The sequence below is a fragment of the Algoriphagus vanfongensis DSM 17529 genome (genome assembly GCF_000429465.1).
Classification (GTDB): Bacteria; Bacteroidota; Bacteroidia; order Cytophagales; family Cyclobacteriaceae; genus Algoriphagus; species Algoriphagus vanfongensis.
In genome coordinates, this window is record NZ_AUBX01000014.1 from 57,672 (window position 1) to 173,014 (window position 115,343).

The window sequence follows — 115,343 nt, forward strand, 5'->3', positions numbered from 1 at the left end:
AGTCTGGTAAAGGATCTCCTGATCCGAAGTGATCGTCTTGGGAAGAGCTCCAAGTTCAGTTTTGATCACAACCCCATTTTCTATCCCCGCCTTGACCGTATCGAGGAGTTCTTTGACAAATGCCCCCAAATACATCTTCTTGGGCTTGTATTCCATTTTGTTTGCATCTGCTTTTCCAAAAAACAACACACTCGTCAAGAGATTATTCAGAGCCCTTACGGAGTTTTCGATTTTGGTACCGTGCTTGGCTATTTTCTGTTTGAAAGGATGGTCTTTTTCTGCATACATCTGCAGAAGCTGTGCGGAGCTCAAGATGGAAGTCAGAGGGGTCTTAAATCCATGTGAGACATTCATCACGATCCTGGTTTTCAGCTCATTGATTTCCCGTTCTTTCTCCAGCGCTTTGGTCAGTTCTTTATTGGCTTCATAGAGTTCGGCTGTCCGGATTTTTACTTTTTCTTCCAGCTGATTATTGAGCTTCTGAAGTTCTTTTTCTTTCCTGTCTTTGAAGATCGCCAGCTCGATCACCATATTCAATTCCCGGATATTGAATGGCTTGATCACATAGGCAGAGGGATTGGTTCCTACTACCTTATTCAGCGTCTCAGCATCTGAGCTCGCACTCAGGTATACCACTGGAATATCAAATCGCTCATTGATAATCTCCGTGGTGGTGATACCATCGAGTTCGCCAGCCAGATTGATATCCATCATGACGATATCAGAGTGATTTTCCTGCAAAATTTCGAGTGCCTTTTCACCCGTATCTGCTATCCCAATGATCTGATGATTGTTTTTTTCGAGTGCTCTTTGGAGAAGAAGTGCGGAGACTGAATCGTCTTCGACAATGAGAATATTAAGGCTGAACATTGCGAATGGGCTGGCGAATTAATTAAAGAGTTGAAAATACAAAAATTATGAGTCCGACAAGGGAATTTCGACAATTACACGGGTCCCCTGATTCTTGGCACTTTCCAGCACGATGGTTCCTCCCAAAAGATCCAAGAGGCTCTTGGTGATACTCATCCCTAATCCAGTGCCTTCAAACTGCCGCTGATGCCCGGTACTTTCCTGCTCAAAGGGCTGGAATACTTTCCCTAGAAATTCCTCTCCCATCCCAACTCCCTCATCTTCTATTTTGACCAAAAGATAATCATCCTGATGATCTACTGTCACTTTGACCGTGCCGGATTCGGAGTATTTCAGCGAGTTCCCTAAAAGGTTGTTCAGAATCATTTCCAAAAAACGCTTATCCGTTCTCCCCATGATAATTTTCTTTCGCAGATCAAGTTTCAGATGAATGCCTTTCCGCTCAGCATGGGCAAAGAATGGCTTCATCACCATACTGATAAACTCCAGCAAGTCAAACTCCGAATAGATCACTTCCATTTTGTTGGCTTCGATCTTGGCCATGTCAAGGATGGAAGAAATCGTGGACAGCAACCGCTCCCCACTCTGCAAAATCAACTCCAACTCCTCTACCAAACGCTGGTCATCTTTGCGAGTCATCATGATATGCTCCGTGCCTCCCAAAATCACATTGAGTGGTGTCCTGATCTCATGACTCACATTGGAAAGAAGACTTGTCTTAAACCTGTTGGCCTCCTCGGCCTTTTCCTTTGCCTCTCGGAGTCTTTTTTCGATTTTCCTTTCGAAAGTCACATCCCTAAAAACAGACAGAATCAATTCCGCATTTTGACCTTCGGTAGGAATAGGCTTGGAAAATATCTCCAGCTCCCTTTCATCGAGTCCCATGTAGATCTTGGTATCAAATGCCGATCCTGACTCAGGTAGCTGGTCGATTGACTGCTGAAACTTACCCACCAATTCCTCATCTTTGAGCACCTGACAGAGCGTCTGCCCTTCCAGAGCCTTGGGCAAAGTGCCGATAAAAGAGGCAAAAGAAGGGTTTGCCGCTACGATCACTTCTCCATTCAGGCTGAGCAAAAGCCCATCTTTGGAGCTATCCCAGACGTTTTTAAACTGCACTTCAGCCTTCAGTTTTTCTTTATCCTTCCGACTCACTGCAGACTCTAGAACCCCCAATTTCTGAAGCTGATCAAAGAATGATTTCACAAAAAATCCTACCCCCACTAGAAAGACAGACACCAAAGCGAGGAACCAAAACCTAAGATAGAAGGGCTGAAGCACTGTAAACGGATGACTGGAACGCACCGCTGATTCCTCCTTGCCTTCATAGCTAGATTTGATCTCAAACTGAAAAGTTCCAGCCGGCAGGCTGGGGTAAAATATCCGCTGGGACTTTGGTTCTTTGAGCAGTGTCCACTCATCCTCAAAACCTTTCAAGCGATAATGCACCCACAGTTCCTTTTCTTCGTTGAAGCCCACTGCGGCATACTCGACCTGCAGGGAATTCTGAGAAAAATCCCCTCTTACATCTTCCCGATCCAAAATCGACTCTCCCTCCAGCAAAAGTGATTTGATATGGATTTTTGGCCCTCCAGAGGCCACAAACTGCTCATTTGGTTTAAAAATAGAAAAGCCATCCAGCGTCCCTACCATAATCCTCCCAGCCACTCCTTCGACCAGAGCACCTCGATTTGTCTCATTGTTTGCCAAGCCATTTTGATGGTTGTAGTGAGTGATCGCATGCTTAGTGATGCGATATATTCCATCGTCAGTTCCGCACCATACCACTCCACTACTATCCATCAAAAGTGAAAACACCGGGCGACTGACAGTCTCTTCGCCTATTCGATAGTCCATCACTTTGGAGTTTCGGATGATTTTCAGACCCGATTCCGTTCCTAGCAAGATGCCTTCAGGAGTTTCCAAAAAATCATACCCGTCAGCCACCAGATAATCCTCGGTTTCGATCAGATTCTCGGTATTTTCCAAGCGACTGGCCCTCATGAGCAGGATTCGTCCATCTTTGAGCTTACTGGCTTTTCTTAGGTAGAAAAACTTATGGTTCATCAGCTCTTGAAGCTCTTCCTGAAGGGAGTTTTCAAAAAGTGAATTCCCTCTATTCTTGGTTGAAGAGAGATATACTGTAAAGGGGCTTGTGATCAATAAAGTATCTCCGAAAACCTGAACAGACGAAATGGGTCTATTATCTGGAGCGGCGAACAGCTCCACCCGCTCGGTCGCATCATCGTACCTTCCGACTCCTTTGATATTTGCCGAAAACCAGAGAATCTGATCGTTTTCCTTCGAAAAATTCACTACTCTACTGGTTGGCAGTATTCCGTTGCCTGAATTCTTAAAGATTTCTTTGACTAGGTTTCTAGAAATTTTCTGGATGCCATTGTTATACCCAAACAAATACTCATCGCCTTGTAAAGCGCCAATAGCAGTCACCTCCTGACTCATCAGGCCGGACAAGGCAGAATTGTAATTTTGAAATGCTAGACTGTTAACATTGGCTATGCCACGAGAAGTAGCCAACCAAAGTATCCCTTCTCGATCAATCAGAAAGTCATTGATATGAAATACCCGAAATGTCTCTTCCATGTCAAAATCCAGCGGTCTCTCCGAGCCATAAGAAATCTTGATCAAGTCAGAATTGAAATGATAAAAAACACTTCCTTTGCTGAATTCCAAGCCCAAGAGATTGCCGGGAAGCGAAAAACCCGGCTTGATGTCTCGATCCAAAATTTCCTTCGGATGAAATAAATCCGGTCCCTTTGCCAAAAAATCAGGCCCCAAAAAGTAATATTCGCCTGTCTCTGGAGATTGCTTCACCAAAGCTGGCGCAGTAGGAATGATATTTTGATCCCAGTGAATTTTTTTGAAGGTGCGATCTTGCAGCTGATAACTCGCCTTCAAGAAGAAAAAAACTGGGTGATCCGAATCCCCTCCCAATTGGGTAAAGACTCCCGAATCATTGGAGACTTTATCAAAAATCAACGGTGAACCTCCTTCTTTCCAATATAGAAACCGATCCGACAAATCCAATGCATATTCCATTTCGGCGCCTTTGCCTCTAGTGCTAAAGCGAATCCGGGATTCATTGACTAGAGAATCTACACCATCAAAGACCACTTTTTGCCAGGCTCCATAGCCCCCTTTCCAAAAATTACCTTCACCACGGGCGTCGTAAAGCCAGATCATCCCCTCCTCATCTTGATGCATCCTGACTTGGTATTCAAATTCGGAGAGAATCGTATCCGGTAGTGCCAGTGTCTCTACACCATCCGAATAAAAAATCCCACGAGGGGTAGACATCCAGATTCTACCCAAACTATCCTGTTCTAGTTGAAGGACACTTTGCACGGGAAGTCTGATTCCTTTTGGATTGGTATTGTACTCAAAGGTCTGTGCCTGTAGCTCGAAAACTACAAGTAGAAACACAAGCGCCAAAAGGGCTTTGCGAGATAAGCGATTCATGCCGGCTAAATTAGGAAAAGAAGGCTTATGTCAAATTAGCTTGAGAATGTTACTAGATTCTTTTGTCAGCGGGCGGTTTCTCTTATTTTTGTGCCAAACTTTAAAATTCGACGCATGAGTGTACTAGTCAATAAAAATTCCAAGGTAATCGTTCAAGGATTCACCGGATCTGAGGGCTCTTTTCACGCACAGCAAATGATCGAGTACGGTACCAACGTAGTCGGTGGTGTCACTCCTGGCAAAGGAGGCTCTACACATTTGGAAAAGCCAGTTTTTAATTCTGTAGAAGAAGCCGTTCAGAAGACTGGTGCTGATACATCTATTATTTTCGTTCCGCCGGCATTTGCTGGAGATGCGATCATGGAAGCTGCTGACGCAGGTATCAAAGTGATCATCGCTATTACCGAGGGTATCCCAGTTGCGGATATGATGAAAGCGAAGCCTTATATCAAAGAAAGAGGCGCTACGTTGATCGGACCAAACTGTCCGGGAGTCATCACTCCAGGTGAAGCAAAAGTGGGTATCATGCCAGGCTTTGTTTTCAAGCAAGGTAGAATCGGTATCGTATCCAAGTCGGGAACTTTGACTTACGAAGCTGCAGACCAAGTTGCAAAAGCAGGTCTTGGTGTATCTACTGCAATCGGTATCGGTGGTGACCCTATCATCGGAACTTCTACCAAACAAGCTGTAGAATTGCTAATGAATGATCCGGAAACAGACGCTATCGTCATGATCGGTGAAATCGGCGGTAACTACGAAGCAGAAGCTGCTAAATGGATCAAAGAAACTGGAAACAAGAAGCCTGTCGTAGGTTTCATCGCTGGACAGACAGCACCTCCAGGAAGAAGAATGGGTCACGCAGGTGCGATCATCGGCGGAGCTGATGATACTGCAGCGGCTAAAATGAGAATCATGAGAGAAAATGGCATCCACGTAGTAGAATCTCCTGCTGAGATTGGCGCTACCATGGCAAAAGCTTTGGGCGTAGATGCTTAAATAATTTGTCCGATGCCAGATGTTGGATGTCGGATGTTAAAAAACCGCTTCGATTGATTTCGGAGCGGTTTTTTTATAATTTCTAACTTCAGAATTCTTATTTAAAAATTTACCTTTGCCGCTTCAATTCCAATACTATGATTTCAGTAGATAATGTAGCCGTCGTACATAGCGGTTCGACCCTTTTCAGCAATGTTTCCTTTGCCATCAATGAAACCGACAAGATCGCCTTGATGGGCAAAAATGGAGCAGGTAAATCTACACTACTCAAAATCATCGCAGGCCAGACCAAACCGAGTTCCGGGGCTGTTTCCGCTCCCAAGGACTTTGTAGTCGCCTATCTTCCTCAGCACCTCCTCACATCTGACGACTGTACTGTGGCCGAAGAAACTGCTAAAGCATTCGCTTCATACCTCAATATGAAATCCGAAATCGATCGGATCAACGAGGAATTAACGGTCAGAACAGACTATGAATCGGAGGAATACTACAAGCTAATAGAGCAAGTATCCGAACTCAGCGAGAAGTTCTATGCGATCGAAGAGGTCAATTATGAAGCTGAAGTGGAAAAAGTATTGCTAGGATTGGGATTTGAAAGAGAAGACCTGACTCGCTCTACCTCTGAGTTTTCTGGGGGATGGAGAATGCGTATCGAATTGGCTAAAATCCTGCTTCAAAAACCGGATTTGATCCTGCTCGATGAGCCTACTAACCACCTCGACATCGAATCTATCCAGTGGCTGGAGGATTTCTTGATGAACAAAGCCAAAGCCGTCGTGGTAATTTCTCACGATAGAGCTTTTGTGGACAATATCACGACACGGACCATCGAGGTGACCATGGGTCGTATCTACGACTACAAAGCCAAATACTCCCACTACCTCGAGTTGAGAAAAGAGCGCCGCGAGCAACAACAAAAACACTACGAAGAGCAGCAGCGATTTATCGCCGAAACGACCGAATTCATCGAGCGCTTCAAAGGCACCTATTCCAAGACACTTCAAGTACAGTCTCGCGTAAAAATGCTGGAAAAGCTGGACATCGTAGAGGTAGATGAAGTCGACACTTCGGCTTTGAAACTCAGATTTCCACCATCTCCCCGATCTGGAAAATATCCGGTGATCGTGGACGAAATGAGCAAATCCTATGGAGATCATGTGGTTTTCAAAGATGCTTCCATGACGATCGAGCAAGGGCAAAAAGTAGCTTTTGTCGGTAAAAATGGGGAAGGTAAGTCCACCATGATCAAAGCCATCATGGGAGAAATTGACTTTGAAGGAAAATGCGAATTGGGCCACAATGCCATGATCGGCTATTTCGCCCAAAATCAAGCTTCTCTTTTGGACGAGAGCCTGACGATTTTTGAAACCATCGACCACATCGCCGTGGGCGAAGTCAGAACCAAAATCAAGGACATCTTGGGAGCCTTTATGTTCAAAGGAGACGATATCAACAAAAAAGTCAAAGTTCTCTCCGGTGGGGAAAAAACCAGATTGGCTATGATCAAACTCTTGCTAGAGCCAGTCAACTTGTTGATTCTCGATGAACCGACCAACCACTTGGACATGAAAACCAAGGACATCATCAAAGATGCGCTGAAAGCATTTGATGGGACTTTGGTAGTCGTTTCTCACGACCGTGACTTCCTCGACGGATTGGTAACCAAAGTCTTTGAATTCGGCAACAAACGAGTAAAAGAACACTTCGAGGACATCAATGGATTCTTGAGAAACAAGAAGATTGAGAACTTGAAAGAAGTGGAGAGGTAGTACTTTTTGTAAGTAGTAAATTTTGTAAGCGGTAAGTAGTGATCGTTACGACTCACTACTTACCGCTAACTACTTACATTTTATTATTTCATCGGAGAGAATGGCAAAGTTTTTAGAAACTTTGCATCTACTTTTTCGACAATCTTTCCGTTTTCTTCAGAAGCATCCCGAGCCTTAATCCAGTCGGGATCTTTTCTGAAATTTTCAAAAGCACGTTCAAAAGAAGCCTGATTGTCGTGTCCTAGAAAATAAACTAGTTTCGGCTGAGTCCCATCTTTTTCCACTGTCAAGAAGTAGAGGTAATTTTTCAACCCTTGCTTTTCAAACAAGTCTTGGGTGTGATTGCGAAACCTAGCCTGCAGGTCATTGATCTTTCCTTCGTAGCAATAATAGGTTCTCAGCTGGAAAATCCCGCTAGGTCTAGGGATAGCTCCATCATTAAGCCCCGGAGCCATTACCATGAAAGTTTCCTGAACTTCCCGAACAAGCCGCCCATCCTGAATGGACTCCTGATAGACTTTTTGCCATTCCGGATCATTATTGAACGCCTGCCACATCCTATCCCGAGACTTCATATCCGGATAACCCAAAATATAGGTCAGTGTATTGTCAGACTCATCGACAGGTAGCCAGTAAATGACATTTTCCATCCCCAGTCTCTCAAAAATCCCCATCGTATGATTTTGAAACCGCTGAATCAAGTCTGGCATTTTTCCTTCATTGGCGGTATAAACACGCATTTCAAAGTAATTGGACTTGATGTCGCGTAGCTGTTGAGAAAATGCACTTAGGCAAAAAGTCAGTAGCAAAAGGGACAAAGCTATCCGTTTCATAGGTCGAATGAGTTTGATTTGACAAACTAATTTACCTGAAAAATCCGCATTGCTTCCCTTAGGTCAAAAAAATACCTGAGCGGTCAGGCACAGGTATTTTTGGAAGGCATTTGTGGCTCTTAGATGAATCGCTTAACAATCCAAATGATCAATGCCAGCAGAAACACGATAATCGAAATCTTATTGATCCCATGCATCATCCGCAGATTAAGATTGGATTTGGTATTCGGATCCGGCTTTTGGAACACTCGGATGAAGTAGTTGCCCACCTCGCCCAGTTTGAAAAAGTCCTTTACTTTATTTTCTTCTGACATAATCTCAATTTTTAAGCTCAAATACTTTCAGGTTCGTTCCACATTCCATCTTCACGGATGATTTCGATCAGTTCATCCACAGCTTTTTCCGAAGGAACGGAACGCTTCACCACTTCCTTGCCTTTGTAGAGCGTGATTTTTCCTTTCCCGGAACCTACATAACCATAGTCAGCATCTGCCATTTCACCGGGACCATTCACGATACAGCCCATGATTCCGATTTTCACACCTTTGAGGTGATCGGTTCTCTTTCGGATCATGGCAGTGGTTTCCTGCAGATCAAACAAAGTCCTTCCACAAGACGGACAGGAGATATATTCTGTCTTCGACATTCTAGTTCTTGCCGCCTGCAATACTCCAAATGATACCGAATTATGCAATTTGATCTGATCGAGGATTTCCTCTCGGGTATGTGCCCCTTCTTTTTCTAAAGAAATCAAAATACCATCTCCCAAACCGTCGATAAGCAAACCACCGACATCGGTGGCTGCATAAAGCATAGTCATATCGGTAGTTTGATCTGGATAGCTGACTTTGAGCACCACAGGAGTAGTAAGTTCTTCCTGAATCATCTTCACCATGGCTGCACGAACAGCCGGCATTCCATGCTTGTTGTTACTCTTTAAGATCAGTACCCAAGTTACTTTTCCTTTCAGGAAGGAAATCGCATCAGAAATCTCGGAATCAAAAATTTCAAGAAAATTCAGCTCAGCATGAAATAAGTCCGCACTCAGTGCCTCTTCCATTCTAAACAAAGGAAACTTATTGACCTGATCTGGAGCTTGCTTCCAAATGCCAAAATTTTGGATTTCCTTCATACCATTGGGTAGCATGAAAGGAATCGGTCGGTCACCAGTATAGACAAAGTCACTTCCAAGATCATTCATCTTCCACTTATCCAACTCCGGTAAATAAAAATGCCCTGTCGCCTTGATTTCCTTTTCGGTAATCCCCTCTACTCTGGAGATATCAGTGATCACTCGCGGCACATTGTGATCTCCAAAATTATATACTTCGGCAGCCTGTCTTTTGCTATAGTCAAATGGATGAATCGGATATTCTGCCAAAGGTTCAATTGCAGTATGGCCTGCTCGATTGGTATAGCGATCTATTAGAGCCTGGGCCACTGGCGCCTCAAACTCCGGATCCTCCGTCAAAGATACCCGCACCGTGTCTCCCAAACCATCTTCCAGCAAAGTACCTATCCCAACTGCAGATTTGATTCTTCCATCTTCGGCTTCTCCAGCTTCAGTCACACCCAAATGCAAAGGATAAGGCTTGAACCCACCTTCATCGAGCTTTTGAACCAATAAGCGATAAGCCTGCACCATCACCTGGGTATTGGAAGACTTCATAGAAATGACAATGTCATGAAAGTTTTCACTTTCGCAAATTCTCAAAAACTCCAGCGCTGACTCTACCATCCCCAGTGGAGTATCACCGTAGCGGCTCATAATCCGATCCGATAGTGAGCCATGGTTTGTGCCGATTCGCATCGCCGTCCCATTTTCTTTGCAGATTTTCACCAAAGGCAAAAAACGCTCTTGAATTCTCTCAAGCTCTTCTTGGTAGCTTTCATCGGTATACTCGATGACCTCAAATTTCTTTTTATCTGCATAGTTGCCAGGGTTGATCCTGACCTTTTCCACGATGCCAGCTGCTACTTCAGCAGCATTGGGAGTGAAGTGAATATCTGCTACTAGAGGAGTCTGATAGCCTCTTTTTCTCAATTCTGCCTTGATATTTCTAAGATTCTCGGCTTCTTTGATACTGGGTGCCGTGATCCGGATCAGTTCGCATCCACTCTCAATCATGCGAATACACTGCTCTACAGAGCCTTGTGTATCCATCGTATCCACAGTAGTCATAGACTGGACCACGATGGGATTGTCCCCACCGATGAGCACGTCTCCTACTCTGACCGGGATGGTCTTTCTTCTAGAATACTCTGTCAGACTGTTGCAGTAAAGCAAGTCTTTAACTTGGGTGATTGGCTCCATAATTTTAAATATCGCCTAATTGTGGACGAATTACTAGTTCTTCAACTACCGACTGGGGCGAAAGGTTATAAGCCGCCCATACAGATTCTGCTACATCTTCTGATTTCATAAATCGCTCCACAGGAAGATCTACTCCTTCCCAACTAGCTGTATATGTCGCACCAGGCAAGATCGATGTGACTTTGACCTGCTCAGCTTTCAATTCCTCTCTCAGGCATTTGGTCATCCCCAGCATAGCCCACTTGCTGATCGCATAGCTCCCTCCATTGGCATAGGCGGTAGTTCCTGCGATAGATCCCATGCTAAAAATATGTCCAGATTGTCTCTCCACCATTCCCGGTACCAATGCGCGAATCAGATGATAAGCAGAAAACAAATTAGTATGCATCATCAACTCAAAATTGCCAGCTGGCTCATCCAAGATGCTTCCGGGGAGAAATACGCCGGTATTGTTGACCAAGACATCAGGGACAGCAAATGCTTTCACTTCCTGCACAAACTTATCTACATCTGCTTTTTGAGATAGATCAGCGACTGTCGCCAGCACTCTTATCTCTGGATAAGTAGTCTCTAAATCAGAGCGTAGCTGCTTTAGGTCATTTTCATTTCTGGCACAAGTCGCAATATCAAATCCTTCTTGGGCAAACCGCTCAATGATAGCTTTCCCTATCCCCTTCGTTCCCCCCGTCACTACAATACTTTTGGGCATATTCTGTTGAATTATTAATAGTTAGTATGACAACTATCGGGTAGCAAAGTTACATTTTTTTATCAAAAGAGAGCGGTCACCTGCATTCTTCCCACATGAACTATCTGATCCAATCCCTGCGAATTTCTGCCCTCATAAATCATCGTAAGCTGAAGGCCGTCACCGATTTTTTGGAGCCAATTGAGTGTCCAGGTGATATTGGTACCGGGAGTCAAGGCTTGAAGCATTTCGTAGCCTACAGGGGAGTTGGTTTCTCCATTGTAGTCGATTTCTATCCATTTCAGATTGGCATTAAGTGTGGTTTTGATTGCTTTAGCGAAGCGAAAATCTACCCCCATCTGATGAATCAATGCTTTCTCTGCATACTCCAAGTTTTGCTTGTTCACTTTGGAAGTAAAGGAATAGGTGCCCGTTCCACGTAGTTTTGGGCTCGGCTGCCAAGCCAATTCTGGCCCCAAACTTTGCTGAAACACCTGATAATTTCGATTATCCAAATAATCAGACGCAGAGAATCTATTCCCCTGAGAAGTCAAAAGCCGAAAGGTCGTCTTGGTTGAAAAATTGAACCGGGAATTCAGTTTCCAGTCTTTTTGGATCAAATCCTCAAAGCCACCCGAGAGCAATTGCTTCCACTGCGAATCAAAATAAGACAAATCAAACCCATAGGCAGCCGAAGCACGATTGAAGAAAAAGCTGGATCGAATCACCTGTCTCAATGACAATACTTCCTCCCTATAGATACCTCCTACGAATGGATTGATCCGATCTCCGAAATCGTCTGAAGTCACTTTCTTTTCGACGCTCAGACTGCTGGTGTTAGAAAACTTTTGTAGAAAGGTCTTCAACCCACCCGCTTCCTTCCAATCATCGGGAAACTTGGCCTGAAGTCTATAATTCAGCAATGTCGTATATGCTTGGATATAGGTATCTGTGGGTACAAAAATTTTGATGTATTGCTTCTCTTCCGGATTGATGGCAAGGTAAAATTCATTGAGCTGCTGCACTCCATCGCCATTGTCATCGCGCCAGGTGTGGGTACCATCTCCATTCGGAGCGGGAATAAATACAAACTCACGCTGCAGTTCCCGGCCATTCCCAAGTGCATAGCTTAGCTCATTTCGGATCAAATTAGTCCCCAATGAACCCAAGTAATCAACTTTGCCCATGACTGTCATTTCTGTAGGTAGCTCGCGATGGAGATATTCGAGTTCCCGGTAGGTAAATGTACTCGTCAGGGAGTGTTTACTCCATTGTTTGCCAAAGCTAAGATTGCTGGTGAAAGCCCTGGTATCATCCATCAATACTCCTTCATCAGGCGCTTTGTCCTCCCGCCAGGCTGCATCAGCCCTAAAATCAAAAGCCAGTGAATCGTTGTTTTGTATGTAAACCAAATGCTGGGCATAATTCATCGCCGTATTGATGACAGAATCACTTTCGGCAGACTTCACCACATTTCTATCCAGCGAAAATTGATATCCGGGAACAAGTACTTTGGTTTTAAACGACAAATCCCCCAAATACCTCACCCAATCAGAAGAGGTGCTATCCTTGGTGTTATTCATCCGAAAAAATTCATTTCTCAGGTAAAGTCGCTTCCCGAAACTCTGGTTCCAACTGGCTTCATGCTGTGCTCCATGTAGCTTTTGCTCTCTATTTCTCAAATAAATCAGGTACCCAAACGAATTGTCCGCATCCTTGTCCATACTAAACCCAGCACGAAAAAATCGCTCAGCAGCCGGCAGTTCCAAGTCCTCCTGACTCACACCCCAATTCCTATCAAATTCAATAGTTCGGAAGCGATCAATAAAAGAAAAATTAGCAGAGTTATATTCAAACTCAGTCTGAGCCTGCAGCGTGTACCCATCGAGCTTGTTCCAGGTTCTGTTTTGGGACTGCAACCCCACTTTCCATCCCAATCCCTGGTTGTCTTCGTCATCCAGTTCAGAAAAGAGATTTCGATCTTGAGAAGAAAGAGCCAGCTCAGTGTAAAGCTTTTCAAAGTCTGTCAAAGCTACTCGGCTGCCGGCGGTCATCATTCTCTTGCTATCTGGAGCTGGTAGCTGAGTCAAAATCGAGTAATCCCCCTGAGGTCGGCCATTGATCCGCGGCACGTATTCATAGACTGTCCCATTGGAAAGCTGATTGAGGCGACGATAGTCTCCACTCCCAGCACCGACCTGAGAAAAAGACAGATCAAAATGAGCCGTTTCTGGATCGGTAGAATACCGATAGTAAGTGACAGCTTCTCCATCTCCATTTTCCTCCAGTACTTTTTCATAAAGAATCAGGTTTTTGTCAAAGGAGACTGAATCAATCCGTGGAATTCGAGCCTCATCCACTGCATCTCCCACACTGGCCAGCAAACTCAATTCTTGCTGATTGAAATCTGTAAAAAGCGGTCGGTTTCGATTGTCTTTTTCCTGATAATAATTCAAATAAAAATCCCATTTCCCGTTTGTTTGTTGGTGATTTGCACCGATGATAGATCGGGAATAGTTTCGCTCCGCATACTCAAAATCCACACGTACCCTAGAATATTGAGTTATCAGCACTTTGGGAGTAAAGGTAATTTCGGCCTGGTTGTAGTCGATGACATAGTCTGCATTGAATCCTCGCTGAAGCAGCTTTCCATCCAAATAAACTTTTTCAGAATTGGCCATGATGATGACATAACGCTCGTTGCTCGGCCCCTGAATCCGATATGGTCCTAAGACTCCTTCCAATATCGGAACCTGAATGGAAGCAAACTTCCCTTTAGCAATGGATGCAAAAGCCTGAGTACTGGCCTCCCACTGGTTAGCTACCTGGTAGCGCGTGCTCAGCTGAAAGCCCTGGACATTTTTATAATATCTCAGAAACTCACTTTCTCGCTGCTGTAACACCACATCTCCTGCAGCTAGATTGAAATCATCATTGTACAGCTCGATCAGCACATTGTCAAAATCCTGAATTTGCTGGGTATTCCCCTCAGGCTGAAAAGGGACATTTTGATCCGTAATACTCGCTCTGATTTTCAAATTTTCGGCAATATCTCCCTCCAGTTGTAGATTCAGTGCGGAGTTGACAAACACATTCTGTGTATTGCCCACCGAAATTCCTCTCGTCAAACTACCTGTCTTGTAGAGATTGGTACTTGGAAACAACTCTTCTTGAATCATCAATGGAGGCGCTTCCTGCAGTCTCGTGTCTTTGAATTTCGCAGTAGAATCATAGTCCGTGAGCAGCGTCCTCCTGGCAAGTTGTCTATCAAACCGAATCGCAAAAGTCTGATAGCAAAGAGTCACTTTCTCTGTATCGGCTAGTTCGACGGATGAAATGCTGATCCAATTGCGATCAAAATCAAACTCAAACTCCAAACTATCTCCATCCCCGGTCAGGATACGGATGGACTCTTCTATTCCGGAAAGAGAATCCAGCTCAAGTCCTGCTTTTAGGTCAGCGACGGCCAGCTCCTGGCATTTCTCCTGCGCTTCAGCCCTCGAGAGCATCCCAAAAAAGAAAAGAAACATCAGCATGAAAATCCGCATGGAGCCAAAGGAGAGTTGCCAGTCCAAGGTAAAAAATCTTCCCTATTGAATGACAGGAAACGTAAGATAGAACGTCGTCCCTACCCCTACTTCCGTATCAAACCAAATTTTACCTCCAGCGGTCTCCACCCCTGATTTGGCGATCGCCAGTCCTAATCCTGAGCCCGTGGACTTGGTACTGAAATTTGGAATAAAAATCTTGTCTCTCAAATCAGGTGGAATCCCCCGCCCATTATCTGCAATCTCCAGGAAGACTGCCTCATCTGTCATCCATAGCCACACCTTGATTCTCGGAAAAACACCCTCTTCTACAGCTTGAGTGCCATTGATGATCAGATTGGATATCACTCTACCAAACAGTTTTTCATCGCCCATGATCGGAATATCCTCCGTAAAAGAATCATCCTGAAAATTCAATTCCAGCGTCTCATCATTGTGATAGAGTTCCAATACTCGCAAGACCACTTCCTTGAAATTCATGCGCTCATTTTTGGGAAGAGGCATTTTGGCAAAGGTGCTAAAGGAAGAAGCAATCCCACTCAATGCATCCACTTGGTGAATCAAGGTTTCCAGTGATTTTCTCAACTTTTGCAGATCGTCCAATCTCCCTGCTTCCTCCAGCCTGAGCAAATGCTGTAGGGTCAGCTTCATCGGCGTCAGTGGATTTTTGATCTCATGCGCCACTTGCTTAGCCATCTCCCGCCATGCAGATTCTTTTTCGGATGATGCCAGCACCTTTTTACTGGCTTCCAGCTTGAATAGCATATTGTTGTATTCATTGACGAGCAGACCGATCTCATCTTTGGTATCCCAGTACATTGGCTCATTATTTTCCAGATTGGTTGTTTTGAGTTTTTGAGTCAAAAGACGGAATGGAAAGGTGAGGTTTTTGGATACGAAATAGGAAACAATCAAAAACAGAATAAAAATCACCACAAAGGCATTGAATATATTACTCAGCACATCTGCAATCAATGTATTCAGTTCTGTTTCTGACTCAAAAAACGGCACTCCCAGAATAGCCGAAATCCCCGGAGTCGATGAATGGGGTATCGCCAAGTAGACCGACTTGTACCGGAGTTTACCGATTTGCTCATCTGCCAAAAATTGGATTTGATTATTTTCCACGATTTCGGCGATGGCCTGAGGATTGATTCTAGGCCCCAGGAGTTTCTTGTCAAAAATATTCGGACGGTTGGTGGATTCAAGTTGACCCGTGGCGGTATAAAGATGAATATCTGCAGCGATGGTATTGGCAAGAGTCACCACTTCTTCATTGAGCAGATCCCGATCTACTTGGTCCGGCAATCTGTCACCCAAGAAATTCACCAAATTCCCCCGGATCAAACTTGCCTTTTGGATGTACTGTCGATCGAGATCTTCCCGGTAGCTATTGGCTAAAAGCCCTACTGTAATGATGGAAATGATAATAATGGGGAAAAAGAAAGCAAAGTTGAGATACAACTGCAACTTGGTGGAGTAATTGAATTCAAAGGTCTTGTATCCTTTGAAAATCGAATGAATCAAAATCGCGAAAAAAGTCAAAAACACGAAAATGACGAAATAGAGCGATATGTTTCCGAAGAAATAGGAAAACGGCTGATTAGGCGATGAGATGACAATCAGCTCTTCCCCATTTTTCACCGCCAGATGGTGGTAATTGTTAGAATGAATACCAGTCGTCAGCAGCTTGGCTTCTTCCAGTCTGGTGATGAGATTTGAGTTGGAATAATTGAAAGCCCCAATATTCCGGACCAATTCTCCTTCTTTGAAAATCGCATAGTCAAAGCGGGTCGGGTCAAGCTTGTCGCTGTATTGCTTATCCAAAAGCAATTTGGGATAGACAGACCCTGGCTGTACTCGTAGCTGTCTTAGCTCCAGGTAGACGGTTCCCAAGCTATTGGAATCTTTGCTGATAGGCACAAAGGCAATAAACTGATTTCCGATATTCCCTTCATTGCCTCTGATGAAATAGAGGTCCTTCAGCGAAGTCACGAAGTCCGATTTGATGTATTCGTCCCGAAGCTCCTTGAGGCTTCTCGAATCGGGAGAGTGAATCAGGTCTTGTCCATTGGCCGAAAAAAGACGAATCCGCACTTCAAATTGATCGAAGTAATTATCTAGGTAAATCCTCCTGATTTTAGTCTCAATAGGCTCTTTCGCCAAAAGAGGACCCGCCATTCGGTTTTGTATAAAGAGATCATCCTTGATCCGAGAGAAAATCTCTCCCAGAAAAAATTCTGTCATCACATCGCTTTCAATCAGATTTTGATTGGCAAAGCGGATCTTGGATTGATTTAAAAGCAAACGCTCAGTTTGAAATGTACTGATACCGCTGATACTCGCCACCATCAATCCCGCAAAGAAGAAAGTCAAGAATGTATTAAAGCCGAGCCGAAAGATGTTTTTGGCCAGATCAAAATAGATGATCGCAAAGAGGAATAAGAGGTGCACCAACCAAGCTATACCAAGCCAAGTAGACACAAAAGCCAGCCCAATACCAACTGGCAATCCCAAAATTACCACATACTGCAAATACTCTTTTTTGCTATGTGGCAACTGCAACAGTAGGCTGACCAAAGTCAGCGAAAACAATACGTAGGTAGCCGCCCAGAAAAACAAAATCAAAAAGCTAAGGCCTTCAAACCAGCCGAAGGTAGGAATCGTCTCAATATCCAATGGCCACTGCGAATTTTGAATCAGATCATTGGGCAAAACCCAAATGAAATAGAACCCCAACGAAGTGAGTAAAAACACCAGGACAAAAAAGACACGCTGTTCTGATTTGGAAGCCAACACACGTATTTTTTCATGGGTCTGCGGTGAAGCCAATTGATAGAGAATCATAGCCGACACAGCTACCCCAAACAGGGTATTGATCAACAAATCACCTAGACTGGGATTGAACCAAGAGGCTGCATAATAGCTGGGGTCAAAGAGAGAAAAACTGAAGTAGGATCCGGGAAAGCCCAGCAACAACATAACTATCCGAAATACCAAAACCACAACAATACCATAGCCTATGGCTTGCCATCTCCTCCCTTTCTTCCATTTCTTCAGAACAAAATCAGAACTCAGCAAGAAATAAAGGAGAAAAACAGAGGTGAAGAAAATCAAAATCGCAGGATTGGCCAATCTACCAGCCGGCTGATACCCCAACTGAAAATCAATCCCAAAAATCGGTATACCGGCTAGATTCTGGATTTGATAGCTAGCCTCTTCCCCCACTTGTTTCAACTCAAAATTCGAATTGCCAAAAAGCCGACTGGAAGCACCCGTGACCAAGTAGTCATTTTGAATAGACCCTGGCCAAATCATCCGAAAGGCATGTACCACCTGATAATTTTGTCCATTCCGGCTGACATTTCTATTTTTCAGGAGAAAAGTCCCGTAAGGATCACTGAGCAATTGATACTCCTGCTCAGGATTGACCCTCTCGAAATCCATAGAAATTGTAAAGTCGGACCAGTAAACAAGATGCTGTGCCGAATCAAGAATAAAAAAGGGATGATGTGCCTCCGTGGTCACTTGATCAAAAGAGAAAGACTCTTCTGGCCGAATGGCCATCAAAATCTGGACAAAGTCCTCATCGAATTCCTGATCTATATCACGAACCTCCTGCTCCAGCGCAGTATAAAAGCTCTCCTCTTCACCCTCTTGGAAGAAAAAGAAATTCAGTATTAAGACTCCTAAGAGTGAAAATCCGCTGACAAGGATGACCAGCCTTCTGATATCGTGGTTCATTTTGCCTAAAAATAAAAAAAGCAAAGCCCTATTTCAAACTTTGCTTTATGAATAGCTATCGGATGGCCAATTTGGATTTGCGCTTTTTGGCTGCACGATACCAGAGTATTCCGATCACTGTCGCGATCAGGTATGGCATGACAAAGAGATAGATAATCCCAGTGTTGAGCCCAGCACCAATACTGGTATCGCCATTGCTTACATTATTCTCTACAGACGCACGACACATCGCACACTGCGCGTGGACAGCCACCTGTACTCCAAAGAAGAGTATAAATGAGAGGACTATGTATTTCAATTTACTCATTGCAATTCATTAGTAGATCCTAGGGATCAATGAACATAATACGGACTGATCATCAAGTAAACGATGACACCCGATATAGATACGTATAACCAGATAGGATAGGCAAATTTAACCACTTTTCTGTGCTTTGCCCGCTGATCTGTATAGCCATAATAGTAGGCAAACAATATCGGAAACAAAGCTACTGCCGCTAATAAGATATGAGAGATCAACAAACCATAATAAACCGGTCGAATCCATCCTTCTCCCCCAAAAGTGGTACTCTCAGCAGCACCGTGATAGATGACATAGGAAATAAGGAAAATCGCTCCCAACCCAAAAGCAACGCTCATTGTCGCGCCGTGGTAGCTGTATTTCTTTTGCTTGACAAATACCAATCCCAGAATCAAAGCAATACTGGCAGCAGAATTCATGACCGCATTGAGATGAGGCAGAAAGTAAACCCAGTCGGCACCTACATCTAATTTTTGCGGCATAAATAACAACACAGCCACAGCCACCGGAATAACTATAGAGATAGCAATGATCCAATTTTTTACCTTCGCTTCATTTTGAAGCATGGAGTTATTTGTTTGCATGAAGTAATACTTTGGTCTCTAACATCAACAAATCTACATCTTCACGGTTGGTACCGCTATAATAGCCCCGAATCCTTCCCTGCTCATCGACCAAGACAAATTTATCGCTATGGACAAAATCATCCGGCACACCCATTCCATCTAGTGTAGGTAGCACAAAGCCACAGCGAGCTAGTTGGTAGGTTTCTAGTTTAGGACCAGAAAGGAAATGCCACTTACCGGCAATGGCATGATGCTCATCGGCATATTCTTGCAAAATCTCCGGTGTATCGTATTCTGGATCTATACTGATAGACATGATCTGTACTTCAGGATTGTCCCGAAACATATCATTGACACGCTCCATTTCTTTGGACATCAGGGGACAGATACTCGGACAGGAAGTAAAAAAGAAATCAACGATCGTAATTTTACCTTCCATTTCTTTTCGACCTATCGTTTTGCCCTCTTGATTGGTAAAGGCAAACTCAGGGATGTAATGCTGGGCACTATCTTCAAATTGACATTCCTGAAAAGGATTGTCCACTCCATTTTGGTAAAACACAGGAAGATCATATTTGTTTTCTCCGAAACCTCGCAAAAACATAAAGATCAAAACGGGTATCAGTAAAATGCATACCAAGACCAATCCCTGTAATATCCTAATTCCTCTCATAACTCTCTCGTAACAAAAAAGTAGGTTGAAGAGTCCACTCCAACCTACTTTTTTATCATTTATTTGACATGCTTACCAGCGCATCAAGAATATTTCTGTTCCTTCTTTGGCTAGAGCGATCAGCAACCAAACCAAGAAAATCAAGGGTACAATGATGGAGTAAAACAACGGCTTCACCTCATCTCCTAAGTGCATAAATTCCATCATGATGTATTTGGCTTTCCAAATGGTCAAGATGATAAACAACGCATAAAGCAACAATCCTCTATCCATGGTGAATGCCATGATAAATTCAGCTACCGTAATAGCCAAAAGGATTCCGGCGGTCTTCCAGATTTTCTTGATCTTGTCATCATTTCTGGGAGTCACCTCCAGTGTGGATTTATTTTCCTGAAATTGCATATCGCTATATTTTTAAAATTCTTAGATCAAGTAGAACAAGGTAAATACAAAGACCCAAACCAAGTCTACAAAGTGCCAGTAAAGACCGATTTTCTCGACCATCTCATAATGACCTCTTTTGTCATAAATCCCTACCGCTGCCTGATAAAAGCAAAGGAAAAGAAGTACAACGCCTATCGTCACGTGGAATCCATGGAATCCGGTGATAAAGAAGAACAAGTTTGCAAAACCGGCAGGACCGTACTCATTGACCATTAGATTGGCACCAAATACAGATTCAGTGACTTCTCTACCAAGACCGTTGATGTAAGTCATCACAGACCCTGCATCAGAGCCATGGATAAAGTGGGACCATTCCCAAGCCTGACAGCCTAAGAAAGTAGCACCACCCAAGATGGTCCAAAGCATCCATTTTACTACATCATTTCTATCATTTCTATGACCAGCCTCTACTGCCAAAACCATCGTCACAGAAGATGAAATCAGAATAAAAGTCATGATACCTACAAATACCAAAGGAGCGTGTACTCCATGTAAGAATGGTACTGCGTCAAATACCAATTCTGGTACAGGCCAATATTCATTGGAACCTACAAAGGCATCCATAGGACCTTCGTAAGCAGGATAGCTGACACGGATCGCCAAGTAAGCAATCAAAAAGGCAGCAAAGGTAAAGATGTCGGAGAGCAGGAAAAACCACATCATCAGTTTTCCATAGCTGGCCTTCAGAGGTTCGTTACCACCTCCCCAAGTGCCTCTTTTTGAGCTAACTCCTATAGCAGTAGAATGCGCAGACATAATTAATTAATTAGTACCAGGTAAATTTTAATGATTCAAAAGCAAAAACATGAATAAATAGATCCACAGTCCCCCTAGAAAATGCCAATACGAAGTGGCCATTTCCATGGTATTCATTGACTGTGAATGCACCTTGTATCTGAAGGTCGAAATTAATACAATAATCAGAAATATCACACCTGAGATCAAGTGTGCGGCATGGAGCCCGGTGAATACATAGAGAAAAGATCCTGCAGGATTGCCCACAAAAAAGACCTCTCTATCTACCAAAGCTACCCAGCTGTACCATTGCCCTACCAAGAAGGCAATACCGAACACAACTGCAGCGGCCATACCGATTCGCAACTGGGCCAAATTGTCTTTCTTAGCAGAAAGATAAGCCCAATGCAAACAAACGGAACTAATCACTACCAGTCCAGTGGTAAACCAGAAAATCTCAGGTAGCTCATAATCCAGCCAGTTTCCTTCTGCCTGTCGTACAATGTATGCGCTGGTCAAAGCAGCGAAAATCATCACCACCGTCACCATGAATAGCCACATTGCAAACTTTTTTGGATGCATGGAGATTGGCTGCTCCTCCATGTCTACATATTTCAGTTCTTTCTCCATTAGGAAGGTATTTTATCCAACATGTAAGCGATCTGTACAATAGGCAAATAAAGGAAAGAGCCAAACATGATCTTCAAAGCCGATTTTCTGGAACAATCTCTCATCAATGAGAAAGTCTGAGCCAGAAATAACGCTCCACAAATCGTAGCAACTATTCCTGAATTGAGCCCTGTAAACCCAAAATAAGTAGGCAAAAGCCCTAAAGGAAGCAAAAACAAGGTATAGATCATGATTTGAATCGCTGTGTTCAAATCTTGACCACCACCACTCGGAAGCAGCTTGAATCCGGCCTTTTTATAATCCTCATCACTAACCCAGGCAATAGCCCAGAAGTGTGGAAACTGCCAAATAAACTGAATTCCAAAAATGATCAAAGCCTCATGGCTGATAGATCCTGTAGCAGCTGTCCATCCCAATAACGGTGGCATAGCACCAGGAATCGCCCCAACAAACACGGCAATAGGCCCGACTCTTTTCAAAGGAGTATAAGCAAAGACATACAGAATCATACTCAATATGCCCAGCCAAGTTGTCAGCGGATTAGTCAAAAACCAAAGTAGGAATACCCCTACTATGGCAACGATAACTGTAAACCAATAAGCTTCTTTGAGAGAAATTACCTGCAATGGAAGAGGTCTGTTTTGGGTCCGCTTCATCAGCTTATCCAGATCCCTTTCCATAATTTCATTGGCGGCACCTGAGGCACCTGAAATCAAAAATCCACCCAAAGCTAAGCCCAAGAATCCCGACCAACCAAAGCTTGCGCTACTGTCACCCAAAATATAGCCAAACACGGCCGAAAAGGTAACGACAGCAGAAAGCCTCAACTTAATCAAGTCCGAATAGGCTTTGAATCTAGTAGAAATAAACTCGTATATCGATTGGTCAGCTACTCCAACTGTCCTCATCATTCTGTTGTTTTAAACTTCAAATCCACATGGCTCCTGAACTGCATGAGAAGCACAAACTGAACTCCCACAATCAAAGAACCAAGCAAAAGGTGAATCGGCTGTAGAAAAGCCGGTATTCCAAAATAAGACAAGCCTATTCCAGAGGCAATTTCTATCAGTATCAACGCGATCAACACCTGTGACCAAAGGTTGATTTGTGATTTTCGCAGGCTATATCTAAATGCCCACACGAAATACAAAACATGAACCCCAAGCAATACGAGAGAAAATGACCGATGAATCAGAAAACTCGTTCCAGTCTTTCCTATCCACTGATCTCTCAGCATATTACCCATTGAAAATGCAATCTGATCTAACTCCTCCCTTACCTGAGTACCCAGTACTACTTGAATTAACATCAAAACTAACCCAAGGACTAAAACCCATCGCAGCTTGGAAGGAATGTGCGCTTGTTGAGCAGTATTTCCCAATAGATCTTGTGCTCTTTGTATAATATACAAGAGTAAGCCTACCTGTAGCAAAGCCAACATCATATGGAATGTGATCATCCAGTGAAGCAGGTTAGTAGATACTACCAATGAACCTATCCATCCCTGAAAGATCACCAAGAACAGTGATGCTACAGACCAAATAGGAATCCAAGGATCAATTTTCCATATAGGAAAAGATTTCCATACCGTCCAGATTATCAGCAATCCAATCGCAACCCCAGTCAACCGATTCAAATATTCAATCCAGGTTTTGACAGGATTAAATTCTTCTTCAATCAAAATTGACTTGTCATTGGCGATTTCATGAGCCACATTTTCAAATCCTAATTTTTCAAGTGTAGCTACAAACCGTTCGTTTTTAGCTAGTCTTTTTTGGAGGTAAATATCCTGATAATTTTCCGGCAGCTGACTCACATCAGTCGGAGGAATTACTGACCCAAAACACTTGGGCCAATCAGGACATCCCATCCCTGATCCGGTACTGCGGACAATGCCTCCTACCAGAATCAGAAAATAAACAGCTATCACCGTGATTGTACTTACACGGCGAAAGCTGCGAATATTTTTATCAGTGTTCGGATTCATTAGATGCCAGCACAGCCTCTTCCTCTTTCATGATCTCAATCTCCAATTTCACCTGCTCTTGCTCATGTGGCAAGTTGGACTCAGGAGTGGCAGATAGAGGTACGGTCTGTGGAATGAAGTCTTCTTCAGCACCCGGCTTAGAGTAGTCATAAGGCCATCTGTAAACAGAAGGAATCTCTCCAGGCCAGTTGCCATGACCAGGGTGAATAGGTGCTGTCCACTCAAGCGTAGTAGATCTCCATGGATTCTGAGTTGCTTTTCTACCTCTGTACATGCTGTAGAAGAAGTTGAACAAGAAGATACCTTGCGCAGCAAAAGTGACAATTGCAGCAGCAGATACAAACATGTTCAAATCAGTGTACATATTGGAGAATTCGAAGTTGGTCCAAGAATAATATCTTCTAGGGAACCCAGCTATACCAATGTAATGCATCGGGAAGAACACCATGTAAACCCCTACAAATGTGATCCAGAAGTGAACATAACCCAAACGAGCATCCATCATTCTACCAAACATTTTAGGGAACCAGTGATACACACCAGCAAGCATTCCAAAGAAGGATGCAGATCCCATTACCAAGTGGAAGTGAGCTACTACAAAGTAGGTGTCGTGTAGCTGAATATCAATGGCTGAGTTTCCAAGGAAAATACCTGTCAAACCACCAGAGATAAAGAAAGACACCAAACCAATTGAGAATAGCATCCCAGGAGTAAAGATCAAATTACCTCTCCAAAGAGTAGTCAGGTAATTGAACACCTTCACCGCGGATGGAATCGCAATGATCAAAGTCAAGAACATGAAGATCGATCCCAAGAAAGGATTCATACCTGACACAAACATGTGGTGAGCCCATACGATAAAGGAAAGAATGGTAATCCCCAACATCGAGATGATCATCGCCTTATATCCAAAGATTGGCTTTCTGGAATTCGTAGCAATTACTTCAGAAGTAATCCCCAACGCAGGTAAGAGTACGATATACACTTCTGGGTGACCCAAGAACCAGAACAAATGCTGATACAAGACTGGGCTACCGCCTGTATTTGGAAGAGCTTCACCAGAGATATAGATGTCTGATAGGTAGAAAGAAGTACCGAAACTTCTGTCAAATACAAGTAGCAAAGCTGCAGAGAACAATACTGGGAATGAAAGTAGACCGATCACAGCAGTCAAGAAGAATGCCCAGATAGTCAATGGAAGTCTAGAGAAAGACATCCCTTTCGTTCTCAAATTGATAATAGTCGTGATATAGTTGATACCTCCAAGAAGAGAAGAAGCAATGAAAAAGGTCATCGCCACCAGCCACAGAGTCATCCCCAAACCGGATCCTGGAATCGCCTGCTCCAGTGCAGACAATGGCGGATATACTACCCAACCACCACCGGCAGGACCAGTTTTCAAGAACAAAGAGATAAACATGATCACACCAGAAATAAAGAATAACCAGTAGGATAGCATGTTCATAAAGCCGGAAGCCATATCTCTAGCACCGATTTGCAAAGGAATCAGGAAGTTTGAGAAAGTCCCGGATAGACCCGCTGTCAATACAAAGAATACCATGATGGTACCGTGCATTGTCACCAAAGCCAAATAGAATGTTTGATCTAGCTGACCTTCCTCAGTAATCCATCCCCCCAAAATAGGGCGAAGGAATTCCATATCCATATCTGGGAATCCCAGTTGAAGACGGAAAAGGATGGAAAGAAAACCACCGATGATAGCCCAGAAAATACCTGTCACCAAGTATTGCTTCCCGATCATCTTGTGATCGGTACTGAAAATGTATTTGGTTACAAAATTATCATGATGTTCATGATCGTGATGATCATGGGCCGAATCATGAGTTGCAACTGACGCTGTAGCCATAGTTTATAATTTTGTGTATTTCTCTCTTATTGGATTTCTGCTAGTTCGGACATCTCAGTCTCCATTCCATTCGCCAAACTAGGGTCGTTTTGAAGGAATGTCTTCTGCTCTGCAAACCACTTCTGATACGCCTCAGGCTCTACTACCTCGATCACCTTTCTCATCCCGTTGTGACCACGGCCACAAATTTCTGTACAGGCAATTTCATAGTTAAATTCAGGATTGCCAGTTTCTGCTCTCATTTCCTCGGTGGTCTTAGTAGCCACAAACCAGAATCGAGTCGGCATCCCTGGCACTGCATCCATTTTAAGTCTCATATGCGGAGCAAACACAGAGTGCAATACATCTCTTGCTCTGATTTTGAAAAGGACAGGCTCACCTTTTGGGATTACTACTACAGGCGAAAAGAAATCATCCACCGCATTTTTATCCTTGAAATTGACACCTGCAGAATTTTGTGCAGTGATCAATCTAAAGTCATGCTCACCCAACACATTGTCTTTTCCAGCGTATCGGATATCCCATGCAAACTGATAGCCCATCACCTCGATGACATGTGCATTTTCAGGTGCTGGAGCCGTGATGTCTGACCAAGCCATCCATCCGGAAATCACCAAACCTGCCAAAACCACACCGGGTACTGCTGTCCAAATGATCTCCAATTTATTGTTGTCTGGATAGAATGTCGCCTTTCTACTTTCTTTATACTGATACTTGTAAGGGAAAATGAAAAGCAAAATGTGAGTGATCAAGAACACCACTCCGGTGATCGCCATAGTGATCCAAAACAAGCGATCTGTCACCACTCCGTGCTCAGAAGCGATTGGCAATTGGTAGTTGTCAAATTCTTTGATAGAATACCAGAACATCAGAAGACCAGATCCTACCAAGAAAACAACAAACAAAATAGCATTGATTTTATTGCTCCCAGAAGCAATTTTCTTGTCGGAACCCTTGACAACAGATACAAGAGTCTGGATTCTGTACACCATCCAAATAATGGAAAGTAATAAAAGAACCCCAACAGCAATTAGAAATCCGTACATAAGTATAAAATTTCGGCTTTAATTAAATGTGATGATGATAGCTTTCCTCCAGCATTGGATGGTTTTTCGGAACCAAATTACCTTTTGCCAATGAACTCAACACAACCAAAGCCATAGAAGAACCATAAACCAAAAGCATCCCTACTTCCATCAAACCAAGACCACCATTGTGTCCTAAAGTACCTGGCTGAACCATCAAGAAGAAATCTACCCAGTGACCGACGATCAACAGCGTACACACTACTTTCAAGAAGATTCCATGACGTTTAGCATCTCTGGTCATCAAGACTAAGAAAGGAAGAACAAAGTTCATCAGGATATTTACAAAGATAAATCCTCCATAGATATCGCTTTCCAATCTCTCAATGAAGTAGACTGTTTCTTCAGGAATGTTGGCGTAATAGATCAATAGGAATTGTGAAAACCATAGATAGGTCCAGAAGATAGAAAATCCGAATACGAATTTACCCAAATCGTGAATGTGATTTTCATTGACCATCTCTAAGTAGCCCTGTCCTCTGAGGAAGATAGTCAACAAGGTCATCGCTGAAAGACCAGCTACAAACCATGATGCAAATACGTACCATCCAAACAAGGTAGAGAACCAGTGTGTATCAATAGACATCACCCAATCCCATGCAGAGATGGAGGAAGATACCGCAAAGAACACTAAGAAATAAGCAGACCAGCTTCTCATTTTGAACCAGTGAGAGTTACCTCCCAATTGATCTTCCTGTGCTGAGATTTTTTGGAATTTCTTAAAGAAGAAAACCCAAAATCCAAAGAAGATGATCATTCTGGCAATGTAGAAAATAGGGAAAGATCCCTTCTCCATAGGCCAGTAGAAGAACGCGCCCTTACCATCGATGATAGAATCATACTCTGGAGAAGACTTATCAAACAGGTAGCTATGAGTCCAGTGGAAGAGGTCATGATTAGCCACGAAGAAAGTGACAATCATCAAGACAAAAGCGATTGGCAGCCAGTTACCCAAAGAAAGCATCACTCTGGTGATCGGTGCAGACCAACCAGCTTGTGCAGCATATTGGATAGCAAAGAAAAAGACACCTACGATAGAGATTCCCGTGAAATACACGTTGTTGATCCACAAGTTGGCATACAATCTTTCATACCAATGAAAAGCATGACCTGCCGCTTCAGCACCTTCTTCATGGTGGCCTCCGCCAGTCATTGCCAAGATAATTCCAAGTACCAGAAGGGCAGCTCCGATTCCCAATACAGTCATGATAGCCTTCTTGGTGCCCGCGCGGAAATCAAATTTTTGATCCAAATTATAATGTTGTACGTCGTGAGCCATGATTACTGCTTCTGAATTACTTGTTTAACATAGTGAACGATCTTCCATCTTCTTTCAGGAGTGATCTGAGAACCGTGAGCTCCCATTCTACCTTTACCAGTAGTGATCACATGGAAAATATGTCCTTCTGGCAAATTGATGTAAGCACCACCTTTAAGGTTGGCCACACCGCCTAGGATTTCTCCTACTTTCCCGTCACCTTCACCATTAGGACCATGGCAGGCTACGCAATATTGTTGGAACAAAACTTCGCCTTCTTTCAAAACCTCATCGTTCAGTTCGATAGGATTTTCGATCAAAGCAGCTTCTTCCAATTGGAATTGCTTCAATCTATGAGGCAAATATCCATTTTTATTTCTAGGGACAGTTCCAGCCACAGGCTCTCTCATATTCATCCCGTTGGGATTGTATGGGTTACTGTTGAAAAACTCTCCTTTTTCATCTTCTCTGGTAGAAAGCCAAGAGCCTCTGGTATCATCAGTAATCTGAGTCAAAGGTTCATAAGCCACAGAGTGATACATTTGAGGGGCATACTCCAAGCCTTGATTGTCTCCGTCTGCCTTACATCCGGCAAATAGAGCTCCAATGGCGGCAATCCCCAGGATACTTAGTGTGTTAGCAATCTTCATATTCTCAGAATTACTCTTCAAAACTTTTATTATTGATCTCAGTAGCACCAGAGGACTTCAGAATTTCTTTGATCTTTTCTATTTCCAAGGCACCATTATTAGCAATGTCAATAGCCATAATATGCTTATCATCAGTGCTTCTCACATCAAAGATCCGAGGCTGAGCCCAAGGCTTCAGGTTGGAGCTGATCATGAATACTCCGACCATCCCAAAAGCAGCCAATAGTACTGTCAATTCGAAAGTAACCGGAATAAAGTCCGGGAAAGCAGCGAAGTCTTTACCACCGATGATCATCGGCCAGTCAAATCGCATCATGTAAAACTGCATTGTCAAAGCCAAGGTAGTACCCAGCATCCCAAAAAGGAAGGCTGCAATTGGCAAACGGCTTCTTTTGTAGCCAAGCACATGCTCTAATCCGTGAACGGGATATGGAGAATATACTTCGTGGATTTTGACCCCACTGGTTCTCACCTCTTTGACAGCATGGAGAAGGACATCCTCGTCCTCGTACACTCCAAGAATAAAATGTGTATCTCTTTCCATGATTATTTAGCCGGTTTATCAGATGAAGACTTCAAAACAGATTTCACTTCCGCCATGTTGATTACCGGGAAGAACTTCGCGAATAGGAAGAAAAGGGTAAAGAACAATCCAAAGGTGAACAAGTAAACTCCCACGTCAGCCCAAGTCGGGTAGAACATCGCCCATGAAGAAGGCAAGAAGTCTCTATGAAGGGAGGTAACGATAATTACAAATCGTTCGAACCACATCCCGATGTTTACTACCAAGGATAGAACAAAAGTAGCTACGATGGAGGTACGGATTTTTTTGAACCAGAATAACTGAGGAGAGATTACGTTACAAGTCATCATTGACCAGTAAGCCCACCAGTATGGTCCAGTTGCACGGTTGATGAAGGCGTATTGCTCTGCCTCTACCCCTGAGTACCATGCGATGAAAAATTCTGTGATATAAGCGATACCTACAATAGAACCTGTGATGATGATGACGATATTCATCAACTCAATGTGGCCCATCGTGATATAATCTTCCAGTTTGAATACCTTTCTGGTGATGATCATCAAGGTCAATACCATGGCAAAACCGGAGAAGATCGCACCCGCCACAAAGTATGGAGGGAAGATCGTGGTATGCCATCCTGGGATCACGGAGGTAGCAAAGTCAAAGGATACAATGGTGTGTACTGAAAGTACCAATGGAGTAGCTAAACCTGCAAGGATCAAGGATACGGCTTCGTATCTCATCCAAGTCTTGGCAGCACCATCCCAACCAAATGAAAGCGCACCATAAATAGTTTTTCTCAAACCTGTAGCTCTGTCACGGATAGTAGCGAAATCTGGGATCAAACCGATATACCAGAACACCAATGAAACAGAGAAGTAAGTAGAGATCGCAAAAACGTCCCAAAGAAGCGGGGAGTTGAAGTTTACCCAAAGTGAGCCAAATGTGTTTGGCAAAGGAAGAGCCCAATAAGCTCCCAACCAAGGGCGTCCCATGTGAAGTACCGGGAACATCGCCGCACAAATTACGGCGAAGATAGTCATCGCCTCAGCTGCTCTGTTGATAGATGTTCTCCACTTTTGTCTGAACAAAAGCAATACTGCTGAGATCAAAGTACCAGCGTGACCGATACCTACCCACCACACGAAGTTGGTGATATCCCAGGCCCAGCCTACTGTTTTGTTCAAACCCCACATCCCGATGCCTTCCCAAACGGTGGCAGCAACGGCTATAAAGCCAATGGCCAAAGTACCAGCAGCAGTTAAAAAGGCGAGGAACCAAGCCAAAGTTGGTTTTCCTTCTACCTGACGAGCCACATCATGTGTCACATCATGGTAGGATTTGCCTCCGGTAACTAACGGCTCACGTACGGATGAAGTAACCTGCATAGTTTATAAAATTATGATTACGCTTCGTTTTTGTCTTTATTTCTGATTTTGGTAAAGTACCAAACGTTTGGACTCACGTTGATCTCTTCCAATACGTGGTATGCTCTTTCTTCACCCACTTCCTTCATTGCTGAATCAGTTTCTTCGATTTTCAACAATTTGGAGATTCTGCTTTCAGGATCATTCAAATCACCGAATACCAAACCACCACCTGGACATGCTTCCGCACAAGCTACATTGATGTCTCCATCTTGTACTTTACGTTTCTCACGCTTGGCATCCAACTTACCAGCTTGGATTCTCTGCACACACATGGAGCATTTTTCCATCACACCTCTGGCACGTACAGTCACGTCTGGATTCAAGACCATTTTACCCAAATCATCATTCTGGGCCATGTTGGCTACAGCGAAGTCTTTGTTGTCATGGTATTTGAACCAGTTGAATCGACGTACTTTATAAGGACAGTTGTTGGCACAATAACGAGTACCGATACATCTGTTGTAAGTCATTTGGTTGAGACCCTCTGTAGAGTGGGTAGTCGCAGCTACTGGACATACAGTCTCACAAGGAGCGTTGTTACAGTGCTGACACATCATCGGCTGGAATGTCACTTCTGGATTTTCAGCGGCTTTTTCCATTCCTTCCAAATCATCTGCAGGAGCATCAGAAGAATAATAGCGGTCAATTCTGATCCAAGCCATTTCTCTTCTATTCAATACTTCTTGCTTACCGACTACAGCGACGTTGTTTTCCACTTGACATGCGATGGTACAAGCACCACAACCCGTACAAGAAGACATATCAATTGCCAATCCCCAGTGATGCTGGCTATACTTATGCCCTGACCAAAGTGAGATTTTAGATGGTTTCACAAACTCACCATCTTTATAGATTTCTGGTTTATATCTACCAGCAGAAGGATCTTCTTTGTATTCAGCAAGAGTAGTCTCCTGGATGACGTTTTCACGTCCCATGAAAGTCTGATGGGTCTGAGTACGGGCGATTTTATAAGAATCTCCTGTCACAGCTACTTCTACACCAGCAGTGATATCTGTCTGTACATATCCTTTGGACACATCCAAAAGATCAAATGCATTCACACCTACTCCATTTCCAGCTCTACCGGCTTTGGTACGACCGTAACCAATAGCCAAACCGAAAGTACCATATGCCTGACCCGGCTGGATCATGATCGGCACAATGATGGATTTGCCATTGACAGTCACTTGAGCTTTCTGAGTGTTTTCTTCAAACATGGTCACACCGTTTTCGGTAGCCCATTTTTGAGAAACAGTCAGGTAATTGTCCCAAGTAGCTTTGGTGATAGGATCGGACATTTCCTGTAGCCATGGGTTATTGGCAAATGTACCGTCCCCCATACCTACTTTGCTATAAATGACTAGTTCGCTACCTGCATTGTCTGCCGAATAACTCTTGGCAACTGCAGCTGCGGCAGAAGATGAATCAGCAATAGCAGCAAGGGCCACAGGCTCAGAAGCTGTACCTGCTACACCATTATAAAGTGATCTATCCCAGAATTCCTGGAATTCTCCACCAGTCTCAGTCTGGGTGAACAGTCCAGCTTCCCAGTTTTGACGAAGGAAGTCATAGTAATTGACTGAAGAACCAGCCCAAGCAAGGAAAGAGTCCTGCGCTTGACGGGTATTAAACAATGGAGAAATAGTCGGCTGAGCGAGAGAGAATTGACCTCTTTTTGGTTCGAAATCATTCCAAGATTCCAAGAAATGGTGATCCGGTGCGACTACTTGTACCAAAGATGAAGTTTCATCCAACGTACCGTTTGTAGCTATACTTACTTTCGCTTTGGCTATGCCTTCTGCGATTTCAGCTCCTCTTGGATGATCATATACCGGGTTACAGTTATAGAAGATAACCGCTCCGACCTGTCCACCTTTCAATTCATTGACGAACTGGGACATTCTCGCATCATCTCCTTTTCTGAAATTCACCGGATTGGAGAAATCCACTGTAGAACCATTGGCTCCAAGGAGATCATTGATGGCATTGATGACGATCTGTACATTTGGGTCGTTGGAGCCAGACACAACAAGTCCTGTTCCTTTTGCTGCCCAAAGGTCATTTGCAGCCTTATCCAAGTGAGCGATTTCTACTGCCTGAGCAGAGACGGTAGCAGCACCTGCTTTTTTAGCCAATGCGTTGTACAACGCCAAAACTGCCAATCCGCTTTGAGAAGCTTTGATCGGAGTTCTATAATCTGCATTAGCACCGGCTAGGGAAAGATTGGATTCGAATTGGTAGTGACGAGACATCACAGGATTCTCTTTTGTCACTTTTCTATTGGCAGTGTAGCCTTCAGAATATTCAGTAGGGGAAATCCAAGTACCCAAGAAATCAGCTCCAAAGGAGACGATTACTTTTGCTTTGTCAAATCTATAATCAGGGATCATGGCCTGACCATAGCTTGTCTCTGCTGCTTTGAGGATACCATAGTTGGATCTAGGATCATAGGTGATCACCTCGACATTACCAAAGGCAAGGTTCAACTCCTCGATTGCTTTCTCAGTAGATGGAGAATACAAGGAATTGGTCACCACTTTGATAGCGCCTGCAGAGGCCAACTTGGATTTTACTTCTGCATCCACTGATTTCCAGTCAGCATCAGATCCAGCGATCTTTGGCCCTGTCAATCGTTGTTTGTCATAAAGGGAAAGTACAGATGCCTGCATGATGGCGCTGCTTCCTCCTTTATTAATAGGACTAAGTGTATTTCCGTCAATTTTGATCGGACGACCTTCTCTGGTTTTCACCACGATAGAGCCATATTCACCGCCTACAGCAAAAGTAGATGCGTAATAATTAGGAATAGAAGGGTTGATATCTACTGGCTTATTCACATAAGGAATGGCCTTTCTTACAGGAGCTTCACAAGCTGCCAAAGAAGCTGCTGCCAAGCTGAATCCCATCACTTTAAGAAAATCCCTTCTGGACGCACTGCCATCTTCTCCCACTGCGGAAGGAAGCTCAGGGAATTCCCTGTCAGCGTGCTTTACAAACTCTGGATCGTTGTTGAGCTGCTCAAGCCCTTTCCAGTATGTTTTTTTTGTTTCCTTCATTGTATGATCTAGGAATGAATTTGCGAAATGAATGAATTAATAGTGGCACTTGGCACATTCCAGACCACCGATGTCTTTGACTTTCAAAGCATCTTTGGAATCAGAGTGCAACTGAACCAATTTGTCATAGTACTCATTGCCTTGAGAATTGATCTCAGTCTGTCTATGACAATCAATACACCAACCCATGGTCAAAGCGGAATGCTGTCTGACCACTTCCATCTCCTGAATAGGACCATGACAGGTCTGGCATTCGATCCCTCCCACTTTCACGTGCTGGGAGTGGTTGAAGTACGCCAAATCAGGAAGGTTGTGTACACGAACCCATTCAATAGGTTTATTATTATCTACTGCATCGTAGATTTTCTGAATTTCAGGAGAAACACCTTCTTTACCTTGTACGTTCTGCACGTGAGTGTGACAGTTCATACAGATATTAGGAGAAGGGATATTAGCTGAGCGACCGATCTCTACGCCTGTGTGACAATACTGACACTGGATTTCCAAGGTGCCTGCATGCAATGCGTGAGAGTAAGCAATCGGCTGAGTAGGAGCATATCCTTGCTGCACACCTACCGAGTATAGTCCGTCGATAGCTGTTTTAGCGACCAAAGCAATGACCAATGCCGTGACTATCACTACAAAGCCATCACTCTTCAGCACTTTGCCCAAGTCAAATTTTTGCTGAACAAATTCTCTTTCTTCCTCGTCTAGGTCTTGCTTGTTGATATACTTGGTCAAGACTGAGATGATCAGTCCCAATACGATCAAAATCAACAAAAGGACGATCACCAAAACCACTACGATAATGGTCAGGTATTCGGAAGGAATACCTCCACCAGCAGCTACTGCACCTTCACCACCTGCGGCGGCGGCAGCGGCTTCTGCAGCGGGATCTACTTTGTCACCAAATTCGATGTAGGTAAGAAGATTGGTAAGATCATCATCGGACAAAAATGGATGCTGAGGCATCACAGTACTGTTGTACTCTGCAAACAGCTTGTTTGCATATTCATCTCCAGATGCGATGACAGCCGAAGAATTCAAGATAAACTTCTTGGCCCACTCGGCAGACTGTCTGTCAGTGACACCTCTCAATGCAGGGCCAATGGCCTTCTGATCCAGTTTGTGGCAGGTTTTACAATTTGCATTAAAGATTGACTTACCTGCTGCAATTGCTTCGTCGCTTTCTACTATTGCCGGATCTGCAGCAAATGCTTGCGTTCCGATCAGTAGGCAAAACAACACTGCCAGTGTGTGGAAATTCAATCGAACCCCTACTAACGAGCGTTTGGATAACATATTATAGCTAATTAAATAGTTTAATCGGTTTTCAATAACCCCTGCAAAGGTAGTATCCGGGGCTTATTTTTCAAACAAGAGATAATTTGGCCCCTAAAATCGAAAGCTATTCTAAATAAGAGCTTATTTTATTGATTTACAGTTTTTTACAAGGCTTTTCAAAGGACTAAATCAATTTAGAATCTTTATAAATAGAAGCTGATTTATTCCTTTTTGAAGCAGATCAAAAAATCAAGAAAAACCTCACATTTATTTTCACGTAGAAAGTCCGCTTATCCGAAAAATATTCACCTATCTCGCAAAAAACCACTGCTCCATTTTTGCTTGAGAACCATATTTCCCTACATTTGCATTCCGAATTGAAATGGTCGCGTGGCCGAGTGGCTAGGCAGAGGTCTGCAAAACCTTGTACAGCGGTTCGAATCCGCTCGCGACCTCCATAGAAAAGCATCCTAAATAGGATGCTTTTTCTGTTTCCACCCTTCTCTGAGAGAACTTTCAAGCAAGGTCAGAGCTAGACTTTTCCGCAGACACACGCACAACCGCTCTAGTGAAGCAAGGTATGAGGACTTGTTTAGACATGAGGCTTCACAGAAGTGATCCTAGCTTTGTATTCGCTCTGAGCGACTAAGCTCATCACAGAGAGGTAAATCACCTCTTCTCTAAGCCTTATTCATCGAATCTGGTAAGTCACCTCAAGGTTTAGGCCCAATTCCATCACATTCCTTTTACGACTTGTGGATTCATATTGAATCGCACCATGACGCTTGAAATTAGGAATAAAAGCAAAACGGAATCTATCGACCTGATACTTGCCCCCTAGTCCAAGCTGATAGCCAATACCGCTCTGACTGAGATAATCACTAGAACCAAGCTGAAAATCAAAAATGGGTCCCCCTGTCACAAAGGCGAACGGCAAAAAAGAATAGGAAGCCAGCACAGGAATAGAAACCATTGAAAACTCCTCAAATCGTTTGTTCAGATCCAAACCGGGAGCCGGAGTGATGATATGTGTAGCAGCAGAATAGCTAAGCCCGGATGTCATCTCCCATTTTTCATTCCAAGATCGCGTGACCACTAGTCCAATCGTGGAGAAGTCTTCCATATCAAGCCCTGGACCACCTACTAGATCTCCCCCTTGGTCGATACTGGCATTAGAAACACCTCCCTGAAACCCAAGTCTGAAGCCAGACTGAGCAAGGAGCGAGGTGGAGAAAATAGTAAAAAGCAGAAACAGGAAATACTTATTCATATAGATAGTGCCTAAAATGGTGCTGATAAGATAATGACGAAAAATAGGTAAAAAGCGATACCAACAAAAAAACGCCGACTTCTCAGTCGGCGTTTCCTATTTCTATGGTTCAAAAAGAATTACTTCTTTCCTTCCATTTTCTCTTTCAATTCTGCCAAAGCGTCCAAATCACCTAGGGTAGACTTCTCAGCTGGAGAGTTGTCAGCAGTATCTTCCTTCTTCTTAGCAGCTTTTTTAGCTGGCTTGATTTCTTCACGGAACATCGCTGTATGAGACATGACGATTCTCTTATCATCTTTAGAGAATTCAGCTACTTTGAAGTCCAAAGACTCACCAACCTCAACTTGAGATCCGTCTTCTTTCTCCAAATTCTTGGATGTAGCAAATCCTTCTAGACCGTAAGGAAGTTCCAAAACTGCACCTTTGTCGTTTTTAGAAACAACAGTACACTTATGAACAGATCCTACAGGGAACACATCTTCGAAAGTATCCCAAGGGTTTTCTTCCAATTGCTTGTGACCTAGTGCCAATCTTCTGTTGTCTACGTCAAGTTCCAAAACAGCTACTTCTAGCTCGTCTCCTACTTTCACGAATTCAGATGGATGCTTGATCTTCTTAGTCCAAGAAAGGTCAGATACGTGAACCAATCCGTCGATACCTTCTTCCAACTCAAGGAATAGGCCGAAGTTGGTCAAGTTACGCACAATACCGCTGTGCTTGGAACCTACCGCATACTTGGTACCCATGTCTTCTTTGGTCCATGGATCTTCGGTCAATTGTTTGATACCCAAAGACATTTTTCTGTCTTCTTTGTCCAAAGTCAAGACTACAGCTTCGATTTCGTCTCCTACTTTCACGAAGTCTGCTGGGTTTCTCAAGTGCTGAGACCAGCTCATTTCGGATACGTGGATCAAACCTTCTACACCTGGAGCCAATTCCAAGAACGCACCGTAGTCAGCTACGTTTACGATCTTACCTTGTACTCTAGATCCAACTTCCAAGTTGCCAGCCAAAGAATCCCAAGGATGAGCAGTCAACTGCTTCATACCCAAAGAAATTCTCTTCTTGTCATCATCAAAGTCAAGAACAACGATCTGAACTTTCTGATCAAGCTGCAATACCTCTTCTGGATGGTTGATACGTCCCCAAGAGATGTCTGTGATGTGAAGTAGACCATCTACACCACCCAAGTCGATGAATACACCGAAATTGGTCATGTTCTTGATCACACCTTCCAACACTTGACCTTTCTCTAGGTTGTTGAGGATCTCTGCTTTTTGCTTCTCGAGATCTTTCTCGATCAACACTTTGTGAGAAACGACTACGTTATCGTTAGCGTGGTTGATTTTCACCACTTTCACTTCCATTTTCTTACCTACATAGATATCGAAATCTCTGATAGGCTTCACATCGATCTGAGAACCTGGCAAGAAGGCTTCTACACCGTAGATATCTACGATCAAACCACCTTTGGTTCTTCTCTTCACAAGACCTTCGATTACGCTATCATTTTCAAATGCGCTCTCGATATCCTGCCAAGCACGAACGATTTTTGCTTTTTTACGGGAAAGGATCAACTGACCCAAAGCATTCTCCTGCTCTTCGATGAATACTTCTACTTCGTCACCAGGCTTGATGGATTCCAAATCACGAAATTCGTTCAATGGTACCAAACCGTCGGATTTGAAACCGATGTTGATGATCACGTCCTTGTCGTTCACACCTACTACAGTTCCTTTGATCACTTCTTTCTCAGTGATCTCGTTCAATGTACCTTCGTACATTGCAGCCATTTCTTCGCGTTGCGCTTTGGAATAGCCTTCTCCGAATCCTTTGGTTTCGAAGTTTTCCCAGTTAAAATCTGAATTATTAGACATAATAGTGATGACCCTGAATTCCCATCAGTCGTCGGGTCAGATGACTGCAGGTTTTTAGTTGTAAATCAATGAATTAGGACTCCCTAAAACACTCCGCTCACCCGAACGGACTGCAAAGGTACTGATTTTCTGTGATTTCTAGAAAAGTCCATTAAAAATTCTAAGATTTAATCCTTCTCCAGCTCCTTCCCAAATTATCTTCTTAGAGACAACAAAAAAGCCCTCCAACTAATTGAAGGGCTTTGAAGTCTATAAATTCAGCTCCTTACCAATTCGGATTTTGAGGTAAGAGATTGGGATTGATGTTGATTTCTGCCTGAGGTACCGGCCACAGCAAGAGTTTTTCGTCATAAACTCGCTCATGAGAAGGCACACTTTGTACACTTTCCATAGCTGCTTTCAAATCTTCACCACCATATCTCAACAGATCAAAATAGTGATGCCCTTCAAATGCCAGCTCCACTCTTCTTTCTCTTTTGATTGCTACACGCAACTCATCCTGAGAAAGTCCTTCTGGAAGATTTTCCAACCCAGCACGAGTTCGGATTTTGTTCACTGCTTCATAAGCAGTAGCAGTAGGCCCATTCAATTCATTTTCTGCTTCTGCAATAGTCAAGAGAACTTCAGCATAGCGAAGAACCACGAAGTTGGCATCACCGTCTCCCGTTACCATTTCGTCAGGAATCACTCCTTTGATCACAGCAAATCCAGTGGGGGTCCTCACTCCTGAGAATGTAATCCCGGCAAAGTCCTGACCATCTTGTAGGACCGTGGCATCCTTACGGATATCGCCCTCCTCAAAGAAATCTACAAACTCCTGAATAGGATGATAGGATCCTGCTCCAAAGGCCGGAACAGCTCCAGAACTCGAATTAAATGAGCTACCTACTCCAGAGGAACCTGTATTCCCTAAAAACTGTACTTCAAAGATCGATTCTGAACTGTTGTTTTCGAGGGAAGGTAAAAACATGGAGGCAAAATCTTCTGTCTCTAGCAACTCATATCCGAGTTCAGTGACTTGGTCAGCAGCAGACAAAGCTTCAGCATAATTTTCATTATAAAGATGTACTCTAGCCATCAGAGCCCATGCAGCTCCTTGGGTAGCACGGCCAGTTTCTGCAGTACCATAGGTTACTGGCAAAACAGAAACAGCCGCATTCAAGTCTTCTAAAATCTGATCCAAAACCACGGCTTTAGAATCTCTCGGAACCAAAGACTCTTCGATCGTCTGCTCAGCTGTCACCAAGGGTACATCCTGGTAAAGATTGGTCAGATGAAAGTAAAACAAGGCCCGTAAAAACTTAGCTTCTCCAATTATTCTATTCTTCAAGGTCTCGTCCATATCAATGTCCGGCACATTTAAAATCACCTCATTGGCACGAACAATCCCTTCGTAGGATTTCTTCCAGATATTGCTAGGCCAGACACTAGATGCATCAAAGCCTCGCCCCTCACTGATCTCCAAGTAATAGTTGAAAGAGTACTGCGAATATGCATTGTCCGCAATAGCATCCGAATGCTTCATAAACTCCCGATACATGTGATTGTGAGCCAAGACATTGTATACTCCATTCACTCCTAAGATAGCATCATCACTGGTGGCCCAAAATTGAGGGGCCCCAATAGAATTGAGCGGATATCGCTCCAAATCAGCACACCCTACTGCTAGAATGAGCATGAATAGTCCTATATATTTTTTCATTTTATTCAAAAGTTGAGATTAGAATGAAACATTAAGTCCCATCGTAAATGATTTGGCCTGAGGGTAACTGTCGTTGACATTATTGAATGTCTGGGCATCTTCCGGATCAAACCCATCTACAAACTTGGTCAGAGTCAGCAGATTTTGACCCGAAACGTATACTCTCAGCCTTGAAAGCCCTATCTGCTCAACCAATTCATCGGAGAAAGCATAGCCTAGTTCGATGTGTTTCATTCTCAAATATGACGCGTCCAAAATCGCACTTGAGATGGAAGGACCTACAAATAGAGAGGTATTGTACTTATAATTAGTAGCCACTCTAGGCACGTCTGTATCTGGATTTTCCGGTGTCCATCGATCCAGGTATAATTCAGTCAAATTGCTCAGCCCTCTCAAGCCATCAGTTCCATATACGCCATTTTCCACGTCTCTACCTAACACCCCTTGGAACAACACCCGGAAGTTGAAACCTTTGTAATCAGCTGTCCACGTCATCCCAAAAGTGTTGCGGATATTGGGATTGCCGATGATCACTCGATCTGCTGCATCTACGACTCCATTTCCATCCGTATCTTCATAGATATAGTCGCCTGCCGATGCTGCTGCTCCTGCTGGCTGCACGCCGTAGGTATCCACATCCTGAGCTTCTGCATCAGACTGAAAAATCCCGATGATCTTGTGCCCATAGAATGAATTGATCGGAAACCCTTCTTTGGTGAGTACTTTATTGGCAGATAGAAACTCACTGTCTAGCCTCAACACCTTGTTATCATTGTGAGACCAGTTGGCAGAGATGGAATATTCAAAATCACTTCCTGCCATCCCATAATAATTGATAGAAAGCTCATACCCTCTATTCTGAACCTGACCTTGGTTTTGGACTGGAGGTGAAAGGTTACCGAGTGTCGCGGCAATTGGAGGGCTCAACAAGACATTTTTGGAAGTCCTGTTATAATAATCTGCAGTAAGGGATAGTTTGTAGTCAAATAGAACCATATCCAGCCCTATATCCGTGGTTTCAGTTGTTTCCCATTTGACATTTGGATTGGCCATGGCTATTGCTGCTCCACCACTGACCAATGAATTCCCAAAGACATAAGGCTGGTCTAGGTTGATGGTAGAAATACTGGAATAGTTACCAATATTTTGATTGCCCAATTGCCCCCAACTCGCTCTCAATTTCATGTCATTGACCTTACTCATATCCTTCAAAAACTCTTCTTTGGCTATATTCCAGCCTACAGAGAAGGATGGGAACACACCATACCTGTTGTTTTCACCGAATCTAGAAGAACCATCATAGCGCACATTCATCTCCGCAAGGTATTTCCCCTCATAGTCATAGTTTACTCTACCAAATAGCGATTCCAAAGCCCATTCGCTCGCATTTCCCGCCACACTAGGATTCAATGTAGCGGCATCCAGCTCAGTCAAGAGATCACTGTTGTACCCTTGATTGGATGCTGCCAGGTAATCTTGCCGAAAAGTCTGGCTGGTATAGCCTACCAATCCGGACAAATTCGATTTGCCCAATGACTTATGATATCTCCCTGTCATTTCAAAAGTAGAGGTAGTACTGAGCAGGTCGCTTTCTAGATAGCTTCCCAAACCATTGGAGGAAAACACATTCACGCCATCTGAAACTGTCATTTTAGATCTAAACTGACTCTGCTTCCGATCCTGTACATATACGGAACCGTTAGCTTTAAAAATCAAATCTTTGACAGGTTCTACTTCCATGTACACATTTGGGGTAGCTCGGTAATATTTGGTATTGTCATTCCCTCCATATTTAGCCATCCCGATAGGGTGTATGCCATTATTGGTTCGCCCTACCAAAGCCGCATTGCCAGCTGACACATATCCATTCTCATATGTCATAGGGTTGAGAGGAGCGACACGAATCATATCTCGAATCAATTGAGTTACGCCATAGCCACTATAGTTTGGCTCATTGCTATCCGTTAAACTCCCGGAGATATTAAATCCAGCTCTTACTTTTTCTGAAATCTTCGTATCTATATTTGATCGGAAATTGTAGCGTTTGGAGTCAGTCTCAATCACGATACCTTCCTGATTCTGATACCCTATGGAAAATAAATACTTTGTACTCTCTGTTCCTCCATTTACTGATAGATAATAATTTTGAAGAGGAGCACCATTGACGTATCCTTGATCAAATAGGGTCGGACCACTGTAGTACCGTGAATCCCCGCCGTTTCTAAAAAGCTCCAACTCCTCTGCTGTATAGAGTTCATTCAAGCCTACATTTGTTTGAGCTTCATTTTTCAGCCTCGCAAAATCATAGGCACTAAGCATTTTGGGAGTGGTCGTCGGACTTTGGAAAGCCACATAGGAATCAAAGGAAACTTTGGCTTTGCCGGATCTACCTCTTTTGGTCGTCACGAGAATGACCCCATTCGCAGCTCTCGCTCCATAAATAGCAGCTGAAGCAGCATCTTTTAAGACGGAGAAGCTTTCGATATCATTCGGATGAACGTCATTAAGAGTCGACTGGACTCCATCCACCAGTACCAAAGGAGCTGAATCATCACTCTGCGCACCGGCACTGGTCCTTACTGTACCAATACCTCGGATTTGGATCGTAGGATTGTCATTGCCAGGTTGACCGGAGCCCTGAATCAATTGAACCCCCGAAACTCTACCCGAAAGTGCATTGGCTGCACTCGTCACAGATTGGCTCCCGATATCTTCTGAATCCAAAGTCCCGATAGCTCCTGTCAAATCAGACTTTTTCTGAGTTCCATAGGCGACCACGACTACTTCTCCCAATTGCTCCCCTGCAAGAGTCACGTCGATCGTAGATCGATTGCCGACTACTTCTTCGACGGTTTGATATCCGACAAAACTGAACACTAGTGTGGCACTTTGATCGGCACTGATCGTGTAGTTGCCATCTACATCGGTGACTGTTCCCCGAACAGTCCCTTTCACCAGGACATTGGCCCCAGGCAGGGACTCACCTGAATCTCCGTCGATCACCTTTCCTTTGATCGTCACATCCTGAGCAAAAGCCAGATTGACCATCAAAAGAAATGAAAAGACTGTAATTAGTTTCTTCATAAGCTAAATAGGTAAGAAATGATAAATACTTGATTTCAAAAGACCATTCCCCACTCCATTTTGATTGCTTTCAGCTTGCATAAAATTCTGACATACAGCTGAAGACAAGAAGAAAACATCTCTCCTAAAAGCTCCTGAAAAATGATTTATGGGGAAAACTGACTTTTGACTAAGCCTACAAGTTACATAATTAGGGCATCAGGACTAAACTATTTTAGTCCTTTCGGACTATTATTTTTCCAAAAAACTGATATTCAGAAACTTAATTTTACAAAAGACAAATAATAAAAACCCTTTTGGGAGCTTTGTAGATAGAATCCCGCCTCCGGAAGCATGGCTGCAAAAGAAAAGGTAAGAGAAAAGAAAAAGCCCCAAATTTCATAAAAACATGAAACTGGGGCTTTGCAAGCAAAGAGTTAAAGGATAATTTTCGAATTTGAATCTAGTGATTTTTCACCAAACTCAAGAAATTCAGATCGTATTTCTGTAGATCAATTCAGCGCAAACCGGATACCCAACCCAAATCTTCCAGGAGTAAACGTATCGGAATATTCCTCAAATGAAATAATAGGTCTCCAATCAAAGCTAAATGTCAGCGGAGTATTGGTGATTCTATAATCCAATCCCGCATTAGGCCGTAGCATAAACTCGGAATAAGAATCCGCAAACATAATGCTTGGGCCAATCCCGGCAAACCACATCAACCCGTTGGCATTGGAGATGTCCCCATGATACTGATACAAAGCAGTGAAGGAAGTGATGTGATTGCCAAATGTAAATTCTCCCATCCCGGCATGCGGACCATTGAAGAAATGCTTGATGGATGGTCCCACCAAAGTAGCTCCCTCTCCAAAATCAATTCCCAGACCTAATGCGGTCCGATAGGTAGACTGGGCCTGTGTGGCAAAAGAAAAAGCGAAAAAGGCGCAAATTGCGATCAGTGATTTTTTCATCATTCTAGTTTTTAATTCCTCCTCAAACGATCTATTTGAGATAAACTGACTTTAGAAATAATGATGCTAAATCGCTTTCCTAAATCTCTAGAAATGTGCAAAAACAGCCAAATTCGTTAGTTGGCAGCCATTTAGACCAAAAAATCACAAATGGCCCATCGAAGAAAAATGATAGATCTCTTTTCCCTTTTGATGCTATTGAGGGTATAAGCTCTACAATCTGTAGAAAGCCATTCTCTGCATTCCAGATTTTTTGAAGTCCAGCCAAGAATTGGAGTTCGATTCTACAACTCAATCATTCGCCACAGGCGGATTTTCTACTTCTCCCTCCTGCAAAAGATCCCCTGCCAAGTCCTCAAAAGCTGCATACACGGCCATATAACTAACGGCCCCAGAGACCAGCAGCCCGACACCTAGAAATAACAAGCCCACAATATTGATGACCATCAGCAAGAGAGCAAAGGCAAAAAACCTCCACCAGATTTTAGTGATCAACTTCCGGCTCAGCTCCATGGAAGTCCAAAACTCCGTTCCTCCAAAAAGCACAAAAGGCAACGCAAAGGAATAAGCGACTGCTAGGTAAATCCCCGGAAGAATCAGTGCGATCAACCCTAGAAGCGTGATAATCCCAACTATAATATTGACAGAGACGACCGGTAACCAAAACTTAAACCCATCAAAGCAGTCTTTGAATTCTACAGTTTCTCCCCGACTGATTTTATTGGCAATAAGATAAAACCCCGCAATCAAAGGCGGACTGATCAAGATGCTGATCAAGCCAGCAAAATCTTCCAAATAAAAAGTCGGAATCACCTGTACCAAAAGCACAACTAAGAAGTAAACAATCAAAATGACAGGTTCGGCTTTAAATAGCTCCCATCCCCTTTTGAGCGCCGCATCTATATCAAAATAAATCGGCGAATTGAGCAGACGCTCAGCTTTACGTGGATCGATCAAAACTGAATAAACTTAATTGGTAAAGGCTTCTAAAATATCGTGTTTGGTAATGATATGAATCTGGTCTTTTTCATCTCTGACAAGAACCGCTTTTTCTTTCTCGATCATGGATGACAAGACATCCAAAGTACTATCTCTGGCCACAAAAGTCATAGAATCCTCCATCACTTCAGATACACCGGCATCTTTGAGATCAGGATTTTCGATGATTTTGCTCAAAAGCTTGGCGTCTGTCACAGAACCTACGACTTCATTGCCATCCATCACAGGGATCTGCGACACAGAGGTTCTATTCATCAGACCGATTGCGTCACGTACCGAATCACTCTTTTTGACTGATACCAATGAGTATGTCAGTGGCCTTTTGGAAATAATATCTTTCGCAGTCGAATAGGTTTTATCCTCCAAGAAGCCATGGTTTCGCATCCAGTCATCATTGTAGACTTTCCCAAGATACCTCGTGCCATGATCAGGTAAAATGATCACCATCACATCGCCTTCCTGCAAGTGCTCACGGGCATATTCCAGGGCTCCATGCACTGCCGAACCACAAGACCAACCAACAAACAACCCCTCTTCTCTCGCCAATCGACGGGTCATGACAGCTGCATCTTTATCGGTGACTTTGATGAAGTGATCGATAACGTCGAAATTGACATTTTTAGGCAAGATATCTTCACCAATCCCCTCGGTCAAATAAGGATAAACTTCCTTTTCATCAAAAACCCCCGTCTCTTTGTATTTCTTAAACACGGATCCGTACGTATCGATCCCAACGGAAATGATCGCCGGATTCTGCTCTTTCAGATAGGTCGCAGTACCACACATGGATCCGCCTGTACCTACTCCAGCTGCATAATGGGTGATTTTACCTTCGGTGTCCTTCCAAATCTCTGGCCCGGTGGTTTCATAGTGAGCAGCAGTATTGGACAAGTTATCGTATTGGTTTGGATAGAATGAATTGGGAATATCCTGATTCAGCTTCCGCGCTACCGAATAATAAGATCTGGGATCATCCGGAGACACATTGGTAGGACAGACGATCACCTCTGCTCCCACCGCTTTGAGGATATCGATCTTTTCTTTGGATTGCTTATCAGCCATGGTAAAGATACACTTGTACCCTTTGGCAACAGCCGCCAAGGCCAACCCCATCCCGGTATTGCCACTGGTCCCTTCGATGATCGTACCTCCTGGCTTCAAAATCCCAGCTTTCTCAGCATCCTCCACCATCTTGATGGCCATGCGATCTTTCATGGAGTTACCCGGATTGAAATATTCAACTTTGACCAATACTTCCCCTTTGATATCCTTGGAAAGCTTATTCAGGCGAATCATGGGAGTATTGCCGATGGTTTCTATGATGGAGTTGTAGATCATTTGTGAGAGATTTTGTTGTTCAAAAATAGATGAAATTATTTGGCTCCAAGTGAAATCAGAAAGATTCGATGGAGTTTTTAAGGAACAGAATCAATGCTCTTTGAATTCCAGTCTACTCAAAATATCCAATAGTACATGAAGCATGATGGCTGCAACAAAACTATGCCCAATCGTAAACGCCAGCATGGCCCAGACGAACTGTTTGGTCAAAATATAAATCAGCACACTGATAATCAGCACCGGAATGACCCCAAAAAGGAAAACACCGATGTTCAAAACCGGTTTGATCAGCTTTCGGTCCCACCCTTCATCCAAACCTACTTTTGGAATTAGATTGAGTGCCAATCCCATCATATAAACCAAAAAAATCACTATGACAAAAAGCGGGATAAGTCCCCAATGCAAACCAGCAATGAAAACAGAAGGAACAATCAATGCTACGGCCACCAGTTCGATCTGCAGGATGTCCAGTTTGATGACATTCCAAAGCTTAGATGCCCATGTCGCCGGAATCAGAAAAAAGTATGGCTTCGAGAAATCACCAATAGAAGCCCGACTCACTCCTGCCAAGAAGTAAAAACAAATCAACAGCAATAAATATGCATTAAGAACCTTGTGGCTAAACCAATCGAAATGGGACAGGATGGCAAAAACTATCCCCAAGCCCACCATGATAATACTATATAGGCCAAATAATGGATGAAAATCCTGCCTGCTCGAATGCACATAACTTCTCCAGTAAAATGCTTTGGCCCCCAAGCCAAAATCTGGCAAGGCCAATTGCTTTTTACTATTGAGGCTAAAACTACTTTCTGATTGCTGTTTTTTCCCCTTAGCCTTTTGGAGTTGTTCCTCGTTGGACTGAGTCGTTTCTAATACATCCTCATAATAATATCCAGCTGTCTCCAGCACCAGTTTCAGCACCACATAATAGGCCAAAGCAAATATCCCCACAAAGGCCAAGGCCAAGATCAAGTTGGCATGACCTACATACCCTATGATCGCACGACTCCAGCCAACAAGGGGAAAAAAGTCAAACCAAGGAGAAGAAATCCAGGCAAACATCCCCTGCCAAAACTTTTCAGCCATTAGCCCTGGAATCACTATGATCAAGAAAAGACCAAGTGCCAAAACCACAATTCCATTTCTGATATATTCTACTACCCCATATTTGGTATGGAGTGTATAGATCAAAAACTTCAGAGGGGAAATCATAAAGAAAAACAGCGAAAAGCCGAGAATCATGAAAGTCAGATTTACTGGACTCAGATCGATCTCACCTGCCATCTGACTGGCACCATAGTTAACAAATAGCAAACTGCCGCCCAAGGCAGGGAGAATAGACCTTCCCATGTAATAGATCAGCAAATTCTCAGGCTTTACAGGAGAGGGAAAAAGCATATTCACATCAGCCATCTTGAAGAAACTGACATTTTTCTTGGTGGCCCGGTACAATTGAAAAATCAAAAAAACCAAAGCCAGAAGAGTCAGCCCTCCCACTAGATTTTGCATCGCAAAGTTGACATCGGGCAATCCGTTTTCATTAAGCTGATCCAATTGACCCATCGCCGCATCGTCCTGATCTCCCATCCTCAAGCTGTAGATCAAGAAAAAATATCCCACCATCACTGCATAGGGAATCAGCCGGAGAGGATTGCGGAGGATCAGAAGGATGTTGTTTTTCAGGATCCACAGATCCTTGAGAAAAAGCAGCTTGATCTCATTCATCTTTGGTCAACTCTAAGAATATATCCTCCAGACTTTCATTCGCATCTCCTTCAAACTGTCTCTTCAGATTCCCGATGGTATCATTGCCTAGAATTTCTCCATTCTTCAAAATCATCACACGATCAGCGATACTTTCCACGCTATCGATCAGGTGTGTACTCACCAATATCGTCTTGCCGGCTTCCTTCAATTCTTTAAAAAGCCGCTTGGTATTCTTGATCGCCTTGGGATCTAGCCCGATCATGGGTTCGTCAAAAAACAGCAAATCCGGATCAGGCAAAAGCGCACAGCAAATCGATACTTTTTGCTTCATTCCTTTCGATAGATCTCGCCCCAGTTTGTCAGCCTTGTCTCCCAAATCATAGATCTCCATCAACTCATCTCCTCTCGCTTTCCAGTCTTTGACTCCATATGCCTGAGCGATAAATTGCAGATGCTCGCGGATCGTCAATAGATCATACACATAAGGAGTCTCAGGGATGTAAGAAAAAAACTTTTTGGCCTCTACCGAGAGATGATCATGTCCTCCGATCGAGATCTCTCCGGAACTTTTGCGCAAAAGACCTACGATACATTTCATCGTGGTGCTCTTTCCGGCTCCATTTGGTCCGAGAAGCCCCACCACTTCACCACCATCTAAATGAAAAGAAATATCATTGACGGCATTTTGCTTGCCATATCTTTTCACCAAATTGGATACTGTCAGCATAAAAATCTATTTTGATTCTAAACTACCACTCTAATCGGGATTTTGGTAGAATTGGAATCTTTTTTGATTCTTTGGAAAAAACCTAAACCCCTCTCAGCTATGAAAAAAACATTGATTACGTTAGTTGCCTTTCTGATGATCCAGTCGGTTTTTGCGCAGCAATCTGGAAGATTTCGGATGGGTATGGACCTTGGGCCCGCTATCCCCAAAGGCGGAGGCATCGGTGTATTGCTCAATTTGGAACCCAAGATCAATGTATCTGACAATATGAACGTGGGGGTAAGATTTGGAGCGGCCGGGCTAGCCAAAGACGTCACTTACTACGACATCACGGAAGACTATGAAGGAGAAGTGTCTGCGAATTTTTCTGTGGCGGGTACTTTCGATTACTATTTCAATAATGGAGGCAGCAATTTCGCACCCTTTATCGGTGCAGGAATCGGCTACTATGGGCTCAGTTCTGTAGAGATCAACTCAGATGATTTTGATGGTCCAGATAATTTTGAGGACTTGGAAGCTTCCTTCAAATGGGCCCCCATGGTCAGAGCCGGAATAGAGCTCGGCAAATTCCGAATGGGCGCCGAATACAATTTCGTCGGACCAAGCGACTTACAAAATTCCAATGGAGAGGTCATCGGTGAAGCGATCAACCAATATTTTGGTTTCACATTTGGCTTTTATGTCGGAGGAGGGCGCTGGAGAGGACTTTAAGCAAAAGCCTAAAGCATCATTCAGGACTTCGTCTGAGCAACGTTTACATCAAGGTTTTTGCAAAAGAATTTTCCAGGCTTTTTCCACATCCCCTTCTTCCAAGACTTCTTTGGCAAGCTGGTGGAGATGGTCTAGCCAACTGGGCTGATCATTCTGAAATCGAATTTTCATTTCCATGATTTCTGGACCTTGGCCAAATGCTTCGACTTCTTCAGGAGAAGGCAACTGCTCCACATTGCCAAGCCTTCCCAGATTGTTGCCCGTCAAAATCGGACTGAATCGGATTTCTTCAGGGATCTGATCAATACCCATCCCGAGAGTTCGGAGGGGTTTCGGTATTTCAAACAAGGAATCTCCATTGGCACGGGTATACCAATTACCCCCCATTCGCGCCACCAAATCGATTTTGCGTGGATCAATTGAGCCATTTTCATCCAAAATATGCTCATCCAGGTGAACTACTAGTACCTCACAGATCACTAGATTTCCGGCCCCACCCTCTTGACCTAAGGACCTTACCTCCAGCACCTTGCACTCAAAAGCAACCTTAGCCTCCTTTACTCTCGGTGGCTTTACGATCTCAGATGCGACCGCCGTCAACCCTGCTTTCTCAAACTCATTTACGCCCTTGCCATACTCAGTACTTGCCAGTGACATCTGCTCCACCATCCCATGATGCACCGTATGGATCACCACTTCCGGCACCTCCAAGACATTTTGTAGCGTATGCTTGGTCGTATTGTCACGCACTCTGCGAGATGGAGAAAACACCAAAACGGCTGGATTGGTACTGAATAGATTAAAAAAGCTAAACGGGCTCAGATTCACGTTCCCCGCTAAATCAATCGTGGATGCAAAAGCGATCGGCCTTGGACCGATACTTCCCTGGAGCAAGGCATGATAGGTGGGCGTGGAAAGGTCTTTGGGATAAAAGGTTTTCATTTTCTGAATTTAAGATTCAATTTTAAAACAAAATCTATTTACTACCAGATTGTTCACAGTCCTATGAATTTCAAAACCCTCTTTCACCTCTTTTTTTGGAGCTTTTTCATGTGCAGTATACTGACTGTCAAAGCTCAAAATCACCAAATCGCCACTTTCAATATTCGCTGGGCCAATCCAGGCGATGATGGAAACTTATGGCAAGATAGATTGCCACAGGTCGCTGCCCTGATTCAGTTTCATCAGATCGGAATCATCGGAACGCAGGAAGGCCTCCACTCTCAAATCACGGGACTCAGCGAAAAACTGGGTTATGACTATCTCGGCGTAGGCCGGGATGATGGGGCCGAAAAAGGCGAATACACGGCTATTCTCTACAACGTAAAAGAATACAAGCTTCTGGATCAAGGCACTTTTTGGCTCTCTCCTACCCCTGAGAAGCCAAGCAAAGGCTGGGACGCATCTCTCAACCGAATCTGTTCCTATGGCAAGTTCAAGGATTCTGAAAATGAGGAATTCTATGTTTTCAACATCCACTATGACCACATCGGCCAGCAGGCTAGAGAGGAAAGCAGCAAATTGGTTTTGAAAAAAATCGCTGAGATCAACAGCGAAGAACTACCTGTTTTGCTATTGGGTGACTTCAATGTCACTCCCGAGAATGCAGCTTACACCACGATCACCAATACTTCTGGCTGGAAAGATGCCCGATTGATTTCCGAAATACCAGCTTATGGTCCAGCTGGAACTTTCACTGGTTTCGACTGGGAGAAAATGCCTGATAATATCATCGATCATGTTTTTGTGCATGGTGCTGTCCAAGTCATCCGCCATGGCATCTTGACCGACAACTATGGCAAAAAATATCCATCCGATCACTTTCCCGTCATGGTCGAGGTGGAGTTTTGATCTGATCATCTTCAATAATCAAAAAATCCCCAACTGGGGATTTTTTGTTTTTATCGTTTAGTGTTTCTGAAACTTTAAAGACTTAGTATGGTTTGGGTGGGAACGGTTTGCATTCGATTTGCGGCGTCCCGCTATCGGGATCAAAGCACTTTCCTAACCACCGAAACCAAACCTAGCAACAGAGCGAAAACCTTGCTGGTAGCCGTTCACCCGCCATAGACTATAAGCTATGTTGCACCGTTTTTTATTTTTAAAAATTCCACCATTTCTTTCTTTTCGTAAGTTCTGTCAATGAGAAAGATTTCGTTTCTCCTTTATCCTTCTCATATTCAAGCTGACTGTTTACAGATTCGATAATGTGTTGCCAACCTGCTGAAAAGCTCGCTTTAATTTCCGTCCCGTTTGGGGTGTAATCTTTATCAACTTCAATTTTATCAACTATTTCAAAAAGGTCAGAATATTCTTTTTTAAATCGGTCTGGTAAGTACCAAGTTACTTTTGGTTCATTTTTCCAATTGCCAAAACTTGCATTGCCAAAACTTGCAACGAGTACTTTTGATTTTCCAAAATCCTTTTTTGTCGGTCGATTTGATTGGTTTAGCCTTGTTGAAACTATGAGATTATAACCATAACTCGTTCGGGTATCTGCTGCCAATACGACTGCACCACCATAATTTCCATTCTCCAATTTGAAAGTCAAACAAGTTCCTTTGTCGAAAACAGGTTCTTTAAATCTCTTCTTTTTCCTTGCCTTTGCTTTTGGCTTATCAGAGCTGATTTTGTCAAGAAATTTATCAAGTGCTATTTTCCGTTTATTAATTTCTGATTCGTCAGCGTCAAGTTCTCGCCAAACTTCCAAGTCTTGTCCACTTTCGATAATTGATTTTACTTTCTCATAAAGTTCTTGTTCAAGACTTTTAGTCTCCCATTGGGCTAAGGCAAGAACGAACCAAAAGTTATTGCAATCGTCAGGATTGTTGATTAAACCCTTGTTGTCCTTAATCAGTTTTTTAGAAATATCAGCAGGTTCTTGTCCTTCGTTATATAATTCGAAGAAGTCAGCATAAATGTCGCTTGAAGTGTCGTTACTTTTTATTGCTGTTCCCCAAGTTCCCATTGATAGATTTCGTCTATTTTAAATGTTGCACAACTTATTTATATACACACCTTTTATGCACCTAACCACCCAAAATCATTTGGATAAACACAGCTTTTACACTCTTTAAATCTTGTTTCAAGAGAAGTAATAAACATTCGGGATTCGCGAATCGCGAATTGATAATTTGATATATAAGTTACTACACTGGCTTTTATTTCTTACCACTGAAAAGTTTCGACAAAAACCCTTGTTTTACTCGTTTTTCAACAATCCAAATTGGTTTGTCAGTCGGTCTAATAATTTTTGTATTCGGTCCTGACTTTCCCCAAGGAAACCCTGTTTTTATTGGCTTATTCGTTAAGTCTGCTACTAAAAACATTTCGGGTAATTCAATCTGTCCATTTTCAAAGTCATAGTCCATTTTGTTATTTTCCATTATTCCGACTTTTTCTTCCCAAATTTCCATCACCGTCTTTTCGTGAATAATGTCCAAGTTTGATTGATTTCCTATTCGTCCAAACTCGTCAACGTGTTTAATGAATTCGCTCAAATTTTCAGAGTGTTTTACGATTACAGCTGGGTCATGACAGACATAATAGACTGAGTTCCAATTTCCTTTTGAGTCAATATCTAAAATCCAAAAATTGCCAAATCCATCTCCTGCGAGTTGGATTGAATTTGGGAACATTTCTTCAAATCCGAAAAGACCGAATGAATCAAATCGGACTTCTTCAAGTCCATAGAATTCAAAACCTTTACTGAATCTTAATAATTCTTCGATTTCATCCGGTAAATTATTATTTGGAAGCTGTTTTTTTAGACTTTCTATTTCGCTTTCAGTCATTCCGTCCAACAATTCAACTTTAAAGGAATCCCCGTCTTCCGATTCGTATTGATTTGAAAGTATTGATTCTAATTGTTGTTTCGGTGTCATTTCTGTTCGTGTTCTTTAGCCATTGCCTAACGGTTGGGGCAAACTGCGCGGAGAATTTGGAACAACTTCCATCCGAGTTATCCTTTTGGCTACTTGTTTGCTTTAATACTTCAATTCGCATATCATCCAGCCATGCTGCTTGCCCTGTGTTACATGCTTTTTTTATCTGTTTTTTATCTTGATCGTTCTAATTGACTGAAGAAATAGTTCGTTATTGTCGGAATCTAAATCTTGACCTGAGATTTGTAATCTGATGTTTCCAATATCACCTACTCCTAAACTATCAAAATATACTCCGGTCAATCCGTATCCAATTATCCTAGGCTCGACTATTTTAGCTTGGTATCCATCAACTATCTCATAAGTAAATTTCTGTTTTCTGTACTTCTCTCTATCTGAATTTTCAATCTTTTCTTTGTTTAAAAATACTATTCCCGAAGTATCAATCTTTCTCTCCATAAACCAGGGAATCATACTGCTCGGATAGATTCTTATACTTTCCTCTTCCAAAGAATCTGAATAATATCCATAGTCAAAATATATAGTGTCACTATCACTTGTAACAATTTCTTTTACATATGAGTCAACACCTTTTATTTCGTTAACTTTCCAATCAACCGGTAAATCGATAGAAAAAGAACCAAAATTTACGGTATCCATTTCAACGGCCTTTTCAACTACACATGAGTAGGATGAAATCAATATAAGCAGCCATAGTATTTTCATTATTATAATTGCATGTAACCGCCCTGGCTATGGCAAGTGCGGGATTTTGAAACCGAATCCTTGTCCGCCTACCGAATGTTGTTTAGTCAAAATATCTTCATTCTTAAGCAGTCAGCCCGCATTTGCTGTAGCCGATGTTGTGCTTTCGTGCTTTTTTATTTTTCATTCATTTGGTTCCCATTCAAATAATTTTTCTTCCAATGGATTCCAATTCTTTAGTCTATTTCCAAGTCTGTTTAATGAAGCTTGTTCCGATTCGAGTTCGAATTTTGATTCGTGATGTGAATGTCCTGTTCCGTTGTTAGTAGCTTCAATTTTCAAAGCCGAACGTCCATTCACTTCAATACAATATGCTTCTATCAAAAGATAGTAAGCCCATTTATCTCCTTTTTCCCCAAGTTCATAGGTTGCTTTGTCCTTAGTAGATTTGGGGAATTCAGTCAGATTATTAGCAAAATTTTGAAATTCATCAGAGTAGCCGTAAAATTCCAAAGTCGTTGAGCAGAATCCGTTGCTAAAGAATCCTTGGAAAAAAATGGTATCATCTCCTTCATCAATATTTAGAACTTTTATTTTAATCTCAGATTTCATCTTTTATAATATCCTATTTCATCTCTCATCATTCTTTCAATTGACTGCCATAATTCTGTCATCATTAGAATTCGATCACTATGTCCTATGTTTTCAAGTTCTTTGGCAGTTACATTAATATCCTTCTGTGTCGAAATACGATTCAAGACGATTTGAAATTCATCTACATAATCCGAAGAAAGTCGTTTATACTCTTCTATTTTCGGAAGTAATGCATCACTACAAACCAATTTCAATTTGTTTAATTCCTGATTCAGAATCATTGTTGGCTGGACAGATTTTTTAGTGTAGTCAATCAGTTCTGAATTGAAATCGAGCAAAGCCTGATTTGTATCTTCTTCATCTCCTTTTAAAAGTCTCCCCATAAATTCAGTTGTTATACCGTAAATCATTTTGGGGTCCGTTCGCATGTTCTGGTTAATCTCGTCCATTTTGCTCAAAAAGGAACTGTAAACTTCAAACCGTTTTTCAAGCGCTTTATCATTCTTTTGATTCCTTCTATTGAGAGAATATTGAATAATCGCCCAAGTCCACCCGAGAATCGCAATTCCTATCGTTATGTAGTCCTTAGTTTCCATTTTTTTCGCATGAAGCACAACTTATTTATACACACACCTTTTAAACACCTATCCACCCAAAATCAGGCGGATAAACACACCTTTACACTCTTTAATTCCTGCTTCTGGAGAAGCTGGAAAACCTTTTCTTTAGGATAAAACAAGGCTCCTGAAAACAGGAGCCTTGCGAAAACCTACGACATTTAGTAGTAATCCCTAGCTTGGAATTTTGCATCGGTAATTCTGACTTTTCAACAAATTCCAAAACAAATAAGGATGGAATTTTATTTGCTCCAACTTTTGACCGTCGTCGGTCGCCTGTGGACAATGTGAATTCTTAATTACCGGCAAGCTATCGTAAAGCCCTGCAATCAGTTCATCAAGTCCTCAATTTCATCCGCTTCGATCGGTATATTTCTCATCAAATCAAGGAACCCATCTTCTTGGATGACAATGTCATTTTCCAGCCTGATACCAAAACCTTCCTCTGGAATATAAATCCCCGGCTCAACAGTAAATACCATCCCCGGCTGGATCGGGCCATACATCGTACCCACATCATGCACATCCAGCCCTAGGTGATGGGAAGTCCCATGCATGAAATATTTCTTATACGCTGGCCAATTTGGATCTTGATTTTTCACATCAGTCTGATCGATCAGTCCCAGTCCGATCAACTCGGACTGCATGAGCAAGCCGACTTCCTTATGATAGTCCTGAATCGTCACACCAGGTCTCAGCATGTTACTGGCCTGCTTGTGCACCCGAAGCACCGCATTGTAAACTGACTTTTGTCTATCGGTAAATCTTCCGCTGACTGGAATCGTCCGGGTCATATCCGCATTGTAGTTGCCATATTCCGCACCCACGTCCATCAAAAGAAGTTCTCCTGCATTACAGGCCTTATTATTTTCCAAATAATGCAAAACACAGGCAGAAATCCCGGAGGCAATGATCGGCTCATAGGCAAATCCCTTGCTGCGGTTTCTCACAAACTCATGAAGGTATTCGGCTTCAATCTCATACTCTGTGACACCAGGCTTGACGAAGTTCAATATTCTACGAAACCCTTTTTCTGTAATATCACAGGCAATCTGCAATTGATCGATCTCCTCCTGTTCTTTCACTCCTCTTAGCTCATGCATGAGAGGAGCCGCTCTATCATAGACATGGAGTGGAAACTGCTCTTTGCATTGTTTGATAAATCGGGCATCTCTCGTCTCTACCACCACTCCGGCACGCAGGTGCTCATTGGTATTCAGGTAGATCCGCTCAGACAGCGCCATCACTGTATTGAATATCTGATCAAATGCGTCCAGCCACTGGATATTTTTAATCCCTGAGGCAGCTTCAGCTTCTTCTTTGGTGTACTTATGTCCTTCCCAGACAGCGATATGCTCATTGGTCTCCCGAAGAAAAAGCACCTCTCTCAGCGAAGGATTGGGACAGTCTGGAGCGATCAATACGATACTTTCTTCCTGATCTATTCCGCTGAGATAAAGTAAATCGTTGTTTTGTCTGAATTTCATCGTGCCATCTGCATTGGTAGGCATGATGTCGTTGGAATTAAAAACTGCCACTGAGTTTTTGGCTAATTTGGCGGCTAGCTTGGCTCTGTTTTTCACATAAAGTGAGGAAGGAAGCGGTGTATATTTCATAAAACAACTCTTTCTTTTGGTGAGAAAATAAGTGACTGGAACCATTCCTGCCACCATTTCATTTATTTTGATCGGGACAAAATAACATTATTCCCACGGAGATTAAAAGGCAGAATTTTTACTACCTTCATTTCAAACAGGTTTTCATGTATCAAATCAAAGAGCTTGCAAACGGCATCCGCATCGTCCATCAGGAGGTCACCCATACCCGTCTGGTCCATTGTGGATTTATACTCAATATCGGCAGTAGAGACGAGACCAAAGAGCAGGAAGGTCTGGCACATTTCTGGGAGCACATGGCTTTCAAAGGCACTCAAAAGCGAAAAACTTTTCACATCATCAATCGACTCGAATCGCTCGGTGGAGAGCTCAATGCTTACACGACAAAAGAAAAAATCTGCTTCTATGCCTCAGTGCTCAAAGAACACTATGCCAAAGCCGCTGATTTGCTTTTTGACATTACTTTCAACAGCACCTTTCCGACTAAGGAAATAGAAAAAGAAAGGCAGGTGATCTTAGAGGAAATGGCAATGTACCGAGACTCGCCAGACGATTCCATTCAGGATGAATTGGATGCTTTGGTTTTTGAAAATCATGCTTTGGGACGGAATATTCTGGGAAATGAAGAAACCGTCGCCAATTTCTCCCAACAGGATTTCTTTGATTTTATTTCCAGTAGACTGGATACCTCGCAAGTGGTGTTTTCCATCGTCGGAAATATTTCGTTTTCCAAAGCTCTGAAACTGATCGAAGGTCCTCTTTCTGAAATCAAACCGAAGAGAACGCTCTATCTCAGAAGTGGTTTTCATGACTACACCCCCCAATCCAAAACTGTCAAAAGAGACATTTCCCAGTCGCTGAGTGCAATTGGAAGACCTGCATTTTCGCAGCATGATCCCAACCGCTACAAACTCTACCTGCTCAATAATATTCTGGGAGGCCCAAGTATGAATAGCCGCCTGAATCTCGCATTAAGAGAAAAATACGGCTACGTCTACTCCATTGAGTCCAGCTATCAGCCCTTTTCTGATACGGGTTTTTTTGGGATCTACTTTGGAACCGAAGAAAAGACTCTCAAAAAATCCACTCAAATAGTTCTGAGAGAAATGCAAAAGCTCCGAACCAAAAAACTGGGAACGATGCAGCTGCACATGGCCAAAGAACAGGCCATTGGGCAGATGGCTATGGCCGAGGAAAACTACGCCGCACTCATGCTCGTCTATGGAAAAAGCCTCATAGATCATGGCAAAATAGATCCTCTGGAACGTATATTTGAGCAAATCAGAGATACGACTGCAGAAGAGCTCCTCGAAATAGCAGGCATGATCCTGGATCCTGAGCAGCTGACCCATCTCACCTACTTACCCAATTAAAATGGAATTTATCGATCCGGCACTTTTGGCCTATTGCGAAGCGCATACGAGTGAAGAAGACCCACTTTTGCAGAAAATCGTGAGGGAAACACAGCTCAAAGTGATGCGCCCAAGAATGCTCTCAGGCCATCTGCAGGGCAAGCTTTTGGAACTATTCGTCAAAATGCTCCGACCCAAAACAATTTTGGAAATCGGCACTTACACGGGCTACTCAGGCCTTTGTATGGCCAAAGGTTTGGCTCCAGATGGAAAGCTCATCACACTGGACATCAATGATGAATTGGAAAAAATGGTGAGGGGATTTTTTGACGAAAGCGGCTACGGATCTCAGATCGACTACCGACTCGGCAATGCGCTAGCTATCATCCCTGAATTGGAAGGCCCTTTTGATCTAGTCTTCATAGACGCTGACAAAGCCAACTATGCAGCCTATTATGATTTGGTCATTGACAAACTTTCCCAAGGAGGTTTTATCCTCGCCGACAATGTACTTTGGTCTGGAAAAGTACTTCCTGAAGGGAGAAAAAAACTCGATAAAAACACGGCCGCTTTGCTGGACTTCAACCGTAAAATCCAGGAAGATCCTCGTGTCGAAAACAGCCTCCTCCCGATCCGGGATGGAATATTGATGGTCAGAAAACTCTAATTTTTTAAAATAGGAATCATTTTTGCTCAATGCGTGCTGTGCAATTGAACCATTCCTTATGAAGTTTCGTCGAGTCTTTTTTTTCACCTTCTTTCTCTTTGCTTTTGCTCAATTTACAGTCGTAGCCCAGATCCCTCAAGTACCTGCTGAATTGGAGTTTGCAGATCTGATCGTGCGAATCAACCCTCAAGCCAGGCGAGAAATCCAGCTCGACGTAGACGCTTTGTACCGAAACCCTTCCTATTTCAAAGTCAAACAAGACCGGTTCAACCTCTATCGCCCGATCATCGAGCGGGAGCTGACCAATGTCGGAGTTCCGCTGGACCTGCAATATTTGGTAATTCAGGAAAGTGGATTGATTGCAGATGCTGTTTCCACATCCAATGCGGTGGGTTTTTGGCAGTTCAAACAAGGAACAGCGGAAGAGGTTTTTCTTCGGGTGGACAATCAGGTCGACGATCGTAAAAACATCGTCAACTCAACCCGCGGAGCAGCCCTATATCTCAAGAAACACAATAATTCCTTTGACAACTGGATGTGCGCACTCGTCTCATATCAGATGGGACTAGGTGGAGCAAAGGCCTATTTTGGCACAAAATACAATGGAAAAACAGTCGTCGACATCGACAGAAATTCACATTGGTATTTCAAAAAATTCTTAGCACACAAAGTCGCTTTTGAAAACAGCAGCTACAGTCTTGTCAGTAACAACCGACGCTTGGTCGAAGTCAAAGTATCAGGTCCTGTCACCTTATCCTCTCTGGCCAAAAAATATGGAGTAAGTGAGGATCATCTGAAAGAAATGAACAAGTGGGTTTCTCATGGCAAAATCCCTTCTGGAAGCGGGTATTCACTTGTGTATATTCAAGAAGGTCAAGCTGATTTTCAGCCAGCGATTGCTCAGGAGCAACCGACCAACTCTCCCCGACAGCAAGCCAAAATTTCCAATAATCCGGCTTACAAGCAAGCCAATTCATTTCCTAGAATCGCCGGAAACACGACGCAAGCCACGAGGCCTGACCAGATCACTGTCAATGAGCTAGATGGCGTACAAGCTGCTAAAACGACTACGCAAGAGAAATTTGCCGATCAAATCGGTATCAAGGAGAAAAGACTCAGAAAATACAATGATCTAGATGCTGGTGAACGAATCGAGTCCGGAGACTACTATTACACCGAAAAGAAAAAGTCGAAAGCAGACGTGGAAACCCACATCGTCCAGTCTGGTGAGACGCTTTGGAGTATTTCCCAAAAATACGGCATCAAGCTCTCTTCTCTAAAAGCTAAAAACCGAATCAGAAAGGACAGAGATCTCAAAGTGGGAATGGTGCTCAATCTTCAAGATCATAGAAAAAGAGGAGAAGATATCCCAATCGTACGAGTGCAGCCTGTATCCAATCAGCAAATCACTCAAACCAGCTCTTCTTCCTCTAGCTCTCCTACAGTCAATCAAACCAGACCAGCTGAAGTGCCTACGAGCAGCTCTACTCCTGCCGCATCTTCTAGTTCTTCCAGCATGACGCATACTGTAGCTGCCGGTGAAACGCTCTATGCCATCAGCAAACGATATGGGGTCACGGTAGAACAATTGAAATCCTGGAATCGGATCGGCAGCCAGAATATTATCAGCGTCGGTCAGAAATTAACTATCTTCAAGCCCTGATTCAGACTTTTTTCATGCGCAGATTACTATTCCTTTCAGGACTCCTCTTCCTTTGCTTCTTCCAGGGACTTCGGGCACAGGATATTCAGTTCATCCCTGATACGGTTCTCATCAATGGAGATACATTGCTGATGTTGGGTGATTCTGTTCTGATCGAAGAGCCTAAAAAGGAGATTTTCTGGAAAACGGGAGGGAATTATAACATGAATATTCAGCAAGTGACTCTGAGCAACTGGGCCGCTGGGGGCTCGAGTTCTTTTGCCTTGAATACAGGTGTGTCAGTTTTTGCTAATTACAAGAAAGACAATAAAGTCTGGGACACACAGCTGAATGTCAATTTAGGTTTCAGCCGGCAAAGTGACCGACAATACCAAACCAGAAAGACCAACGACAATTTCACTTTCGTCAGTAACTATGGCCGGGAGCTTTCCAAAATGCTCTATCTGTCTACCCAGCTGGATGCCCGGACTCAGCTTTTGGAAGGGTTCAAGTACAGTGCTGGGTCAGATGGCGAGGTGCTGAGGACCAAAATCTCTGATTTACTTTCACCGGGCTATGTGCAGTCTTCCACCGGTCTGAACTATCGAAAGACCTACGAAAGAAAAGGGAAGTTATCTATGATTATTTCACCCTTCACCGGTCGATTTACCATCGTGATGAATGATTCCCTGAGCAATGCAGGGGCATTTGGTGTGACTCCAGGAGAGAATGTACGAGCCGAGGCGGGGATGTCATTAGCTACCTCTATCACCGATTTTGTCCTGATGGAAAATATCACCTGGAAAGCTGATCTCAACCTTTTCTCCAACTATGAAAGTTTTGGAAATATGGTAGTCAATTTCAGTTCAAAAATTCAGATGAAGGTCAATAAGTATATTTCGACCCGAATCGAAACCGCACTGATCTATGACGAAAATGTCTTGATCAAACAGGATGACGGCAGTTCCAAGCAAGCAATCCAGCTTCAAAACCTCATCAATTTCGGGGTTAGTCTGGACTTTTAGAAGTCCGTCTCCAAGCCAAACTTCTTTGTAAATTCCTTCAATGCCGGATGTTTATCCAGAAGGTAGATGAATTTATCTGAATTGGTATAGAGTTTCGTCTTCTGATCCACGATTTCTTCCTTGAGCTCCAGAGTGACCCTAAACGGTCCCACTCCAGCGACCTGACGAATAATAGCAATCAGCTCCGGCTTCATCTTCTCGGCAATTTCTTCCTGCATATGTCCCATGACCTGCAAGACTATCTCCTTTTCCTTGACCTGAATAGACTGGTTGAGAATGACTGATTCGAGATTCTTCTTTTGATTTTTGAAATGCTCCAGGATTTGAGGCAAATGCCGATCCAGCAGTTCCTGCGTCAAAGGCAAGAGTGACTCGGTAGTAGGCACAAACTCCACCGGATCTTTAGCTTTGGATTCCGACTGAACGGTCTGTTGCGAAAGCTCCTTTGCCAGCTTTTTAGTTTGAGAGAGAGATGTAGGAATAGAAATCGTTTTTTGAACAGGAGAAGTCTTGGCAGCAGGTCTCGCAACGGCCGTATCAGTCTCTTGTTCTTGAGATTTTTCTTCCTTAGCTAGGCTTTTTTTTTTGATTCCTCCGCTGCTGCTGCAGCTAGGCTGATAGCCTGAGGCAATTTGGCCATTTTCATCAGAGCGAGCTCTACATGCAGGCGCTGATTCTTGCTAGTCTTGTAGTGGATATCGCACTGATTGGCCAGATTGAGAGCGGATAGCAAAAAAGAGGAACTGATTTCTTGGGTTTGTTTCAGATAGCGTTCTTTGACATTCTCAGATACCTCTATCAGATCTATTGTCACTTGGTCTTTGACCACGAGCAGATCTCTAAAATGCTCGCACAGACCGACAATGAAATTATGCCCATCAAACCCTTTCTTCAGAATTTCATCAAAAATCAACAAAGACTGCGAAATATCTCCGGCGATCAGGGCATCGACTACCTTAAAATAGTAGTCATAATCCAAGATATGCAGATTGGAAATGGTCTCCTGATAGGTGACTTTCTGTCCAGCTGAATAGGTGACGATCAAGTCAAAGATCGAAAGGGCATCTCTCAAGGCTCCATCTGCTTTGGTAGCGATCAAGCGAAGGGCTTCATCTTCGTATTCCACTTTTTCCTGATCGGCAATATATTTCAGATGATCAGCGATATGCTTGATCTGAATTCTATTGAAGTCAAAAATCTGACAACGGGAAAGGATAGTCGGGATGATCTTGTGCTTTTCCGTAGTAGCCAGAATAAAAATAGCATACTTCGGTGGCTCTTCCAAAGTCTTCAAAAAGGCATTGAAGGCTTGGTTGGAAAGCATGTGAACCTCATCTATGATATAGACTTTATATTGGCCTTTTTGCGGAGCATAACGCACTTGATCCACCAGATTCCGGATATCATCCACGGAATTGTTGGAGGCTGCATCGAGCTCATAGATGTTGAAAGAGGAGTTGTTTTGGAAAGAAACGCAAGACTCACAGATGCCGCACGCCTCCTGATCATCACCCCGGTTTTCGCAGTTGATTGTTTTGGCCAAAATACGTGCGCAGGTAGTCTTACCTACACCTCTCGGACCACAAAAAAGGAAAGCCTGGGCAAGGTGATTGTTTTTGATCGCGTTTTGAAGTGTGGTAGTAATGTGCTGCTGCCCTACTACACTTCTAAAATTAGCTGGTCTATATTTTCTTGCCGAAACAACGAAGTTTTCCATCGCTGCAAGATATAAAAATCTGGCTATACAGAAACCCCGAAAACTGGGCTATTCAAAAGATTTTCCATAAGGAATTGAGCTTGAAGTGGATGCTTTGGTAGAATTTAATAATAGTACTCAGTGATCAGTGGTCAGTACTCGTGACCACAGACCACAGACCACTGACAACAGTAAGAGTTTCTCAAACTTTAAACTTTTCACTTTAAACTCTCTGATTTTCTTCCTTGGAACTAAAATTGGATTACTTTTGTCATCCCAAAGCAAATGGGGCTGACCGGTTTTGACAGTAAGTGTAGAGATCGGGCTTGCATGCAGGCTGGAGTATGTACGGCCTTGAAAGATTCATACGAACTATAAATGGCGAAACTTCTTACGCCATGGCTGCCTAATCTAACCTTATAGGATAGATCGCTTAAAGGGTTGAGTCACAAATCGTGATTCCCCGGCCACATCTCACCGCCCGTTGTCTGATCCGGGTGGATTTGAGGTGTCGACTTGATCGGGCTGCTGCTTGTGATGCGATTAAGCAAGCTTAAGACGAATCGATAAGCCAAGCTCAGGTGTGTCACCCAGCATAGTTTGGTCGAAAACCAAATCGGTGACTAAGCATGTAGACGGTACGGTGTTTCCTTATCTGGACGCGAGTTCGAATCTCGCCAGCTCCACAAAGCCTTTTGTAATCAACAGATTATAAAAGGCTTTTCTTTTTATCACTCTGACTAGATGATTACTGGCATTTTTCTCTTCTATACATTTAATAGACGTGCTTAAGTCAATATTCAGCCTCTAAAAAACTTCATAGATTAACTCAAGATCATAGCTCCAACCCTCCTAATTTAGAATTCACCTCAGCTCATAAAAATTATCATCCCGGTTTTGATCAGGTCTGGTACCCCAAGGATCCAAAGCAAGTACCTGGGGAAGTTGATCCAGTGAAATTTGAACTTGTCCCCTCCCCGACTTTACCCGTACTTTTTGGGCAAAGAGTATATCATCCTCCTTATTTAAAGCTTTTGGATGCACTGCAAATGCGGCCAATTTAATTTCTTCATCCAAAGGTACTTCCACCTGTGTCCCATCGGCCTGTTGCTCCATCTTAGATGCATGATAGTCCAAAGTCAATTGGAATAAGCCATTTTGGGATTCTTCAATTTGGGCATCCAATATCTGAAGATCGTAGATCATGACTTTCTGAAACCAATCTTCAAGTAGTTTCTGACCCTCAAGATTAGTTTCTTTCTTCATTTTATCGAGCAAAAGCTGAGAATCTACCACTGGTCTTTTATTGGCCAATGAATTACTTACCAACTCGCGGATGATAGCGTTGAGCACTTCCTCGCCCAATAAATCTCTCGAGGCCAAAAAAGCAGTCAAACTTTTGCCGTACGCCAAATAGCTCTGATTTTCCTGCTCGGCAAGACTTTGCTCCGACTTAATCGCAGTAGCACGACCTTGAAGATAGGTTCTATTGGCTTGATCACTGAGATACCAAGTCGCTGCTTTTCCCAGACTTTTTTCGAGCAGCAGGACCTCTGCGTATTTGGCCAAACCTTCTACAAATAATGATGCGCCTGGCACATTTCTCGGAGCCAACAAATGACCAAACCATTGATGGGCCACTTCATGAACTGCCCGCTTGGCTTGAAGATCAAATTGGTCAGTGCCTTCTTTGACCAAAAAATACTTATCCTCAGTCATGCTAATGACTCCCGGATGCGCATAGCCTCCAAAGCCCCAAAAACCAGGAACCTCTACTAAGTTCATGTGATCAAACGGGTACTTTCCAAAAGTAGCACTGCAATACTCCAATGCATCTTGCATGACTTTTAGCGTTTTTTCATTTGCAAAGCCATGCTTCATTGCACTATAGACTTTCAACATGACATCTCCATACTGGACGCTATCGACCTGATAGACTCCTGAAAAGAATCCAACAGCCGGAAGAATTGGCTCAGGAGACTGAAAATGAGATACACGCTGATTTCTTTCCAGCCTTTCCTCAATCAGATTGCCGGATGTGATCGCAGTTTGATCACTATCTGTTTTCACAATAGCTTCGAAACCCACTTTATAAAGATTTTGCTCCGTGACTCCACTGTGCGAATCATCTCTGTCATCCTTATCTTTTGGAGGCAAACCTCTCTTTTTTCGCTCCCCATAATCCTTGATCTCCATGGATTCCGAATAGCCAAAGAAAGGGACAAAATCTCTCAAATTGAGATAAGACCCATTTTGAACAACAGCCTTGTGGTTTTGGAGCAATGTGCTTTGGGGCTCAACAGAAAAAGAAAATTCCAAGCTATCACCAGGCAAAACAGCCTCTGAAAATGAAACTTGATAGAGCATCAATTCTTCGATATAGCCAAAGTCCTCGACCTTCTCCAAATTAAAATCTCTCAGCTTTTCCTTTTCCTGAATCAACATATTTCTAATGGGCTCAGATGAGGGATTGACCAGTTTCCCACTCACTTTTGCCTTGAAATTTCGCTCCGAAGGCCGCAGATCCAAGTCAATTCTAAGATCCGCATAGGCTAAAACTGGAGCACCTTTATACTTCTGGAATTCTTGCTCATAGCGGGCTTTTTGATTCAGCATTCGAGCTGTAGGAATGAAGCTTCCCTCTCGTAAGGTCTTCAAAAAATATCCTCCCCAAAGTCCAAGAAAAAGGACGGTAAAAAACAGTGCTAATCGAGGAACTGGTTTTTTGAGAAATTCACGATTCCGAAATGAAAAAGATTGATCCCAAAAGAAATAAAGCCACAATGCGATCGCTATAGCAAGGATCCCCCAAAGGAGGCTCAAGTTCAAAAAAGGATTTAATTGATAATCAAACCCTGTCATTTCACTATAAGTGAGAAAAGGAGTACTACCAACCAAAAATAAAGGATATGACAAACCTAGTGTAGAACTCAATGGCCCAGCAAAGATCCCAAAAGAGATCGCAGACAGGCCCATACCGATGTATTTGTGAGGAGTATATCGCTGAATCAGCAGAAATATGATGCTGAAAAAAAACATACTCCAACCCGGGCTTAGGTAAAGCGAGAGTATAGCCCATTTATCTCCAGCCCAAGAACTATCAAAGAGTTGGAAACCCAAACAAACCAGCACTGTCAAGCTAACCATTGTGATGATCACCAATGCCAGAGTCGTAAAATGAGAAAGAAATATCAATCCTTTTGGGGCCGGAGTCGCACTCACCAATTCCTGCATGCCGTAGTCTTTTTCTCTCCAAGTCAGTGAACCACCGAAAAAGATCAACAGGATAATTCCAAAGAGAAACAGTGGCTGCTGTACTCTATCCAATAGAATTTGAGTGGCTGGGTAGAAACTCTCCTCGTACGAGCCCCCAGAGAAAAGCTTAAAATAAATCTCTGTAACCGCTATGATAATCCAAGCGCCAAGAATCATCCAAAACAGATAGTTTTTCAATATAAACTGGACAGAAAGTCGCAACTGAGAACGAAAAACAGCTCTAAAATCACCGGTTTGAGGTTTAATCTTTTCGAAGGAAATAATTTGAAAGTCAGCTGAATCATCCTCTTTCTGCTTCACTTTTAGTCTTTCCTTAGCTTCTCTAAATGAGAAAATCCGGTAGCCAACAGCCAAAACACCTAAAGAGAACGTAAGCCAAAGCGCCCTATTCCATGCAAATAAACCAGAAAACTGAATTCCCAAATTATTCTTTTCGTAGCTAGTCCAAAGGTTCGTTTGATGAAAAAATGCCGATATCCCGAAAGGATCTGCTAAGGCTGCCCAGACCAGATTTTCACTCGCTACCGGTGCAGCATTTGCCAACAGCGGAGAGTTAAGAAAGATGGAACAAATAAAATATGCAGCATAGATCCCTACCGCAGTCGCATAGGTTGCGAGAGGATTTTTGGTCAACAATCCAACCGTAAAAAGTAAGGCTATGAGGGTAGATAGCGTAGGAATGAGAAGTTTGAAAGCCACTGAAAGCCCGGCACCCAATTGAAAATCCAAAATCCTACTTGGATCTAGATCTGAGTATGCCACGCCCAGGCAAAAACCAATGATAGAAGGCAGGAATACCAACAAAGTAACGATCCAAGTACCGACCAAACGGCTCATGAAAAATGATCCTTTTGAGACCGGAGTCACAAAAATCAACCCTTCCATGCGGGATTGAGAATCTCTCTGGGTGGCTTTGACCACAAAAAACATAATGGAAAAAACTCCACCCAGACTCAACAGCCCCAACTTAAAAAAGAATTGGTATTCGGAATTATAAACCGTCTCAAAGGACGCGGCTCCTTGGCCTCCCATCAGGAATGCAAAACCAAAATAGATGACACCAAAAATGGGAGCTGCCCAGGTTTTTAGTTGGATCAGCAATTCAAAGCGGATAAGTTGAAAAAACTGCTTCACTTCGGAGAATTTTGTGTTTGTAAAATGCTGAAATAGTAATCCTCCAAACTGGGACGAACCGGCTCAAAATCAGAGCCCGGTGACTTTTCGCTTGCAATATGGATTTTGGTTTTCCCGGCGATCAATTTGGAAGAGATCACATTGTATTCTGTCTGGTAGCCTGCCAATTCGGATTTCTCAATCTTCTTGGACCAAATTTTCCCTTCTAGACTTTTTGTTAAAGCTTGAGGATTTCCTTTTGCCAAAATTTTACCCTGACCCAGTACAGCCATCTGGGTGCAAAGCTCCTGAACATCATCCACTAGGTGTGTAGAAAGAATGACAATCACATGCTCCCCTATTTCTGCCAGTAGATTGAGAAAGCGGTTTCGTTCCTCTGGGTCCAAACCAGCGGTCGGTTCATCCACGATGATCAATTTCGGATTTCCAAGTAGGGCTTGAGCTATTCCAAACCGCTGTTTCATTCCTCCGGAGAAAGATGAAACTGCTTTTTTTCTATGTTGGAAAAGATTGGTTTGATGAAGGAGCTGAGTGATTTGGTTCGTCCTGGCAGAGCCATCTGTAATTCCTTTCAAAACTGCCAAATGATGCAATAAATCCCAGGCTGAAATACCGGGATAGACTCCAAAATCCTGAGGCAAATAGCCCAAAATAGACCTGATTTTCTCAGGAGTTTTTAGCACTTGCTCCCCATTGAAATTGATAGTTCCAGCATCGGAGGTTTGGAGCATCGCAATGGTCCTCATCAAACTAGACTTCCCAGCCCCATTGGGGCCAAGTAAACCAAACATCCCATTTTCTATCCGAATGGATATGTCGTCCAGAGCCTTCACTCCGTTTGAATAGGTTTTGCTGAGATTGTGAATTTCAAGTGAGTTGCTCATAGCTCAAAATTGATGATCAACCAAAGCTTGGGAATTCACTTGAATCCATCTAATTAAAATGACCAACTATGGGAATACGAGGATGAACTGGCCTATCAGTGGATTTCTCACAAAAACCCGTAATAAGAAGTGTTCGTCATGAAAATCAACTCGTTTGTCCTCTTTATTTTTTGGAAAATTTGCATTGGTTAGTTTAGTAGCATGTTTCCAAAAGCAGCATTTTTCAAGGCCTTGGGCTACGGTTTGGCCGTGACTTTACTGGTCACTTATTTACTCAATCGAATGGGCTTTATTCGAATTGATCCAGAAGAATATCTCGAAAACACCTTGATTCTTGGATCTTGGTGGATATTAAGCAGCTTGGTGTTTTACTATAGCAAGAAAGTTTGGCTTCGGAGAAAAAGTCTTCTTACCGTACTGTATTTGACCCTTTTTTTCTGTCTAATATTACTTCTAGATCAGTGGATGTCCATTCCCGACAATCCCGTCTCCATATTTTTACTCATCTTGTTTTGGATGGGAATTGGCAGATTTGTTTCTCCAGCTTTTTTCAAAAAATATCAAAAGGTAATTTTTGCCGTTTATGGGATCGTTTGGATTCTATTCGCTCTGTTGAGATGGAATGAAAGCCACTTACGCGAGCATCATGATTTGGCTATATTCATGCTTCTGATACCCATTCCTTTTTTCATTCTTCTTTGGTTTTTTGAGCAATGGAAAAGAATCAAAGAGCTGGAAACTCAAAAAAATCAGGCAGAACTTGCCATGTTGAAAAATCAAATCAATCCCCACTTCCTCTTTAACACGCTGAACAATCTTTATGGGCTTTGTGTAGAAAAATCAGATTTGGCGCCAGAGGTGGTTTTAAAACTTTCGGACATGATGCGCTATTCAATCTATGAGGGAAAAGCTGCGGAAATTTTGCTAAGTAAGGAAGTGACTTATCTGGAAAATTTTCTTGCCTTGCAGGAATTAAGGCATCGACACCAGCCCAAAATTGATTTGCAAATTCAGATTGATGAGGATCGGATGGTTTCACCACTTTTATTAATTGTACTTTTGGAAAACGCCTTTAAACATGGTGTAGAAAAGATGACAGAGCTAGCTTATGTCAAGATCGCACTCCACTCAGATAAGGAAAAGTTGAGTTTCCATGTAGAAAACAACTTCGACTCAAGCTCTGAAAACACAGTGTCGGGCATAGGACTAGAAAACCTAAAAAGAAGATTAGAACTAGCCTACCCCAATTCTCATCTTTTGCAAATCACCAAGAACAATGGCATTTACCAGGCACTACTAGAAATCGCATGGATTTAATCAAATATGTCATAGTGGATGATGAACCTATCGCTCACCGCATCATAGAGGGATATTGTGAGAATTTCCCTTTTTTGAATAAGGTCGGGAATTTCTATAATGCATTTGAGGCAATGGAGTTTTTTAGAAAAGGGAAAGCCGATTTGATTTTCCTGGACATCAATATGCCCAAATTGACTGGATTTGAGTTGCTTAAGTCTATTTCTGACCCTCCGAAGGTGATTGTGACCTCAGCACATCAGGAGTTTGCTTTGGAAGGTTATGAATTGAATATCACAGATTATTTATTGAAGCCCTTTGGCCTGGACCGATTCATCAAGGCAATCCAAAAACTGAGGGCTATTCAGGCACCAGTTCAGAACCAGACATCTCTAGAGTATCCTGATAGAATTTTCCTCAAATCGGACAAAAAGCTGGTGCAACTTGAAATGCGAGATATTTTTTATGTGGAGGCATTAGGCAACTACACCAAGGTTTTTCATTCAGGCGGAATGCTTGTTTGTCCGGATAAAATTTCAGATTTAGAAGGAAAGCTTCCTTCACCAAATTTTGTCAGAATCCATAAGTCCTATCTGATCAACCGTGACAAAATAGAGTTCATCGAAGGAAACCAAATCAGTATTTCTGGCTCAAAACTTCCGATTGGCCAGACTTACAAAGCCTCCCTTCAGGATTTTTTTAATTGAGCCGTCCGAATCAAGGTTTTTAGTTTTACCCAAGCCACTTCTAAATGGTAAGGCCTCTATCGCTATCATTTTCAGAATATCTACAAGACAAAGGCAAACAACAAAACACACTAAAAGTCCATAAAATGAAAAAGCCCCAGACTGTTAAAATCTGGGGCTTTTCGAAACATTTGACTGTCAAAATGCAGAGGAGGAGGGATTCGAACCCCCGGTACCTCGCGGTACAACGGTTTTCAAGACCGCCGCATTCGACCACTCTGCCACTCCTCTGTGATCTATACAAGTGAAACATTGATCTGTTTCGGTTTGCAAAAGTAGGAGTATTCTCAACTTTTGCAAAATACTGATAAGGTTAATTTTCAACCCCCTGAAAATGAAGCATATTTTTTTTTCACCTCACTGATGTAAATATGGAAAAATAACCAATGCATGCTGACTTACCGTCGCAAAATCTCTCCAAACCCGGTTTAGCTCAGTCTCCATCTTTGCCGCATCCAATCCAGCCAAAGGATACACCCCAAAAACAGACTCTCTACACCCCTGAACAAGCTCTCTGCTACACTTGCTCACAGTTTGTAAGCTTTCAACATTGATTTCACCTACTTGCTCCAACATCCGCCATGATTCACCCACAGCTTGGTTAAACCCTACTTCCAACTCTTCCAACACGGCTTGACTATTCCGAAACTTCTCTTCTGCATAAGTGATTTGCTCATTTGAAAAACTCCGGTATTCATTTCTCCTCCAAAATGAAGATTCAATAAGTTCATTCAAATGCTGTGAAATACCCAAAATATTTGCTGCTAAAGTAGCTTCCGCCAATTGCAAAAAAGGATACTGAAAAACCATGTCTGGCAAGGTCGTATGAGCAGGGTCTATCTGAAAACATCTATTCTGAGGCACAGTCAAATCTTTCACTTCAAAAGCATGAGAACCAGTAGCAATCATCCCCATATAGTTCCATCCATCCAGAATCTCCACTTCTTCTCTTTTCAACAGAAAAGCTTTCACCAAAGCCTTACCATCTTCATCCAACAGAGGCCTACCTCCCTCCCAAATCTCACAATTCGCCGTGAAATGACTTGCATGCAAGGCACCAGATGCATAAGTCCATGATCCATTGATCCGATATTTCCCCTGATGGAGATCGGCTTTTCCTCCTACAAAACCACTTCCGGCAAAACACACTTTTGGATCAGGAAACACTTCACGTCGTAAAGAGTCTTCCAAAAAACCTACAAACCATAGGGCGCCGGAGCAAAGAGTCACTGTCCATCCCAAGCTGCCGTCTAGCCTTGCCAAATCCCTTTCGACCTGCAATGCTTCTGGCAAACTTAATCCTAGCCCTCCTAAAGACTTTGGCACAAAAAGCTGAAAATACTTCCCCCTGTGAATCTCCTGAATCCACTCATCTATGAGACTACCCTGAGACTCAGATTTAGCAGCATGTTGTGCGTCAAATAGATTCGAATGCATAATCTTGTTTTTTGAGGATTTTTCTCCAGTCCAGATACCCAAGTATCGCTACCACAAACAAAAAACTGGTCAGCAGGCCAAATAAAAACAGCCCCTTGTAGAACAGTAGCGGAATTGCAATCGCATTAGAAATATTGAGCCATATCCAGTTTTCGAGTTTTCTACCCGCTAGCAGCCACATACCTGCCCATGCAGTCGATGAAACCAGTGAGTCTATGACAGGAACATCCGAGTCTGTAAACGTCACTAAGAAGAAATACAAAACAGCCCAACCTCCAAGAGCAATAGCCCACGTGACTTGCTGATCTTTGATACTGCTCCGGGTGACCTGCGGTGCTCCAAATTCATTTCGGCTTTTCCACTTGATCCATCCATAAATACTCATGGCCAAATAATACCCATTTAATAGGGTCTCTGCGTAAAGCTTGGCCTGAACCAAGACTATCGCACCACAGCAAATACTGATGATCCCCGTAGGATAAAGCCAAACCTTGTTTTTTTTGGCCAAAAGCACTTCTGACACGCCAAATGATACGGCAATCCACTCCAGCCAACCGGTGTTGCGAATCTGCTCCAGTAGCAGATCCAAATCGATAAAATTTTCCATTTGAATAATGATTAGATTATTCAAAAAAGGAGGTATAGGATACGTTTCCCTACGCCGGCATTACCCGGATCAGGTGCTCGGCAAAATTTTGCCGATGGGTATGATCTCAGCCCTATATATTGGGGCACCCCTTAATTGATAAGACGAATTAATAACCAAAACTATTGGAATCCAAACTCTATGCAGGTTTTGCAAAAGAAAGCCCGGTTCAACAAACCGGGCTTTCTTCCCAAAATCAAACAAGCTCAATAGATATCAATTAAACGTACTCTCAGCCAGAATATTGGCAAGCTTTCAGATTCTTTTAGCGTAAATTCAACTCATACAAAACAGCACAACCATGGATACCAACTCAAAAACCCAAATCACCATCACAGCCACGATCAAAGCTCCAATCAATCAGGTCTGGGCTATGTACAATGACCCCTATCATATTACAAAATGGAACTCAGCTTCTGAAGATTGGCATTGCCCTCAGGCCGAATCGGACTTTCGAGAAGGAGGCAAATTCAGTAGCCGAATGGAAGCAAAAGACGGATCGATGGGATTTGATTTTTGGGGAATCTATCAAAAAATCCAAGTGAACAAACTGCTATCCTATGAAATGGGAGACGGAAGAAAGGCAAGTGTTTTTTTCGAGGAAATAGAAAATGAATCGAGAGTCACCATACAATTTGAAGCAGAAGGAACTAACTCACTCGAAATGCAGCAAGCTGGATGGCAAGCTATTTTAGACAATTTCAAAAATTATGTCGAATTTCTTCAGACTGAATTTTTTCATATGGAAATAGAAATATTGGCCTCCCCTGCCCACGTTTTTGATAAAATGTTTTCTCCCGACAGCTACCGGGAATGGACTTCTGTTTTTTCGCCAGGCTCTTACTTCGAAGGAACTTTGAATAAAGGTGAAAGAATCTATTTCCTTGTGACCAATGAAAAGGGACAACGCGAGGGGATGATTGGGACGATTGCCGATCTCGTCCCCGATTATCATTGCTCCTTCAAATTCATCGGCCTTGTCAACGATGGCAAAGAAATCGAGGAGGGTGAAGAAATAGACAATCTAAAAGGAAGCTTTGAAAATTACACCTTGGTCGATCATACAAACAAAACAATACTGAAAATCGACATGGGTCCTGGAGGTGATTACAAAGAATATTTTGAAAAGACCTGGCCAAAGGCCTTGCATAAGCTCAAGACAATCTGCGAATCCTAAATTCCAAAAAGATCTGCATAGAGCTATATCCCTGCAGACCTTTTAAAACGTTTTTTCACGATTTGCATCTATCCCCTTACCACATAGTCACCGGTCTGTTTTCGGTAGGTTGATTGTCTCTGAACAGGTTGAAGACAGCCGAAAACTCATGGATCTGGCCCGGAAGCTGGTAGGATCCGCCCATCGGGAACTCATACACATAGCCGATCCGCAGCTTGTTGGTCAGCACGCCCACCTGGAGATTGGTCGCAAAGTCGATCCGATGGCCGCCACCTACCCAGATTTTGTTCATCAGCAGTACTTTTAGGTTGAACTCCTTCAGGTCGGGCAGGTCCTTCTGACTGCGGTAAAACACATTCGTGATCACCGAAAGATTGGGACTGATCGCTTCCCTGAACCCCGCCTGTACCATCGAGGCCGCCGGATAGCCGTCCATAAACTCATCCCCCGAGCTGATCTTGCCTCCATTCACCCGGTGCATCCCGTAGCTGACATAGTACTTGGCATGGGTCAGGGCGATGCCCAGGTTGAAGTCCACGATATTCTGATTGGAAAACTGCCCGACATACTGTCCCAGCGTGGGATCGTTCTGCTCCTCGGTGGTCAGCGAATTGCCATCCAGCCGGATACTCTGATAGCTCACCCCGGCTCCCAGCCTCAGGTTGTGCTTCTCGGTGAGTCGGATCCTGGAAGCATAGTTGAGCATCAGTTCGGTCTCCCGGAAGGCCCCATAGGTATCATGCAGCAGGTTCAGTGACACCGCATTCTTGCCCGTCAGCTCCGGGTCACTCTCTCCGGAAAGCTCCCCAAAGTCCAGCTCCGTGCTGAAGTAATACGTCCGGGGAGCCCCCTCGAAGCCCGACCACTGGTTTCTCACAAAGCCCCGGATCGTGCTTCCCTCATAGCCTGTCAGACCGGGATTGAAGTAGCTCTGAAAATGGGAAAACTGGGATATGTATTTGGTGGATTGCCCGTAGCTCTCCAGGCTTAATACCATTCCCGCCAGCAGGGCCAATCCTATAAAATAGATTCGTTTCATGTCCTTCTTTGAAAAATAAGTGTTCACGCTGATTTCTTTTCGGTGCCGGACAGGAATCTCTCCCTGCCCGGCCTTTTGTATGCTCATTGTCTCAATAGGTTCAGGATTCCTCTTCTCACCTCTCCGGTCTCCCCGACCTCGATCACCCAGTAGTAAGCTCCGACCGGCATCTCCCTGCCCTCTGATCTTCCGTCCCATCGGACATCCGCATCTTCGGTATAGAACAGGCGCTGGCCTCCTCTGTCAAACACCTGGATCCTCACTCCTTGGTAGTAGCGCAATGCCGGCACTCCCCAGCTGTCATTCACTCCATCGGCATTCGGTGTAAAGGTATTGGTCAGCTCCAGCTCATCCAGCGGGGTCCTCAGTCTGGTGATCTGGAAGGTTTTGCTGATCACATTGCCGCCCCGGTCTTCTACCTGAAGCACCACTTCAAACTGGGTCTCTCCTGCCCGTTCGTCTTCCGAACTCCAGTATAGGATGTCGTCGATCACTTCGAATAGCTCATTATCTCCCTGTCCTTCCGGTAGGCTCAGCGTATGCTGGTCATCCGTAGCATCGATCACTGTGAAGGTGCCGATAGTCTGGAAGGTTGCATCAGGATCTCCGATGAATTCAGATTCGCTCAGTGTCACGTCTGTCGGTGCCGGCTTGGCCAGTACTTCGATCGTCAGCTCTGCTTTCAGCCCATAGGTATTGAAGAGTCCCGAGATCGCTGAGATTGTTCCTTCGTAGCTTGCTGTTCCGCTTTGTAGAGGATCATAGCCTGTCAGATTCCAGCTCACCGGCACATTCACCATTGCTGATTTTCCGGTGAGCGCCACGGCTTCTGCCGGTAGGTTCAGGCTTGCCTCAGGAGTATTCCAGGCTACCTGCATGGATTGGGTGATCAGTTCAGTGATGGACCGCTCCTGGAGGTAATCCGGCACGCCGTCTTCATCGCTGTCCTGAGCATCATCTGGATTGTCGGGATCCGTACCCTGTTGTTCTTCCACATAATCCGGCACTTGGTCCTCATCGGTATCCTGGTAGTCGGTTGGATCTTCGGAGTCGGTCCCTTCCTGTTCTTCGACATAGTCAGGAACTCCGTCCCCATCTGTGTCTTTGAAGTCATACGGATCTGTCGGGTCTGTCCCATCTTGCTCTTCCTCTTGATCCGGTACGCCGTCGCCGTCACTGTCATTATCCGGCTTTTCACTGATCTGGAAGTCTGCTCCGGTAAAGTCAATCGTGTAGTTTGCTCCTGCGCTTAAGGTGCCTTGCGTGATCGCATAGCTTCCGACAGCTTCACCCGCAGCTCTGCTTAATACTCCAGAGAACACTTCCATGCCGTCTCCATCTGCCAGTCCGCTATAGCTGTAGGTCAGTACAGGATCGGATTCACCCTGTGTCTTGCCCTGGCCGGAATCTGCCATTACTTGGATCTCTTTGCTTGTGATCGTCAGATTCGCTTTCAAAATCAGTTCCTCGAAGTTGGCTCCTGTCAGAGTGGCCACCACTTCATAGACTCCTGCGACTGTCTGGCCGTTGTTGGCAAAGCTGACCGAAACCCCTTCCGGAAGGTTCCCCAGAATACTCAGGAACTTGGCCAGTCCGTCGTATTCAAAAATTTGGTCTTTCAAGGTGATCTCCTGAACCGATGCCGGTGTGATCGTCAGATCAGCCTTGAGCTCTAAAGTCGTAAAGTTCGAGCCAGTAATCGTAGCCGTTACTTCCTGGGTTCCTACATCCGTTCTGCTATTGTTTGCATAGCTTACTGAGGTGCCAGCTGGAAGTGTTCCGGTAATGGCAAGGGACTTGGAGGTTCCATCAAAGACAAAGCTGGCATCATCGAGGGTGATTCCGGTGATCGTTGCAGGAGTGATCGTCAGATCAGCTGTCAGCTCCAAATTCATAAAGTTGGATCCTGATATCGTAGCCGTTACTTCCTGAGTTCCGACATCTGTTCTACTGTTGTTCGCATAGCTTACTGAGGTGCCAGCTGGAAGTGTTCCTGTGATGGCAAGAGACTTGGCTGTACCATCGTATACAAAGCTTGCATCATCGAAGGTGATTCCGGTAATGGTTGCTTTGGTAATGGTGAAGCTTGCTCCGGTGTAATTGATCGCGTAATTGGCTCCCGCATCCAGCGTTCCCAAGCTGATCGGGTAGCTTCCCACATTTTCTCCTGCTGCTCTTGCCAAAGCTCCTGTGAGAATGCTTGTATCATCTCCGTTTTCAAAGCCTATCACCTGATAGCTGAGCGTAGGGTCTGCCGTTCCAAAGACTTTGCTCTGTCCTCCATCCGCTGTCACATCCAGTACTTTCTCCGCTATCTCAAAGTCAGCGCTGGTGAAGTTGAGGATGTAATTGGCTCCTGCATCCAGGGTTCCAATTGTGATTGCGTACATACCCACATCTTCTCCGGCTACTCTGCTGAGTGCTCCTGTCAGAATAGAAGCATTGTCTCCGTTGCCAAAGTTGGATGCTGAATAGCTCAATATCGGATCAACTGAGCCATAGACTTTCGCCTGATTCGAATTGGCTGTAATACTCAGCGTTCTTGGTGTGATCGCAAAGTCTGCACTTGTGAAGTTGATCGTATAGTTAGCTCCGGCATCCAGTGTACCCAGGTTGATCGCATACATGTCTACATCTTCTCCCGCTGCTCTAGCCAAAGCTCCTGTCAGGATAGATTCAGTATCGCCATTTTGATAGCCGATCACCTCATAAGTGAATACCGGATCGGTAGAGCCATAAACTTTGGTTTGTCCTGAATCCGCAATGATCGTCAAGGTAGCCGGGGTGATCTCAAAGTCTGCTCCTGTATAGCTGATCGTATAGTTAGCTCCGGCATCCAGTGTACCCAGATTGATGGCATACATGTCTACATCTTCTCCAGCTACTCTTGCCAAAGTTCCTGTCAGAATAGATTCAGTATCGCCATTTTTATAGCCGGTCACATCATAAGTGAATACCGGATCGGCAGAGCCATAAACTTTGGACTGTCCTGCATCCGCAATGATCGTCAAAGTTGCAGGGCTGATCTCAAAGTCTGCTCCTGTGTAGCTAATCGTATAGTTAGCTCCGGCATCGAGTGTCCCCCGGTTGATCGCATACATACCTACATTTTCTCCAGCTGCTCTAGCCAAAGCTCCTGTCAGGATCGTTTCAGTATCGCCATTTTGATAGCCGGTCACCTCATAAGTGAATACCGGATCGGTAGAGCCATAAACTTTGGTTTGTCCTGAATCCGCAATGATCGTCAAGGTAGCCGGAGTGATGTTAAAGTCTGCTCCTGTGTAGCTGATGGTATAGTTTGCTCCGGCATCTAGCGTACCAATGTTGATCGCATACATACCTACATTTTCTCCCGTTGCTCTAGCCAAAGCTCCTGTCAGGATCGATTCATCATCTCCTACTCCGAAACCACTTGCGGTGTAAGTAAAGGCAGGGTCAGCCTCGCCATAAATTTTGCTCTGTCCCGCGTCTGCTGTAATTGAAAGAGTCGCAGGAGTGATCGTCAGATCAGCTGTCAGTATTAGAGTTGTGAAATTCGAACCTGCAATCGTAGCCGTTACTTCCTGGGTTCCTACATCTGTTCTGCTGTTATTCGAATAGCTGACACTTGTTCCGGTCGGTAGTGTTCCGGTGATCGCCAGAGACTTAGTCGTGCCGTCAAAGACAAAGCTTGCATCATCAAAGGTGATTCCTGTAACTGTCGCCGGAGTGATCGTCAGATCAGCGGTTAGTACCAAGGTCGTAAAGTTCGAGCCTGTGATCGTTGCCGTCACCTCTTGGGTACCGACATCGGTTCTGGTATTATTCGAATAGTTTACACTTGTTCCAGTTGGAAGCGTTCCGGTAATCGCCAAGGACTTGGCGGTGCCGTCAAAGACAAAGCTTGCATCATCAAAGGTGATTCCTGTAACTGTCGCCGGAGTGATCGTCAGATCAGCTGTCAAGACCAAGGTAGTATAGTTCGAACCGGAGATCGTCGCTGTCACTTCTTGCGTTCCGACATCGGTTCTGCTGTTATTCGAATAGCTTACACTTGTTCCGGTTGGAAGCGTTCCGGTGATCGCCAAGGACTTGGCGGTGCCGTCAAAGACAAAACTTGCATCATCAAAGGTGATTCCTGTAACTGTCGCTGGAGTGATTGCAAAGGTAGCTCCGGTAAAATTGATCGTATAGTTAGCCCCGGCATCCAGTGTACCCAGGTTGATCGCGTAGGCACCCACATTCTCTCCTGCTGCTCGAGACAATGCTCCGGTAAGGACAGATTCATTATCTCCGTTTTTAAAACCAGCTGCTTGATAGGTAAGGACCGGATCGAGACTGCCATAAATTTTGCTTTGTCCAGCATCCGCAGTGATAGCCAGATTTGCAGGCATAATCTCAAAGTCGGTACTAAAGAAATTAATGGAGTAGTTCGGCCCAGCATCCAAGGTTCCCTGAGAAACTGCATAGGTTCCCACATCTTCTCCTGTCGCTCTTGCAAGGGCTCCTATTAGGATAGTCTCATCATCCCCCGCTTCAAATCCTGTCGCTGTATAAGTGAATACCGGATCTGCCGAACCATATACTTTGCTTTGGCCAGCATCGACAGTTACATTCAATACTTTTGGTACCACCACTATGGTCACAGCCACATTCACTTGAGAAGGATTGCCGTTCACATCGGTGACTGTATAGGTGATGTTATTGACACCTTCGTCCGTTCTGTCAAATAAAGTCTGACTTAAAACTTGGGATTGAATTCCACAAGCATCTGTGGATCCTTTGTCTATCATTGCCGGTGTCAAGGTCACTGTACCAAAGGCATCCACATTCAAGGTGATTGCTGACTTGGCTAGGATAGTTGGCGGGGTATTATCCTGAACTAGAATCGTGGATGGATAAGAGTTGGTATTACCCGCTTGATCAGTAACATAGGTTGTAAGACTTCCCGTACCTACTAATGAACAGTCAAAAGTATCTCTACTTAACTCTACAACAATATCACCCACAGCCGAATAGTCATCTACTAGACTCAAAACAACTTCGCTTGGAGCCAAGGTGGAATTCCCATCAGAATCGAGGACAATAATGTAATTATCTCGGATAACAGCTGAAGGAGCTGAATTATCCAAAACCACGCTCAGGGCAGGCGAGCTCGGGCTTTCATTTCCTGCCAGATCTGTTTGAGTTACCGTAATTGAATGCAATCCGGAAGTCATTGAACTGACCGGAGTAAATGTCCAATCACCTGATCCATCAGCCGTTGTCTCACCCAAAGCGCCATCAACATCGCTAATTATCTGCACTTTACTTGAAGCCAAAGCAACTCCGGTAAATGTCGGCATCAAATCATTCGTAATATTATCAGAATCACTTATTCCAGAATCAGATCCTGGAGTCAAGTCAGGAACACTTGGAGCTGCAGGAGCTTGTGTATCAATTTCGATTTGTAATGCTGAGGACGGAACACTGATGTTTCCTGCTACATCTGTGGCGGTAGCCGTGATTTGGTGAGTACCTTCTGCCAAAGTAGAAGAGACAATAGCCCAATTACCTCCTGTTGCTGTAGATGTTCCGATAAGGTTTGCTCCGGAATACAGTTTCACCATCGATCCAGCTTCGGCTGTACCAATGAATGTCGGTGTGGAATTAGAGGAAATATTATCCGAGTCACTTGCACCAGTGTCACTCGAAGCCTCCAAGTCCGGGATACTAGGAGTGACCGGAGAAGTAGTATCAAAAGTAATTGATACTCCTGCTGATTTTGGACTTGTATTCCCAGCTTCGTCTGTAGCATCTGTTGAAATAACATAAACCCCATCTGGAATCACAGGCGAGGTAAAGGTCCAATTTCCTGCACCGTCTACAGTAGTAGATCCCAAAACAGTTATATTATCTCTATAGAGTGTGACAATAGAATTAGGTTCTGCTGTACCTGTAATTGTTGGCGTATTATCCGCAGTAATGTTATCCGAACTGCTCAGCCCTGTATCACTGGAAGGAGCAAGGTCAGGAGCACTTGGTGCTAGAGGTGCTGTTTGATCCAAAACAGCAGAATTGTCAGATGTAGACACTCCGTTATTTCCACCAGCATCTTGAAGGTAAACTTCTACAGTGAGTGCTCCATCCACCAAAGTTCTGACATCTGCAGTGACAACTTGGTTGGGATCGACCACTGCTGTACTACCCAAAACATTGGAAGTATTCCCATCCCCTGCACTTGAAATTGAATAGAATATCGTGGCTCCAACCTCTGCTCCTGAGACGGTAAAGGAAGTATTAGGTGCTTCTATTGCATTGATCAACAAATCATCCCAGGCTACTGTATATCCTGACGGTGCGGAGTCATCATTCAAAATCGTAACCGTAGCCCCGTCTGAAATATCCACTGTCAGACTGGTGCCTGCTAAATTGGATTGAGATACAGAAACTGTTTCATCCGACTCAATCACCAAATCCAGTGTAGGCGTCACTGTAAATGTCTGTGTTTCTCCAGCAGTTCCGACAAAAGTTAAGGTTTGGCCGATCACCGCCGTGTAGTCATTATCTGCTACAGTGGCCGTTCCGTCAGAAGTGCTGACATCAACTGTAAATCCATCTTGGACAGCTTTGTCCAATGTGGCCGTTAAGGTTATTACACCATCATCTTCATTCCCGCTCACATCGGAAATGGTGACTGCGGCAGTATCATCATTTTGGATGGTTCCAATACCATCAAAGTCTCCTAAGCTGACATTAGTACCTGTAGGATTAGAAAGCGTCAAAGTAAAGGTCTCATCGAGCTCTACCACTTCATCACCGGTAATACTAATATTAATCGTTTTACTACTTTCCCCTACAGAAAAACTTAGTGTACCACTTGCAGCGATATAATCAGATCCGGCCGTTGCTGTTCCGTTGGAAGTGGCATAGTCAACAGTCGCACCTCCAGCTGGTGCTGGTTGCGATAGTGAAACTAAAAATATGAGTTGGGTCGTGCCTGAGTTGCCTTCTGTTACGGTAGGATCGTTGACGGAAAGTTGAGTTTGAACTGACGTGGTAAAATTCCAAGCTGAAGGATTAACTATTCCTCCAAATGCATTTCCTGCTTCGTCTTGAAATGCGCCATTATCCAATATGACATAATACTCAGTCCCTACATTCAGATCAGAAGTATTAGTAAAGGTAACAACTCCTCCAGCTATAGAAACGAGGGCGCCATTGGTCACATCAAAATTTCTCACTACTCCGTCATCACTCACTCGATGGACAGTCAAATTACCACTATTAGCCACCACATCTTCATTGAATGTGATGACAAAATCTGAATTCAAACTCACATCAGTGGCATTGTCTCCTGGACTAAGTGCAGTTACTGTCGGAGCAGTGTTATCAAGTGTATACTCATTGTTATTAGCTCCTGTCGGAACCGTGTTGACCAGGGCATTCCCTGCCAAATCTGTAATATTTTGTCCTCCGGCAAAGTTTAAGTCAACTACCCCGTTCAGGATAGCCAAATTCCCTCCAGAAACCGTAATGTCATAGACAGCGCCAGATCCGGAAACTCCAATTGATGCTCCAGTAGGGCCTGTGACGCTAAAGTCACCTGAATTTACTGCAAAGGCCTCCTCAGAGAAAATTACCCTAAATGTTACAACATCTGCATTGGTGATACCGGATAATGGAGTCAGCCGATCGATGGCAAACACCAGAGGGGCCACAGCATCGACCAAAACAGCCGTAGTAGATTCCACACTGTTCAAGTTCAATTCTGCATCTATTCCAAAAGAATTCTGGATACTTCCTCCATTCAATGAAATGATACTTCCTACCGAGATTCCATTCGGATCCAAATCCCCTAGCTGCACGGTGTATCGGAAAAGCAAAGCAGAAGTTCCCGAACCGGAAACGTATTCGGCTTCATAAACCGTGCTTCCAACAGTCAATTCAAAACTAGGTGTGCCACTCACTGTTACCGCTTCCGAATAGTTGACTACAAAATCCAGATTCATGCTTGCGGAATAAATGCCATTGGCAGGTACTGAAACTGATGTCACCGATGGTATTTCCCGAACATCAATATTGATGGAACCGAATGATGCACCTACAGTGCCATCAGAACCAGTCAAAGCGATACTTCCTGCATCGTCCCCTACTACTCCTGCACTACTTGTAAACTTGATTGAAGCAGGATCACTTAGATATGAATTTAAGTTTGAAATAGTACCTGAAGTTTTCCAAGTTCCAGGGATCGGTTGGCTGATTGTAATACCCGCTACAGAATTAAAGGCAAGTGCTCCTCCTGAAACCAAGTACGAAATTTCCAAAACATCATCTGACGCCGCATCTAGATCTCCAAAGGTGGTGCCTGATAGATCAATATTACTTGCCACGCCCTCTACCACTGAGATATCCGTTGGAAGTCCCGTTAGGAAAGGCGGGTTACTGGCCAATTTTTCCGCCGTGTCATTGACTGTGGCACCTGTATTATTGAATGAATCTGTCAAATCCACGGAAAGTGTGATGGTACCATCGGCCATTCCACTCAGGTCTAAAGTTGAAATAGTTTGATTCGTGGAAGAAATAGTTCCAGATCCCGAAACGACAGTTCCCCCAGCAGAACTGGTGAAAAGATAATTATAAGTCGTACCTATTTCGGCATCAGTAAAGCTGAAACTGACATTGGAGGAGTTGGTCGGTGTAATCGGATCTTGATCTATCGCTACAGCATATCCTGTAGGAGCAGACGCATCTTCATCTGTGATAGTCAAGGTCACTTGCTGCGTACCAATTTCAACCGCATTGGTAGGTGTGAGCATATCTATAATCACGGTCTCATCTCCTTCTTCAATTCCATCGAAAAGTGAGGTCACCCGAATACTATCCATAGTTTCCCCTGGAGAAATAATAATGTTAGTGCCGGTAATGGCATAATCTGTCCCACCTCCAGTGGCTGTCCCGGAGAAGCTTAAAGGAACTTCCACTCTAACACCTGCAACAGCACCTATTTTCGCTCTGACAAAGGCCTGACCTCCGTTTTCAACCATTGGATTATAAATATCCAACAGCTCTAATATGACTGATGGCTGAGGCTCATCATCCTCAATGGTATAAGTCACCTCTTGTGTCCCATCCTCATCAGCATTGGCCACAGTGGTAATGTCTATATCTACCGTCTCATTTCCTTCATATAGGGCATCTTGGATATTAGTGATAAAAACGCTACCGCTTGTATTTCCTGGAGCTATGGTAATGGTAGTGCCTGAAACTGAATAATCAACAAATCTTGTTGCAGTACCAGAAAATCCTAGACTTACTAATACGTTTTCGGTAACAGGTCCAGAAAGTGTCGCTCTTACCTCAGTCGTGGTCGCTACAGACTCACTTCTAGAATCAGGGGTAACAGATAAGGTTACCGTTGGAGGTGTGTAGTCAGAGCAAAACTGAAGGTTATCCAACGCCATATAGACAAAGCTGCCGCCTATTTCAATTTCTAAGCCATCTACATAGGTATTGGAATTATCAGCCCCACCTTCTGAAGAGAAATCGATGTAAAAGAAGCCATTATTTGAAGAAAAATCAGTTGGGAAACCTGCAGACTTGGTGATCGTGTAAGATGTTGCTCCATTTCTAATACCTCTAATTGTCAAGGCACCATCATTCGTTGGATTTGGACTTGACCCTGATTCCGAGGAAAGGTAGAATGCAATTTGGCTGATTCTAACGGGTTCGCTCAAATCCATTTCATAGGTTCCAGAACCTGTATTTTCAACATAGACATCAGAACTATTGATTCCATATCCATTCCTTTCATTTACAGACCAGTTTCCTCCCAATGTTACATCCACACCATTGGAGGTAAATGCTGTGATACCGTCCAAGAAAGTTTCAAAATTCTCAATATAACAAGCTCCTACCAGATGTAGCTCCCCATTGACAAATTCAAAAGGAGGAGTATTATTCAAATCATCAGCTATATCCGTCCCCGCTAAGAGTTTTACCTGAATAGACCCTTCCCCGGTAATACCGGTGACGTTCAAGGTATACACCGAACCAGACCCACTGATACCAGTGATAGCTCCTGTCGCTGTTCCAGTAAGGACCAATTCAAAATCATCCATGGAAACATTCGAGGCGTTTTCATCAAAAGTCACCTGAAAATCAACCGAAGATGCTGTAGAAATAGGATTTCCGACTTTTAGAATACTATTGACAGCTGGAGCATCCCCATCTATTTCCGGTGCTGCTTCGCAGAAATTCATATTGTCAATTGCTAGCTCTGTAAAGCCTCCACTGATTGTAAAAACCAACTCATCCACATTGGTGTCTCTATAGTTTGCCACACCATCAGTGGCAAAATCAAGGGTAAAGTAGCCGTTGTTGGTAGTAGTAGTCGTAGGAAAGCCTGAGGATTTTGTAATCGTGTATTGATCAACACCACCTTTTTTTCCGGTGATCACAATAGTCCCAGTACCCGTTGGATTATTGCCATTGGTTTGATCTGAAAGAAACAGATCAATGGTCTTCATAGTAAACTCTGTCCCACTGGAAAGTGAGAAGGTACCGGCTGTAAAATTATTAGCGATATAGCCATTGGAAGGTCCTGCCCCGAATCCTGCACGCTTTTCTATTTTCAGACCAGTCCCTAATGTAAAGTTCAATCCGTTTCCGCTGAAAGATGTGGCTTCATCTGTTTCAGTTTCAAAAGTTTCCACAAAACACTCTCCCACATAATGAAGCTGCCCCAACGTAAACGCTGGAGTTCCCGTGATATCATCATCGTTGGCAATATCTGTCCCAGCTTTTAGGTCAAGCCGAATCGTCCCTTCCCCATCAATCCCATTAACGGTGACTGTATATGTATTCCCAGAACCTGAAACTGCACTGACAGTACCAACCGTTCCCGCGGTGGTTACCTGAAAATCATCAGGTGTGACATTTTTCGCATTCTTTGAAAAAGTAACTGTATAATCAACAGTGGTGGCGGTGGTTAAAGGGGTACCTACAAGAGCGATGGTGGAAACGACAGGAGGGTCTCCATCCACGGGAATATAAGATGGCCCAAATGTGAAATTATCAATGTAAACATAGAGGTCAGCTCCCTCTATCCGCACCTCATCGATATCATAAAAGTCAGGATTCGCCGCAAAATTCTTTACTCCATTAAAATCAACATTTACAGTAGTGCCAACTTGACTCCCATTTTTGTAAGCCTTGACAGTCCCAGATGCAGAGCATTCCGGACATCCATTTTGCAACCAAATGCTAAGCAATTGAAAATCGGAACCATCTACTTTAGTGATTTTCCAGCCTGTCACACCTCCACCTATAGTATTATTATCGTCTATGGCTTTTGTTCCATTAAAACCATTGTCAGTAGAGCTAACCCAGGCAGTTGAATTTGATCCTGAAAAAATCTGAAACCTTACCCCCGAATTATCATAAGTATTTGAACTATTTAAGGACGCTCCTGTCGAACCTGTGATTTCATTAAAAGTCACGGTAGTCTGAGCATACCCATTTCCTAAGCACGCAAAAAGCAAAACCAATAAATAAAAGTAACAAGAGCGAAAAACGTTCATGATGTGGGGGTGTTTTGTTTAAAAATCAAAACCCTAGAGCACTTCTACGCTAGGGTTTTATTTAATTTCTAGAAGGAAAAATTCCAACCAAGGCAATGCAATAGTTCAATGAAAGTGAAGGCTGCATGTTATTGTGAGGCAAACTACCTCCTGCTTGCCCTATGCTAAACTGATTCATGGATACATTGGCAGAAGAATTGGCAAAGGAATTACCTTCTACCGGACCAGCACCTCTCTCAATAGTGGCATTATTGACTGCCAATACATTTTGTGTAGGGATATTGCTTGTCCCATTTCCATTGACTCCTGATAGTCCATGAGTGTGATTGGGAAGTTCAGCCTGCGTCAGAGTGACATTTTCAACACCTAGTTTTTGTCCTAGTGTGTAATTTGACAATCCAGGCCCATTTCCCATTCCCACCACAACCCGGCTTCGAAGATCTGGTAAGCCAAAAGTCGTCCTCCCATCTCCTCCATATACGGTTCCCAATAATGAAAACAAGGCTGTATTTTGTGAAATAGGAAGTAATTGACCTTGACACATAGCCCATCCTCTTGGCGCAAAATTGCACCCAAAGAGCTCTATTTGACCTATAAATGGTGTATCCATCGCTTTAAGTAGTTTAAATGAAAAAGATTAATTACGAGAAGGAAAAATTCCCTGCAATGCGATAATGTAGTTCATGGCGATAGAGGGCTGCATATTTGTATGAGCCTGACTCCCGCCCGTAGATCCTATGCTTGCACCAAGAGACGCATTCGGACTTTCATTGCTATAAATATTGACTGGCAAGGGATTAGCTCCCCTTTCCACAAGCATATTTGCAGCAGCAAGCACATTATTTGTCGGAGAGTTGCTATTTCCAGCACTGCTACTTGCCAGAAGACCGTGAGTATGCGAGGGAATTTCTTGAGTAGTTAATGTAACGTTCTCAACTCCTAATTTTTGCCCCTGAGGGCGGTTACTCAACCCAAACCCTTGGTTCATACCAATGGCACATCTACCTCTCAAATCAGGCAATGCAAAAGTGGTACGACCATCTCCTCCATATATTGTTCCTAATAAAGAAAATAAGGCTGAGTATTGTGAAATCGGAAGAAGCTGACCTTGACACATCGCCCAGCCGCGTGGAGCAAAATTGAAGCCCACCATCATAATCTGTCCTAAAAAAGGTTCCATAGTAAAAACAGTTTTGTTAAAATATATACTAGTAAAGCTCGAAATTCTCAAAAACTAAATCCATACGTGCCACCACGTATTTTAGTGCTTTATGTCCTTTCTAAACCTTGTGGTAGTCACAAAAAAAGCCTCGCTCAAAAAGCATAAAATCCAGCTCATTAGGCTCCAATCCCTCCAATTGCAAGAATACTCCCTCCCCTTTTTCATTAGACAGGGAGAAAAGTTTACTTGGCTTGTCATCTCTTTGTGTCGCCAAAAACATGGTAATATCCGCACTGCTTTGTGCCAAAGTCTGGAGATCCAGACCCGGATGGAATCGCTTGGGACACTCGGTAAGGCAGAATACTACCTCACATTTTTTTTCGGATTTCAAAAAACCAGCCCATTCATTCATTTGGGAAATCGTGTCTGAAACCCTCTGTCCAGGCTCACCAAAGCCAACTCCCAGCACACCACATCTTACACCTGCTACTTCCAGAATTTTAAACTTGGGCACCTTCTCAAATGCCACAGATTTATAAGTGGTATTAATCCCAACTGTCACCTTGTCAAAGGTCGCTATCTCTTCTCCAGCAAGAAAGTCACTTCCTAGCAGCATTGCATCCGGCCTAATTGACTCAGCCATAAAATCATGCTTTGCTGGTACATGAGTAAGAAAACTAAGTCCTTTTCCGCTCATTTTACTTTCATAGCCTAGACCAGAATTGCTTGCTTTATCATGACCACCTACTTTCCATTGGCAAACACTCAAAAGTTTTGAGGCATTAGCCTCATTGGCCAATATAGAATCAAAAGGGGTGAAGAAATATGCTCCAGATATAAGGGACAATTCCTTGAAAAATTTTCTACGGTAAAAATTCATAACATAAAAATAAAGTATGGGCTACAGTCAAAAGTCAGGAAAAAACAGCCAATACGCAAGAAACTAGAAGAAAAACTAACTATCCGCCCTTCACTTACTGACCTCAAAATGAGCATTTTCACATCAACGAAGCAGCTTAAAAACAATCAATTACACATTTCAAATCCACTAAAAAGTAATTCATTTTAAAAAAATGAATGCTTTGACTTATAACAAATTTTCCTTTCACAATTCTGCCAGATTCATCCACCCAAGCCACTAGACATACTTACCGTTTTGCAGAAAAAAACACAACCCTTCCAATTCTTTCCGTACTTTGAAAAAAATTTTTGACTATGAAAGATACTTCTTTGACTTCTTCAATCTTAGCTTTTTTGGATCAAATCGGAATTCCTAACCAACCAAAGATTTTAGATGAAACTTGCATTTTACCTGGCGTTTTGATTGACAAAGGCATACTTTATTATGATCTCAGTAGACTGGAAAATCCCGGAGATCTTATTCATGAAGCTGGACATATCGCACTGATGACACAGGACGAAAGAAATAAAATCGTTGGCAATGTAAAAGAATACAGAAGTCCTGCTGAAGATGATGAGTTGGGGGTATTGGCCTGGTCCTATGCAGCAAGTAAGTACTTGGACCTGAAGCCTGAAGTGATCTTCCATGAAAATGGCTATCACGGCCAGTCCTCACAGTTGGTACATGGATATGCTACAGGTCAAAATCTAGGTCTTCCTTTGCTAGTTTGGATGAACCTCTGTGACTACGAAACCTATCCGGCTATGAAAAAGTGGGTTCGAGAATAAACCAATTCAGTTGTTTGACTCGCAAATTAACTTTTGCAACCAATCATTCAACCCTAGATCCATCACAAGGTGAATTCTCGGACTTGAGCTCTGATTGACTACTCGATGAGGCTCCGAAAGTTTCAAATACCAGCACTCTCCCGGCTGCATCAAAACCCGCTCCTGATTGAGATAAAAAAAGACCTGATCATTCGTCAAAATTGGAATATGAAGCCTTACTTCCTCTAGGTCTAAATCATAGTCCCGATGCTCTTTGATCTCGGACTCTGGTCCCAGTCTCATGAGACGAATGGAAAATTTCGGGCAATGAAATTGATCCAAAACCCACTGAAAATAGGGGGTTTTCTCTATGAATCTAGTGAGCACAAAATCCTTGTCTCCAGGCACAGCAGATGCCATCAAAATGGGGTGCTCCCTCCCCCTTTGTGCAGTCAGCGGCAAGACAGACCAATCTCCCTGGTAATTTTGCTTCACAAAATGAGTGACCCACTCTGCCTCCTCCAGCAAACTCCAATCTTGAATAAGCTTCTCTTGATCAAATCGAATCGGAAGCTGAACTTTCATAGGCAATTCTAACATAACATTTCCCTTTGTTTACTTTTATCGCCCATTTGCGAACGATTTTGATCGAAATTTATGCCTTCTCAAAGCTTGACAAGCCTTTTTTAATCTCTAGAGGCTGATTTGACATGGCATAGTCTTCGACTATTTTTTTTAAAAAACTTCTGATTATGAGCTACATCGCTATCCCCATCCCGCAAGAACCCGGAAGACAGGACATCCAAATCGATGTCACCGTAAACAATCAAAAGCAATCTCTTCACTATAAGGTAGAACTCTTCTACTGGGACGAATGCAAAAATCCTCAAGGACATCGGGCAGATTGTATTTCTGAACTTTTGGCGAAGCATGATCCTGCCTGGACCGTCTACTATATCGGTGCACCGACAGATGACTTTGTACCGATTACATTCGTCCAAAAGCAGGAAAGACCTACCCTCCGCTCCCTTTAAACTGATCTTCCTTGTAAGCAAAAAGCACATTGAAGGTAGTGAGCGACCCATAGCAGCGCGTGATGTACTGTTGTAAATGAACACGATCTTCATCGTCCAGTTTCGGGTGATTATTGATGTTTTGCTCCAGCACCCGGAGCTTCTCTCTGACCATCACGATCTTATGAAAAAAGGTATCCATCGGTATTTCTTTGCTTTGCAATGCATCATCACCGGGCTGTATCAATACCGAGCCTCCTATCCACTTGCCTCCTAGCGGTACTATAGGCGCCCTTTCCGAAGTCTGAGTCAAAGCCTCTCGGATCGCTTTTTCGACATCTTTCATCGTCAACATCGGAAAATCGGGCTTTTTGGCCTCTTCAACCTCAAATCCATCATAATCCCGACCCAAGGTTTTGATTTCTTCAGAATCATAAAAGTAGATTTTATAATATCTCTCGTCTGCAGACAAGATCATTCCCACACCGAATTTGGGGTGGCGCAGCTTGCTCCCTGGAGCTAGTTCACTGGTAGACATATTTTAAAAAGGTTAAATTGACAACCCCAAAATAGTGATATTTTAGAATTGATCTCTCAAAGGCATGAAACTATACAGACAACTTTTACTACCTGCAATATCTATATTTCTTGGGTTCACTTTTTTCGGAGCAGGCATGGGCAAATTATTCGCTGCTCATCAGTACATCGGCTGGATCGGACCGGTCTGGCTGATAGAGCGACTAGAAGAGTATCAACTTGGCTTTTATGCTAAGTTCATAGCATTTTCTCAAGTAGTGATCGGCTATTTACTCCTCACGCTGAGATTTAGACTAGTGGGAGGCATCATGATGATTCCCTTGATTCTCAACATCCTGATGGTGACTATTTCCCAAAATTGGAAAGGAACGCCCTTTGTCCTAGGCTTTCTCCTCTTGCTGAATCTCTTGATTTTGCTCCCCTATAGACATTTTCTTGGACCGCTGCTAAACGAAGAAATCACCAGCACCACTCCAACCAAAGCCATAGCCCGCAGTACGCAAGGACATTGGGTTTGGCTGAGCGGGATGGCTTTACAACTGGCGGCTATTGGTGTTTCCTATCATGAAATAAAACTATCCTTTATTCTATCAGCTTTGGGCATTCTACTTTCATTTTTGAGCTTTCGAGTAGACCGCGGTCAGAGTCAAGTGAGACCCAAACCCACCCTTTCTTGATCGACAAGGAACACTTAAAAATAAAAGAAACTAAGTATCAGCCCACTACCTTCAAAAGCATCAAAGAATATCGAGATTCATTGGAAAGAGAGATTTTTGCTTTACCTTTGTGGCCTAGCGGCACGACCAGCTCCTGCTGAATCCCCCAGGCCCGGAAGGGAGCAAGGGTAGGCGGTTGTAGCGGTGCGATGCCGCTTCTTTTTTTGCCTATTTGGCAAACCTCTCTTTTTTTCCATTCCGTATCCTGATTTATCTTTTAACTTTGTCTGCGACAAGTCCTCGTGAGGGCTTTCTCATTTAGCAATTCAAATCAAATACCTATTTACATGAAATTCTTTATTGACACTGCGAATCTCGCTGAGATTCAAGAAGCCTACGACTTGGGAGTACTAGACGGAGTGACTACCAATCCGTCTTTGATGGCCAAAGAAGGCATCACAGGAGATGAAAATGTGCGAGCGCACTACAAGTCTATCTGCGACATCGTCGACGACAAAGTCAGCGCAGAAGTGATCTCCACCGATTTTGAAGGCATGATCCGCGAAGGAAAAGAGCTTGCAAAAATCGACGACAAAATCGTCGTGAAAATCCCAATGATCAAGGATGGTGTCAAAGCAATCAAGTATTTCCATAGCGAAGGTATCCGTACCAACTGTACCCTGATCTTCTCTTCCGGACAAGCACTTTTGGCCGCCAAAGCAGGAGCCTCTTATGTGTCTCCATTCATCGGAAGATTGGATGACATTTCTTTTGATGGACTGGAGTTGATCGAGCAGATCGTGCATATCTACCAGACTTATGGTTTTGCCACGGAAGTACTGGCAGCCTCAGTACGTCATACAATGCATTTGATCAAATGCGCTGAGATCGGTGCAGATGTAGTGACTTGCCCGCTCAAAGTCATCACCGGATTACTCAAGCATCCATTGACAGATTCAGGACTAGCACAGTTTTTGGCAGATCATGCCAAAGCCGCAGGAAAATAATCAATCAGGAGGTTGGCCGAAAGGTCAACCTTTTTTAACCTTCCTCCATGTATATCATCAAAGTAAAAGGGAAAGCTAAAATCCCAGACTACATTCAGATTCGTGACGAAAACTTCGTACTCGTGGCCTATTTCAGAGCAGATAGACCTATGAAAAACATTGAAAAATTTGGCTTGGAAGGAAAAGAGAAAGAACTCGAAGCATTGATAGAATCCCTTCCTTTCGGAAAATTACAAAAACTAGCTATTTAACTATGGATTTCAGTACTCAACCTGTACTTCAAGTCAACAATGCCACCATCTTTCAGGGAATAGATCCCATTCTAGCTGATGTCAGTTTTTCGGTAGAGCAGCACGAATTTGTCTTTCTGATCGGTCAGACAGGCAGTGGTAAGAGTTCCCTTCTCAAAACACTCTATGCCGATCTGGCTCTCAAAAGTGGAAAAGCTGAAATCGCCGGCTTTGATCTGACAGATATCAAAACTTCCGAAATCCCCTTTCTGAGAAGAAAATTGGGAATCATATTTCAGGATTTCCAACTTTTCAATGACCGCACGGTCGGAGAGAATCTCGACTTTGTGATGAAAGCCACCGGTTGGAAGGATAAAAACAAAATAAATGAACGCATGGCTGAAGTGCTTATGCTGGTAGGACTCACCAATGCGTCTTCAAAAATGCCTCACCAACTCTCCGGAGGAGAACAACAGCGTGTGGTGATTGCCCGAGCTTTGCTCAATGAGCCTTCGATCCTACTAGCCGATGAACCTACCGGAAACTTAGATCCGGATGTAGCAGATGGGATTTTCAAGCTTTTCCAAGAAATCAACAAAAAAGGAACCGCCATCCTGATGGCAACTCACAACCATGAATTGCTGCGAAAATACCCCTATAGAGTCCTGAAGTGCCAAGACGGAAAACTGCTTGACAGCCAGACTCATGACGTATCATTTGGAAGCAGTTTTTGATTTTTTAACTGCGCTACCAAATAACATATGGATTTTTTTACCGTTTATTGTTCGACAACTAAACAACTATGAAGCAATCCAAACTATTCACCCTTGCTTTTCTTCTTGGTACCGGATTTCTTTTCTCCTGTGACCCAGACGAAGACCCAACTCCTCCTGTAGACCCCAGCTCAGAATCCGCTGTCAATGATTGGATTTTTGAAGTGATGAGTCAGGTATATTACTGGCTGGACGATATGAATACTCCTATTGCGGCAGATTCAGATCCCGAAGATTATTTCGAGTCCTTGCTCAATCGTCCTACAGATAGGTTTTCCGCTATTTATCCGAATTATCAAGATTTGATCAACGCCCTAAGTGGAGTAACCTTGGAGGCGGGCTATGAATTCACCCTATTCAGAGAAAGCCAAAGCAATGAAAACGTAGTAGCCGAAATCACATACATCAAAAAGAACAGCCCTGCCGCTTCTGCTGGACTGATGCGCGGAGACATTATCAATGAGATCAATGGTGTCCAAATGACACTCACCAATTATCAACAGGTGTTGGGCGATATTTCCAGCACCCATACGGTGAATTATTTGCGATTCAATGAAGAACTAAATGGGTACGAAGCAAAAGAAGAAGTGACCATGAATACGATAGAACTGGCAGAAAATCCAGTTTTTATCGACACTGTTTACACCATAGACAATTCCAAGATCGGCTATTTGATGTACAACTTTTTCGCTCCAGGGACAGGCGGATCCAATACTACTTATGATCAGGAAATAGATGCCGTTTTTGCAAAATTCAAGAATGAAAGCATCCAGCACCTGATAGTGGACCTTCGCTACAATGGAGGTGGATATGTGACTTCCGCGGTCAACCTTGCAAGTCTTATTGGGCCTGGGGTAGGTGCTTCGGATATCTTTTCGAAGACTAAATACAATAGCTTCCTCAGTCAATATGATGACTTTAAAAACGTACAGACACCATTTAAGGCGAAAGCAGAAAACTTAGGGGCGACTCTCGAAGGCAACAGAGTCTATATTTTGACTTCGGAAAGAACAGCTTCAGCTTCCGAGCTATTGGTCAATGGCCTCAAACCCTACATGGATGTCTTTTTGATCGGAGATGTCACTTACGGGAAAAACGTGGGTTCTATTGCTTTTGAGGATGAAGAGAATGATTCCAACCCTTATGGAATTCTACCAATTGTATCGCAAAGCTTTAATAGCTTGGATCAATCCGATTACACCACTGGATTTTCACCAAATATTGAAGTTATAGAATTCACCGAGAGACTACTCCCTCTCGGAGACACCCAAGAGATCATGCTCCGTACGGCTATAGAGCAAATTACAGGCACGGCTTCCAGCTTAAGAGTTGAAAAGCTAGACAGGCAAGAAATGGGCAGCTCCCTCGATAAGAAAGTTCGGCAGGGAATCATGATCGAAAACAAAAGACTTAACTAATACCTAAAAAAGCCTCATCACAAATGAGGCTTTTTTTACATCTCTCTTCGGTACTTTGTACTCATTCCAAATACCCTGAGTTTATTTCACTATTTCATCAAAAAACTTAACTTGATGAAAACCAATCAACTAAACTCAAATGTTAAAACTTTGGAATCCCCGAGCTTTACTTAGCTTAGCGGCAGTAGGAGCGATGACTTTTGCTTGCCAACCTCAAGAAGAAAATCCAATACCATCTACTGAATCGGTAGAATTTATTGGCTACGCTCACGGAGAAATCATTCCGGGCAAATACATCGTCCGATTGAACCCCTCACAAATCAACTTTAGGAAGACGCAGGATTATGCTGCAAATACTGCAAGCATGCGAAAGATCAGTGAAGATCTTCTTTCTAAGTACAGAATTGACGCTGGAAATATTGAGCATGTCTACGGCAGTTCTATCGAAGGATTTTCTGCAACTCTTTCGCAGGACCAATACCAATCGCTCCTTGGAGATCCTTCTGTCCAATATATTGAGCAAGACCGAGTAGTGATGCTGGCACCTCCTCCAGGCAAAGGCAAAGGCGGAAATAACGGAGGCAGCAACCCTCAGGAAATTCCCTGGGGAATCACAAGAGTTGGCGGAGGATCCTATAGTGGAAGTAATAAAGCCTACATCATAGATTCCGGAATAGACTCCAGCCATCCAGATCTAAATGTCTCTGCGAATCTAGGATACAATGCATTCACCAAAGGCAGAGACTCAGACATTACTTCTGACGGAAACGGCCACGGCACCCACGTAGCTGGAACAGTGGGAGCGATAGATAATGAAATCGGAGTAATAGGAGTTGCCCCCGGAGTCACACTCGTTCCAATCAAAGTTCTGGATAGCAGAGGAAGCGGCTCTTATTCTGGAGTGATTGCAGGAGTCAATTTTGTAGCTGACAATGCCTCTCCAGGTGATGTAGCCAACATGAGTCTGGGAGGGCCTACTTCCGCTTCTCTGGATGCTGCTGTGGTGGCGCTCGCACAGTCTGGAGTCAAAGTAGCCTTGGCCGCTGGAAACGAATCTCAAAATGCTAACAACAGTTCTCCTGCTAGAGTAGAATATTCTGGCGTCTACACTGTTTCAGCCATTGACTCAGATGACAACTTTGCCTATTTCTCAAATTATGGAAATCCCCCTATCGAATACGCAGCCCCCGGGGTGAACATATTGTCTACGGTTCCTGGAGGCTACGCAAGCTATAACGGAACCTCGATGGCCTCCCCTCACGTAGCTGGTCTCCTACTTTTGGGCACTATCCACTCAGACGGCCAGGTCAATAGTGGTGACCCGGACGGCCAACCTGACGTCATCGCCCATCATTAACAAGGAAAAAGCGGCTGATATCAGCCGCTTTTTTCTCATTATCAAATCGTTAAGTTTTTGATTTAACTCTGATTCCTTTTTGAAATCAAATACTTTTGCAGCTATGGAAGCTACAGCCAGTTTTATATTGATTTTAGGAATTTATTTCATGGGCACCTTGGCAATCATCCAGCAAGTGATCCATCCCAAACGAGAATTGGTACCGGTCAATGGAGGCAAGGGCAAAACGTGGGTTACCAATTATGCCAAAATAATCGGCTTGAGTTTTTTGCTTTCCGCATTCTGCACTAGCTTGGCATATATTCTTTTTATATAAAAAAAACCGGCTTTCGCCGGTTTCGTTGTTATTGCGCTTTTTGCAAATTTTCTTTAGCTAGCTGGAAATTCGGATCCAACTGGATGGCTTCTTCAAAAGCCGTCTTCGCTTCAGTTTTAGAACCTTGATCCAAATAAATCATCCCTTTGAGATTCGATGCAGCCGCCTTCATCAAGACCTCTTGTGTTTCTGTTTGACTGACAGGAAATCCAATTTTATCTTCTGGCTTTGCATTTTTGAGAAGCATATTCGTAGAGTTCAATGCTTCTTCATAGCGCTTCAAATTATACTGGATAAACGCAGACTTGTAAAGGCTAAAGTTATCACCAGTCAACAAGTATAGGCTCTCAAAATGAGGCAATGCTCGATCCAAAGCACCTACTTGCTCTAGGGAGTAAGCAGCGATTTCCAAAGCTGCCACATTTTGATCATTAACTTCCAGGATATCCAAAGAGGCCAAAGCTGCAGACATCGCCTGACCTGTCTCAAAATACAAGGAGGCCAATGCCTCTAGATAGCGTAGATTTTCAGGATTTCTCACGATGAGATCGTACAAGATCGTCTTGGCAGCTGCCGGATCATTGTATCTCAACGCTAATTGATAGGAAGCTTGGTTTTGGACATTCAATACTGATCGGACCTTTGGATCCAGTCTTGGGATGGAATCATTGGTCTGAGCTTGTAGACCATGTCCCAGCATGGCTACCAGCATAATAAGGAGTACTCGTTTCATTTTGTAATTAGTAATTATTCTTTCAATTAGGATTTGGGCCGGAGACCTTTTGTTGCGGCGATCTCGACCATCAGATTTCTGGCTTCTTGAGGGTTATTCTGAATTTTGCCCTCCAATATAGCCTCTTTAATTTCTTCTTTTATTTCTCCGACAACTTTTGAAGGTTTCAAATCAAAAATTTCCATGATTTCCTCCCCACTGATTGGAGGTTGGAAATTTCTCACTTGATCCTTTTCCTCCACTTCTTGGAGTTTTTGCTCTACTTTATCAAAATTGTCCAGATAGCGCTTGACCTTCTTGTTGTTTTTGGAAGTGATATCCGCTCTGCATAGCTTCATCAAGTCATCGATCGCATCTCCCGCATCAAAAAGTAACCTTCTCAATGCCGAATCTGTCACTTCATCTTTGACCAATGCGATGGGTCTCAGATGAAGACGGACCAGCTTTTGGACAAACTTCATCCGCTCATCCATTGGCAGCTTCAATCTCTTGAATATCCCAGGAGTCATCCGAGCTCCCTTGTCCTCATGTCCGTGAAATGTCCACCCAACTTTGGCATTGAACCTCTTGGTAGCTGGTTTTGCTATGTCATGCAAAATCGCCGCCCATCGAAGCCAGAGATCCTCACTCACCTGAGAGACATTATCCAAAACTTGGAGCGTATGGTAGAAATTATCCTTGTGAGACTTATCATCCACTGAGTCTACCCCTTGGAGTTCGACCATTTCCGGAAAAAACTCATGAAGCAATTTCCCCGCAAATAGGAGTTTGAATCCATAAGACGGCTTATCACTCAATACAATTTTATTGAGCTCAGTAATGATTCTTTCTGCAGAAATAATCTGGAGTCTTGAGGCATTCTTTTCGATGGCAAAGAAAGTATCAGGATCGATGTCAAAACTGAGCTGCGAGGCAAAACGCACCGCTCGCAACATCCTCAAAGGATCGTCCGAAAAAGTCACATCTGGATCAAGCGGTGTTTTGATGTTTTTCCGCTTCAGATCTACAAGTCCATCAAAAGGATCCAGTAAATCCCCGTAATTCTCCGGATTCAATGAAATAGCCATTGCATTGATGGTAAAATCACGACGCTCCAGATCTTCTTGCAAGGTCCCATCTTCTACGATAGGTTTTCGGCTTTCTGATCGATACGATTCCTTTCTCGCTCCCACAAATTCCAACTCCGCATCCTCCAACTTGAGCATCGCGGTACCAAAATTTTTAAATACCGAAAGCGGCACATGAAAGTCAAACTGACGCTCGACCTCCTCGGCGAGAGCTATCCCGCTTCCCACACAGGTAAAATCAAGATCCTTGCTGGACCTCCCCAAAATCAAATCTCTGACATAGCCGCCCACCACGTAGGTTTCCAAGCCTAGATTTTGAGCGGCTTTTGATACTTTGGCAAAAATGCCATTTTGATCTAGTTGTTCTTTAAAATTCATCCTTTCAGGATCTTCACATCTCCATCCGGCCCGAGATACATCTCTTTGACGGAAGGGCCAAATAATGGAAAATACTTTTTTGTAGTGACATCTACGGACTCTTTCGTGTCGAAGTAAACCAGTACCGGCTGGGATATCTGAAAAAGCAACTTGTTCCACTCCGTATCTCGGATCAACGCGAATCGAATGGAACCGTTCACTGCCAAGCCCTCTGGGACCAATCGATTGGCCGGACTGGTGTAGATTGTGGGCTTCGAAGCATACTCGACGATATCGAGAGAGATTTCTGAAAACTGCTCAGAAATGGACCTGATCTGAAATAAATCAAATAACAAATAGATCCCATCTTTCCCTTGTTGCTCCTTCCAGTTTTCCGGCTTGGTCAATGTGATGACCTTCCCATTCCCTTCCTTGATAGTGAGGCTTCCTTTGTCTCTGAATAGTTTGACGAATTCCGATTGATCCAAAACGATAAAATTTTTGCACAAAAATAATCAGAATATTGAGAGTAGGACGCACACAAAAAAACCTCTCCCAAGAAGAAGAGGTTTTTGGAAAGCCTTTGAAGAAGGGATTATCCTTTTTCGTTCAGTTTTCTATTGACAAAATAACTGACAGTCAAGCCCAATCCTCCAAAAATAAAAATACAGGCTGGAAATGAGACATCAGAATCCATCCCTGCCTGACCCAGTAGAGCTCCCACCAATATTCCCACGCCTACACCGATCGCCAGCAGCGCAAAATTCAAAACAACTTCTCCGAAACTGTACTTCTTACCAGAATTAAACACTTTTGCATCGGCTCCTTTTTCGATCAATGCAAGCCTTTCTTTGTTTCTTGTAGACAGATACACATAGATGATCCCAAACAAGCAGGAAAAGATAATTAGCGGAATTAAGATTTCAGACATCATAGTTTTGGTAGTTTTTTCTCCTTGGATGAGCCGTATTCAGAAAAGGTTACAAGTCTTTGAAAAAAATTGTAACTTTTTTCTCATCCTTTTCATCTAAGGTGAAAATGAAGTTTAAAGAAGACTCAGCTTATATAGACTTGATCCTCGCAGGAGACAGGCATGCCTTTGGCCTTTTGGTTCAAAAGCATCAGGCCTTTGCCTTTACCCTGGCGGTGCGGATCACCAAGAATGAAGAGGACGCTAAGGAAGTTGCACAAGATTCGTTTATCAAAATCTATCATTCCTTAGCTCAATTTGAACGAAAATCAGCATTCAAGACCTGGCTATACAAAATTATTTATCATGAAGCCTTGGGAAAATTGCGCAAGAATCAAAGGCAATTTCTCAGAGTAGATGAGCTGGACTCTGAAGGCATGGAATTTGGTGATTTCGAAACTGGTCTAGAGGCTATGCAAAGGGCTGAACGCAGCAAAATGATCCAGGAGGCATTGGATAGAATCAAACCTACAGAAGCAGCGATCTTAACGCTATATTACCTCGAGGAGCAATCCATCAAGGAGATTCAAGAGATCACCTCCTATTCTGAGTCCAATATCAAAATCCTGCTTCACCGCGGGAGAAAAAACTTAATGGTAGAAATTTCCAAAGCCATGGAAAATGAAAAAGTAAATATATCATGAGCAAACAACTGAACAAGGACCAAGATCCACTATTTAAGTGGATTCAAGAGGCTGGTCATCAGCAACCCAGCCCAGATTTCTTTTTGTCGGTCATGACCAAACTGGACCAAGAAAAACCCATAAAATCCTATGAGCCAGTATTTTCCAGAATTCACTGGATACTCATTGCTCTTTTTATTGGGAGTATTATAGCCTTCTCTCTTATACCTACTGCCAGTGCTGGCACATGGTCGGAGTATCTGTTAGACTATGTTGCATTTGATCTGCCTGCTATATCATTGAAAGCTCCTCACTTGGATATACCTTCTGTATTTACTACCAAAGTTATGTTGCAGTCCATTATATCATTTGGATTATTGAGTTTAGCATTACTTGCTATGAGGATAAAAAATCTAAAAACACAATAAAAAAAGTGCAACTTATTTAGTTGCACTTTTTAATTTTCATTGAGTAAAGATTATCCTCTCAGCCAATTGATAAATGTCTGATATCCCACTCCAATTTCTCTTGCGAAGGCAGCTTTGGTTTTGTTACCAGCAGCCTCTACTTTTTTCCATTCTTCGATGATTTTACTTTTTTCCCCGTCAGAGAAAGATCTTCTTTTAGATGATTTAGCCACAGATCCACCGCTAATTAGAGAAACCAATTCATTGAATTCACTAAGGAATTTGCCATCGGTCAGATACAGACCAGCTGCTTCCAATTTTTTAATCACATCATCTTTAGGATTGACTGGAGTGACAGCGATTCCTCTTGCCGCTGCTTCATGCAAATCAATTTTTTTTCCTTCGGCAGTTTTGTAAACAAACCCATCGTTTTTTTTCAAATCAGCTATCGCTTCTTTAATAAGGTCTCTCATGATAATTTAATTTAAGTATTGTAATCAAAAGTAGTTTGCAATTTATATAATATTATGATTGACAAAAGCGAACAATAGTTTTTTTTAAAACACATGTCTTCTTTTATATAAATCCCACAAGACTATCTAACAGTAAGGATTCTGATAACTCATAAATAGTCTCGATTGATTTTCATATTTACAGTGAAAAATGTACAAATGTCAAGCAAATGAAACGCTATACTAACCTTTTCGTCACTTGGCCGAGTATTTTCTCTTTGCTCTAAAAAATCGATTCAAATCAGAGGAAAACGAAAAATCTGAATCAGGTATCGGATAATTTTCCTAATTTTGAGCCCCATAAGAATCCAATCAAATTTCATCTCTCACCATTCTTATGGCCTCATCCACCAAATACATCTTTATTACAGGAGGAGTTACTTCATCCCTCGGAAAAGGAATCATTGCCGCGTCTTTGGGCAAATTGCTTCAATCCAGAGGATTTTCAGTGACCATCCAAAAATTTGACCCTTATCTCAACATCGACCCAGGAACACTCAATCCCTATGAGCATGGTGAGTGCTATGTCACAGACGACGGAGCAGAGACCGATTTGGACTTGGGACATTACGAGCGTTTTCTCAATATCACCACTTCTCAAGAAAACAACGTCACCACTGGAAGGATCTACAACAATGTCATCACCAAAGAAAGAAAGGGTGAATTCCTGGGAAAAACAGTTCAGGTCATTCCTCACATCACGGATGAGATCAAATCAAACTTCTATAAACTAGGCCAAGACGGCAAATTTGACGTAGTCATCACCGAAATTGGTGGCTGTGTCGGGGACATCGAGTCTCTACCCTTCATCGAGGCAGTACGTCAGGCCCGTTGGGATCTGGGACCGAATAATTTCTTGGTAATCCACCTGACATTGATCCCTTACCTGAAGGCGGCCAAAGAACTCAAGACAAAACCAACCCAGCACTCTGTCAAGCAATTGCTGGAGGCTGGTATCCAGCCGGACATCTTGGTCTGCCGTACCGAGCATCATCTTCCTGCCGATGTCAAGAAGAAACTTGCGCTTTTCTGTAATGTGCAGCTCAACTGTGTCATCGAATCCATCGATGCCGACTCTATCTACGATGTACCTCTTTTGATGAAAAAAGAGAAACTAGATGAGCGTGTGATGACCAAGCTCAAGCTAAGCTCCAAGCAGAATACCGAACTTGAAAACTGGAAGGAATTTCTCGGCAAACTCAAAAATCCTACCCAAGAAGTCAACATAGGACTTATCGGAAAGTATGTTTCCCTGCCAGATTCCTACAAATCCATCATTGAGGCATTTACTCATGCTGGAGCATCGATCGAGTGCAAAGTCAACCTCAGACTAATATCTTCAGAAGAAATCAACCCTGACAATCTACAGACCAAATTAGACGACTTAGATGGTATCCTCGTGGCTCCTGGTTTTGGAGAAAGAGGCTTTGAAGGAAAAATAGAAACAGTCAAATATGCCCGAGAAAACCAAATTCCATTTTTCGGAATCTGCTTGGGAATGCAAGTAGCCGTCATCGAATTCGCCAGAAATGTGCTGAATTTTGAAAAGGCTAACAGTACTGAAATGGATCCAGAAACTCCCTATCCGGTAATAGCCCTCATGGAGGAGCAGAAAAAAATCGACCAAATGGGCGGTACTATGAGATTAGGGGCTTATTCTTGCGATCTGAAAAAATCCAGCAAGGCCTATAGCGCCTATGGAAAAACCAAAATACAGGAGAGACACAGACATCGCTACGAGTTCAACAATGAATTCATCAAAGAAATCGAAAGCGCTGGCATGATCGCCACTGGCAAAAACCCCGATACAGGACTAGTCGAAATCGTCGAGATCAAAAACCATCCTTACTTTGTCGGCGTCCAGTTTCATCCGGAATACAAGAGTACTGTTTTGAGTCCTCAGCCGCTGTTTGTGAAGTTTATCCAAGCAGCCATCGATAAGAAAATCAAGTAAAAGAAATCCCCATCAGGGAACCAACAAATTATGGATAGAAATCAAGCGACAGGATTAATCCTATTTGCAGCAGTGATTTTGGTGTATTCCATCTTCTTTGCAAGTAGTCCAGAAACTCCCCCAGTGCTAGAGGAGTCCCCTGTCCAAACTGAATCAGCTACTTCCGCTGCAGCAGACTTTAGTCCTGCTGCGCCACTAGAAAACGATAGTACCATCGATGCCAATCGAGTTGCAAAATATGGTGCACTAGCTACCTTGACCCAAGGAGAAGAGGAAACAATCACCTTGGAAAATGATAAAATCCAAGTAGCAATCTCCACTAAAGGTGGAGCTATCAAAGAGGTAAACCTAAAGGAATTTAAAACCTGGGAACAAGAGCCCTTGCTTTTGATCGATGAGCAATCCTCTCAAATGGATTTCTCTATTGAGACGAGCAAAGGACCGGTGTCTCTTTCTGAGTTTTATTTCACGCCTGAGCTTTCTAACAGTCAAAATGAAGAAGGACTGGCCATCTCCACCTTGACCTTGACTGCGGGAACCGAAAACGGTACTATTTCGCAAGTTTTCTCCATTACAGATGGTAGCTATGTAGTCGACAAAAGTTTCTCTGTGGACCGCTTCAATGGGGTATTGACTTCTCAATCTCTTGCTTTGAACTGGGAAGACCAAGTCAAAGCCGTGGAAAGAGACCTTGCCGAGTCCAGAAGAAAAACACAACTTAACTATTATACTAGCTCTGGATCCTATGAAAACCTAGGAGTGGGCGAAGATGCAGAAACCGAAACAGTCTCTGAACCGGTAAAATGGATTGGTTTTAGCCAACGATTTTTCACTTCCGGGATTATTTCAGAGACAGGTTTCCAGCAGGTAAGCCTTAATCAAAGCACTCCAGCTGATAGTGCCGTCGTTAGGACCATGGCCACGAGTCTACAAGTGCCGATGGAAAATGGCTCAGCAAATCTTCAGTTCTACTTCGGACCAGATCAATACAAAACCCTGAAAAAAGTCACCGATGGCTTTGAGAAGAATGTGGACATGGGCTACTTCTTTGTAAGCTGGGTCAACAAGTATATCATCGTCAACCTTTTCTACTTCTTAGAAAAGTTCTTTGACAACTACGGTGTCATCATCATTTTGATCGTACTGATCATCAAGCTTGCCCTATCTCCTTTGACATACAAGTCTTACATCGGGATGGCAAAGATGCGGGTCATCAAGCCTGAGATAGACGAGCTCAAAGAGAAATATGGCGAGGATCAGACCAAAATGCAGCAGGAGCAAATGAAGCTGTTTTCCAAGCTGGGCGTATCTCCTATTTCTGGATGTTTGCCGCTTTTGCTTCAGATGCCATTCTTGTTTGCGATGTTCTTCTTCTTCCCTAATTCAGTAGAACTCAGACAGGAATCCTTCCTTTGGGCCAATGACCTTTCGACTTACGATGAATTCATCAAACTGCCATTTACCATTCCATTCTATGGATCCCATGTCAGTTTGTTCACCTTGTTGATGACCGTATCACAGATCGTGTACACACACTTCAATAACCAACTCACCACTGCCACGGGACCGATGAAAAACATAGGGTACATCATGCCAGTGATGTTTATGTTTATCCTAAACTCCTATCCAGCAGGTTTGAGTTTCTACTACTTCGTATCCAATATGGTGACATTTGGACAGCAGGCTTTGATCAAGCTATTTGTGGATGATGACAAAATCCGTCTGAAAGTAGAAGAAAACAAAGTGAAGAATGCGAATAAGAAAAAATCCAAATTCCAGCAAAGACTTGAGGATGCGATGAAGGCAGCTGATGCCAATCGCAAGAAATAATCAAAAGGCCTTCGGGCCTTTTTTTATTGCTGCCGTCAATAAATCAAAAAGTAGGGCTAACCGGAAGGATCACAAGTCCAAATTAAGAATCAAGAAAATTTAACATCTTCCATCTACTCCCGTAGAAGTGGAATAAAAGACTGATCCAAGCCTGATTAGAAAGACTCACAGCAAGGTTTTCTGCTTTTTCAGACAAAAACTGACAGATCTATCGGGATAAAAAAAGGAAGCTCCGAAGTCGAAAAAGACTGGAATTTGCTTAATATTGAGACTAAATTTCAAAAAGAACCATGGGAAAAATCATTGCTATAGCCAATCAAAAAGGAGGAGTTGGAAAAACCACCACCGCGATGAATTTGGCAGCCAGTCTAGCTGTGCTGGAGCATAAGACCCTGGTCATCGATGCCGACCCTCAGGCCAATACTACCTCTGGCCTAGGACATGATCCCAAAAATATAAGCACCAGCGTATACGAATGCATGGTGGATGGGATAGATGTCAGGGAAATCATCCTTCAGACTGAAATAGAACATTTGGATCTCGTGCCCTCTCACATCGACCTAGTCGGCGCTGAGGTGGAGATGATCAATATGGACAATCGGGAAGAGAAGATGAAAGAGGTGATTTTGCCTCTGAAAGATGAATATGACTTCATCATCATCGACTGCTCTCCCTCTCTTGGCTTGATCACCATCAATGCATTGACAGCAGCACATTCGGTAATTATCCCGGTGCAGTGCGAGTATTTTGCATTGGAAGGCTTGGGCAAGCTACTCAACACCATCAAAATCATCCAGACCAGACTCAATCCTGATCTAGAAATAGAAGGCATTCTACTGACCATGTACGATGTCAGACTGCGACTATCCAATCAGGTCGTAGAAGAAGTCAAAGTTCATTTCAAAAACATGGTATTCGATACCATTATTCCGCGAAATGTCCGATTGTCAGAGGCACCAAGTTTCGGCATGCCAGCAATTGCATTTGACGCAGATGGCAAAGGAGCCGTCGCCTACCTTAATTTGGCCAGCGAAATCGCGCAGAAAAACGGCCTTCAAAAAGTAAATTCATAATATGGCTGATCAAAAACCCAATAGAAAGAAAACTGCATTAGGAAGAGGATTGGGAGCCCTGTTGGAAGACAGCCCGGCCAAAAGCAAATCAGAAGACATCCTACCCGAGGTAGCGAAAACCGGAATTTTTGAAATTTCACTTTCCGATATACAAGTCAATCCTTTTCAGCCACGAACTCATTTTGACAAGGAAGCCCTTCAGGAGCTTTCCGAATCCATCAAGGTACAAGGGATCATTCAGCCGATCACTGTTCGCAAACTGGATCAAAACGAATACCAGTTAATCTCTGGTGAAAGGAGATTTCAGGCTTCCAAACTGGCAGGTCTGGAGAAGATCCCCGCCTATGTCCGTACTGCGAATGATCAGCAGATGCTGGAAATGGCTCTGATCGAAAACATCCAACGGGAAAACCTCAACGCACTGGAAATCGCCCAGTCTTACCAGAGACTACTCGCAGAATGTGACCTCAAGCAAGAGCAACTGGGAGATCGCGTTGGCAAAAACAGAACGACAGTCAACAATTACCTGAGACTACTCAAACTTCCTCCCACGATCCAAGCGGCTATTCGAGATCAGCAATTATCTATGGGACATGCGCGAGCCCTGATCAATATCGAAGATGTGGACAAGCAACTCGCCATTTTCAAAAAGGCTGTAGAGGAAGAACTAAGTGTGCGCAAAGTCGAGGCTTTGGTCAAAGCTCTGAACGAAGGAAAACCAGAGAAAAAATCTGAACCAAGCCTAGATCCGGTCAGAAAATATGAGCTCAACAAAATCCAACAGCGACTCGCTTCTCATTTTGGAACCAAAGTAGCTCTGAAAGCCAACGAAAAAAACAAGGGAGAAATCAAAATCCCATTTACCTCTACCTCCGATCTCAATAGGATATTGGAGCTTTTGGAAATCATCTAATTTTGGAAAAAATAAGCCGACATTTCTCTTTATCGACCAAAGCCCCTTGGATCTCCTTGGGTCTTTTGTTTTTGTGCTTGATGCATGCGTCTCCTGTCCAGGCACAAGAGGTAGAGGAAGCTGTAGCTATAGAGAACATAGAGACTCCTTCACAAAAATCAGAGAAACCAGACTATTCCTCCTTGCCAAAGAATCCCAGAAAAGCGACCTTGCTTTCTGCCATTTTGCCGGGAGCAGGCCAAGTCTACAACGGCAAGGCCTGGAAGGTCCCGATTCTCTATGCCGGCTTTATCACCGACATCTATTTCATAGGGTTTAACAACAAGCGGTATCAGGTTTTTCGGGAGGCTTTGTTTGCCTTTGATGACGGTGAAGTCAATGATTTCCCCAGTCTCAACCGGGATGCGCTAGTCAGAAACGTGGAATATTGGCGAAAAAACAGAGATTTGACGATCTTGCTCCTCGCTGGTATCTATGCATTGAATATCATCGACGCCAATGTAGACGCCCACCTCTCAGGCTTTGACATATCCGATGACTTAGCTTTGGGATTCGAACCTAATTTTGAAACACTATCTGCCCGGAATCAACAATACGGGTTTACAATAAAACTAAGATTTCAATAATGAATATTTTGCTCTTAGGCTATGGTAAAATGGGACAATTGATCGGGCAAATCGCCGAATCGAGAGGTCATACCCTAGCCGGAAAAATAAGCATAGACAATCGTGAAGATCTACAGCAGATTGATCCATCGACGGTAGATGCTGCTATAGAATTTAGCCAACCAGAAGCAGCGGTAGAAAATATCACCTGGTGCCTCGAAAATAACATTCCAGTTTTGTCCGGAACGACCGGTTGGTTGAATGAAAAGCCTCGGCTCGACTCTTTGACAAAGGAGAAAAACGGTGCTTTTTTCTATGCCTCTAATTACAGCATAGGAGTGAATATTTTCTTCAAAGTCAATGAGTTTCTAGCCAAACTCATGAATGAAACCACGGGCTATCAATCCAGCATAGAAGAAATCCATCATACCGCCAAACTGGACGCTCCATCAGGTACGGCCATCACGCTGGCAGAGGGGATCATCAATGAAAGCAGCCAATTCAAGGATTGGCACTTGACCGGTGAATCGAACGGAAACGAACAGTCTTTGCCTATTACTTCCAAGCGGATCGACCCTGCCCCTGGCACACATATTATCCGCTATCAATCAGAAATAGACGATATTGAAATCAGCCACACCGCTCACAGCAGACAAGGCTTTGCTCTTGGCGCAGTTTTGGTAGCAGAATGGATCCAAGGCAAAAAAGGAGTCCTTTCTATGAACGATTTCCTATCTTTTTGACCATCTAACTCATGAGCAAATCAAAACAAAAAAAATCAGCGGCCAGAGAATGGATTGACGCATTGGTATTTGCCGTAGTGGCTGCCAGTTTGATCAGATGGCTTCTCTTGGAACCATTCACGATCCCTACTGCCTCAATGGAAAGGTCCTTATTGGTAGGTGACTTTCTTTTCGTCAGCAAGATGCACTATGGCACCCGGATCCCAAAAACTCCGATTCAAATGCCTCTGACGCATCAAAAAATCTGGGGAACAGAAATCCCCTCCTACTCTGATGCTATTCAGCTCCCCTATTATAGACTTCCTGGATTTGCGGATGTAGAGAGAAACGACGTGGTTGTATTCAATTTCCCAACTGAGTTTCAATACCCCAACGACCTCAAGACCAACTACATCAAACGAGCAGTGGGAACTCCAGGAGACGTAGTTGAAATCAAAAACGGCGATCTTTTCATCAATAGCGAGCCTGCTTTGAAGCCTGAAGAGATGCAATATTCCTACGATGTGATCACCAATAGACCGTTGAATCACGAGTTTTTTAAAGACTACGACATTTCGCAAGGTAGCTATTCGCCTTTTATGGATGGCTCAGGTTATTGGGTATTCACAACAGATGAGATCATCGAGCGGCTCAAGTCCTCGCCGGTAGTCACGGAGGTCATCAAGAGAATTCAAAATCCCGGAGGAGAAAAAGGAATTTTCCCAGAGGGCTTAAGCACCCAGTGGAATAGAGATCAATATGGTCCTCTGACCGTTCCTGGCCAAGGATGGACCATAGAGATGACGCCTGATCATGTGATGCGCTACGGATTCACAATCGAGCATTATGAAGGACACGAGCAGGTAGAAATCAAAGGAAATGAACTATTCATCGATGGACAGAAAGTAGATTCTTACACTTTCAAGCAAGACTACTACTTCATGATGGGTGACAATAGACATGATTCTCTAGATTCCAGGTATTGGGGTTTTGTACCGGAAGACCATGTAGTAGGCAAGGCGTGGTTCTTATGGTTGTCATTAGACAAGTATGAGTCCATGTTTAGCAAAATCAGATGGAGTAGAATCTTCAAAGGAATCAATTAAGTACAGTTTCTATCTGGTAGAAAAGGCTAGCTCATTTTGTTGAGCTAGCCTTTTCTTTTACCAATTGATCGGCTCTAACCCCTGAGACTCAAGGTAAGTGTTAGCTTTAGAAAAATGCCTACATCCAAAAAAGCCCCGATGGGCCGAGAGTGGACTTGGATGGGGCGCCTTTAAAATCATGTGCTTGCTAGAATCTATCAAACTGGATTTTTTTTGAGCATATGCACCCCAAAGCAAAAAAACCACATGTTCTTTCTTGTCGCTAATAGCCTGGATAACAGAATCTGTAAACTCTTCCCATCCTCTTTTCTGGTGAGAACCAGCCTGATGTGCCCTGACAGTAAGAGTGGCATTGAGCAAAAACACACCCTGCTGAGCCCAGCGGCTCAAATCTCCATGAGGAGGCATATCTTTACCCAAATCTGCCTTAATCTCCTTGAAAATATTCAGCAAACTGGGAGGAAATGATTGTCCCTCCTTGACAGAAAAAGACAAACCGTGGGCTTGGCCCGGCCCATGATAAGGATCCTGCCCCAAGATGACCACTTTGACTTGATCCAAGGGACAAAAATCAAACGCATTGAATATTTCCTTCCCCGGCGGAAAAACAAGTCCTTTGGAATACTCGTCTTTGACAAAGTCTACTAAATCCTGAAAATATTCTTGTTGGAAAGTCGGAGCCAAAACTTCTTTCCACCCACTTTCAATTCTCACTTCCATACAGTATAATTAAGGTTTCTAGCTGAAAAACAGTATATTTGCTAGCTTTTAAGGACAAGATCATGGTAACAGCAACCACAAACGGAATAGAAGTAAGTGTGGAAGTCACCTATCAGGCTGAGTTTTCCAGCCCCATGCAGCATCATTATGTTTTCACCTACAAAGTAACCATCCAAAACAAAAGTAGCCAAACCGTCCAGCTATTACGTAGAAAATGGGAAATCGCTGATGCCGCAGAAACCACCAAAACTGTAGAAGGAGAAGGTGTGGTAGGACAGCAGCCCATTTTGGAACCAGGACAGAGCCATAGTTATGTATCTGGCTGCAATCTTAAATCAGGCTTGGGCAAAATGGTCGGAACATACTATATGCAAAAGCTCTTTGACGGAAAAATCATGGAAGTAAAAGTCCCTGAATTTCAGCTGATCGCTAATTTTTTCCAAAATTAATTTGGGTTCCAAAATCCACCCACTTCTTGCTTACCTCCACTATTGGCTTCTGAAACAGGATCGCCATGCTATCCAAAGCCCCAAAGTCTATGAACTCTACACTGGCTTATTAGACTTCCGTAAGCATTCTCATGACATGCATCTTGAAATCGAAGTAATTCGAAAATCCTTGCTTGCAGATTCATCTTTGATCGAAGTATTGGATTTAGGTGCAGGGTCCAAAAAAGTACCCGACCAACGTAGAAAAGTATCTGATATCACTCGATATTCGACAAGCGGCAGAAAATTCAACTTGCTTTACCAATACTTTGCTTCAATCAGCCCTGCCAAAACCATCGTCGAACTAGGCACCTGCATGGGTATCAATGCCAGATTTCTTTCCAAGATTTCTGGAAGCACCGTTTTCACCTTCGAAGGTTCCCCAGAGATACTCCAGCGTGCATTTAAAAATGGTCTACCGCCATCCATATCCCCTCAATTAGGCGACATCTCAGAGACTCTCCCTCCCTTCTTGGCTAGCCACCAGAAAATCGATTTTGCTCTGATCGACGCCACCCATACTTATGAGGGAACTATGCTTTACTTTAACCTTCTATTACAGTCCATCACGCCTCAGAGCATCATCTGTATCGGTGACATCCATTGGTCTCATGAAATGGAAAAAGCCTGGAAAGAAATTCAAGTCCATCCTAGGGTTCAGCTCAGTTTGGATTTCTATGAATGTGGAGTGTTATTTTTTGACTTCGGTGCCGAAAAATCTCACTATGTCTTGAATTATTAATGAGCTAAAGAAACAAACACTTCTGTTCCCTGCCTCGCTGGAATAGAATTGACACAGGGCTCCAATGTTTCAATAGTAAAATAGTTCGAAAACAAATCCTGGTAGTTTTCAATCGACCCACCAAAGGGAGGCCCAGGCCTATCAAACTCTACCCCGAATAATACACCGACCAATCGTCCTTCTGGACTCAACAGATCTTGCATCTTTTTACAATAATCCACTCTTTTCTGGGGAGGCAATGCGCAAAAGAAGGTTTGCTCCAAAATCAAATCGTAACTCCCCGAATGCTCAAAAAAATCGCCTTTCAAGATTTTTTCCCGATCAAAGTCCGGAAAGTTGCTCTTGAAGTTCTCTAAAGGAATGGATGAAATATCAAGAATATGCGTGTTTTTCAATCCAGAATTGAAGGCATATGCTGCTTCATGGGCATTTCCTGCTCCAGGAATCAGGATTGACAGATTCTTGTTTTGAATTTGGTCTAAATATTGCACTATCGGCGTAGATGGATAGCCAATGTCCCAGCCGGTATAGCCTTTTTGATAGCGGTCGGTCCAGTAATTTTCATCAAAATCAAACATCATCAAGCCCTTTTGGATTTAGAAATGAACTCTAATTTTGAAAAAGATCCCGGACCAAAAAAAGATCAGGGAAAAAATATCATCATCATAGTTCTGGTTTTGCTGGTCATCATCAGCGGAATCAAACTTTATACGGACTATGTAGATCGATCTAAGAAAACTGAAGAAATTTTGCTCCTTTCGACAGAAAACAACGAGTTAAACCAACGCTTGGATTCTGTCACCTACCAACTGAACCTCCGAATCCAGGAAATCGACAAACTCGGTGGTGATATAGCTTCCTTGGAGCAAGTCAGAGACCAGCTCATTGCAGAAAGAAATACTTCCAAGCAGAGAAGCTCTTCCGAAATCGCAGCCTTGAATGAGAAGCTCAGAAGCTATTCAGGCCTCTTGGAAGAAAAAGATCAGGAAATTCTAGAGCTACGCGCCATGAACCAACAGCTCTATGCCGAAAATCAAGACCTCAAATCTACGCAAGCACAAATCGAGGAAGAAGTGGCCCAACTCAACTTGCAGAAAGAAGACCTTCAGGCCAAAGTCAATGTAGCTTCCATGCTCAAGGCTGAAAATATTCAAATCGCAGCAGTCAACTCCAGAGGTAAGGAGCGGGTAGAAACGACCAAGGACTTCAAAAACAGGCAAATAGAACGGATCAAAGTGAGCTTTAATCTCGCAGACAATAAAGTAGCCGAAAAGGGTCCAAGAAATGTATATGTTCAGATCATGGCACCGAATACCCAGCCGATCTTCGACGTAGCTAAAGGGTCAGGTACCTTCATGGTAGATGGAGCAGAGTTGTTTTACACAGTTAGACAAGACATTATATTTGACAATTCTGGTGAGACGCTGACCTTTTACTATGAAAAAGGTTCAGACTACAGTTCTGGAGATCACGAAGTCCGCATCTTTGTAGACAATTACCAAGTAGGCTCGCAGACATTTAGTGTGAAATAAAAGACTTGACATTTCAAGGAGAAGCCTCTTCAGTTTTGGAGAGGCTTTTTTGTTGTGCTCACCTGTCTATCATTTCTGAAAGTGTTTGGATTACAGAAGATTTTGCTCTACTTTTGCGGTCTGTTTATTCAAATTCCTTAAACACATTAAAAAATGTTCCAAAGAAATTACGAGACGGTATTCATTTTAACTCCCGTTTTGTCTGATGTTCAGATGAAGGATACTGTCGACAAGTTTGTGAACTTGTTAAAAGAAGAGGGGGCAGATGTAATCAATGTGGAAAACTGGGGTCTGAAGAAAATGGCTTATGCTATTGACAAGAAGACGACAGGTTTCTATGTATTGGTTGAGTTCAAGGCTGATCCGACCATCATCCGTAAGTTTGAACTAGAGTTCAGACGTGACGAGAAGGTGATGAGATTCTTGACTACTGTACTAGACAAGCATGCAATTGCTTACGGAGACAGAAGAAGAAAAGGAGAGTTTAACAAAAAAGCTGAAGCTAAGGAGGAGCAAGCCTAATGACACTATTCAACGAACCAATCAACAGAGGCGAAATCAAGAAGAAATATTGCCGATTCAAGAAGCATGGTATCAAGTACATCGACTACAAGGATCCTAACTTCTTGTTGAAATTTGTCAACGAGCAAGGAAAAATCCTTCCAAGAAGATTGACTGGAAACTCTGCGAAATATCAGCGTAAAGTCGCTCAGGCAGTGAAGAAAGCAAGACACTTGGCTTTGTTGCCATTCGTAACTGACGGTTTGAAATAATTCAACCTTCTATCGTCCCATCCTATAAAGATTATTACAAATGGAAATCATACTAAAAACAGACATCAAAGGTCTTGGCTATAAAAATGATTTGGTAGAAGTAAAACCAGGTTACGGAAGAAACTACCTTATCCCTCAAGGCTACGCAGTACTTGCTACTAGCTCCAACAAAAAGATTCTTGCTGAGAACATCAAGCAAGCAGCTCACAAAGCTGAAAAAATCAAAACTGAAGCTGAAACTACTGCATCTCAACTTGCTGATGTGACTTTGGAGATCAAAGCAAAAATCGGTGAGTCCGGAAAAATCTTCGGAAAAGTCACTACTCTTCAGATCGCTGATGCGCTTGCAGCCAAAGGCTTTGAAATTGACAGAAAGAAAATCTCTATCAACACTCCAGTAGACGGAGCAGGAGAATTTGCTGCTGAAGTAGATCTTCACAGAGAAGTGAAAACTGACGTTAAATTCGTAGTAGTAGCTGAGTAAGCCTACCCGGATCTAAAAATAAAAGCTCGCCTTTGGCGAGCTTTTTTCATTTTAGGCACTGGCTACTGCTTTCTCCAGATCTTCTAGCAGCTTCTTGGAAACGGCACGGCTATTTTGCTCACGAACCGACTTAAATAATGCGAGCGCTTCTTGCCCTTTTTGTACAAAACCTACTGGGTTTTGATCATTTTTGTAGCTATACCAGCACCAAGTAAGTTCCCCTGCCAAGGAATCTCCCACTTTCAATTTCTCCAGTTTTGCAACTGCCTCTGAAACAGTCTTCTCAATTTTTTCTACTTGCATAGTCATTATGGTTTAAATCTTCTAAATTCTTAACAAATCAGGCGATTTATTTTCAAAATACCAATAGGATTAACACAACAGTAACAGATTAGCAATATGAACACAAATACCTAATCAAATTCATAAAATGAAATTGACTGTATAATAAAGAGCGTTCCTCTTTTCCGCACCAAAAACTTTTCTTACTGACATTCAAGGTATTTGACACAATATCAAAAAACTTCAAAGTGCTATTTGGAAAAAATGGAGAGGATTTCTACCTTTGTGTCACTTTAAGAGAAACCAAAAGGGAATCTCATCCAAACTGGTCTATGGTGTAACTGGCAACACGTCTGATTTTGGTTCAGAAGAGTCTAGGTTCGAGCCCTAGTAGACCAACAAAAAGCCCTAATTCGCAAGATTTAGGGCTTTTCTCTTTTTAAGAGTCTCTAGTCTTCACATCCCCTTACACTAGAGCAATCTTCTATTTTTTAAAAAGAACTCGTTGACAGACTTTTGATCACTTGGAAAATTAAAGACCTCTTTGATCTTTCCTTCTTCAATCCTCCAGAGCAAGCAGGACATAGTCTCAAAGCGCTCTCCATTAAAATCCGTCCAGTTTCGATGGCAGTCCACCACATATCCGTCATCTACTCCCATTACGATGGCGGAAGCTTGGAATTGGTAATATTCCATCTCCTTAAAATATTCCAAAACCCCTCCGACTCCCTTTTTCAATCCGCTCAAAGGATGTTCTCCCGGAATAAACCAATTGATCTCTGGGTCCAAAATACTTTCCAAAGCCTTCATATTTTTTTGATTATAGGCCAAAAAGAAGGAATGAATCAATTCAATGTTTTGATGCTGACGCTTTTCCATTAGAAATGTGTTTGTTTGAAACACAATCCTAAATGATTTAAATCTCCAAAATATTAAGATTGGTCAATGGATGGTAAATCTTTTCTGGTATTCAACACTTTACTTAAATGCTCCTGACTCACCCCTAAAAAACTCGCAATCTTCTTTTGCGACAGCCTTGACACAAGATCCAAATTGTTTTGGTAAAAGACTCTAACTTTTTGTTCCAAAGTAGAGGACATATCAGTCAGCAGCCTTTCTTGCATTTTTAGGCTGTTGTTTTCGCTAAGCTTGCCGATGTACCGCTCGAAAACTCTTGAATTCTCAAGCAGTTGCAAAAAATCAGATCTTGAAATCTTCAACAGCATTGTTGATTCCAA

98 protein-coding genes, 3 tRNA genes and 2 other RNA genes (2 of these 103 cut by a window edge) are annotated in these 115,343 nt (G+C 43.2%); 39 read left to right on the forward strand and 64 right to left on the reverse strand.

Annotation, left to right across the window (positions count from 1 at the left end; genetic code table 11):
* Positions 1-870: the 5' portion of a hybrid sensor histidine kinase/response regulator gene (locus tag G460_RS0111445; RefSeq protein WP_026955478.1), read on the reverse strand. It extends 306 nt beyond the left edge of the window; only the first 870 of its 1,176 coding nucleotides appear in the window; the start codon lies at positions 868-870; its stop codon lies beyond the left edge, outside the window.
* Positions 871-915: 45 nt separating this feature from the next.
* On the reverse strand, positions 916-4,350 hold the full coding sequence (locus G460_RS0111450) for a sensor histidine kinase (RefSeq protein WP_026955479.1): 3,435 nt from the start codon (positions 4,348-4,350) through the stop codon (positions 916-918).
* A gap of 114 nt (positions 4,351-4,464) precedes the next feature.
* On the opposite strand from G460_RS0111450, the gene sucD reads away from it, so the two are divergent.
* Entirely contained in the window at positions 4,465-5,346 is an 882-nt protein-coding gene (gene sucD, locus G460_RS0111455) for a succinate--CoA ligase subunit alpha (RefSeq protein WP_026955480.1), read from the forward strand.
* A 137-nt stretch (positions 5,347-5,483) separates the two neighbouring features.
* A complete protein-coding gene (locus G460_RS0111460) occupies positions 5,484-7,115 on the forward strand; it encodes an ABC-F family ATP-binding cassette domain-containing protein (protein WP_026955481.1) in 1,632 nt (543 codons plus the stop codon).
* Between the two features lie 83 nt (positions 7,116-7,198).
* Here G460_RS0111460 and G460_RS0111465 read toward each other — a convergent pair whose 3' ends face one another.
* From G460_RS0111465 to G460_RS0111570, 22 genes are all read right to left on the reverse strand, one after another.
* Positions 7,199-7,948, reverse strand: a complete 750-nt coding sequence (locus G460_RS0111465; RefSeq protein WP_026955482.1) for an NIPSNAP family protein — start codon at positions 7,946-7,948, stop codon at positions 7,199-7,201.
* Between the two features lie 119 nt (positions 7,949-8,067).
* Positions 8,068-8,262, reverse strand: a complete 195-nt coding sequence (locus tag G460_RS0111470) for a DUF6728 family protein (RefSeq protein WP_026955483.1) — start codon at positions 8,260-8,262, stop codon at positions 8,068-8,070.
* 17 nt (positions 8,263-8,279) lie between these two features.
* Positions 8,280-10,262: a (E)-4-hydroxy-3-methylbut-2-enyl-diphosphate synthase gene (gene ispG, locus G460_RS0111475; RefSeq protein ID WP_026955484.1), complete on the reverse strand. Its 1,983-nt coding sequence runs from the start codon at positions 10,260-10,262 to the stop codon at positions 8,280-8,282.
* A gap of 4 nt (positions 10,263-10,266) precedes the next feature.
* Positions 10,267-10,971 (reverse strand): SDR family oxidoreductase, encoded by a 705-nt coding sequence (locus tag G460_RS0111480; protein WP_026955485.1) that lies wholly within the window; start codon positions 10,969-10,971, stop codon positions 10,267-10,269.
* A 62-nt stretch (positions 10,972-11,033) separates the two neighbouring features.
* Positions 11,034-14,525: a hypothetical protein gene (locus G460_RS0111485; protein ID WP_026955486.1), complete on the reverse strand. Its 3,492-nt coding sequence runs from the start codon at positions 14,523-14,525 to the stop codon at positions 11,034-11,036.
* Positions 14,526-14,540: 15 nt separating this feature from the next.
* The gene (locus tag G460_RS0111490; RefSeq protein ID WP_035464376.1) at positions 14,541-18,242 is read right to left on the reverse strand and encodes a sensor histidine kinase; all 3,702 of its coding nucleotides are present in this window, start codon (positions 18,240-18,242) and stop codon (positions 14,541-14,543) included.
* Positions 18,243-18,297: 55 nt separating this feature from the next.
* Positions 18,298-18,549 (reverse strand): hypothetical protein, encoded by a 252-nt coding sequence (locus G460_RS0111495; RefSeq protein WP_026955488.1) that lies wholly within the window; start codon positions 18,547-18,549, stop codon positions 18,298-18,300.
* A 26-nt stretch (positions 18,550-18,575) separates the two neighbouring features.
* A complete protein-coding gene (locus tag G460_RS0111500) occupies positions 18,576-19,127 on the reverse strand; it encodes a DUF420 domain-containing protein (RefSeq protein ID WP_035464378.1) in 552 nt (183 codons plus the stop codon).
* A complete protein-coding gene (locus tag G460_RS0111505) occupies positions 19,114-19,782 on the reverse strand; it encodes an SCO family protein (protein WP_026955490.1) in 669 nt (222 codons plus the stop codon). The genes G460_RS0111500 and G460_RS0111505 overlap by 14 nt, the downstream gene beginning before the upstream one ends.
* A gap of 72 nt (positions 19,783-19,854) precedes the next feature.
* Positions 19,855-20,184 (reverse strand): cytochrome C oxidase subunit IV family protein, encoded by a 330-nt coding sequence (locus G460_RS0111510; protein WP_026955491.1) that lies wholly within the window; start codon positions 20,182-20,184, stop codon positions 19,855-19,857.
* Between the two features lie 21 nt (positions 20,185-20,205).
* Positions 20,206-20,982 carry a cytochrome c oxidase subunit 3 gene (locus G460_RS0111515; RefSeq protein ID WP_026955492.1) on the reverse strand — a complete coding sequence of 259 codons (777 nt, stop codon included), beginning with the start codon at positions 20,980-20,982 and terminating at the stop codon, positions 20,206-20,208.
* Between the two features lie 27 nt (positions 20,983-21,009).
* Entirely contained in the window at positions 21,010-21,591 is a 582-nt protein-coding gene (locus G460_RS0111520) for a cytochrome c oxidase subunit 3 (protein WP_026955493.1), read from the reverse strand.
* Positions 21,591-22,499, reverse strand: a complete 909-nt coding sequence (gene cyoE, locus G460_RS0111525; RefSeq protein ID WP_026955494.1) for a heme o synthase — start codon at positions 22,497-22,499, stop codon at positions 21,591-21,593. The genes G460_RS0111520 and cyoE overlap by 1 nt, the downstream gene beginning before the upstream one ends.
* Complete coding sequence (locus G460_RS0111530) at positions 22,499-23,578, reverse strand: COX15/CtaA family protein (protein ID WP_026955495.1); 1,080 nt, start codon at positions 23,576-23,578, stop codon at positions 22,499-22,501. The genes cyoE and G460_RS0111530 overlap by 1 nt, the downstream gene beginning before the upstream one ends.
* Positions 23,562-25,445: a cytochrome c oxidase subunit I gene (locus tag G460_RS0111535; RefSeq protein ID WP_026955496.1), complete on the reverse strand. Its 1,884-nt coding sequence runs from the start codon at positions 25,443-25,445 to the stop codon at positions 23,562-23,564. The genes G460_RS0111530 and G460_RS0111535 overlap by 17 nt, the downstream gene beginning before the upstream one ends.
* Positions 25,446-25,471: 26 nt before the next feature.
* Positions 25,472-26,491, reverse strand: coding sequence for a cytochrome c oxidase subunit II (locus G460_RS0111540; protein ID WP_026955497.1), 1,020 nt, complete (start codon positions 26,489-26,491; stop codon positions 25,472-25,474).
* Between the two features lie 22 nt (positions 26,492-26,513).
* The gene (locus G460_RS0111545) at positions 26,514-27,809 is read right to left on the reverse strand and encodes a hypothetical protein (RefSeq protein WP_026955498.1); all 1,296 of its coding nucleotides are present in this window, start codon (positions 27,807-27,809) and stop codon (positions 26,514-26,516) included.
* Between the two features lie 2 nt (positions 27,810-27,811).
* Entirely contained in the window at positions 27,812-28,438 is a 627-nt protein-coding gene (locus tag G460_RS0111550) for a c-type cytochrome (RefSeq protein ID WP_026955499.1), read from the reverse strand.
* 10 nt (positions 28,439-28,448) lie between these two features.
* On the reverse strand, positions 28,449-28,982 hold the full coding sequence (locus G460_RS0111555; protein ID WP_026955500.1) for a DUF3341 domain-containing protein: 534 nt from the start codon (positions 28,980-28,982) through the stop codon (positions 28,449-28,451).
* Positions 28,983-28,984: 2 nt separating this feature from the next.
* Positions 28,985-30,349: an NrfD/PsrC family molybdoenzyme membrane anchor subunit gene (gene nrfD, locus G460_RS0111560; protein WP_026955501.1), complete on the reverse strand. Its 1,365-nt coding sequence runs from the start codon at positions 30,347-30,349 to the stop codon at positions 28,985-28,987.
* A 17-nt stretch (positions 30,350-30,366) separates the two neighbouring features.
* Positions 30,367-33,447: a TAT-variant-translocated molybdopterin oxidoreductase gene (locus G460_RS0111565; protein WP_026955502.1), complete on the reverse strand. Its 3,081-nt coding sequence runs from the start codon at positions 33,445-33,447 to the stop codon at positions 30,367-30,369.
* 36 nt (positions 33,448-33,483) lie between these two features.
* Positions 33,484-34,749, reverse strand: a complete 1,266-nt coding sequence (locus tag G460_RS0111570) for a c-type cytochrome (RefSeq protein ID WP_026955503.1) — start codon at positions 34,747-34,749, stop codon at positions 33,484-33,486.
* Positions 34,750-35,115: 366 nt separating this feature from the next.
* Between G460_RS0111570 and G460_RS0111575 the strand changes: the two genes are divergently transcribed.
* Positions 35,116-35,189, forward strand: a tRNA-Cys gene (locus G460_RS0111575).
* A gap of 233 nt (positions 35,190-35,422) precedes the next feature.
* On the opposite strand, the gene G460_RS0111580 is transcribed toward G460_RS0111575, so the two are convergent.
* The 9 genes from G460_RS0111580 to G460_RS0111625 all read right to left on the reverse strand — a co-directional run bounded on the left by G460_RS0111580 (position 35,423) and on the right by G460_RS0111625 (position 48,391).
* A complete protein-coding gene (locus G460_RS0111580) occupies positions 35,423-36,001 on the reverse strand; it encodes an outer membrane beta-barrel protein (protein ID WP_026955504.1) in 579 nt (192 codons plus the stop codon).
* Positions 36,002-36,120: 119 nt separating this feature from the next.
* Positions 36,121-37,878, reverse strand: coding sequence for a 30S ribosomal protein S1 (gene rpsA / locus G460_RS0111585; RefSeq protein ID WP_026955505.1), 1,758 nt, complete (start codon positions 37,876-37,878; stop codon positions 36,121-36,123).
* A 265-nt stretch (positions 37,879-38,143) separates the two neighbouring features.
* A complete protein-coding gene (locus G460_RS0111590; RefSeq protein WP_026955506.1) occupies positions 38,144-39,580 on the reverse strand; it encodes a RagB/SusD family nutrient uptake outer membrane protein in 1,437 nt (478 codons plus the stop codon).
* 18 nt (positions 39,581-39,598) lie between these two features.
* The gene (locus G460_RS0111595) at positions 39,599-42,664 is read right to left on the reverse strand and encodes a SusC/RagA family TonB-linked outer membrane protein (protein WP_026955507.1); all 3,066 of its coding nucleotides are present in this window, start codon (positions 42,662-42,664) and stop codon (positions 39,599-39,601) included.
* Positions 42,665-43,155: 491 nt separating this feature from the next.
* Positions 43,156-43,617, reverse strand: coding sequence for a hypothetical protein (locus tag G460_RS0111605; protein ID WP_026955508.1), 462 nt, complete (start codon positions 43,615-43,617; stop codon positions 43,156-43,158).
* 291 nt (positions 43,618-43,908) lie between these two features.
* Positions 43,909-44,574: a DUF2189 domain-containing protein gene (locus G460_RS0111610; RefSeq protein WP_051316026.1), complete on the reverse strand. Its 666-nt coding sequence runs from the start codon at positions 44,572-44,574 to the stop codon at positions 43,909-43,911.
* A gap of 12 nt (positions 44,575-44,586) precedes the next feature.
* Positions 44,587-45,954: a cystathionine beta-synthase gene (locus tag G460_RS0111615; protein ID WP_026955510.1), complete on the reverse strand. Its 1,368-nt coding sequence runs from the start codon at positions 45,952-45,954 to the stop codon at positions 44,587-44,589.
* A gap of 90 nt (positions 45,955-46,044) precedes the next feature.
* Positions 46,045-47,682, reverse strand: a complete 1,638-nt coding sequence (locus G460_RS0111620; RefSeq protein ID WP_026955511.1) for a putative ABC exporter domain-containing protein — start codon at positions 47,680-47,682, stop codon at positions 46,045-46,047.
* Complete coding sequence (locus tag G460_RS0111625; RefSeq protein ID WP_026955512.1) at positions 47,675-48,391, reverse strand: ABC transporter ATP-binding protein; 717 nt, start codon at positions 48,389-48,391, stop codon at positions 47,675-47,677. The genes G460_RS0111620 and G460_RS0111625 overlap by 8 nt, the downstream gene beginning before the upstream one ends.
* A 99-nt stretch (positions 48,392-48,490) precedes the next feature.
* Here G460_RS0111625 and G460_RS0111630 point away from each other — a divergent pair, with 99 nt between their 5' ends.
* Entirely contained in the window at positions 48,491-49,102 is a 612-nt protein-coding gene (locus G460_RS0111630) for an outer membrane beta-barrel protein (protein WP_026955513.1), read from the forward strand.
* Between the two features lie 48 nt (positions 49,103-49,150).
* Here the strand turns inward: G460_RS0111630 and G460_RS0111635 are convergent, their stop codons facing one another.
* Complete coding sequence (locus G460_RS0111635) at positions 49,151-50,044, reverse strand: flavin reductase family protein (protein ID WP_026955514.1); 894 nt, start codon at positions 50,042-50,044, stop codon at positions 49,151-49,153.
* Between the two features lie 108 nt (positions 50,045-50,152).
* Between G460_RS0111635 and G460_RS0111640 the strand changes: the two genes are divergently transcribed.
* Complete coding sequence (locus G460_RS0111640; protein ID WP_245578728.1) at positions 50,153-50,953, forward strand: endonuclease/exonuclease/phosphatase family protein; 801 nt, start codon at positions 50,153-50,155, stop codon at positions 50,951-50,953.
* 250 nt (positions 50,954-51,203) lie between these two features.
* Here the strand turns inward: G460_RS0111640 and G460_RS0111645 are convergent, their stop codons facing one another.
* From G460_RS0111645 to G460_RS0111670, 6 genes are all read right to left on the reverse strand, one after another.
* Positions 51,204-52,070 (reverse strand): hypothetical protein, encoded by an 867-nt coding sequence (locus G460_RS0111645; protein WP_026955516.1) that lies wholly within the window; start codon positions 52,068-52,070, stop codon positions 51,204-51,206.
* Positions 52,071-52,263: 193 nt separating this feature from the next.
* The gene (locus G460_RS0111650; RefSeq protein WP_026955517.1) at positions 52,264-52,986 is read right to left on the reverse strand and encodes an SMI1/KNR4 family protein; all 723 of its coding nucleotides are present in this window, start codon (positions 52,984-52,986) and stop codon (positions 52,264-52,266) included.
* 162 nt (positions 52,987-53,148) lie between these two features.
* Positions 53,149-53,712 carry a hypothetical protein gene (locus tag G460_RS0111655; RefSeq protein WP_026955518.1) on the reverse strand — a complete coding sequence of 188 codons (564 nt, stop codon included), beginning with the start codon at positions 53,710-53,712 and terminating at the stop codon, positions 53,149-53,151.
* A 162-nt stretch (positions 53,713-53,874) separates the two neighbouring features.
* Entirely contained in the window at positions 53,875-54,303 is a 429-nt protein-coding gene (locus G460_RS0111660) for a hypothetical protein (protein WP_026955519.1), read from the reverse strand.
* Positions 54,300-54,881 (reverse strand): hypothetical protein, encoded by a 582-nt coding sequence (locus G460_RS0111665; RefSeq protein ID WP_026955520.1) that lies wholly within the window; start codon positions 54,879-54,881, stop codon positions 54,300-54,302. Before G460_RS0111665 ends, G460_RS0111660 begins: the two co-directional genes overlap by 4 nt.
* A 350-nt stretch (positions 54,882-55,231) precedes the next feature.
* Positions 55,232-56,518, reverse strand: a complete 1,287-nt coding sequence (locus tag G460_RS0111670) for an aminopeptidase P N-terminal domain-containing protein (RefSeq protein WP_026955521.1) — start codon at positions 56,516-56,518, stop codon at positions 55,232-55,234.
* Between the two features lie 146 nt (positions 56,519-56,664).
* On the opposite strand from G460_RS0111670, the gene G460_RS0111675 reads away from it, so the two are divergent.
* Genes G460_RS0111675 through G460_RS0111690 form a run of 4 tightly spaced genes read left to right on the forward strand, consistent with a single transcriptional unit; the run spans position 56,665 to position 61,204 of the window.
* Positions 56,665-57,891 (forward strand): M16 family metallopeptidase, encoded by a 1,227-nt coding sequence (locus G460_RS0111675; protein ID WP_026955522.1) that lies wholly within the window; start codon positions 56,665-56,667, stop codon positions 57,889-57,891.
* A 1-nt stretch (position 57,892) separates the two neighbouring features.
* Positions 57,893-58,537, forward strand: a complete 645-nt coding sequence (locus G460_RS0111680) for an O-methyltransferase (protein ID WP_026955523.1) — start codon at positions 57,893-57,895, stop codon at positions 58,535-58,537.
* A gap of 58 nt (positions 58,538-58,595) precedes the next feature.
* Positions 58,596-60,200, forward strand: a complete 1,605-nt coding sequence (locus G460_RS0111685; protein ID WP_026955524.1) for a LysM peptidoglycan-binding domain-containing protein — start codon at positions 58,596-58,598, stop codon at positions 60,198-60,200.
* A 14-nt stretch (positions 60,201-60,214) separates the two neighbouring features.
* Positions 60,215-61,204 (forward strand): DUF3078 domain-containing protein, encoded by a 990-nt coding sequence (locus G460_RS0111690; protein WP_026955525.1) that lies wholly within the window; start codon positions 60,215-60,217, stop codon positions 61,202-61,204.
* On the opposite strand, the gene G460_RS21810 is transcribed toward G460_RS0111690, so the two are convergent.
* Both G460_RS21810 and G460_RS0111700 read right to left on the reverse strand, forming a co-directional pair.
* Positions 61,201-61,590: a hypothetical protein gene (locus tag G460_RS21810; protein ID WP_211226751.1), complete on the reverse strand. Its 390-nt coding sequence runs from the start codon at positions 61,588-61,590 to the stop codon at positions 61,201-61,203. The genes G460_RS0111690 and G460_RS21810 overlap by 4 nt on opposite strands.
* Before the next feature lie 185 nt (positions 61,591-61,775).
* A complete protein-coding gene (locus G460_RS0111700; RefSeq protein ID WP_026955526.1) occupies positions 61,776-62,921 on the reverse strand; it encodes a DNA polymerase III subunit gamma/tau in 1,146 nt (381 codons plus the stop codon).
* 266 nt (positions 62,922-63,187) lie between these two features.
* Between G460_RS0111700 and ssrA the strand changes: the two genes are divergently transcribed.
* Positions 63,188-63,589, forward strand: a transfer-messenger RNA (tmRNA) gene (gene ssrA, locus G460_RS22890).
* Between the two features lie 175 nt (positions 63,590-63,764).
* Here ssrA and G460_RS0111705 read toward each other — a convergent pair.
* Positions 63,765-67,310, reverse strand: coding sequence for a M1 family aminopeptidase (locus G460_RS0111705; protein WP_026955527.1), 3,546 nt, complete (start codon positions 67,308-67,310; stop codon positions 63,765-63,767).
* Entirely contained in the window at positions 67,307-68,194 is an 888-nt protein-coding gene (locus G460_RS0111710; protein WP_026955528.1) for an ABC transporter ATP-binding protein, read from the reverse strand. The genes G460_RS0111705 and G460_RS0111710 overlap by 4 nt, the downstream gene beginning before the upstream one ends.
* Before the next feature lie 201 nt (positions 68,195-68,395).
* Between G460_RS0111710 and G460_RS0111715 the strand changes: the two genes are divergently transcribed.
* Together G460_RS0111715 and G460_RS0111720 are read left to right on the forward strand one after the other, a co-directional pair.
* Entirely contained in the window at positions 68,396-69,511 is a 1,116-nt protein-coding gene (locus tag G460_RS0111715; RefSeq protein ID WP_035464381.1) for a sensor histidine kinase, read from the forward strand.
* A complete protein-coding gene (locus G460_RS0111720; protein ID WP_026955530.1) occupies positions 69,502-70,197 on the forward strand; it encodes a LytR/AlgR family response regulator transcription factor in 696 nt (231 codons plus the stop codon). Before G460_RS0111715 ends, G460_RS0111720 begins: the two co-directional genes overlap by 10 nt.
* Before the next feature lie 185 nt (positions 70,198-70,382).
* On the opposite strand, the gene G460_RS0111725 is transcribed toward G460_RS0111720, so the two are convergent.
* The 3 genes from G460_RS0111725 to pnuC form a co-directional block, all read right to left on the reverse strand.
* A tRNA-Ser gene (locus G460_RS0111725) sits at positions 70,383-70,467 on the reverse strand.
* Between the two features lie 126 nt (positions 70,468-70,593).
* Complete coding sequence (locus tag G460_RS0111730) at positions 70,594-71,673, reverse strand: acyl-CoA dehydrogenase family protein (RefSeq protein ID WP_026955531.1); 1,080 nt, start codon at positions 71,671-71,673, stop codon at positions 70,594-70,596.
* Complete coding sequence (gene pnuC / locus G460_RS0111735; RefSeq protein ID WP_026955532.1) at positions 71,654-72,280, reverse strand: nicotinamide riboside transporter PnuC; 627 nt, start codon at positions 72,278-72,280, stop codon at positions 71,654-71,656. Before pnuC ends, G460_RS0111730 begins: the two co-directional genes overlap by 20 nt.
* Before the next feature lie 340 nt (positions 72,281-72,620).
* Here pnuC and G460_RS23490 point away from each other — a divergent pair, with 340 nt between their 5' ends.
* On the forward strand, positions 72,621-73,496 hold the full coding sequence (locus G460_RS23490; protein ID WP_035464383.1) for an SRPBCC domain-containing protein: 876 nt from the start codon (positions 72,621-72,623) through the stop codon (positions 73,494-73,496).
* A 76-nt stretch (positions 73,497-73,572) separates the two neighbouring features.
* Here G460_RS23490 and G460_RS0111745 read toward each other — a convergent pair whose 3' ends face one another.
* The 5 genes from G460_RS0111745 to G460_RS0111765 all read right to left on the reverse strand — a co-directional run bounded on the left by G460_RS0111745 (position 73,573) and on the right by G460_RS0111765 (position 88,084).
* A complete protein-coding gene (locus tag G460_RS0111745) occupies positions 73,573-74,622 on the reverse strand; it encodes a PorP/SprF family type IX secretion system membrane protein (RefSeq protein ID WP_342667606.1) in 1,050 nt (349 codons plus the stop codon).
* On the reverse strand, positions 74,619-86,075 hold the full coding sequence (locus G460_RS0111750) for an MBG domain-containing protein (RefSeq protein ID WP_026955534.1): 11,457 nt from the start codon (positions 86,073-86,075) through the stop codon (positions 74,619-74,621). The genes G460_RS0111745 and G460_RS0111750 overlap by 4 nt, the downstream gene beginning before the upstream one ends.
* A 61-nt stretch (positions 86,076-86,136) precedes the next feature.
* Complete coding sequence (locus G460_RS0111755; protein WP_026955535.1) at positions 86,137-86,685, reverse strand: phage tail protein; 549 nt, start codon at positions 86,683-86,685, stop codon at positions 86,137-86,139.
* 27 nt (positions 86,686-86,712) lie between these two features.
* A complete protein-coding gene (locus G460_RS0111760) occupies positions 86,713-87,255 on the reverse strand; it encodes a phage tail protein (protein WP_026955536.1) in 543 nt (180 codons plus the stop codon).
* Between the two features lie 100 nt (positions 87,256-87,355).
* The gene (locus G460_RS0111765) at positions 87,356-88,084 is read right to left on the reverse strand and encodes a hypothetical protein (RefSeq protein ID WP_157366921.1); all 729 of its coding nucleotides are present in this window, start codon (positions 88,082-88,084) and stop codon (positions 87,356-87,358) included.
* Positions 88,085-88,452: 368 nt separating this feature from the next.
* On the opposite strand from G460_RS0111765, the gene G460_RS0111770 reads away from it, so the two are divergent.
* Complete coding sequence (locus G460_RS0111770) at positions 88,453-88,926, forward strand: hypothetical protein (RefSeq protein WP_035464385.1); 474 nt, start codon at positions 88,453-88,455, stop codon at positions 88,924-88,926.
* 6 nt (positions 88,927-88,932) lie between these two features.
* Here G460_RS0111770 and G460_RS0111775 read toward each other — a convergent pair whose 3' ends face one another.
* Positions 88,933-89,490 (reverse strand): aspartyl/asparaginyl beta-hydroxylase domain-containing protein, encoded by a 558-nt coding sequence (locus G460_RS0111775; protein ID WP_157366928.1) that lies wholly within the window; start codon positions 89,488-89,490, stop codon positions 88,933-88,935.
* Between the two features lie 167 nt (positions 89,491-89,657).
* Between G460_RS0111775 and G460_RS0111780 the strand changes: the two genes are divergently transcribed.
* The gene (locus G460_RS0111780; protein WP_026955540.1) at positions 89,658-89,939 is read left to right on the forward strand and encodes a hypothetical protein; all 282 of its coding nucleotides are present in this window, start codon (positions 89,658-89,660) and stop codon (positions 89,937-89,939) included.
* Here the strand turns inward: G460_RS0111780 and G460_RS0111785 are convergent.
* Positions 89,920-90,456 carry a hypothetical protein gene (locus G460_RS0111785; protein WP_026955541.1) on the reverse strand — a complete coding sequence of 179 codons (537 nt, stop codon included), beginning with the start codon at positions 90,454-90,456 and terminating at the stop codon, positions 89,920-89,922. The two genes, G460_RS0111780 and G460_RS0111785, sit on opposite strands and share 20 nt — an antisense overlap.
* Positions 90,457-90,520: 64 nt before the next feature.
* On the opposite strand from G460_RS0111785, the gene G460_RS0111790 reads away from it, so the two are divergent.
* The 8 genes from G460_RS0111790 to G460_RS0111820 all read left to right on the forward strand — a co-directional run bounded on the left by G460_RS0111790 (position 90,521) and on the right by G460_RS0111820 (position 96,212).
* Positions 90,521-91,132, forward strand: a complete 612-nt coding sequence (locus G460_RS0111790; protein ID WP_157366922.1) for a hypothetical protein — start codon at positions 90,521-90,523, stop codon at positions 91,130-91,132.
* 114 nt (positions 91,133-91,246) lie between these two features.
* An RNA gene (gene ffs / locus G460_RS22900) (signal recognition particle sRNA small type) lies at positions 91,247-91,333 on the forward strand.
* Positions 91,334-91,458: 125 nt separating this feature from the next.
* Positions 91,459-92,118 (forward strand): fructose-6-phosphate aldolase, encoded by a 660-nt coding sequence (gene fsa / locus G460_RS0111795; RefSeq protein WP_026955543.1) that lies wholly within the window; start codon positions 91,459-91,461, stop codon positions 92,116-92,118.
* Between the two features lie 47 nt (positions 92,119-92,165).
* Positions 92,166-92,369 (forward strand): hypothetical protein, encoded by a 204-nt coding sequence (locus G460_RS0111800; RefSeq protein ID WP_026955544.1) that lies wholly within the window; start codon positions 92,166-92,168, stop codon positions 92,367-92,369.
* A 2-nt stretch (positions 92,370-92,371) separates the two neighbouring features.
* Positions 92,372-93,082 carry a cell division ATP-binding protein FtsE gene (locus G460_RS0111805; RefSeq protein ID WP_026955545.1) on the forward strand — a complete coding sequence of 237 codons (711 nt, stop codon included), beginning with the start codon at positions 92,372-92,374 and terminating at the stop codon, positions 93,080-93,082.
* 68 nt (positions 93,083-93,150) lie between these two features.
* Complete coding sequence (locus tag G460_RS0111810) at positions 93,151-94,539, forward strand: S41 family peptidase (RefSeq protein WP_026955546.1); 1,389 nt, start codon at positions 93,151-93,153, stop codon at positions 94,537-94,539.
* A gap of 139 nt (positions 94,540-94,678) precedes the next feature.
* Complete coding sequence (locus G460_RS0111815) at positions 94,679-95,896, forward strand: S8 family peptidase (protein ID WP_026955547.1); 1,218 nt, start codon at positions 94,679-94,681, stop codon at positions 95,894-95,896.
* A 79-nt stretch (positions 95,897-95,975) separates the two neighbouring features.
* Positions 95,976-96,212, forward strand: a complete 237-nt coding sequence (locus G460_RS0111820; RefSeq protein ID WP_026955548.1) for a hypothetical protein — start codon at positions 95,976-95,978, stop codon at positions 96,210-96,212.
* Between the two features lie 28 nt (positions 96,213-96,240).
* On the opposite strand, the gene G460_RS0111825 is transcribed toward G460_RS0111820, so the two are convergent.
* The 4 genes from G460_RS0111825 to G460_RS0111840 all read right to left on the reverse strand — a co-directional run bounded on the left by G460_RS0111825 (position 96,241) and on the right by G460_RS0111840 (position 99,303).
* Positions 96,241-96,945, reverse strand: coding sequence for a tetratricopeptide repeat protein (locus G460_RS0111825; protein ID WP_026955549.1), 705 nt, complete (start codon positions 96,943-96,945; stop codon positions 96,241-96,243).
* Between the two features lie 26 nt (positions 96,946-96,971).
* Positions 96,972-98,390 carry a CCA tRNA nucleotidyltransferase gene (locus G460_RS0111830; protein ID WP_026955550.1) on the reverse strand — a complete coding sequence of 473 codons (1,419 nt, stop codon included), beginning with the start codon at positions 98,388-98,390 and terminating at the stop codon, positions 96,972-96,974.
* Complete coding sequence (locus tag G460_RS0111835; protein WP_026955551.1) at positions 98,387-98,857, reverse strand: hypothetical protein; 471 nt, start codon at positions 98,855-98,857, stop codon at positions 98,387-98,389. Before G460_RS0111835 ends, G460_RS0111830 begins: the two co-directional genes overlap by 4 nt.
* 107 nt (positions 98,858-98,964) lie before the next feature.
* A complete protein-coding gene (locus G460_RS0111840) occupies positions 98,965-99,303 on the reverse strand; it encodes a DUF6249 domain-containing protein (protein WP_026955552.1) in 339 nt (112 codons plus the stop codon).
* A gap of 104 nt (positions 99,304-99,407) precedes the next feature.
* Here G460_RS0111840 and G460_RS0111845 point away from each other — a divergent pair, with 104 nt between their 5' ends.
* Positions 99,408-99,983 (forward strand): RNA polymerase sigma factor, encoded by a 576-nt coding sequence (locus tag G460_RS0111845; RefSeq protein WP_026955553.1) that lies wholly within the window; start codon positions 99,408-99,410, stop codon positions 99,981-99,983.
* Positions 99,980-100,390: a hypothetical protein gene (locus tag G460_RS0111850; protein WP_026955554.1), complete on the forward strand. Its 411-nt coding sequence runs from the start codon at positions 99,980-99,982 to the stop codon at positions 100,388-100,390. Before G460_RS0111845 ends, G460_RS0111850 begins: the two co-directional genes overlap by 4 nt.
* Before the next feature lie 50 nt (positions 100,391-100,440).
* Here G460_RS0111850 and G460_RS0111855 read toward each other — a convergent pair whose 3' ends face one another.
* Entirely contained in the window at positions 100,441-100,842 is a 402-nt protein-coding gene (locus tag G460_RS0111855; protein WP_026955555.1) for a hypothetical protein, read from the reverse strand.
* Positions 100,843-101,218: 376 nt separating this feature from the next.
* Here G460_RS0111855 and G460_RS0111860 point away from each other — a divergent pair, with 376 nt between their 5' ends.
* The 7 genes from G460_RS0111860 (at position 101,219) to lepB (ending at position 109,084) form a co-directional block, all read left to right on the forward strand.
* Positions 101,219-102,835, forward strand: coding sequence for a CTP synthase (locus G460_RS0111860; RefSeq protein WP_026955556.1), 1,617 nt, complete (start codon positions 101,219-101,221; stop codon positions 102,833-102,835).
* Between the two features lie 30 nt (positions 102,836-102,865).
* Complete coding sequence (gene yidC / locus G460_RS0111865) at positions 102,866-104,665, forward strand: membrane protein insertase YidC (RefSeq protein WP_026955557.1); 1,800 nt, start codon at positions 102,866-102,868, stop codon at positions 104,663-104,665.
* 290 nt (positions 104,666-104,955) lie between these two features.
* Positions 104,956-105,738: a ParA family protein gene (locus G460_RS0111870; protein WP_026955558.1), complete on the forward strand. Its 783-nt coding sequence runs from the start codon at positions 104,956-104,958 to the stop codon at positions 105,736-105,738.
* Between the two features lies 1 nt (position 105,739).
* The gene (locus tag G460_RS0111875; protein WP_026955559.1) at positions 105,740-106,651 is read left to right on the forward strand and encodes a ParB/RepB/Spo0J family partition protein; all 912 of its coding nucleotides are present in this window, start codon (positions 105,740-105,742) and stop codon (positions 106,649-106,651) included.
* A 2-nt stretch (positions 106,652-106,653) separates the two neighbouring features.
* Positions 106,654-107,277: a DUF5683 domain-containing protein gene (locus G460_RS0111880; RefSeq protein WP_026955560.1), complete on the forward strand. Its 624-nt coding sequence runs from the start codon at positions 106,654-106,656 to the stop codon at positions 107,275-107,277.
* The gene (dapB, locus tag G460_RS0111885) at positions 107,277-107,999 is read left to right on the forward strand and encodes a 4-hydroxy-tetrahydrodipicolinate reductase (protein ID WP_026955561.1); all 723 of its coding nucleotides are present in this window, start codon (positions 107,277-107,279) and stop codon (positions 107,997-107,999) included. Before G460_RS0111880 ends, dapB begins: the two co-directional genes overlap by 1 nt.
* Before the next feature lie 11 nt (positions 108,000-108,010).
* Positions 108,011-109,084 (forward strand): signal peptidase I, encoded by a 1,074-nt coding sequence (lepB, locus tag G460_RS0111890; protein ID WP_026955562.1) that lies wholly within the window; start codon positions 108,011-108,013, stop codon positions 109,082-109,084.
* Between the two features lie 57 nt (positions 109,085-109,141).
* Here lepB and ung read toward each other — a convergent pair whose 3' ends face one another.
* Positions 109,142-109,804 (reverse strand): uracil-DNA glycosylase, encoded by a 663-nt coding sequence (ung, locus tag G460_RS0111895; protein ID WP_026955563.1) that lies wholly within the window; start codon positions 109,802-109,804, stop codon positions 109,142-109,144.
* A 62-nt stretch (positions 109,805-109,866) separates the two neighbouring features.
* Here ung and apaG point away from each other — a divergent pair, with 62 nt between their 5' ends.
* Positions 109,867-110,253: a Co2+/Mg2+ efflux protein ApaG gene (gene apaG, locus G460_RS0111900; RefSeq protein WP_026955564.1), complete on the forward strand. Its 387-nt coding sequence runs from the start codon at positions 109,867-109,869 to the stop codon at positions 110,251-110,253.
* A 1-nt stretch (position 110,254) separates the two neighbouring features.
* Complete coding sequence (locus G460_RS0111905; RefSeq protein WP_026955565.1) at positions 110,255-111,034, forward strand: O-methyltransferase; 780 nt, start codon at positions 110,255-110,257, stop codon at positions 111,032-111,034.
* Here the strand turns inward: G460_RS0111905 and G460_RS0111910 are convergent.
* Positions 111,031-111,615: a class I SAM-dependent methyltransferase gene (locus G460_RS0111910; protein WP_035464388.1), complete on the reverse strand. Its 585-nt coding sequence runs from the start codon at positions 111,613-111,615 to the stop codon at positions 111,031-111,033. The two genes, G460_RS0111905 and G460_RS0111910, sit on opposite strands and share 4 nt — an antisense overlap.
* A 21-nt stretch (positions 111,616-111,636) precedes the next feature.
* Between G460_RS0111910 and G460_RS0111915 the strand changes: the two genes are divergently transcribed.
* The 4 genes from G460_RS0111915 to rplI all read left to right on the forward strand — a co-directional run bounded on the left by G460_RS0111915 (position 111,637) and on the right by rplI (position 113,823).
* Positions 111,637-112,566: a hypothetical protein gene (locus G460_RS0111915; protein ID WP_026955567.1), complete on the forward strand. Its 930-nt coding sequence runs from the start codon at positions 111,637-111,639 to the stop codon at positions 112,564-112,566.
* A gap of 153 nt (positions 112,567-112,719) precedes the next feature.
* Positions 112,720-113,088, forward strand: a complete 369-nt coding sequence (rpsF, locus tag G460_RS0111920; protein ID WP_026955568.1) for a 30S ribosomal protein S6 — start codon at positions 112,720-112,722, stop codon at positions 113,086-113,088.
* On the forward strand, positions 113,088-113,339 hold the full coding sequence (gene rpsR / locus G460_RS0111925) for a 30S ribosomal protein S18 (RefSeq protein ID WP_026955569.1): 252 nt from the start codon (positions 113,088-113,090) through the stop codon (positions 113,337-113,339). Before rpsF ends, rpsR begins: the two co-directional genes overlap by 1 nt.
* 40 nt (positions 113,340-113,379) lie before the next feature.
* A complete protein-coding gene (gene rplI, locus G460_RS0111930; RefSeq protein ID WP_026955570.1) occupies positions 113,380-113,823 on the forward strand; it encodes a 50S ribosomal protein L9 in 444 nt (147 codons plus the stop codon).
* Between the two features lie 51 nt (positions 113,824-113,874).
* On the opposite strand, the gene G460_RS0111935 is transcribed toward rplI, so the two are convergent.
* Positions 113,875-114,126: a hypothetical protein gene (locus tag G460_RS0111935; RefSeq protein ID WP_026955571.1), complete on the reverse strand. Its 252-nt coding sequence runs from the start codon at positions 114,124-114,126 to the stop codon at positions 113,875-113,877.
* 305 nt (positions 114,127-114,431) lie between these two features.
* Between G460_RS0111935 and G460_RS0111940 the strand changes: the two genes are divergently transcribed.
* Positions 114,432-114,504, forward strand: a tRNA-Gln gene (locus G460_RS0111940).
* Between the two features lie 72 nt (positions 114,505-114,576).
* Here G460_RS0111940 and G460_RS0111945 read toward each other — a convergent pair.
* Together G460_RS0111945 and G460_RS0111950 are read right to left on the reverse strand one after the other, a co-directional pair.
* The gene (locus tag G460_RS0111945) at positions 114,577-114,984 is read right to left on the reverse strand and encodes a nuclear transport factor 2 family protein (protein ID WP_035464390.1); all 408 of its coding nucleotides are present in this window, start codon (positions 114,982-114,984) and stop codon (positions 114,577-114,579) included.
* A gap of 53 nt (positions 114,985-115,037) precedes the next feature.
* A protein-coding gene (locus tag G460_RS0111950) for a Crp/Fnr family transcriptional regulator (RefSeq protein WP_026955573.1) crosses the window boundary here: on the reverse strand, positions 115,038-115,343 show its 3' end. The gene runs 318 nt beyond the window's last position; only the last 306 of its 624 coding nucleotides appear in the window; its start codon lies beyond the right edge, outside the window — the gene reads right to left on this strand; the stop codon is at positions 115,038-115,040.

Excerpts from the sequence above, each read along its gene's own strand:
- G460_RS0111450 (WP_026955479.1), bottom strand. The coding sequence starts at position 4,350 with ATGAATCGCTTATCTCGCAAAGCCCTTTTGGCGCTTGTGTTTCTACTT.
- sucD (WP_026955480.1), top strand. The coding sequence starts at position 4,465 with ATGAGTGTACTAGTCAATAAAAATTCCAAGGTAATCGTTCAAGGATTC.
- G460_RS0111460 (WP_026955481.1), top strand. The coding sequence starts at position 5,484 with ATGATTTCAGTAGATAATGTAGCCGTCGTACATAGCGGTTCGACCCTT.
- G460_RS0111465 (WP_026955482.1), bottom strand. The coding sequence starts at position 7,948 with ATGAAACGGATAGCTTTGTCCCTTTTGCTACTGACTTTTTGCCTAAGT.
- G460_RS0111470 (WP_026955483.1), bottom strand. The coding sequence starts at position 8,262 with ATGTCAGAAGAAAATAAAGTAAAGGACTTTTTCAAACTGGGCGAGGTG.
- ispG (WP_026955484.1), bottom strand. The coding sequence starts at position 10,262 with ATGGAGCCAATCACCCAAGTTAAAGACTTGCTTTACTGCAACAGTCTG.
- G460_RS0111480 (WP_026955485.1), bottom strand. The coding sequence starts at position 10,971 with ATGCCCAAAAGTATTGTAGTGACGGGGGGAACGAAGGGGATAGGGAAA.
- G460_RS0111490 (WP_035464376.1), bottom strand. The coding sequence starts at position 18,242 with ATGAACCACGATATCAGAAGGCTGGTCATCCTTGTCAGCGGATTTTCA.
- G460_RS0111495 (WP_026955488.1), bottom strand. The coding sequence starts at position 18,549 with ATGAGTAAATTGAAATACATAGTCCTCTCATTTATACTCTTCTTTGGA.
- G460_RS0111500 (WP_035464378.1), bottom strand. The coding sequence starts at position 19,127 with ATGCAAACAAATAACTCCATGCTTCAAAATGAAGCGAAGGTAAAAAAT.
- G460_RS0111505 (WP_026955490.1), bottom strand. The coding sequence starts at position 19,782 with ATGAGAGGAATTAGGATATTACAGGGATTGGTCTTGGTATGCATTTTA.
- G460_RS0111510 (WP_026955491.1), bottom strand. The coding sequence starts at position 20,184 with ATGCAATTTCAGGAAAATAAATCCACACTGGAGGTGACTCCCAGAAAT.
- G460_RS0111515 (WP_026955492.1), bottom strand. The coding sequence starts at position 20,982 with ATGTCTGCGCATTCTACTGCTATAGGAGTTAGCTCAAAAAGAGGCACT.
- G460_RS0111520 (WP_026955493.1), bottom strand. The coding sequence starts at position 21,591 with ATGGAGAAAGAACTGAAATATGTAGACATGGAGGAGCAGCCAATCTCC.
- cyoE (WP_026955494.1), bottom strand. The coding sequence starts at position 22,499 with ATGAGGACAGTTGGAGTAGCTGACCAATCGATATACGAGTTTATTTCT.
- G460_RS0111530 (WP_026955495.1), bottom strand. The coding sequence starts at position 23,578 with ATGAATCCGAACACTGATAAAAATATTCGCAGCTTTCGCCGTGTAAGT.
- G460_RS0111535 (WP_026955496.1), bottom strand. The coding sequence starts at position 25,445 with ATGGCTACAGCGTCAGTTGCAACTCATGATTCGGCCCATGATCATCAC.
- G460_RS0111540 (WP_026955497.1), bottom strand. The coding sequence starts at position 26,491 with ATGTACGGATTTCTAATTGCTGTTGGGGTTCTTTTATTACTTTCCATT.
- G460_RS0111545 (WP_026955498.1), bottom strand. The coding sequence starts at position 27,809 with ATGGCTCACGACGTACAACATTATAATTTGGATCAAAAATTTGATTTC.
- G460_RS0111550 (WP_026955499.1), bottom strand. The coding sequence starts at position 28,438 with ATGAAGATTGCTAACACACTAAGTATCCTGGGGATTGCCGCCATTGGA.
- G460_RS0111555 (WP_026955500.1), bottom strand. The coding sequence starts at position 28,982 with ATGGAAAGAGATACACATTTTATTCTTGGAGTGTACGAGGACGAGGAT.
- nrfD (WP_026955501.1), bottom strand. The coding sequence starts at position 30,349 with ATGCAGGTTACTTCATCCGTACGTGAGCCGTTAGTTACCGGAGGCAAA.
- G460_RS0111565 (WP_026955502.1), bottom strand. The coding sequence starts at position 33,447 with ATGAAGGAAACAAAAAAAACATACTGGAAAGGGCTTGAGCAGCTCAAC.
- G460_RS0111570 (WP_026955503.1), bottom strand. The coding sequence starts at position 34,749 with ATGTTATCCAAACGCTCGTTAGTAGGGGTTCGATTGAATTTCCACACA.
- G460_RS0111580 (WP_026955504.1), bottom strand. The coding sequence starts at position 36,001 with ATGAATAAGTATTTCCTGTTTCTGCTTTTTACTATTTTCTCCACCTCG.
- rpsA (WP_026955505.1), bottom strand. The coding sequence starts at position 37,878 with ATGTCTAATAATTCAGATTTTAACTGGGAAAACTTCGAAACCAAAGGA.
- G460_RS0111590 (WP_026955506.1), bottom strand. The coding sequence starts at position 39,580 with ATGAAAAAATATATAGGACTATTCATGCTCATTCTAGCAGTAGGGTGT.
- G460_RS0111595 (WP_026955507.1), bottom strand. The coding sequence starts at position 42,664 with ATGAAGAAACTAATTACAGTCTTTTCATTTCTTTTGATGGTCAATCTG.
- G460_RS0111605 (WP_026955508.1), bottom strand. The coding sequence starts at position 43,617 with ATGAAAAAATCACTGATCGCAATTTGCGCCTTTTTCGCTTTTTCTTTT.
- G460_RS0111615 (WP_026955510.1), bottom strand. The coding sequence starts at position 45,954 with ATGATCTACAACTCCATCATAGAAACCATCGGCAATACTCCCATGATT.
- G460_RS0111620 (WP_026955511.1), bottom strand. The coding sequence starts at position 47,682 with ATGAATGAGATCAAGCTGCTTTTTCTCAAGGATCTGTGGATCCTGAAA.
- G460_RS0111625 (WP_026955512.1), bottom strand. The coding sequence starts at position 48,391 with ATGCTGACAGTATCCAATTTGGTGAAAAGATATGGCAAGCAAAATGCC.
- G460_RS0111630 (WP_026955513.1), top strand. The coding sequence starts at position 48,491 with ATGAAAAAAACATTGATTACGTTAGTTGCCTTTCTGATGATCCAGTCG.
- G460_RS0111635 (WP_026955514.1), bottom strand. The coding sequence starts at position 50,044 with ATGAAAACCTTTTATCCCAAAGACCTTTCCACGCCCACCTATCATGCC.
- G460_RS0111640 (WP_245578728.1), top strand. The coding sequence starts at position 50,153 with ATGTGCAGTATACTGACTGTCAAAGCTCAAAATCACCAAATCGCCACT.
- G460_RS0111645 (WP_026955516.1), bottom strand. The coding sequence starts at position 52,070 with ATGGGAACTTGGGGAACAGCAATAAAAAGTAACGACACTTCAAGCGAC.
- G460_RS0111650 (WP_026955517.1), bottom strand. The coding sequence starts at position 52,986 with ATGACACCGAAACAACAATTAGAATCAATACTTTCAAATCAATACGAA.
- G460_RS0111655 (WP_026955518.1), bottom strand. The coding sequence starts at position 53,712 with ATGAAAATACTATGGCTGCTTATATTGATTTCATCCTACTCATGTGTA.
- G460_RS0111660 (WP_026955519.1), bottom strand. The coding sequence starts at position 54,303 with ATGAAATCTGAGATTAAAATAAAAGTTCTAAATATTGATGAAGGAGAT.
- G460_RS0111665 (WP_026955520.1), bottom strand. The coding sequence starts at position 54,881 with ATGGAAACTAAGGACTACATAACGATAGGAATTGCGATTCTCGGGTGG.
- G460_RS0111670 (WP_026955521.1), bottom strand. The coding sequence starts at position 56,518 with ATGAAATATACACCGCTTCCTTCCTCACTTTATGTGAAAAACAGAGCC.
- G460_RS0111675 (WP_026955522.1), top strand. The coding sequence starts at position 56,665 with ATGTATCAAATCAAAGAGCTTGCAAACGGCATCCGCATCGTCCATCAG.
- G460_RS0111680 (WP_026955523.1), top strand. The coding sequence starts at position 57,893 with ATGGAATTTATCGATCCGGCACTTTTGGCCTATTGCGAAGCGCATACG.
- G460_RS0111685 (WP_026955524.1), top strand. The coding sequence starts at position 58,596 with ATGAAGTTTCGTCGAGTCTTTTTTTTCACCTTCTTTCTCTTTGCTTTT.
- G460_RS0111690 (WP_026955525.1), top strand. The coding sequence starts at position 60,215 with ATGCGCAGATTACTATTCCTTTCAGGACTCCTCTTCCTTTGCTTCTTC.
- G460_RS0111700 (WP_026955526.1), bottom strand. The coding sequence starts at position 62,921 with ATGGAAAACTTCGTTGTTTCGGCAAGAAAATATAGACCAGCTAATTTT.
- G460_RS0111710 (WP_026955528.1), bottom strand. The coding sequence starts at position 68,194 with ATGAGCAACTCACTTGAAATTCACAATCTCAGCAAAACCTATTCAAAC.
- G460_RS0111715 (WP_035464381.1), top strand. The coding sequence starts at position 68,396 with ATGTTTCCAAAAGCAGCATTTTTCAAGGCCTTGGGCTACGGTTTGGCC.
- G460_RS0111720 (WP_026955530.1), top strand. The coding sequence starts at position 69,502 with ATGGATTTAATCAAATATGTCATAGTGGATGATGAACCTATCGCTCAC.
- G460_RS0111730 (WP_026955531.1), bottom strand. The coding sequence starts at position 71,673 with ATGCATTCGAATCTATTTGACGCACAACATGCTGCTAAATCTGAGTCT.
- pnuC (WP_026955532.1), bottom strand. The coding sequence starts at position 72,280 with ATGGAAAATTTTATCGATTTGGATCTGCTACTGGAGCAGATTCGCAAC.
- G460_RS23490 (WP_035464383.1), top strand. The coding sequence starts at position 72,621 with ATGGATACCAACTCAAAAACCCAAATCACCATCACAGCCACGATCAAA.
- G460_RS0111745 (WP_342667606.1), bottom strand. The coding sequence starts at position 74,622 with ATGAGCATACAAAAGGCCGGGCAGGGAGAGATTCCTGTCCGGCACCGA.
- G460_RS0111750 (WP_026955534.1), bottom strand. The coding sequence starts at position 86,075 with ATGAACGTTTTTCGCTCTTGTTACTTTTATTTATTGGTTTTGCTTTTT.
- G460_RS0111755 (WP_026955535.1), bottom strand. The coding sequence starts at position 86,685 with ATGGATACACCATTTATAGGTCAAATAGAGCTCTTTGGGTGCAATTTT.
- G460_RS0111760 (WP_026955536.1), bottom strand. The coding sequence starts at position 87,255 with ATGGAACCTTTTTTAGGACAGATTATGATGGTGGGCTTCAATTTTGCT.
- G460_RS0111770 (WP_035464385.1), top strand. The coding sequence starts at position 88,453 with ATGAAAGATACTTCTTTGACTTCTTCAATCTTAGCTTTTTTGGATCAA.
- G460_RS0111775 (WP_157366928.1), bottom strand. The coding sequence starts at position 89,490 with ATGAAAGTTCAGCTTCCGATTCGATTTGATCAAGAGAAGCTTATTCAA.
- G460_RS0111780 (WP_026955540.1), top strand. The coding sequence starts at position 89,658 with ATGAGCTACATCGCTATCCCCATCCCGCAAGAACCCGGAAGACAGGAC.
- G460_RS0111785 (WP_026955541.1), bottom strand. The coding sequence starts at position 90,456 with ATGTCTACCAGTGAACTAGCTCCAGGGAGCAAGCTGCGCCACCCCAAA.
- G460_RS0111790 (WP_157366922.1), top strand. The coding sequence starts at position 90,521 with ATGAAACTATACAGACAACTTTTACTACCTGCAATATCTATATTTCTT.
- fsa (WP_026955543.1), top strand. The coding sequence starts at position 91,459 with ATGAAATTCTTTATTGACACTGCGAATCTCGCTGAGATTCAAGAAGCC.
- G460_RS0111800 (WP_026955544.1), top strand. The coding sequence starts at position 92,166 with ATGTATATCATCAAAGTAAAAGGGAAAGCTAAAATCCCAGACTACATT.
- G460_RS0111805 (WP_026955545.1), top strand. The coding sequence starts at position 92,372 with ATGGATTTCAGTACTCAACCTGTACTTCAAGTCAACAATGCCACCATC.
- G460_RS0111810 (WP_026955546.1), top strand. The coding sequence starts at position 93,151 with ATGAAGCAATCCAAACTATTCACCCTTGCTTTTCTTCTTGGTACCGGA.
- G460_RS0111815 (WP_026955547.1), top strand. The coding sequence starts at position 94,679 with ATGTTAAAACTTTGGAATCCCCGAGCTTTACTTAGCTTAGCGGCAGTA.
- G460_RS0111825 (WP_026955549.1), bottom strand. The coding sequence starts at position 96,945 with ATGAAACGAGTACTCCTTATTATGCTGGTAGCCATGCTGGGACATGGT.
- G460_RS0111830 (WP_026955550.1), bottom strand. The coding sequence starts at position 98,390 with ATGAATTTTAAAGAACAACTAGATCAAAATGGCATTTTTGCCAAAGTA.
- G460_RS0111840 (WP_026955552.1), bottom strand. The coding sequence starts at position 99,303 with ATGATGTCTGAAATCTTAATTCCGCTAATTATCTTTTCCTGCTTGTTT.
- G460_RS0111845 (WP_026955553.1), top strand. The coding sequence starts at position 99,408 with ATGAAGTTTAAAGAAGACTCAGCTTATATAGACTTGATCCTCGCAGGA.
- G460_RS0111850 (WP_026955554.1), top strand. The coding sequence starts at position 99,980 with ATGAGCAAACAACTGAACAAGGACCAAGATCCACTATTTAAGTGGATT.
- G460_RS0111855 (WP_026955555.1), bottom strand. The coding sequence starts at position 100,842 with ATGAGAGACCTTATTAAAGAAGCGATAGCTGATTTGAAAAAAAACGAT.
- G460_RS0111860 (WP_026955556.1), top strand. The coding sequence starts at position 101,219 with ATGGCCTCATCCACCAAATACATCTTTATTACAGGAGGAGTTACTTCA.
- yidC (WP_026955557.1), top strand. The coding sequence starts at position 102,866 with ATGGATAGAAATCAAGCGACAGGATTAATCCTATTTGCAGCAGTGATT.
- G460_RS0111870 (WP_026955558.1), top strand. The coding sequence starts at position 104,956 with ATGGGAAAAATCATTGCTATAGCCAATCAAAAAGGAGGAGTTGGAAAA.
- G460_RS0111875 (WP_026955559.1), top strand. The coding sequence starts at position 105,740 with ATGGCTGATCAAAAACCCAATAGAAAGAAAACTGCATTAGGAAGAGGA.
- dapB (WP_026955561.1), top strand. The coding sequence starts at position 107,277 with ATGAATATTTTGCTCTTAGGCTATGGTAAAATGGGACAATTGATCGGG.
- lepB (WP_026955562.1), top strand. The coding sequence starts at position 108,011 with ATGAGCAAATCAAAACAAAAAAAATCAGCGGCCAGAGAATGGATTGAC.
- ung (WP_026955563.1), bottom strand. The coding sequence starts at position 109,804 with ATGGAAGTGAGAATTGAAAGTGGGTGGAAAGAAGTTTTGGCTCCGACT.
- apaG (WP_026955564.1), top strand. The coding sequence starts at position 109,867 with ATGGTAACAGCAACCACAAACGGAATAGAAGTAAGTGTGGAAGTCACC.
- G460_RS0111910 (WP_035464388.1), bottom strand. The coding sequence starts at position 111,615 with ATGATGTTTGATTTTGATGAAAATTACTGGACCGACCGCTATCAAAAA.
- G460_RS0111915 (WP_026955567.1), top strand. The coding sequence starts at position 111,637 with ATGAACTCTAATTTTGAAAAAGATCCCGGACCAAAAAAAGATCAGGGA.
- rpsF (WP_026955568.1), top strand. The coding sequence starts at position 112,720 with ATGTTCCAAAGAAATTACGAGACGGTATTCATTTTAACTCCCGTTTTG.
- rpsR (WP_026955569.1), top strand. The coding sequence starts at position 113,088 with ATGACACTATTCAACGAACCAATCAACAGAGGCGAAATCAAGAAGAAA.
- rplI (WP_026955570.1), top strand. The coding sequence starts at position 113,380 with ATGGAAATCATACTAAAAACAGACATCAAAGGTCTTGGCTATAAAAAT.
- G460_RS0111935 (WP_026955571.1), bottom strand. The coding sequence starts at position 114,126 with ATGCAAGTAGAAAAAATTGAGAAGACTGTTTCAGAGGCAGTTGCAAAA.
- G460_RS0111945 (WP_035464390.1), bottom strand. The coding sequence starts at position 114,984 with ATGGAAAAGCGTCAGCATCAAAACATTGAATTGATTCATTCCTTCTTT.